This is a genomic window from Streptomyces antibioticus, assembly GCF_002019855.1.
Lineage (GTDB): Bacteria > Actinomycetota > Actinomycetes > Streptomycetales > Streptomycetaceae > Streptomyces > Streptomyces antibioticus_B.
In genome coordinates this window covers 1,182,452-1,292,907 of sequence record NZ_CM007717.1, presented here as the reverse complement: position 1 = coordinate 1,292,907, position 110,456 = coordinate 1,182,452, and the positions used below count along the sequence as shown (strand labels likewise).

The following is a 110,456-nucleotide window of genomic DNA, read 5'->3' as shown; positions in this document are numbered from 1 at the left end:
CGACGGCGCGCTCGTGCTGCTGCGCCGGGGCCCGCGCGGACGCCGCGAGGCGGTCGTCCGGCGCACCGCCGACGCGGCGACGACCTGCACCGTGCCGGTCGCCGACGGCGACCCGTGGATCGGACGCTTCTCACCCGACGGCCGGACCCTGTGGCTGCGCAGCGACGACGACCGCGAGTACGCCGCCCTCCTCGCCGTCACCCTCGACGCCGAAGGACGCTCGCCCGGCCGCACCGTCGTCGCCGAACGGCCGGACGGCGACCTCGACCTCCTCGCGCTCTCCCACGACGGCCGTACGGCGGCCCTGTCCTGGAACGCGCGCGGCGCCAGCGAACTGGAACTCGTCGAGACCCTCCCCACCCGCCCCCCGCACGGCCCTCTGCCCACGACACCCGTCCCGCTGCCCCACGAGGTCGTCACCCGAGTGACGGTCACCGGACCGCGCCACCTGCTGCCGGCCCTGTCCGGCTCCCAGCGCCGCCCCGGCGTCTGGTCGGTGACGGAGGGCGTCACCCTGCTGCGCACCCGCTGGTCCTCCCGCGACGAGGACGCCGTCCCGCCCGGCCGCCCGCCCGTACGCCCCGTCCTCCTCCGGCTCACCGCACGCGACGGACTGCCCCTGAGCGGCTGGTACTACCGCGCGCCCGGCCGCGCCCCGGGCGAACCGGCGCCCTGCGTGATCCATCTGCACGGCGGGCCCGAGGAACAGGAACGCCCCGTCTTCAACCCGCTCTACCACGAGCTGACCGGCCGCGGCCTCGACGTCTTCGCCCCCGACGTCCGCGGCTCCTCCGGCCACGGCAGGAGCTTCGTCGACGCCGACCTCGGCACCGGCCGGTTCGCCGCCCTCGACGACGTCGCCGACTGCGCGGCGCACACCGTCCCCGCGGGCCCCGCCGACCCGACCCGCCTCGCCGTCATGGGCCGCTCCTACGGCGGCTACCTCACCTTCGCCTCCCTGGTCCGGCACCCGGACCTGTTCCGCACCGGCGTCGCCGTCTGCGGCATGTCCGACTTCGCGACCTTCTTCGCCGGCACGGAACCCTGGCTCGCGGAGTCCGCCGCCCACAAGTACGGCCACCCCGACCACGACCGCGACCTGCTGCGCGAACTCTCCCCGATGACCCGCATCGACGCCCTGCGCGTCCCCGTGCTCGCGGTCCACGGCGAACACGACACCAACGTCCCCCCGGCGGAATCCGAACAGTTCGTCCGAGCCGCCCGCGACCGCGGCCTCCCGGCCCGACTCCTCACCCTCCGCGACGAAGGCCACGACTTCCTCCGCGCCGACAACCGCCGCCTGTACCGCCGAACAGCGGCAGACTGGCTCCAACGCCATTTGACGGCCTGACGGGCCTGTTCGACCCGGGGGTCGGTTGCTCTCCGCCTGGAGCCGTACCGGTCACCCCGTGCCGCGGACGACCGTCACCGGGCAGTGGGCGTGGTGGAGGAGGGCCTGGCTCACCGAGCCCAGGAGGAGGCCCGCGAAGCCGCCGCGGCCTCGGGCCCCGACGACCAGGAGCTGGGCGGTGCGGCTCGCCTCGATCAGGGTCTCGCGGGTCTCGCCGCTCAGGATCTCCTGTTCGACCGTGACGTCCGGGTAGCTCTCGCTGTGGCCGGCGAGGGCCTCGGCCAGCAGGCGTTCCGCGCTCTCGGTGCCCATGCCGGCCGGGGCGTAGTCCGGCAGCCAGACGTGCACGGCCAGAAGCCGGGCCCCGCGCAGCGCCGCCTCCGAGAAGGCGAACTCGACCGCCTTCTCGGCGGCCGGGGAGCCGTCGGCGGCCAGCACGACCGGCCCGTCTCCGGCCGGTTCCTCGCGCGCCACCTGCACCGGGCACCGGCTGTGGGCGGCCAGGGACGCCGCCGTCGACCCCAGCAGCACGCCCATGAACCCCCCGACCCCCCGGGGACCGACGACCACCAGGTCAGCGGTCCGCGACTCGGCCTCCAGCACGGCCACCGCGTCGCCCTTCTCCACGGCCTCGGTGACCTCGAGCCCCGGCACGACCGCCCGGGCACGTTCCGCCGCCTCGTGCACGAGGCGCTCCAGCGGCGCCGGGTCCGGCGGCGAGTACACGGGCCGCACCGGCCAGCTGAAGGCGTGCACCACCCGCAGCTCCGCACGGCGCCGCCCGGCCTCTCGCGCGGCCTCCTCCACCGCGGCAAGACTCGACGCCGAGCCGTCCACGCCTACGACGACAAGGTTGCCCACCGTTCCTCCCTCGCTGGCCTCGGCTTCCCAGCTTCGCCGCGGCGCCGCGATGCCGCCATTCCGGCGGGCTGTCAGACGGGCACGGAGCCGTCGGCGCGGGCGCCCAGCGCCTTCCAGTGGACCGTCCGGTCGCACCACCGGTGCAGGAGGGTGCGGTCGTGGCCGACGGCGAGCAGTCCGGCGCCTGTGGTGCGGCGGTAGTCCTCGACGGCCGTGACGAGCGCGGCGGTGGTGGAGGCGTCGAGCATGGCCGTCATCTCGTCGCAGATCAGCCAGCGCGGCCGCAGCACCAGGGCGCGGGCCAGGCAGGCGCGCTGGAGCTGGCCGTCGCTGACCTCGTGAGGGCGCCGCAGGAGAAGGTCCGGGGTCAGGCCGACGGTCGCGGCGAGGCCGGCCACCCGCTCGGGCAGCGCGTCGCGGCGGCCGGTGGCGCGCAGCGGTTCCGCGATCAGGTCGGCGAGCCGCAGCCGGGGGTCCGCGGAGAGCCGGGGCTGCTGGAAGACGACGCCGAAGGCGGTGCGGAGTGCGCGCGGGGCGCGGTGCCGCCAGCCGCGCACGGGGGCGCCGTCGAGGAGGACGGCCCCCGCGTCGGGGCGGTGCAGCAGGGCGGCGACGCGGGCGAGGGTCGACTTGCCGCAGCCGCTCGGGCCGAGCAGGCCGACGGCCTCGCCGGGCGCCACCGTCAGGGACGCCCCGCGCACCACGGGCGCGTGCCGGTCGTATCCGGCGGTGATGGCGCGCAGTTCAAGCACGGGCGTCCTCCGGGACGTGCGGATGGTGGCAGGCGACCGAACCGGACGGCAGCTCCGCGCACAGGCCGGTGGCGCGGTCGCAGCGCGGGGCGAAGGCGCAGCCGTCGGGGAGGTCGCCGAGTTCGGGAGGCAGCCCGGGAATGGGGGTGAAGCCCCGGTCGGGGAGGGCCCGAAGGAGGGCCCGGCTGTAGGGGTGTCGGGGACCGCGGGCGCCGAAGAAGGCTTCCGCGTCCGCCAGTTCGACGATGCGGCCCGCGTACATGACGGCCACCCGGTCGGCGATCCGCTCGGCCGCGGCCAGATCGTGGGTGATCAGCAGCAAGGCCCGGTCGCCGTCGGCGACATGGCGCCGTAGCGCGTCGACCGTGTGCTCCACCAGATCACGGTCGAGCCCGGTGGTCGGCTCGTCGGCCAGCAGCAACGGCGCGTCACCGACCAGCGCGAGGGCGGTCGCGGCGCGCTGGGCGAGGCCGCCGGACAGTTCGTGCGGATGCCGGTCGAGATGGTCCGCGGGGAACGCCGTACGCGCGGCGCACGCCTCGGCCGTCTTGCGCACGGCCGCGCGACCCCGTACGCCGGTCAGCGCGGCGACCGTCTCCTCCAGATGGGAGCGGACGGTGCGGACCGGGGTCAGATGCGCGGCCGGGCTCTGCGGGACGAGCCCGATCCGGCGCCCCCGTACGGCACGGGCGAGGGTGCGTTCGCCGGCGGTGAGCAGGTCGAGGCCGCCGAGCCTGGCCTCCCCGGCGGTCTCGGCGTTGGCGGGCAGCAGCCCCAACAGGGCCGACGCGAGGACGGACTTGCCGCAGCCGCTCTCGCCGATCAGGGCGAGGCACTCGCCGGGCGCCACGTCGAAGCGGACGTCCGTGACGGCGGCGACCCGGCGCCCACCCGGCATCCCGAACCGCACCGACAGCCCATGCACCGACAACACCGGCTCACGCGGCCCTTGTTGGCGAGGTGATCGCTCCGTCACAGCATCAGCTCCGATCGGCGGCGCGGGTTGATCCGTTCCCGCCAGGCACCGGCCAGACCCGCGACGGCCAGCGTGGGGACGATGATGAACAGGCCGGGGAAGAGAGTCGGCCACCACTGGCCGGCCAGCAGCGAACCCCGCGCGCTCTGGATCAGCGTGCCGAGGCTCGCCGTATGGGTGGGCAGGCCCAGCCCGAGGAAGGACAGCGCCGACTCGTGCCACATGGCGTGCGGCACCATCAGCACGGCGGCCAGCGCGGCCTGCGGCAGCACACCGGGCAGCAGATGCCGTACCAGCACCCGCCACCGGGACGCCCCGCCCGAGACGGCGGCGTCGATGTACGGGCGGGAGCGCAGCGAGAGGACCTCGGCGCGGACGATCCGGGCCGTCGACAGCCAGTGGGTCAGCGCGACCGAGACCACCACCGGCCAGACGCCCGGCCGGAACATCGCGACAATGAAGATGCCCAGCAGCAGATGCGGTACGGAGGACACGGTGTCGACGACCCGCATGAGGGCCCGGTCCGCCCAGCCCCCCAGGGCCCCGGCGGTGGCCCCGACGGCCGTCCCGATCAGCGTCGCCGTGAGCGCGGCGGCCGCGCCGACGAGCAGCGACACCCGCAGCCCGTAGACACAGCGCAGCAGCAGGTCCCGGCCGACGTCGTCGGTGCCGAACGGGTGCGCCCAGGACGGCGCCAGCAGCTTGGCGGACAGGTCGACGGCCTGCTGGTCGAGCCGGACCAGCGGCGGGACGAGGAGGACGGCGAGGACGGTCACGGCCACCAGCGCGACCGAGGTCCGCACCCGCAGGGCGCGCGTGGAACGGCGGCTGGTGCCGGCGGAGCGCCATACCGTCCCGGACGGCTTCCCGGTCCGCCGCTCTGCCTGCGTATCGGTCATGGCCTCAGCCATGGGAGTCACATGTCACTGAGCTTCACCCTCGGGTCGAACAGCGCGTACAGAAGATCGGCGAGCAGGTTGCCGACGAGGACGGCGGCGGTGGCCAGCGTCGTGAGCGCCGCCAGCAGGGGGAAGTCGACGGCGGTGGCCGCCTCGACGGTGGCCGCGGCGATACCGGGCCAACTGAAGACGCTCTCCACCAGCAGCGCGCCGGTGATGAGTTCGGGAACGCGGGAGCCGATCAGCGTGAGCACCGGCAGGAGTCCGGAACGCAAGGCGTGCCCGAGCAGCACGGTGCGTTCGCTCAGGCCCCGCGCGCGTGCGCCGCGCACCGGGTCCTCCGCCAGCGCGTCCGCGACCCCCTGCCGTACATACAGCGTGAACCAAGGGAGTTGGGACACGGCGAGCACTCCCGCGGGCAGCACGAGATGACGCGCCACCTGCCCCGCGGTGACCTGTTCGCTGGCGGTGTCCGTGAGGCCGCCCGCCGGAAGGACGCCCAGGTGGAGGGCGAACAGCCAGACGGCCAGCAGGGCGATCCAGAACACCGGCGCCGCCTCCAGGGTGTAGGCGAGCGAGCTGACGATCCGGTCGAGCCACGAGCCGGGGCGACGGGCGGCCAGCACCCCCAGCAGGGTGCCGACGAGCACGGCCGCGACGAACGCGACCGCGCACAACAGCGAGGACCACACCAGGCGTTCACCGATGACCTGCGCCACCGGCTGCCGCAGCACGGTGGAGTGGCCCAGGTCGCCGCCGAGAGCGGAGGTCAGCCACTCCCACCAGCGGGCGGTGAACGGCCGGTCCGCGCCCAGGTTGTCCCGCAGCCGGTCCAGGGTCTCCCGGTCGGCGCCGAGAGCGGCCGTGCCGGCGTACGCCTTGACGGGGTCGAAGGGGGAGGCGGCGGCGATGGCGAAGACCCCGAAGGTGACGACGAGAAGGACGGGGACGGCGGTCAGGGTCCGCCGTCCCGCCAGCCGCGCCATCGCTCCCCAGGGCAGGGATGCGGCGGTCACTTCTTCGGCTGCCAGTCCTCGATGTTCCACCAGGGGCCGCTGGCGAAGCCGTGTTCGTGCGGCTCCAGTTGGGTGGTCGGACCGTCCCAGCGGTCCGCGAGGACGTACAGGTGGTCGATGTGGGTGAGGAACGTGTATCCCGGGTTCTTCACCAGCGCCCGCTGGAGCGTGGTGTAGGCGTCCTGCCGGGTCGCCGTGTCCGAGCTGCGGCGGCCGGTGTCGAGGGCCTTGTCCACGGTCGCGTCGCGGTAGCGGGCCATGTTGTTGAAGCCGTCGCCCGCGAGGGAGGAGTGCAGCAGGGTGTACAGGCCGAAGTCGGGGTCGCCGGTGCTGCCGAATCCGGCGAGCACCGCGTCGTCCTTCATCCGCGGCTCGATGACCTCCCATGTCGCACTCTCCACCGTCACCGCGATGCCGGCCTTCTTGGCGTCGGAGGCGTAGGCCAGGGCGAGATCCTGGCGGACCTTGTCGCCCGAGGGGTGGAGCAGCGTGAACGCCGCCCGCTCGCCGCCCTTGGCACGGACACCGTCCTCGCCGGCCTTCCAGCCCGCCGCGTCGAGGATCCGCTGCGCCCGGCCCAGGTCCGGGTCGCGCTCGATGCCCCGCGCGAACCAGGGGTCGTCGACCGGCAGCGGCCCGTACGCCGGCCGGCCCGCGCCGTCGAGCACCTTGTCCACCATGGCCTCGCGGTCCACGACGGCGTCGAGCGCCTGCCGGATCGCCCGGTCGCCGGTGACCTCGCCCGCGCTGGGCAGGGTGACGGTGCGGAAGTCGTAGGACTTCGCGTCGTACGTCTTCCTGGAGCCGTCCTTCTTGAACGTGGCGGCCAGATTGGGCGGCAGGACCGCCCCGTCGAGGTCACCGGAACGCAGCCTGGTGGCCCGCACGTTGTCGTCGGCGATGACCGCCATCGTGAACGTCCTCACCTTCGGCGCGCCGCCCCAGTACCGCGGGTTCGCCTTGAAGGTGAGCTTCTCGCCCTTGCTCCACGCGGAGAGCACGTACGGCCCCGTGCCGACCGGTTCGGTGTTGAAGGAACCGGCGTTGGGGTCCTGCTCACCGGCGATGTGCTCCGGGACGACGGGCAGCACCGTGCGCCCGGCGAACGGCGCGTAGGGGTACTTCAGGGTGAAGACGACCTTGCGGTCACCGCTCGCCCGCACCTCCTCGACCGCGTCGAGTTCACTGCGGGCCGTGTTGTTCGTCTTCTCGTCCAGGACCGTCCGGTAGGTGAAGACGACGTCCTCGGCCGTCAGGGGCTCGCCGTCGCTGAACTCGACGCCGTCGCGCAGGGTGTACGTGTAGGTGAGACCGTCCTCGGTGACCTCGGGCAGGGCCACGGCCAGCGCGGGGGTCAGCTTCAGGTCCGCGTCACGGGCGAGGAGCCCGTCGAAGATCTTGGAGTTCCCGTCCTTGCCGTAGCCGAGCAGCGGGCTGAGCGTGTCCGGTTCGGAGCCCACCCCGATCACCACGGAGTCGGCGGCCCCACCGGCGCCGCCCTTCCCGTCCCCGCTGCCGCCCGGTGCCGAGCAGGCGGCGACCCCGGCCATCACAACCGCCGCCGCGACGGCGGAACTTCGTATGCGACGGGTCGTCGTCATGAGCAGCCTCACACCCTTGTTGCCTCAATATCGCTGTTGCATGTCATGTGCGATTGGAGGCTTACCCAGGCGGGCCCCGCATCAGTCCGACGGTGTCGCAGGGGTGGCGGTCGGTCGGTGCAGGCGCACCACCAGGTACGTCTCGCCGTCCTGCGGCGGTCGTGTCCACGAGCGGGTGGTGAAGGTGTGCAGCCGCCCGTTCACGAGCGCGTGACGCGGCAGAGAGGCACCGAACGCGCGGGTCAGGGCGTCGAGGAGCGACCGCTCCGCCTCGGCTGCGTCCGCCGTTCCGCCGAAGAAGCGGTCCGGATCCAGCGCCGGAGGTATCGGCCCGCTTCTCTGTGTCTCTCCCTCCGCGTACGTGAACGCGTACTGTTCGACGCCGTCCTGGGCCACCGAGAGGTGGAAGAACGGTTTCCCGTGCCAGGTTCTGAGGCCGCACCACACCACCACCGCGCGGGTGCCGACGGCGGCGGCCGCGGCGGGGGAGACGAACCGCTGCCGGTGGAACGGCGAGGGGTCGCCGTCGAAGGCGAAGCTCCAGCCGGTGCCGGCCCGGCCGACCGCCATGAGGGCTCTGTCGTCGTAGGAGGAGAACTCCCCCTGGCCGGGGCGCGAACGGTGGCGGGACTCCCAGAAGGTGGTCGGGGCGCGCAGTACGGCGTCGTCCTCCTCGGTGAGGCGTCGGGGCAGCTCGGCCGGTTCCACGCCCTCCACCAGTACGAACCGGTAGGACGTGCGGTTGTTGCCCGGGTCCGGATCCGCGAGCCAGGTCAGGTCGCCCGGGTCGAGCCCGGCCGCCGGGCTCGGTGCCGCGCCCTTCCGGCCGGCCCGGGGAGCGGACAGCAGCTCGCGCCCCCGCTCGGGAGTGAGTAGCGGTCCGAGCAGGGGGTCGGCCACCCATCCCAGCGGTGCCAAGTGGTCCGGTCCCAGGGGCTCCCACAGGGGCAGGGCGTCCATCAGGGTCCGCCACGCGGCGTCGGTCTCTCCCCAGCGCGCCAACTCCCGCGCCCGCTCGACCGCCTCCCCGAAGGGACCGACGGCCTTGTAGTGGAACGTGCGGTCGCGCACCTCCTCCAGCGTCGCGTAGGCCAGCGACACCAGATCGTCGTCGGCGCCCCGCAGATGGAACCTCAGGGTGGAGTCGTCCCCGGACGCGTGCGCCGCGTGGTCGGCGACCAGCGGCGGCAGCAGCTCGGACGCGTAACGGGGGTCCGTCACCAGGCCGTCGAAGTACACCATGTAGGTCTGTCCGAGCAGGCGCCGTATCTGGTCGCCCAGCCCGGCGGCCCGCGGCCGGCCGTACCCCTTCGCCTCGTCCAGAGGCTTCCGCGCCCCCTCCCAGTCGCCGCGCAGGGCGGTCAGCCGGGCCTCCTCCACCTGGGCGTCCAGCTCGCGCGTGGTGCCGTTGGCGAACTCCGACTCACCGCCGTCCGGTCGGGCGCGCAGGCTGTGGAACTCCCGGTGCATGTCCCTCATGAACTCCAGGAAGGTGGCGTACCGCTCGGGCGGCGCGGCCCGCCAGCTCGCCCATGTGTAGACGGCCCATTCGCCGTCCTCGTCCACCTCCCCGGGATCCAGGAGGACATGGGTGATGTCGGACTCGACGTCGAGCTGAAGTCCACGCCGCCAGACGTCCACCCCTTGCCGCTCCTCGGGCCCGGCGTCCTCGTCGAGGTACTCCTCGAACTCTTCCGCGAGCCCCGACTCGTCCTCGTGCCAGCGCGCGTCCGAGGTGCCCGCCAGCAGCCACACGAACCCTCCGGCGTTCCGCCAGCCGTCGCTGACCTTGAGGAACTCCCGGTACGACGGCGGCATCCGGCGGCCGAGCCGCTCCTCCATGGCCGCGATGTCCTCCTCGGAGGCGGCCGGGAATCCCAGCCATCGCGCCTGCCGGGCGCGCTCGTCGTCCGCGTCCCGCGTCTCGTCCTCCTCCGGCAGGGAGTCCGCCCACTCCCCGCTCCACCTGAGCAGGAAGGACCGCCAGTCGAATGCCGTGCTCTCCGTCATGGTCCCGATGCTGCCACCCACCACTGACAACGCCCGCGGATCACGGCGGGGGAGAGGGCTAGCTCCCGACGGTGCTCCCGGTGCCGTACGGCTCGCCGCCCAGCAGGACGGTGGTGTCCCGCAGGTCGCGGTGGAGGAGCTTCTCGATCTCGTCGTTCGCGGCGGCCGCGTCGCGGGCGGTCCGGGCCCGGCCCTCACCCCGGTCGGCGCGCTTGCCGTCGGCGAAGCTGAGGACCCGGCTGACCGGGTTCCACTTGCTCGTGGTCTCCTTGCGGCGTTCCGCCCGCTCCCGCAGCCGTTCGGCCTTCTCCTCCTCGCCGGCCGCGACCCCCGTGAGCCGGTGCGCCTCCCGCCGGAGCTGTTGCAGGAGGAGCAGCCGGTACGGGGCCTCGACCCCGGTCGGCGGGTCCGCCTCGCCGGTGCCCGCGCTCACGGGGCAGAGCGCGGTGAGCACCCCGGGGGCGAAGGCGGCGGGGACCAGCCGCCGGAAGTCGTCCAGCAGGCCCGCACGGGTGCGCAACGGGCGTCCGTCGCGCAGGAGTCGATCGACTCCGGTCAGCAACAGGACGACCTGGGGCGGGAGTCCGTCCGCGTCGCGGTGGAACGTGGCCGCGGCCTGGATCAGTTCGTCGGCGGTTCCGGCGCCGGTCCGCTCCCGCAGCTCCGCCGTGCGGCCCTCGTCCAGCGGGACGTCGAGCAGAGCGGCGTCCACCGCGACGACCACGCACTGGGAGTCCCGGACCCGGTCGGCGAGGTCGGGACGGGCCCCGCGGGTGTCGGCCTCCAGCCAGTCCACGTCCATCACCGGGACGGTGCCGTCGGCGAGTTGGAAGTGCCAGTGCTCGCGGTCGGTGGCGGGGGTACTGGGGGTGCCGGGGGCGCGGAGGCTGTCCTCTTCCAGGGCGCGGCGGCGGGTGATCAGGTCGTGGAGGGCGCCAGGATCGGGCAAGTGGAGCCACAGGCCCGGGCGTTCGGGACCGAGCACCCGGTGGGCGGCGGCAAGGACGGTCGTACGGCCCGCGCCCGGAGCCCCGAGGACGGTGACCCGTACGGTGCGGTCGGGCGGCACCGGGGCGGCGTGCAGGACCCGGTCGACCCGCTCCCACTCCCGCAGGGCCAAGGGGGCGCCGGGAGTCCTGGCCTCGGCCAGCCGGGCGTCGGTCAACCGGCGCTGCCGAGGCGTCAGTTCCGAATCCGCGCCCAGATGCCAGAGCAGCGGTACGCCTGGCCTCGCCCCGCGCGCCCCGCCGGGGAACCGCACCGGCACCGTCACGCCGTAGAGCCGCCCGGCCGACACCCCGGAGCCCAGATACGACGCCCACGGCCGGACGGCCTCCGCCAGCTCCGCCGCCCCGGCGCGCCGCCCGAGGCCGGTCACGGCGAGCACCATCCGCTGCGCCCGGTTGTCGGCCAGCGCCCGCTGGACGTGGTGGAACAGCAACCGCAGCTCCCACCAGGCCCGTTCACCGGCACCGATGACCACCACCAGCCCGTCGTGGCCCGCCGGGTGCGCGCCCGTCGCCGACGCGGCCGGGGTGAGCCCGGGCAGAACCGTGATCCGCAGGTTCTTGTACGGCGAGGGCCGGGGCCCGCCCGGCTCGGGTCTGGGCTGCCGCGGGCGGCGGCGCACCAGCTCCCAGGAACCGGCGGCGGCCTCCGAGGCGGGCGGGCCCCCGGCCACCGTACGCAGCCCGACGGCACGCCGCGCGTCCCGCACGGCGAGGGCGGCCAGCTCACCGGCCCGGTCGCCGGGGAGGCCGAAGAACAGGAGGCGGGGGCCGGGGGCGGGGGCGGGGGTTCTCATGACTGGGGTGTCCTCGGGTCGTCGTCTGCCGTCGGTAAGGATGTCGCCGAGGCTCTTTGTCGCCTTGTCCGCTTGTCGTCGCCGTCCTGCCGTCGGTGGACTCATGGGGCGGCGGCCCCGAGGCCCGCACCGGCACGACGGCGCCGGCTACAGCAGCGGCCGCCCGGCGGGCGGAAAGAGGCCGGGCGCGTCGCCGGGGGCGTTCGTGGCGGCCGGGGCCGCAGGCCCCGCGGGAGCCTGCGCCGGGAGGGCGTCCAGCGCGCGATGGAGCCGGGCGGGCAGCCGGGCCGTGGTGCCGAGGGCGGCCACCGCCTCGCGGAACTTGCGGCCGTGCGCGGCGGTCATCCGCCCCGAGCCGGCCGCCCGGGTCAGGACGTCGGCGAGCCGGTTCGGGCGGACGGTCTCCTCACCGGCCAGCCAGGCCGCCGCGGCGGCGACCGTGAACAGCGCGGTCTCGCCGTCGCCCCGCACATGGTGGCGGAGCGCCTGGTGGAGCAGGTGGTACGGCGGATCGGCGACCAGTTCCAGCGGCACCCCGAGGCCGGGCGGCCATGCGGCGAGGGCGAGCCCGGCCCGCGCGGCGGCGGCGTCCACCTGCTCGTCGTAGGCCGGGCGGTGCATGAGCTGGTGGGCGTCGGCGGCCATCACGGCGGTGAACGCGGCGACGCGGGCGGCCCGTTCGAAGTTGAGGTCGGCGTTGCGGCCGGGGTTCGGCTGGGTGCCGGCCGGGGCGCCCAGCGCGGTCAGTTCCTCCGCCGTCCACTCCCAGGGCTCCCGGTACCCGACCCGCTGGAGGGTGACGGCGGGCAGTACGGAGAGGATCTCGCCGGGCAGCAGCGCGCTCCCGCCGAGCCGCACCTCCAGGTCGTACCCGGTGGTGCCGAGCTGGAGGTAGACCGCGGGGACGGCGTCCAGGTCGCGGCGGAGGAGTTCGGCGTGGGGCCACTCGAAGGCCCGGTCGGTGGCCCGTACGTCCAGCGCGCCCGGGTACTTGCGCAGCTCACCGACGGTCCGGTGGCGCACACCCGTCCAGGGGCTGTGGGCGGGGACGTCCGGCGGGTCGGCGGGAATCAGCAGTACCGGGCGGGTGCGGCCGCCGGGCGTGAGCAGCAGTTCCTCGGCGAGCGTGCCGGGCGGGGCGTGGAAGGGGTAGGAGGCGAGCACCGCCTCGTAGCGGGCCTCGGCGAGCCGGAAGCCGTGCTCCAGCCGGGCCAGCGCGGTCTCCTGGGCGGACCGCAGCGCGTCCAGCCACTGCTGGGCGCGGACGGCCTGGTCGAGCCGCTTCTCGTAGGTGGCGAGTTCGTAGAACTTCAGGGCGATCTCGACGCCCTGGAGCGCCAGACCCGCCCCGGCCAGCCAGGCGCCCCGGCGGGCGGCCTTCTGCACGGCCTCGGTGAGCAGGGCGATGCGCTGCCGGTTGAGATGGTCGCTGACCAGCCTGCCCACCCCGAGCGCGGGACCCACCAGGGGCACCGCGGCCCCGCCGCCGCTCACGATCGCGGCGGTGATCATCGTCCCCAGCGGCCCCGCGGTCATCTCCGCGTCGATCTCCAGGCCCATGCCGTGCCCCCCTGCGCCCGCCCCACAGTCCGCCCCCGCGGCAGCCCCCTGACGCGCGAGGAACGGTCTCCCGGCGGGATCATACGACCCGAAGTGGGCGCCGGAAGGGGAAAGTTGGGGGAATCCGCCCGGGTATTTCCCTGTGGCGATGTGGCGATGTGGCGATGTGGCGATGTGGCGATGTGGCGATGTGGCGTCGTCGGCTCCGCGCCATGCGACCGCGTCCCGCTGAGCACCCGCTGTGACGCACGCCATGGCCGGCTGTCGGAACTCGGCGTCCCGTCGCCCCGACTCCTGGTGCATGTCCGACACCCCGCAGTCACCCCGCCCCGCCGACGGGACCACCCGCAGATGGACGCCCCCTGCCGCGCTGATCGGCTTCCTGCTGCTGCTCGTGCTGGTGTTCGCGGTGTCCTACGCCGTCGGCTCGGCCGTCGGCCCGGTGGCACCCGGCATGCACGACGGCGGGGGGAACACCGGGACCGGCGGGGGAGACACGTCCGGGACCGGCGGGGGCATGGAGGACATGCCCGGGATGGAGCACGGAGGCGGCGAGTGACCGTGGACGAAACGGCGCCGAGTCCTTCGGTCGTCACGGACATCACCGTCCGCGGGATGACCTGCGCGGCCTGCGTACGCCGGGTGGAGAAGAAGCTCGGCAGGCTGGAGGGCGTCACGGCGACGGTCAACCTGGCCACGGGCACGGCACGGGTCAGCCATCCGGCCGACCTCACACCGGAGGCACTCGTCACCGCCGTCGAACAGGCCGGCTACCAGGCCAGTCACCAGGCCGGTTACCGGGCCAGTCATGGGGCCGGTCACCGGGCCGCGCCGCCCGCGCCCGAGGCCGACGACGCCCGTCAGGAGCGCGAACGGCTGCTGATCACCGCGCTGTTGGCCGTGCCCGTCCTGGAACTGTCGATGGTGCCGGCGCTCCAGTTCCGCAACTGGCAGTGGCTGTGCTTCGTGCTGGCCGCCCCGGTCGCGGTGTGGAGCGCCTGGCCCTTCCACGTCAGGGCGTTGCGGGGGCTGCGGCACTCCACGGCCACCATGGACACCCTGGTCTCGCTCGGAGTCCTCGCGTCCTTCGCCTGGTCGGTGTACGCGCTGTTCCTCGGGGGAGCGGGCGAACCCGGGATGCGGATGCCGTTCAGCCTGCTGCCCTCCACGCAGGAGGGCACGGCACACCTGTATCTCGAAGCCGCCGTCGCCGACCCGCTGTTCGTGCTCGCCGGCCGGTTCCTGGAGGGCCGCGCCCGAAGGGGCACGGGAGCGGCGCTGCGGTCCCTGGCCGAACTCGCGGCCAAGCAGGTGTCCGTACGGGACGAGCACGGCGAACGAACCGTCCCCGTCGATCAATTGCGCGTCGGCCAGGTCTTCCTGGTGCGCCCCGGTGAGCGCGTCGCCACCGACGGGCGGGTGACGCGGGGCAGTTCCGCCGTGGATCTGTCCCTGGTCACCGGGGAGAGCGAACCCGTGGAGGTGTCGCCCGGCTCGGCCCTGGTCGGAGGCGCCGTGAACGCGGGAGGACTGCTGCACGTCGAGGCCACGGCGGTCGGCGCGGACACGCAACTCGCACGCATCACACGCCTTGTGACGGAGGCACAGGCCGGAAAGGCACGGGCGCAGCGGCTGGCCGACCGGGTCGCCGGGGTGTTCGTACCCGCCGTCCTGGCGCTCGCCGTGACCGCCCTCGGCTTCTGGCTCGGCGCCGGAGCCGACCCACAGGCCGCGCTCACCGCCGGTGTGGCCGTCCTGGTCGTGGCCTGCCCGTGCGCGCTGGGCCTGGCGACCCCGACCGCCCTGATGGCCGCCACCGGGCGGGGCGCCCGACTCGGCGTGCTGGTGAGCGGACCGCGGACGCTGGAGGCACTGCGGCACGTGGACACCGTCGTCCTCGACAAGACCGGCACACTGACCACGGGCCACATGACGGTCGCCCGCGTCACCGCCCTGCCCGGCGCGCTCGGGGAGGACGAGGCGGTGCGGCTGGCCGGGGCCGTGGAGCAGGGCTCCGAGCATCCGATCGGGCGGGCGGTCACCACGTACGCGCGCCGCAAGGACCCGGCCCAACTGCTGCCGGACGTGACCGGCTTCCTCGCGACGCCGGGCCGTGGCGTAAAGGGTGAGGTGGAGAGCCGTACGGTCGAAGTGGGCGCGCCGGACGGCACGTTGCCGCGCGAGCTGGCCGAGGCGCTGGCCCAGGCGGAGGCGGCCGCGCACACACCGGTTCTGGTGCGGGTCGACGGCCGGGCCGAGGCGCTGATCGCCGTCGGGGACGTGCTGCGGCCGGGCAGCTACCGGGCCGTGGAGCGGCTGCGCCGGCTCGGGATCCGCCCGGTGCTCGCCACCGGAGACCGCGACGCACCCGCCGAAGCCGTCGCGGCCGCCCTCGCCCTCGACGAGGTGCACGCCCGCTGCACACCGGAGGACAAGGCCACGCTCGTAAGGGAGTTGAGGCGGACCGGCGCCCGGGTGGCGGTCGTCGGCGACGGCGTGAACGACGCCGCGGCCCTCGCCGCGGCCGACCTGGGCATCGCCATGGGCAGCGGCACCGATGTGGCCGTGGGAGCGGCCGACCTGACCCTGGCCCGCGAAGACATCGAGGCACTTGTCGACGCGGTCCTGCTCGCCCGGCGCACGCTGCGCACCATCCGGGCCAACCTTGTGTGGGCGTTCGGCTACAACGCCGTCACCGTGCCGCTCGCCATGGTCGGACTGCTCGATCCCATGGTCGCCGCGGCGGCGATGTCGGCGAGTTCACTGCTGGTGGTGGCCAACAGCCTGCGACTGCGCGGCCGGCAGCCCTCACCCGCCCGTCCGCGCCCCCGAGCCGCCGCGACGCGGCGCGCCAAGGCCGGTGCGCGATGAGGGAGTTCACGAACCGGCTGCGGGACGGGGCACTCGCCGCCCTGGTGCCCGTCACGGCGTGCGGCCTGGCGCTGGCCGGTCTGACGGCCTGGGTCGGCGCGGGCCGGGCCGGGAGCCCGGCGCGCATCACCGTCACGGCTGGGAAGGTGCTCCTGCCGTCCGCAGGGGTGGGGGAGACGGCCGCGTTCTTCCAGATCGCGAACGAGGGCGGTTCGGCCGACACCCTGGTGCGGGTCACGGCACGGACCGTCCCCGGCGAGGTGACGCTGTCCCGGCACCGTATGCGGCAGGGGAACGCCGCCTACCGGTCCCCGGTCGACTCCGTCCCGGTCCCGGCGGGGGCCCGGCTCGCGATGTCGCCGAGCGGGGTCGACCTGACAGTACCTGTGCCGCCGGACGGATGGAGACCGGGCGAACGCGTCACGTTCACCCTGGAGTTCCGGCACACGGGGCGGGTGGAGGCGCGGGCCGTCGTGGTGCCGCCCACGTCCGCGTCGCTGCGGTAGGCCGGCGAGGGCGCGTTCGGCATTCCCCACAAGCGAGGAAGAAGACGGGAACTCCCCGCCACCCTCGCCCGACTACTACTGCGACACCGACTCGGCAGCACGCCGGTCAGGATCTTCGACGAGTGAGGAGGGAGCGGATCCATGAGGGCCCGACTGACCCTTCTCGTCCTCGCGCTGGCCCAGTTGGTCATCGCGCTCGACTACAACATCGTCTACGTCGCCCTCCCCGAGATAGGCGCCGGACTCGGTTTCTCCCCGCACGACCTCCAGTGGGTGGTGAGCGCGTACGTCGTCACGACGGGCGGCTTCCTGCTGCTCGGCGGCCGTACGGCCGATCTGCTGGGCCGGCGCCGGACCTTCGTCGCCGCGACGCTCGTGTACGCGGGGTCCTCGCTGGTGGGCGGGCTGTCCCAGTCGGCCGGGGTGCTGATCGCCGTCCGCGCGGCGCAGGGCATCGGCGGCTCGCTGCTCTTCCCGGCCACCCTCGCCCTGATCAACACGATCTACGAGGAGGGGCCCGCCCGGAACCGCGCTCTCGCGGTGTGGGGCGCCGCGGGCGCCGGCGGCCTGTGCTTCGGGTCGCTGCTGGGCGGGGTGCTCGTGGAGGCGTTCGGCTGGCCGTCGGTGTTCTTCGTCAACGTCCCGATCGCGGTGGCGCTGGCATGGGCGGGCAGCCGGCTCTTCCCCGCGGACGGCCCGCCCACCCACACCCGGCGCTTCGACGTCACCGGCGCGCTGGCCGCCACCGGCGGGATCACGCTCCTCGTGTTCGTGCTGGTGCACGCCCCGCAGGCGGGCTGGACCGCCCCGTCCACCCTGCTCGGCGCGGGCCTCGCGGTCACCCTGCTGACGGTCTTCGCGGTCGTCGAGACCCGCTCGCGCGATCCGCTGGTACCGGCGCGGCTGTTCGCGCACCGGGGGCTGATCGCCGCGATGGCGGTCACCGCCCTCTACAGCGCCACCTTCGGCTCGCTGCCGTATTTCATGACCCTCTACTTCCAGAACGTGCGCGGTCACGGCGCGTTCGCGACCGGCCTGGCGTTCCTGGTCCCCGCGGTGGTGACCGCGCTGGGCACCCAGGCCGGCGAACGGGCCGTCGCCAGGATCGGCGTACGGCGCATGCTGGCAGGCGGCATGGCCCTGGGCGCCGCGGGAGCCGCCGCGCTCGGGCTCGCCCTCACCGGGGACGGCTCGTACCCCCTGCTGCTGCCCGGGATCGTGCTGCTGGGACTCGGCCAGGGCGCCGCCTGGACCGGCATGTGGATCGCCGCCGCCTCCGGAGTCCCCGCCCGGGACCAGGGAGTCGCCTCCGGCATGGCCTCCACCTCCCTCCAGGTGGGCGGCGCGGTCGGACTCGCGCTGCTGGTCGCGCTGTCGTCCGGCGCCGGAGCCCACGGGCCCCCGGACGGCGCCCTGTTGACAGGAATCCGCGCCGCCGTGTTCGCGGTGGCGGCGGGCCTCGCCTGTGGCGCACCGCTCACCTTGACCTTGCGCAGAACGGCGCTCACCGCCGCCTAGCCGCCCGCTTTCCCGCCCCACCAGGAGCACAGCCCTGCCCGGCGGCACCCCGAACCCCACGAGAGGAACCGCAGTCATGCACATCGAGGACCAGCCCGGCGCCCCACTCGGCGTCACCGTCGAGGGCTTCGACCACACCACCGCCTCCGCGGCGGACATCCGCACCCTCAAGGAGGCCGTCTACACGAAGAAGATCGCCGTCCTGAAGGGCCAGCACCTCACCCCCGAACAGTTCCTGGCCCTCGGCCGGCGCCTCGGCCGCCCCGAGACCTACTACGAGCCGATGTACCAGCACCCCGAGGTCCCGGAGATCTTCGTCTCCTCCAACGTCCCGGAGAACGGGCGGCAGATCGGCGTGCCGAAGACGGGCAGGTTCTGGCACGCCGACTACCAGTTCATGCCGGACCCCTTCGGCCTCACCCTGATCCACCCGCAGGTCGTCCCGGCGCAGAACCGCGGCACCTACTTCATCGACATGGGCGCGGCGTACGAGCGGCTGCCCGAGGAGCTGAAGAAGGAGATCGCCGGGACGCGCTGCCGGCACTCCGTGCGCAAGTACTTCAAGATCCGCCCGCACGACGTCTACCGCCCGATCTCCGAGGTCATCGAGGAGGTCGAGACCAGAACCCCGCCCGTGGTCCAGCCCACCACCTTCACCCACCCCATGACCGGCGAGACCGTCCTCTACCTCAGCGAGGGCTTCACCGTCGGCATCGAGGACGAGAACGGCGAACCGCTCGACGAGGAACTCCTCGAGCGCCTCTTCGAGGCCACCGGCCAGCTCGACGCCACCTTCACGCACGAGGGCATCCACCTCCAGACCTTCGAGAAGGGCGACCTGCTGATCTGGGACAACCGCAGCCTCGTCCACCGGGCCCGGCACACCACCACCCCGGAGCCGGCCGTCTCCCACCGCGTCACCGTCCACGACGAGCGCGGGCTGTACGAGGGGATGCGTGCCGCGTGACCAGCCCCGCCCCCGCCCTGAGGGTGTACCCCACCGACGAGGAACTCCTGACCGGAGTCCTGGCGCCCTACAAGCCCCACTGCACGTACCTGAAGTCGGCCGACGTCACGCCCCTTCCCGACGGACTCGCCCGCGCGCAGGCCGTGTTCGCGATCCAGGAGTCCTGCTACATCGACGACACCGGCCATCTGAACTCGGTCGAGGTCAACATCGCCTACAACCAGTTGATGTACTACCTGGTCGCCAAGTCCGTCCGGGAACGGCTGCTGACCGGCTTCGAGGACTGGACCCTAGAAGACTTCTGGCGCCACCAGCTCCCGGACATCCTCATCGCCCGCTTCTCGTCCAGCTTCCGCAGGCCCGTCGACCCCCGTGACTTCACCGGGGAGATGGAGTTCCGCTCCGTGACCCGACGTGCCCCCGGCGGATCCGGCAGCCCCTTCCTGCACGCCCGGACCGCGTTCCGCTTCCAGGACGCCCGGGGCGGCCGGTGCGACGGCGAGGTGACCCTCGCGTTCGTCAACGTCCCCTGACCCGCCGTGAGCAAGAAAGGCCGCCCGATGGAGACGCCGCTCCACCACCCCGAACCGACCACCCTCGCCCACACCACCCGCTTCCACGCCGCCCGGCAGCCGGACGCCCCGGCGCTGATCTGCGAGAACCGCACCCTCACCTACGGGGACCTGCACCGCGCGAGCAACCGGCTCGCGCACGCCCTGCGGGCCGCAGGACTCGGCGAGGGCGACCGGGTGGCCTACCTGGGCAAGGAGTCCGAGCACTACTACGAGGCACTCTTCGCCTGCGCCAAGACCGGCACCGTGCTGGTCCCGGTCAACTGGCGGCTCACCGCAACCGAGGTGAGCCACATCCTCCGGGACTCCGGCACCCGACTGCTGTTCCTGGAGGAGGAGTTCGCGACGATCGTGCAAAACATGCCGACCGCGGCACCGCACACCGTCGTCCCGGTCGGCGCGATCGCGGCCTGGTGTGCCGAACACCCCGACGGTGACCCGGAGTTCGAGGCCGACCCCGACACTCCGGTCGCCCAGCTCTACACCAGTGGCACCACCGGGCTGCCCAAGGGCGTCGTGCTCGCCCACCGCAGCTTCTTCGCGATCCGTGACGCACTCGCGAGCGAGGGACTGGACTGGATCGACTGGCGGGCCGGTGACATCGCGCTCGTCGGCATCCCCGGATTCCACGTCGGCGGCCTGTGGTGGGCCACCCAGAACCTCAACGCCGGTACGACGGTCGTGGTGATGCGCGCCTTCGCCGCCCGTCAGGCCGTCGACCTCATCCGGGACCTCGGCGTCACGACCGCCTGCGTGGTCCCGGCCATGCTGCGCATGATGCTCACCGAACCCGGAGTCGGCGCCCAGGACTTCACCACCCTGCGCAAGACGGTCTACGGCGGCTCCCCGATCTCGGAGGCCCTGCTGGAGGAGAGCATCGCCGTCCTGGACTGCGAGTTCGCCCAGATCTACGGGCTCACCGAGACCGGCAACACCGCCGTCTGTCTCCCCCCGGCCGCCCATGTCCCCGGCGGGGCCCTCATGCAGGCCGCAGGGCGCCCCTACCCGGGGGTGCGGGCCAAGGTGATCGACGACCAGGGCCGCGCACTGCCCCCGGGCACGGTCGGCGAGGTCTGCCTGCACACCCCCGCCCGGATGGTCGCGTACTGGGGACTGCCCGACAAGACGGCACAGACGCTCGTCGACGGCTGGATCCACACCGGTGACGCCGGCTACCTGGACGAGGACGGCCACCTCTTCATCCACGACCGCATCAAGGACGTCATCCTCGTCGCCGGGGAGAACGTCTACCCCGCCGAGATCGAGAACGTCCTCGAACACCACCCCGCGGTGCGCGAGGCGGTCGTGGTCGGGATCCCCGACGAGCGCTGGGGCGAGAAGGTGCACGCCTTCGTCGTCCCGGCGCCGGGAACCCGGCCGAGCCCCCGCGACCTGCACACCTTCCTCGTCCCACGCCTCGCGGCCTTCAAGCTGCCCGCCGCCTACGAGTTCACCGACCATGTCCCGCGCAACCCCAGCGGCAAGATCCTCCGCCGCGAACTGCGCGACCGCTTCTGGGCCGACACCGCACGCAAGGTCAACTGACCTCCCCGCCACACCAACTGATCTCCCCGCCACATCACTCGACGCGTCACCGAGAGAGCGCCCTCATGCCCGAACCCCTCACGCCCGAACACCTCACGCCCGAACCTCTCACGCCCGAACCTCTCACGCCCGAACCCCTCACCCTGGACCGCTTCCGCGTCGACCTCGCGGAGTGCCTGTTCCTGGAGCCCGGCGAAGTCGACCTGGAAGACAGCCCGTTGGACGCGGGCCTGGACTCGCTGCGCATCGCCACCCTGCTGGAACGCTGGCGGGCGACGGGCGCCGACGTCACCTACGTCGAACTCGCCGAGCGCACCTCCTTCGCCCAGTGGTGGCAGCTCCTGACCGAACGCACCCGAGGGGTGGACGGTGCGGACGCCTGACCACAGCGGCCCGACCACACCAGCGTCCCTGAACCGTCCGCTGCTGGCCGCCCAGGAAGGCATCTGGGCCGGCCAGCAACTCGACACCGGCAGCCCGGCGTACAACACCGCCGAATACCTGCGGATCACCGGCCCTCTGGATCCGGCCGTCTTCGACCGGGCCCTGCACCACGTCGTCGCCGAGACCGAGGCGCTCAACGTCACGTTCCACACCGACGACACCGGCCGCCCCCGGCAGATCACCACCCCGGCCGACGCCTGGCGCACCCACATCGCCGACCTGACCGCCGCACCCGACCCGCACGCCGCCGCCCTGGCCTGGATGGACCAGGACATGGCCCGCCCCGTCGACCTCACCCGCGGCCCGGTCTTCGGCCACGCCCTTCTGCGCACCGCACCACGGGAGTTCCTCTGGTACCACCGCGTCCACCACATCGCCCTGGACGGCTTCGGCCTCTCCCTGGTGGCCCGGCGCGTCGCCCAGGTCTACACCGCCCTCATGGCCGGCGAACCCGTACCGGAGAGCGGCTTCGGCACCCTGGACGCCGTACTCGCCGAGGAGCGCGCCTACCGCGACTCCGCCCGCCACACCGCGGACCGCGCCTACTGGACCGACCGCTACGCCGACCACCCGCCGGTGGTCACCCCGGCGGGCCGATCCGCCCTGCCCGCCCGCACGTTCCACCGCCAGGTCACCGACCTCGCCCCGGCCGCCGTCCGACAACTGCGCTCGGTCGCGGCCGAGTTGTCCGTGACCTGGTCGGAGGTGCTGCTCGCGGTGACCGTCGCCCGACTCCACCGGCTCACCCGCGCACCGGAGATCGTCCTGGGCGTGCCGGTGACGGGCCGCCTCGGCTCGACCGCCCTGCGGGTGCCCGCCACGGTGCGCAACATCCTGCCCCTGCGCGTACCCGTCACCCCCGACGACAGCCTGCGCGTCCTCGCCCACCGCGTCACGCGCGAACTGCGCTCCGCGCTGCCCCATCAGCGGTACCGCTACGAGCAGTTGCGCCGGGACCTGAAACGCGTGGGCGGCGGGCGCAGACTGTCCGGAACGGCCGTGAACCTCATGCCGTTCGCCTACGACCTGACCTTCGCCGGGCATCCCAGCACCGTCCACAACGTGTCGGCGGGACCTGTCGACGACCTCGCGGTCAACGTCTACGACCGCGGCGACGGCACCGGCCTGCGCGTCGCCGTCGACGCCCACCCCGAGCTGTACACGGAGACAGAGACCGCCGCCTTCCGGGACGGCCTGCTCGGCCTGCTGACGGAGGCCCTCACCGACCCGGACCGCCCGCTCGGCGAGCCCCGGGCCCCGCGGGCCGTAACCGTCCTGGACGGCGGCCCGCTGCCCGCACCCGCCCGCCCGGTCCTGAGCCTGATCGCCGACCACGCGGCCCACCGGGGTGGCGCCATCGCCGTCGAGCACGCCGGAAACACGCTCACCTACGCCCAACTCCGCGACGCGGCGGCGGACATCGCTCGCGGCCTGGCGGCGCGGGGCGTCGGCCGGGGCGACGTCGTGGCGGTCGACCTGCCCCGGGGCGCCGACGCCGTCACGACCGTCCTCGGTGTGCTGATGTCCGGCGCGGCGTACCGCCCCGTGGACTCACGTACGGCCCGGCTGGCGGCCGATGCCGCGGACCACACCGTGTTTCCGCTGCAAGGGCGGCCCTTCGCGTCCGCCGACACCCCCACACCGCCCGGACCCACCGACCTCGCGTACGTCCTGCACACCTCCGGCTCGACCGGACGGCCGAAGGGGGTGGCGGTCGGCCATGCCGCGCTGGCCCACTTCGTCGCCGCGGCCACGCACCGCTACGGACTGCGCCGCGAGGACCGCGTCCTGCACTTCGCGCCCCTGCACTTCGACACCAGCGTGGAGGAGATCTTCCTGACCCTGTGCGCCGGGGCCACCCTGGTGATCAGGACCGACGACATGACGGAGTCGGTCCCGCGCTTCCTCGACGCCTGCGCACGGTCACGGATCACCGTCCTCGACCTGCCCACCGCCTACTGGCACGAGGTCGCCTACGCCGTCTCGACGGGCGCCGCCACCCTGCCCCGGGACGTGCGGACCGTCATCATCGGCGGCGAACCGGCCTTGCCCGAACGGGTCGAGCGCTGGCGGGCCGCCGTCGGTCCCTCGGTCGCACTGCTGAACACCTACGGCCCGACCGAGGCCACCGTGGTCGCCACCGTCGCCGACCTGCACGCCCCCGGCCTCGCCGCCGGAGACGTCCCCATCGGACTGCCCCTGCCCGGCACGAGCGCGGCGGTGGTCGACGGCGAGCTGTACCTGCTCGGCCCGACCCTGGCCGACGGCTATCGGCCGGAGGTGCCGGACAGCGCGCGCTTCGCCCCGCTCACCGCCCTGCCGGACGGCCCACGCGCCTACCGCACCGGTGACCTGGTCCGCATCGGCGAGGACGGACAACTGCGTTATCTCGGCCGGGCGGACAGCGAGTTCAAGATCAGCGGACATCGGGTGCAGCCCGCCGAGGTCGAGAGCGCGCTGCTCACCCATCCCGGGATCCGGGAGGCGGCGGTCGCCGGACAGGTGCTCCCGGACGGCACCCGGCGACTGGTCGCACACCTCGTGGCGTCGACCCCGGTGCCGTCCCCAGCCGAGGTGAGGGAGCACCTGCGGGCGAGGCTGCCCGCCGCGCTGATCCCCTCCGCCGTCGCGTTCGTGGACCGGCTGCCCCGTACCGGCACGGGCAAGATCGACCGGGCCGCGCTCACCGCACCGCGCCCCCGCCGGACGCCCTCGGCGGGGAGCCCGCTGGAGCGGACGGTCACCGGCATCTGGCGCGCGATCCTCGGCACGGACACCGTCGGCGTGGACGACGACGTGTTCGACCTGGGCGCACAGTCCCTCCAGGTGATCCAGGCCGCCAACCGGCTCGGCGTGGCACTCGGCCGGGACGTGAAGGTCGCCTGGCTCTTCCAGCACCCGACGGCTGCCGCGCTGGCGGGCTTTCTGAGGGACGGCGGCGCGGATGACAGTCCGAGCCCCGCGGCCTTCCTCACCGACGCCCGACTCGACCCGGGCATCCGCCCCGGCACCAGCCGCGCCGCCCGGCCCGCCTCCGCCCCGCGCCGCATCCTGCTCACCGGTGCCACCGGCTTCGTAGGCAGGCATCTGCTGGCGCGGCTGCTGGCCGACACGGAGGCCGAGATCGTCTGCACGGTCCGCGCGCCGAGCGTCACCGCGGCCGACGCCCGCCTCCGCGAGGCCCTACGGCATCACGGCATCACGCTCGACGCCGGCGCCTCGGCCCGCCTGACGGCCCTGCCCGCCGACCTCGCCCTTCCCGATCTCGGCCTGCCCCAGGGGACTTCGGCCGACCTCGCCGCGACCTGTGACGCGATCTTCCACAACGCCGCGAGCGTCAGCATCCTGCGCGACTACGCCACCCTGCGCGCCGCCAACACCGAGTCCACGCGCCAACTCCTGCGCCTGGCGGCCGTGAACCCGACACCGCTGCACTACATCTCCACCCTCTCCGTGGCCCCGTCCGCATGCCAACGCCCGGAGGTGCCTGAGGCGTTCCTTCCGCCCCACGAGCAACTGCGCCACGGCTACCAGCAGTCCAAGTGGGCCTCCGAACGGCTCCTGGAACAGGCGGCGGAACGCGGACTCCCCGTCACCGTCCACCGGTTGGGCCGCGTGGTCGGGCCGTCCCGTACGGGGCACGTCAACGAGCGGGACTTCCTGTGGAGCGTGCTGCGCGCGGGCATACCCGAGGGCATCGTCCCGCAGCTCTTCGAGGACGAGGTCTGGACACTGGTCGACTTCGTCGCGGGCTCCGTCGTCCACCTGTCCCTGCACTCGGACCTGACATCGACGGGCCCGGTGTTCAACCACGCGACCCTGCCCCGCGTACGGCTCGCGGACGTCCACGACTGGGTGCGGGAGTACGGCTATCCCGTACGGCCGCTGCCGCCACGGCACTGGCGGGCGAGGATGCCCCGTACGTCCGACGCGGCGGCCACGACGCTCGCCTTCCTCGACTCCACGGACGCCGAGACCGATCTCACCCTCGGCCACATCCGCGCCGACCGCGTGCGCACCGGCCTTGAAGGCACCGGCATCACCTGCCCACCCGTCGACCGCGCCCTCTTCTTCCGCTCCTTGGACCACTGCGTGCGGGCCGGAATGCTCCCCGCCCCCCGCCGCCCCCGAACCAGCGCGCAACAACCGGGAACTCAAGGCCACTTCACCCCGACTACTGCAACAGAGCACATCAGCAAATGAGTTCATTTCTCAGGCAAGGAGCCCACATGTCCAGCCACCGGCCGGTCGTCACCGCCGCCGCCCTGGCCGCAACCGTCTGTCTGCTCGCCACGGCATGCGGAGGCGGCTCGTCGTCGTCCGACGGCAAGGCGAGCGGCCGGAGCACCGAGGCCGCGGCCGACGCCTCGAAGCCCGGCTACCCCGTGACCCTCGACAACTGCGGCCGCACGGTGACCTTCAAGGAGCCCCCCGGCCGGGTCGTCGTCATGAACGGCGCGTCGGTCGCCGAGGTGTCCACCCTGCTCGCCCTCGGCCTCGGGGACCGGATCGTCGCCAACCAGCAGACGTACGGGATGTCGGAGGTGCCGGGCCGGGCCGCCGCCATCAAGAAGCTGCCCACCGGTGACGTCACCCTCAACGACGCCTACGACATCCCCCGGGAGGCCATGCTCGGCCTGCGCCCGGACCTCGTCCTGTCCACCACCTCGTACGGCTTCGACGAGAAGAACGGCTTCGCCACCCGCGACCAGCTCGAGGACGTCGGCGCGAACAGCTACGTCTCCCCGCAGGGCTGCGACCAGGACACGTCCAGGATGACCGTCGCCGACAGCTACCAGCTCCTGCGCGACATGGGCAAGGTCTTCGGCGTCAGCGACAAGGCGGAGCAGTTGATCGCCGCGTCCGAGAAGAGCATCGCGGCCGTCGCGGAGAAGGTGAAGGGCGAGAGGAAGCCGAACGTCATGGTGCTCTTCTCCAACATGACCATGGGCGGCAACGACTTCAGCTCGGTCGTCGCCAAGGGCATCTACAACGACATCCTCGCCAAGGCGGGCGGCACCAACGCCTTCGAGAACGCCTCCGAGACGTCCTTCGCCGACCTGAGCAAGGAGAAGGTGGCCGCGACGGACGTGGACGCCCTCGTCGTCATCGGCTACAACGACCCCGACCCGGCGGCGTACGCCAAGAAGCTGCTCAAGGAGTTCCCCCAGTGGCCGGCCGCCAGGAACAACGCGTACGTGACGCTGTCCGATTCGATGTACCTCGGCCCGAGCAACGACCTGGCCGTGCGGAAGATCGCGAAGATGCTGCACCCGGACGCCGTCTGACCCGCCTCAAGGTCCCGCTGGCGTTCACCGTCCTCCCCCTCGCGCTGATCGCGACCATGATCGTGGCGATCAGCGTCGGTGCGGTGAACATCCCGGTCTCCGACGTGTGGGGGATCGTCCTCCACCACGTGACCGGCGCGGGGCCGGTTCCCTCCGACCCGGCGCTCGACCAGATCGTGTGGAACTTCCGCACCCCCAGGGTGGTTCTGGCGGCGCTGGCGGGCGCGGGCCTCGCCGTCACCGGAGCGGTCCTCCAGACGGTCGTGTCCAACCCCCTTGCCGATCCGGTCGTGTTGGGCTTCTCCTACGGCGCGACACTCGGCGCGGTCCTGGTCATCACCCTCGGCGGGGGCGTGGCCCTCGCCGGGCTCGGGGTGCCGGCGGCGGCGTTCCTCGGCGCGGTGGCCGCCGGTGCCCTGGTCTTCGCGCTGGGGCGGCGCCGGGGGCGGCTGGCCCCGACCCGGCTGGTCCTCGCGGGTGTCGCCGTCGGCTACGTCTTCCTCTCCGCGACCAGTTACGTCCAGCTCCAGGCGACCCCGACCGAACTGCGGACGGTGATGTTCTGGATGCTGGGCAGTGTCGCGGGCGCCCGCTGGGATCAACTGCCCACCGTCACCGTCGTGGTGCTCCTGACGACCGCGCTGCTGACCCTGTTCGGCCGCCGCCTCAACGTGCTGCTGGCCGGTGACGAGTCGGCCACCGCGCTCGGCGTCGACGTCAACCGGCTGCGTGCCGTCCTGCTGGTCCTCAGCGCGCTGCTGACCGGCACGGTCATCGCGGTCGCGGGCGGCATCGGCTTCGTCGGTCTGATGATCCCGCACCTGGTACGGCTGACCACCGGCGCCGACCACCGCCGACTGCTGCCCCTGACCGCCCTGTTGGGCGCCGTCTACCTCGTCCTCGTCGACCTGCTCTCCCGCACGCTCACCCGCCCCAACGAACTGCCGCTGGGCATTCTCACCGCGCTGCTCGGCGCCCCCTTCTTCCTGTGGCTGCTGCGCCGCGACAAGGGCCTGGACTGAAACCCATGAAACTCATCGTCGACCGGCTCCATGTCACGCTGGACCGCACCCCGATCCTGCGCGACGTGAGCCTCGAAGCCCGCGCGGGCGACATCGTCGGACTCGTCGGCCCCAACGGCAGCGGAAAGTCCACCCTGTTGCGCACCGTCTACCGCTCGCTGCGCCCGGCGGGCGGAGTGGTCAGGGTGGGGGAGGACGACGTGTGGGAGCTGTCCGCCCGGGCCGCGGCGCGCCGTACGGCGGCCGTCCTCCAGGACGCCGGGGGCAACACCACCGGCCTGACCGTGGGGGAGATCGTCGCCCTCGGCCGTTCTCCCCACCACGGGCTGCTCGGCCGGGACGGTCCCGAGGACCACGAGGCCGTCTCCGACGCGATCGACCGCTGCGGCGTACGGCCCTTCGCGGACCGCGACTACACCTCCCTGTCCGGAGGCGAACGCCAACGCGTCCTTCTGGCGCGGGCGTTGGCCCAGCGCCCCGAACTTCTCGTCCTGGACGAACTGACCAACCACCTCGACATCCGGGCCCGGTTCGAACTCCTGGACCTGATCCGCACCACCGGCGTCACCACGCTCGCCGTTCTGCACGACCTCGATCTCGCCGCCCGCCTCTGCGACCACCTGGTCGTTCTGCACGACGGCACCGTGGCGGCGGCGGGCCCGGTCCTGAAGGTCCTCACCCCGGCCCTGCTCGCCGACGTCTTCGGCGTCCACGCCACCACCGCCCGCCACTCCGACGGAGTCGTCCGCATCACCTACGGGGCCCGCCCCCTCACCGGGGAGGAGAGCGAGTCGGTTCCGGCGACGGACGGGTCCCGCCGTCAGCGACGCAGCCCGAGAGCCGCACGCCCGGCGTAGCGAGCCTGCTCGCCCAATTCCTCCTCGATGCGCACGAGTTGGTTGTACTTGGCGGTGCGGTCGGCGCGGGAGAGGGAGCCGGTCTTGATCTGCCCGCAGCCGGTGGCGACGGCGAGGTCGGCGATGGTGGTGTCCTCGGTCTCGCCGGAGCGGTGGGACATGACGACGGTGTAGCCGGCGCGGTGCGCGGTCGCCACCGTGGCCAGCGTCTCCGTCAGGGTGCCGATCTGGTTGACCTTCACCAGGATCGAGTTGGCGACGCCGTCCTTGATCCCGGCGCGCAGGAGGGTCTCGTTGGTGCAGAACACGTCGTCGCCGGTGAGCTGGCAGCGCGCGCCGAGCCGGGCGGTCAGCTCGCGCCAGCCGTCGTGGTCGTCCTCCGCCATCGGGTCCTCGATGGAGGCGACCGGGTAGCGGTCGACGAGCGTGGCGAGGTGGTCGGCGTGTTCGGCGGGGGTGCGGCGGACGCCCTCGCCGGTGTAGTCGTAGACGCCGTCGCGGAAGAACTCCGAGCTGGCCGGGTCCATGACCAGGGTGATGTCGGTGCCCGGCTTGTAGCCGGCCTGCTCGATGGCGCGTACGACGAACTCCAGGGCCTCGTCGGCGGTGCGCAGGTCGGGCGCGAAGCCGCCCTCGTCGCCGACGTTGACGTTGTGGCCGGCGGCGAGGAGCGTGGCGCGCAGGGTGTGGAAGACCTCCGAGCCCATCCGGACGGCGTCGGCGAAGTTCGCCGCACCGATCGGCGCGATCATGAACTCCTGGAAGTCCAGCGGATTGTCGGCGTGGGCACCGCCGTTGACGATGTTCATCATCGGCACCGGCAGCAGCCGGGCGTCGACCCCGCCGACGTACCGGTACAGCGGCAGCCGGTGGGCGGCGGCCGCGGCCTTGGCGGTGGCCAGCGAGACACCCAGCAGCGCGTTGGCGCCGAGCCGGGACTTGGTGTCCGTGCCGTCGAGTTCGATCATCGTGCGGTCGACGGCCGCCTGGTTCTCGGCGTCGAGGCCGATCACGGCGTCCGCGATGGACTCGTTCACCGCGTCCACGGCCCGCCGGACTCCCTTGCCGTGGAAGCGGGCCGGGTCGCCGTCGCGCAGCTCGACGGCCTCGCGGGCGCCGGTGGAGGCGCCCGACGGGACGGCCGCGCGGCCCAGCGAGCCGTCCTTGAGTTCTACGTCGACCTCTACGGTCGGATTGCCCCGGCTGTCGATGATCTCCCGTGCGACGACCCGGTTGATGGCGGTCACGTGCGGCTCCTCATGCTGGGCCCGCGGAACGGCGGGCGATTAGTTCCAGATGGAAACAAAGTGAGTCCTGAAAAAGAACCTACTATGGGCGCATGAGGAAGCACAACGCCGACAAGACCTGCGGCATCGCACAGGCAGCCGTCGTCATGGGGGACTGGTGGAACGTCCTGGTGCTGCGGGAGATCGCCCGCGGACACGTCCGTTTCGACGCGCTGGCCGCCGAGATCGGCCTCTCCCGCAACGTCCTCACCGAGCGACTGGGACGCCTCGTCGCGCACGGCGTGCTGCGGCGCAGCCTGTATCAGCGGCGGCCGGTGCGCTACGAGTACCTGCTCACCGATTCCGGGCTCGCCCTGCTGCCGCTGCTGGTCGCCATGCAGGACTGGGGCGACCGCTGGGTCCTCGGCGACGGCACCCTCACCGCGACGGCCACCGAGGACGGCGCCGAACACGCCCGAGTCCACGCCCTGACCGGCACCCGGCTCCCCGCCGACCTCCAACTCCCCAGCACCCAGGGCCCTGACCTGCCCGTCGTGGCCCCTGACGCCGCAGCGACCGTGCTGTTCACCTACCCCGGCACCGGAATCGAGTGGGGAGACATCCCCGGAGCGGCGGGCTGCACTCTGGAGAACCGCCTGTTCCGCGAGGCGTGGCCCGACTTCCGGGAGGCGGGCGTGGAGGTACGAGGTATCAGCACTCAACTATGGGACGAGCAAGCCGAGTTCGCCCGAGCCGAGGCCATCCCGTACCCCCTCCTCTCCGACGCCGCCCACCACCTCGCCGCGACTCTGAGACTCCCGACCTTCCACGGCGCGGGCCGTCCGCGTCACAAGCGCCTCATCCTGATCCTCGACGCGGAACGGACCGTACGACACACGCTGTTCCCGGTCACCGACATCCCGGAGGCGGTGACAGAGAGCCTGCGCCTGGCGGTGGACTGCGCCAGGACCGCATGACCACTCACGTCAGACCCTCGTCCCCAGAACCCGGCCCAGGGTGTCGGCCTCCAGCAACTCGACGCCGATACCGGCGAGTTCACTCAGCGCCGACTCCGTCACCCGCGAGACCGCGTCCCGGACCAACGCCACCCGGAAGTCCCGCTCCGACGCCTGGACGATGCTCGCCCGCGGGCAGTTGGGCAGATTGCAGCCCGTGAAGACCAGGGTGTCGACGCCCAGGTCACGCAGCAACTCCTCCAGGCAGGTGCGGTGGAAGGCACCCCACCGCGGCTTGAACACCGCATGGTCGTACGGGCCGAGCCGCTGAGGCCGGCCCGACAGGAGCAGGGCGGGGTCCAGGAGCGGCGCGCCCTCGGGAAGCAGCCCGTCGGCCAACTCACTGCCCGAGCTGCCCGGCGCCACGATCCGCGCACCCGACTCCAGCAGCCGTCGCCGTACGAGATCGGCGTTACCGCCGCCCTCCTCGTACAGCCGCACGATGTGCACCACGGGCCGCCCCGCGTCACGGAACGCGGCCACGGTCCGCCGTAGCGCGGGAAGAATCTCGGTCGTCCCCGGCACGCCGTAGAGCGCCTCGGAGAGGAAGTCGCGCTGTACGTCGATGGTGATGAGAGCGGATGTCGCGAAGTGCGGTGCGGTGTAGGGATCGTGAGAAGCCTCTGCGTCCGTCGTCATGTTCCGAGACTACGTGGCCCATGCAAGCAGCGGCCCTGTCAGGCGGCTCGCGCGCCCCAAGTGGCCCATGGCGCACCGAGTTCGATGTGAACGTCCTCGACCACGCCATCCGACTCCGCCCAGGTCACCAGCCGTGGCCGCCCCGGAGTGCCGCGTACCGCCGGTCCGTCCGTACCGCCGAACACCACGTCGCCGGCGTGCTCAAGAAACTCGGCACCACTCGGGACGCGATCACGACGTCGACGTGACCGGGCCAGGGCGGCGGTGGGGCTGAGACCGGGGGCCGATCCGCGCTGCCACCCAGGGGACGCTGCGTCCTGTGGCCGCCGCCAGTTCCCGCAACGTGGCGCCCTCGGTGGCGCGTTCGCGGAGCCACGCCGTGATGTCCTCGGCGCCGACGCGTTCGGCGGCGGCGCGGTCGTTGAGCAGGACGCGCGCGTGCCGTCCGGTGGTGGAGTTCTGTCCCGACGGGCGGATCCCGATGCCGTGTTCACCGAGCAGCCGTCGGAGTCTGCCCTTGCCGAGGGCGAGGACGCGCGCCGTCTCCTCGATGCTGTGCTCACGCTCGACGTAGACGGTGCGCAGGGCTTGGGCGAGGTCCGTGAAGCCTGCGGTTCGCAGTGCGGCCGCGGTGCGTTCGTCGGCGGTCCGGGCCTGGGTGCGGCGTCCGGCGGCGAGGCTTTCGCGCCGGACGCGTCGCGCCTCGGCCGGGTCGGAGTCTGGCCGCCCGCTGGTATCGGCCCGCGTGCCGGTGTCGGCCCGGTTGCCGGTGTCGGCCCAGCGTCTACGGGCCAGTTCGCCGGAGCGGGCCATCGGCCGACCCGCCGCGAAGCGCGCCCGGGCGTCCTCGGAGGCCAGATACCCGGCGCGGCGGGCACGGGACTGCTCGCGTGCGAAGGACCGCGCGCTCAACGCCCGGCTGCGCAGCAGCCCGAACTCCCGCCGGTACTCCGCCGCCGTCATGTCGTGCACGCGCACATGCGCCCCCAGCGAGCGGAAACCCCGCCCGCAGACATGGCAGACGACGGTGTCCGTGGACTCGTCGCGGATCAGGCGCCCGAAGTCGGGATGCCGGACCATCTCTCTTTCGTCCACGGCGACTTGGTCGGGGTCGCGGCGGCGGAACTCGGCAGTGCGCACAGGGGACTCCGGATGCTCACAGGGGTTGCGGCGCGAGGGCTCGGGCAGGGTGGCGGGGGCCGAGGAAGACGACGATGCCGCGTCCCTCGGGGGAGGGGTGGGTGGCCTGGGTCCAGCCCTGGCGCCGGTAGAAGGACACCGCGCGGGGCGAACGCACGGAGGTGAGGAGCCACGAACGGCCCCCGGGCGCGCCCTCGGTGACCGCCGCCAGCAGATCACCGGCCAGCCCCGTGCCCCGCGCGACGGGACGGACGGCCAACTCGTCGATCTCACGGGCGCCGCACAGCCACTCCGTCGTGCGCCGGGGTCCGAGGCCGGCCGCCGCCTGCGGGTAGCAGCGGTCCGTGGGAAAGGGCGCGAGGGTCGTCCACGCCGTCGCGAAGCCGACGACCTCCCGTCCCTCCACGGCGAGCGCGGCGGTGAATCCCGGCCGCCGGACGTTCCCGGTGAGCCGCCCCGCGAACTCGGCGGCCCGCTCCGCCCCTTCGTTCCACGGCGGGGCGCAGAACGCGTCGGCGTACACCGAGCGCAGGGCGGATGCGTGGTCCAGGAGGCCGCCTTCCTTGAAGACGCCGTCCTTGAAGAAGCTGCCCCCGGAGAGGCCGTTCCCGAAGATCCGGATGTCCATCAGGCCGCCGCGGCCCCGGCCGTCGTACGCGGGTGCAGCGCCGCGTACTCCAGCGGCGCCGACGGGTCGATCGACACGTCCAGCGGAGCCGGTTCGGCGTCGGCCCGGACCAGGAGATCGCCCACCGCGGCGATCATCGCGCCGTTGTCCGTGCACAGGTTCAGCGGCGGCACCCGCAGCGTGATCCCGGCGGCCCGGCACCGCTCGTCCGCCAGCGATCGCACCCGCGAGTTCGCGGCGACCCCGCCGACCACGACCAGCGTGGTCACCCCGTGCGCGCGGCAGGCCGCCACCGCCTTGCGGGTCAGCACGTCCGCCACGGCCTCCTGGAGCGACGCCGCGCCGTCGGCCACCGGCAGCTCACGGCCCGTATGCCCCTCGGCCCAGCGCGCCGCCGCCGTCTTCAGGCCGGAGAAGGAGAAGTCGTACGACCCCGGAAGCGGGCGCGGGAACGGCACGGCGCGCGGATCGCCCTCGCGCGCCGCCCGGTCGACGGCCGGGCCGCCGGGATACGGCAGCCCGAAGACCCGCGCCACCTTGTCGAAGCACTCCCCGGCGGCGTCATCGAGGGTGTCCCCGAGGTGGACGATCGGATCGCGGGCGAGATCACGGACGAGCAGCAGCGAGGTGTGCCCGCCGGACACGATCAGCACCATGCAGGGATCGGGCAGCGGGCCGTGCTCCAGCGTGTCGGCGGCGACATGCCCGGCCAGGTGATGGACGCCGTACAGCGGTACCCCCAACGTGTAGGCGATGCCCTTCGCGCCGGCCAGACCCACCTGAAGCGCACCGGACAGGCCCGGCCCGGTGGTGACGGCGACGGCGCCGACGTCCGACAGTCGCAGTCCCGCCTCGCCGAGCGCCCGGCGCACGACCGGGCGCAGGGCGTGCAGATGGGCGCGGGAGGCGATCTCGGGCACCACTCCGCCGTAGCGGGCGTGCTCGTCCATGCTCGACGCCACCGCGTGGCCGAGCAGCACCCCGTCCCGGACGAGCCCCGCGCCGGTCTCGTCGCACGACGACTCGATCCCGAGCACGATCGGAGAGACCATGAGGCACCTCTCGCCTTTCTGCTTGGCTTTGGTTATTGCGAATAGTGTGCAATAAGCACGACCGTGTGGGGAAGCTCGGCCCGGCTCGGCGAACGCGACCTCTGCCTCAGTCAGGTAAGCGTTGGGTGTGAGCGGGGGCGCGGAGGCCGTTCGGTCATTGGCCATGTCCCGTTCGAGCGGTACGGTCGGCCAGTTATCGACGACGGCGAGGCGGAAGCCGGTGGGAATCCGGCACGGTCGCGCCACTGTGTGCCACTCATGCATTGCGGGGTGGTGAGTCAGACCCGTGACCGTCGTCATGTGCACCACCGAGATGGGACGCGAACTCCCAGAGGAGGCCCTGCCATGGCGCAGCATGTCGCCCCGCCGTCCAGCACCCCCGTCGTTCCCGGCAAACTGCCGGTCGGCGCGATCGTCCCGTGGGCGGTGTTCTTCGGGATCCTGATGCTGGTCCTGCTGTACTTCGTCGGCGCCGAACAGGGCGCCACCGCCGTCGTGTCCGGCGAGAACGTCCACGAATGGGTGCATGACGCCCGTCATCTGCTCGGCTTCCCCTGCCACTGAGACCGGGGAGCCTGAAGCGTCATGAACTCCACAGTTGTGAGAAACCTGCTCGTGCGCGGCATGCTCGCCGGCCTCGTCGCCGGTGTACTGGCCCTGCTCGTCGCCTACTTCCTGGGGGAACCGCTCGTCGACAAGGCGATCGGCTTCGAGGAGTCCCACGCTCCCGCCCATGAGCACGAAGTCGAACTCGTCTCCAGGAGCCTCCAGTCCACCGCCGGTCTGGCCACCGGAGTGCTGGTCTACGGGGTCGCGTTCGGCGGGATCGCCGCGCTGGCCTACTGTTTCGCGCTGGGACGGGTGGGGCGGTTCGGTCCCCGGGCCACCGCGCTGCTGCTGTCCGGCGTCGCACTGGTCGCCGTGTACGTGGTGCCGTTCCTGAAGTATCCGGCCAACCCGCCGGCCGTCGGGGACCCCGACACCATCGGCAAGCGGACCACCCTGTACTTCCTGATGATGGTCCTCAGCGTCCTGCTCGCGCTCGCCGCCACGCTCCTGGGCAAGCGGCTCGCGCCGAGGCTGGGCACCTGGTACGCAACGGTCGCCGCAGTGGCGGCCTTTGCCCTGGCGGTCGGCCTGGCCTACGCCTTCCTGCCGGTCGTGAACGAGGTTCCGGGTGACTTCCCGGCCACCGTGCTGTGGCGGTTCCGGATCTCCGCGCTGGCCATGCAGACAACACTGTGGGCCGGATTCGGGCTCGTCTTCGGCGAGTTGGCCCAGCGGCTCCTGCACCCCACGCCGAAGGCCGTTCCGGTCTCGGCGGGGACGGTACCCGGCTGACCGAAATGCGCTCATGTGAGAGGGCCCGCGGAACCATCCGGGGGCCCTCTCACGTTCTAGTGCGACGACCCCGGTGAGGAGCGGAGGAGCCCAGTGGCCGGACACCCACAACCGCGCCGCATCACCCTCGGAGGGCGCGAGGCGGTGGCGCTCACGGTGGAGGAGTACGAGGCGCTGATCGCGAGCCGTCGTCAGATCGGCGGTCAGAGCGCCCGGGTGCGTGTACTCGGCCAGCAAGTCCGGCGGACCGAGCGGCTGTTGCAGGACCTGGAGACGCTGGTCGCCGCGCCGCCGGACCACTGCCATGAGCGTACGGGCACGACGTCCACGGACTGCTTCCACGTCCACGCAGGCACAGCGAAGCCGGACGCGGCCGAGACGGACTCCGACTTCGCGGAACCGGACTGCCTGCGCTGCGCCCTCGCGGCCCTGCTGCACCGCCACCGCGACACCGCGTCCTGAGCCCGGATCTCCGAGTCGTGATCGAGCAAGGCGGCCACGGAACACCGGAGGGCGAGAAGCGCCGTGCAGACGCTCCCCGCCCCTCTCCAGTCGTGCCGTACCGGGGACCCTCATCCCCCGTGCGGCTCCGCGGGCCCCTCAGCCCGCGTCGGACCAGGCCCTCAGTCCCGGTCGTAGGTGTGGAATCCGCGGCCGGTCTTGCGGCCGAGGAGTCCGGCCTCCACCATCCGCTGGAGCAGCGGCGGCGGGGCGTAGAGCGGCTCACGGAACTCGTCGTAGAGGGACTCCGCGATCGAGGCGACGGTGTCCAGGCCGATCAGATCGGCGAGCCTGAGCGGGCCCATGGGGTGCGCGCAGCCCAGTTCCATGCCGGCGTCGATGTCGGCCGCACTGGCGAAGCCGGACTCCGCCATACGGACGGCGGCGAGGAGATACGGCACGAGCAGGGCGTTGACGACGAAGCCGGCCCGGTCCTGGGACCGGACGACCGTCTTGCCGAGCGTGCGCGTCGCGAAGTCCGAGACGGCGGCCGTGGTGTCGGCCGAGGTGTGCAGCGAGGTGACCACCTCGACGAGCGGCAGGACGGGCACGGGGTTGAAGAAGTGCAGCCCCACCATCCGGTCCGCGCGGGCCGTCGCCATGCCCAGGCGCATGACCGGCAGGGAGGAGGTGTTGGTGGCGAGGACGGCCGCCGGGTCCTCGACGATCTTGTCGAGGGCGGCGAAGACCTCGGTCTTGGCGTCCGGGTTCTCGACGACCGCCTCCACGACCAACTGCCGGTCGGCGAGGTCGTCCAGGCTGCTCGTGAACACGAGCCGGTCGAGCGCGTCCTGAGCCGCCGCACGCTCCACCTTGCCACGCCCGACGGCCCGGTCGAGCGACGCGGCCACCCGGTCACGCGCCGCACGGGCGGCGACCGCGTCCACCTCGCAGACGACGGTGTCCACCCCGGCCCGGGCACACACCTCGGCGATCCCGGCACCCATCTGCCCACCGCCGACCACACCGACACGCGCGATACGGCCGCTGCCCGCGATACCCGCGCTGCCCGCGCTCACGCCCGCACCTCCGTCCGCTGCGTGAGGTGACGGGTGTAGGCGTCCGAGGTGAAGAACTGCGGCAACTCGACCGCCAGCGTGGTCCGTTCGAACAGCCCCCGGATGTCGTCGAGGGGCGCCCACGGATACGCGGCACCGAGCGAGGCGAGTTCCTCGTCCAGGATCCGCCGCACGGTCTCCCGGTCGATCACCCGGTGCCGCAGCCACTGCCAGATCTGCACGCGGGCGATCTCGGCGGTGGCCGCGTCCTCCATCAGCCCGTCGATGGCGACGGCGCCCTCACCGCGCAGCCAGGCGGCGAAGTACCGCAGCGTGACATGGACGTTGGTGCGCACCCCGTCCGCGGTGGGCGGACCGCTGATCCGGCGTACCGACAGCAGATCGGCGGGCGTGACCTCCACGTCGTCGCGGGAGCGGTCGAGTTGGTGGGGCCGGTCGCCGAGAACGTCGTCAAATGCCGTACGGCAGACGGGGACGAGCGCCGGGTGTGCGACCCACGAGCCGTCGAAACCGTCCTCCGCCTCCCGTTCCTTGTCCCGGCGGACCGTGGCGAGCGCGGCCTCGTTCGCGGCCGGGTCCTTGCCGGGAACCTGGGCGGCCATCCCGCCGATGGCGTGCGCGCCCCGCTTGTGGCAGGTACGGACGAGGAGTTCGGTGTACGCACGCATGAAGGGCGCGGTCATCGTCACCTTCGCCCGGTCCGGGAGGAGGAAGTCGGTGCGGTGGCCGAAGGTCTTGATGAGGCTGAACAGATAGTCCCAGCGGCCCGCGTTGAGCCCCGCGCTGTGCTCGCGCAGCTCGTGGAGGATCTCCTCCATCTCGAAGGCCGCGGTGATCGTCTCGATGAGGACGGTGGCCCGCACCGTGCCGCGCGGGATGCCCAGCAACTCCTGCGCGAGGAGGAAGACGTCGTTCCACAGCCGGGCCTCGTAGCGGTTCTCCAGCTTGGGGAGGTAGAAGTACGGGCCCCGGCCGGCGTCGATCTGGCGCCGGGCGCAGTGAAAGAAGTACAGGCCGAAGTCGACCAGCGCGGCGGGCACGGGCCGGCCGCCGCATTCGAGGTGCTCCTCGTCCAGGTGCCAGCCGCGCGGCCGGACCATGATGGTGGCGACCTGCTCGCCGAGCCGGTACTCCCTGCCCTCGGGCGTGGTGAAGTCGATCCGGCGCTCGACGGCGTCGAGCAGATTGACCTGACCGCCGATCACGTTGTCCCACAGGGGTGCGGTGGCGTCCTCGAAGTCCGCCATCCACACCTGGGCCCCGGAGTTGAGCGCGTTGACGGCCATCCGGCGGTTCGGGGGACCGGTGATCTCCACGCGCCGGTCGGTCAGTCCGGGCGCGGGCGGCGCGACCCGCCAGCCGGGATCGTCGCGGACGGCGGCGGTCACCATGGGGAAGTCGAGCGGAGAGCCCGACGCCAGCCGCAGCGCCTGCCGACGGCGTTCCTTGAGCAGTTCCTGACGGCGCTGCCCGAACGCCTCGGCCAGCCGGCCGACGAAGTCCAGGGCGGCCGGGGTGAGGATCTCGTCGTGCCGGTGACCGGGCGCGGCGAGGACACGGACGTCATGCATGAGGGCGGTGGTGGTCATCGGGCTCTCCTGAGGGGTGGGAGCGGAGGGGGACGGAGACGGTCGTCCTCCCTCCGCTCGGCAGAGGGCGCGCCGGACGGGGCAGGGCGTCCGGCACCGCGGCCTGGGCCGACAGGGCCTAGTGGAACTGCTCCTCCTCCGTGGAGCCGGACAGCGCGGTCGTGGAGGAGGCGGGGTTGACGGCGGTGGAGACGAGGTCGAAGTACCCGGTGCCGACCTCACGTTGGTGCTTCACGGCGGTGAAGCCCTGCGCCTGCGCGGCGAACTCCCGTTCCTGGAGGTCGACATAGGCGGTCATGCCGTGCTCGGCGTAGCCGCGGGCGAGGTCGAACATGCCGTGGTTGAGGGAGTGGAACCCGGCCAGCGTGATGAACTGGAAGCGGTAGCCCATCGCGCCCAACTCCCGCTGGAACTTGGCGATCTGGTCGTCGTCCAGCGCGGCCTTCCAGTTGAAGGACGGCGAGCAGTTGTAGGCGAGCATCTGGTCCGGATACCGCGCGTGGATCGCCTCGGCGAACTCCCGTGCCTGCGCCAGGTCCGGGGTGCCGGTCTCCACCCAGATCAGGTCCGCGTACGGGGCGTAGGCCAGCCCGCGGGCGATGACCGGCGCCATGCCGTTGCGCACCCGGTAGAAGCCCTCGGCGGTGCGCTCGCCGGTGACGAACTCGGCGTCCCGCTCGTCCACATCGCTGGTCAGCAGGGTGGCGGCGAGGGCGTCGGTGCGGGCGACGATCACGGTCGGCACATCGGCGATGTCCGCGGCCAGCCGGGCCGCGTTCAGCGTACGGATGTGCTGCGAGGTCGGCACCAGCACCTTGCCGCCGAGGTGCCCGCACTTCTTCTCCGAGGCGAGCTGGTCCTCGTAGTGGATACCGGCCGCGCCCGCCGCGATCATCGCCTTGGTCAGCTCGAAGGCGTTCAGCGGGCCGCCGAACCCGGCCTCCGCGTCGGCCACGATCGGCGCCAGCCAGTCGGTGGTGTCCCCGGCGTCCTCGGCGGTGGCGATCTGGTCGGCGCGCAGCAGCGCGTTGTTGATCCGACGCACCACCTGGGGAACGGAGTTGACCGGGTACAGGCTCTGGTCGGGGTAGGTGTGCCCGGCCTGGTTGGCGTCGGCCGCCACCTGCCAGCCCGACAGATAGATGGCCTGGAGGCCGGCCTTGACCTGCTGCACGGCCTGTCCGCCGGTCAGCGCGCCCAGGGCGTGGATGTAGTCCTGCTCGTGCAACTGCCGCCACAGCCGCTCGGCGCCGCGCCGGGCCAGCGTGTGCTCCTCCCGCACACTGCCGGACAGCCGCACCACGTCCTGCGCGCCGTAGGTGCGCTCGATGCCCTGCCAGCGCGGGTCCGTGCCCCAGCGCCGCGCCAGCTCCTCGGCCGCCCGCGTGCTCGTCCTCGCCTCTGCCATGACTGTCACCGTCTCCTCGGTCTGTACCGGCTGCCAATCCGCTGCCCGGAAGAGGGCGAGGGAGTGGCACTGCGTGTCGTGGGGTGTTCCTTGGATGCGGCCCGCCGTCGCCCCGAAGGGTGAAGCTGAGCAATGCTGCCGACGCTCACCCCCACGGATGCCGGGATCCCCGACGTCAGGGCAGTGAATCGTGCCCCGGTTCCGGGTGGTGGCTGCCGGTTCCGGCGGGCCGCGATACGACTCTGACACTGGCACTGAGTGCCATCAACCGTGGATCAATGCCAACTTCTGCGAATCTTCGCGCCGTCTTTTGCCAATCTTGCGAAGGGTCGCCCAGGAGGCTCTTCCCGTACGATGACCAGAGCCAGGACCCGGTGCGAAGGAGCGGTCGGTGAGCAAGACGTACGCGGGGGCGCGGCTGCGGCGACTGCGCGAGGAACGCCGGATGAACCAGGCCGAGCTGGCCCGGGTGCTCGGCATCTCACCGAGCTATCTGAACCAGATGGAGCACGACTCCCGCCCGCTCACCGTCCCCGTCCTGCTCCGCCTCACCGAAGCCTTCGGCGTCGACCCGGGCTTCTTCTCCGAACGCGACGCGACCCGGCTGGTGGCCGACCTCCGCGAGACGCTGGCCGCCGAACTCGCGGAGTCCCGCATCTCGGCGACCGACCTCACCGACCTCGCCTCCCGGCACCCCGGCGTCGCCCAGGTCCTCCTCGACCTCGGCCGCCGCAACCAGCGGCTGTCCGAACGGCTCGCCGGAGCGGCGGACAGCCGCGACCGCGACAGAGGAGCGGACAGCGCCGACCGCGACAGGGGAGCAGGCGGCCGCGACCGCGACAGAGGGCGCGACAGAGGGACCGTCTTCTCGCCCCACGAAGAGATCCGGGACTTCTTCTACCGCCGCCAGAACTACCTCCACGACACCGACCTCGCCGCCGAGCACCTCGCCGAGAAGATCGGCATCCGGCCCGGCGAGGTCATCGGCGCCCTCACCGCACGACTCGCCGAGACCCACGGCATCCGCCTCGCCACCGAGCCCGGCGAACACCCCGAACACCTCCACCACTACGCCGACAGAACCCGCACCCTCCACCTCTCCCCACGGCTCCGCCCCGGCCAGCGCGCCTTCCGCATGGCCACCCAACTCGCCCTGCTGGAACACGGACAGGACATCGACCGGCTCGCCACCGAGGACTTCGAGCCCGGCTCGACCACCCACGCCCTCGCCCGCATCGGCATCGCCAACTACTTCGCGGCCGCGCTGATCCTGCCGTACACCACCTTCCACACGGCCGCCGAAGAGGCGCGCTACGACATCGAACGCCTCACCGACCACTACGGCCTCAGCTACGAGACCGTCTGCCACCGTCTGAGCACCCTCCAACGCCCGCGCCTGCGCGGCGTCCCCTTCTCCTTCGTCCGCGTCGACCGGGCCGGCAACCTCTCCAAACGCCAGTCCGCGTCCGGCTTCCCCTTCTCCCGCGCCGGCGGCACCTGCCCCCTGTGGAACGTCTACGAGGCGTTCTCCTCACCCGGCCGCATCCACGTCCAGATCGCCGAAATGCCGGACAGCCAGCGGTACTTGTGGACGGCCCGCGCCATCACCCGGCACCGCGGCGGCTGGGGCGACCCCGGCAGGACGTACGCCATCGGCCTCGGCTGCGAGATCCGCCACGCCCACCGCCTCGTCTACTCCGACGGCCTCGACCTCACCAACGCCTCCACCGCGACCCCCATCGGCATGGGCTGCCGAGTCTGCGAACGCCTCGGCTGCGCCCAACGCGCCGTACCCCCACTCGGCCGCGCCCTGCACATCGACCAGAACAGCAGCACGTTCGTGCCCTACCCCGTCGAGAACGACGGAGCCCTGTGACCGGCGAAGACCAGGGCGGGACCGCGACTCACCCTGCCCCTGAGGCTTCCCGAGGCACCCACCCGGAGCGCATCCCCGTATGACGAACGACATGACCCGCCGACCCGCCCACGCCCAGGTGCGAGCCCTGCGCCGCGGCGAGATCTCCAGCCGTGAGCTGCTCGACCTCCACCTCGCCCGGATCGACGCCGACCCGCTCTACGCCGTGGTCACCCGTGACGACGACGCGGCCCGAGCCGCGGCCCGGAAGGCGGACGACCGTCGCGCCGCCGGGACGAGCACCGGCATCCTCGACGGTCTTCCGATGACCATCAAGGACAGCTTCGAGACGGCGGGGCTGCGCACCACGAGCGGTGCCGAGGATCTCGCCGATCACATCCCCGCGCGCGACGCCGTCGCGGTGGCCCGGCTCCGCCACCAAGGGGCCGTGATCATGGGCAAGACGAACACGCCCGCGTACTGCCAGGACCTCCACACCGACAACCCGCTCTTCGGCCGCACCCTCAACCCGCACGACCCCGAGCGCACCACCGGCGGTTCCTCCGGCGGCCCCGCCGCTGCCGTCGCCGCCCACCTCACCCCCGCCGACCTGGGCAGCGACCTGGCAGGCTCGCTCCGGCTCCCCGCCCACTACTGCGGCGTCCACGGCCTGCGCCCCACGCTCGGACTCGTCCCGGCCCGCGGCCACATCCCCCGCCCGCCGGGCCGGCTCACCAGCAGCGACATGCTCACCCCCGGCCCCCCGGCCCCCTGGCCCGCGACCCCCGCGACCTCGCCCTTCTCCTCCAAGCCCTGACGACACCGGCACCCGCCGAGAACACCCCTTGGCACGTCAGCCTGCCCGCGCCCCGGCACGGCATCGGTGAACTCCGCGTCGCCGTATGGGCGGACGACCCGAGCTGCCCCGTCGACCGCGCCACAGCACAGGCCCTCGAAGCGGTCGAACAGGCCCTGGCCTCAGCAGGAGCGACGGTCCACCGCACGAAGGGACCGGTCGACTTCGCCGGTTCTCTCCGCCTGTTCGAGCAACTCCTCCACGCCACCACGACGGCCGCCACCGACGACGCCTCAGCCGCGGCCGAACTCGCCGCGGCCCGCGCCCTCCAGGACGACGACACGAGCCCACGGGCCACCGTCCTCCGCCACCGGACCCAGACCCACCGCACCTGGCTCCGCGCCGACGAGGAACGCCACCGCCTGCGGGAGACCTGGCACCGCTTCTTCGCCGACGCCGGGCCCGACCTCCTCATCACCCCGGCCGCCCCCACCCCGGCCATTCCCGCCGGCAGCCGCTCCCTCCTGGTCGACGGCGCCGAACGGGACTTCTTCGACCAGACCGCCTGGATGAACCTCACCAGCCACACCGGCCTGCCCAGCCTGATCGCCCCCGCCGCACGCGACACGAACGGCCTCCCGATCGGCGTACAGATCACGGGCCCGGCATACTCGGACCGACTCCTGCTCGCCGTGGCGGAGGAACTGGCGCAGCTCCCGGCACTCCGCTGACCAGCGCACACCGGTACGAGTCGCTCAGGGGGCGGTCGAGGAACGCGTCAGTTCACCCGAAGGCCGACCGCCAGCGTCAGTTCGAGGACCCGGTGCGGCGACGCGAGATCCGGAAACAGCTCCCGGAGCTGCGACATCCGGTACCGGACGGTCTGCGGGTGGACGAACAGCGCCGCCGCCACCTCGTCCCGCCTGCCCTGGTGCAGCAGCCACGCCCGCAACGTCTCCTCCAGCCGCCGCGCGGTGGTGACAGGCAAGGTCCGCAACGGTGCGAGGGCTCGGGCACGCAGGTCGGCGAAGGCGTCCATGTCGGCGCTCAGCACCAGCTCGGGCAGATGGTCCTCGGTGTCGCGGATATCGGAGGAGAGGGTGCGCGCGCGTACGGCCCGCGCGTACGAGGCGGACGCACGAGCCCATGGCCGGGCCGGGCCGACCACGGCGGCGCGGTCGGTGAGCTGCCGCAGGAGATGCGATCGGTCGGCGTCGGGGACGAGCAGCACACCGGTGGCGTCCGGCAGATCGTCGAGGACGAGGGTGCCCGGGTCGAGCGTGCGGTACGCGGGCCGGGCCTGGGCGGCGGGCAGCAGGACCGCGGTCAGCGAGACCGGAGGCTGCCACCCGGCCCGTTGAGCGGAGACCAGCAGCACGTCCGGGCTCGCCCCGGCGAGGAGGTCGCGGGCCAGGTGCTCCAGGTGACGCTCTTGATCCCTGCCCCGGGCGGCCAGCTCGTCGGCGTGACCCGCGGCGCTCGCGGCGGACAGCTCGTCGATGTAGGCGAAGGTCAGCTCGGCGAACTTGGCGACCTCGGCGGCCGGCAGACCCGCGGGTACGGCCCCCGCCGCCAGGCATCGCCAGGCCACGCGGGCACCGACGCGGTAGGCGCTGAGCAGGGCGTCCATCGAACGGCCGTCGCGCACCTCGCCGCGGCCCAGCTCGTAGGCCGCGTCGCCGCCGTCGCCGCCCGTGGCGTTCCCGCTCGCGAGGTCCAGGTAGTGCCCCAGGGCGGTGCGGACGGCTCGGCGGATGGTGGCGCCCATATGGCCCGAGAGGGCGTTGGCGTAGGGCGGCACCTCGTCGATGATCGCCTGGACGACCTCGTCGGCGGTGGCCTTCAGCGCGGCCCGAAGTACGGTGACCGTCGTCTCGTCCAGGGTCAGCTCGCTGGCCCTCCGCATCACATGGCTCACGTTTTATTCCCTGCGAACAATTCTGCCGACCAGATTTACGTCCTTCGGTCAGGACTTTACGCCCTCAGGTACAGCAAGCTGGAGTCATGACGAGTACAGCCCTCCGCAGCAGGGCGTGGAAACTACTGGAGATGGTCACGACGCCGCTGCTGCCGTCCGACTACCTCGACCTGGTCAGCCCGCTGCGGGCGGGCGCCGACCTGCGGGGGCGCATCGAGGCCGTGCACCCCGAGACGGGTGACGCGGCGACCATCGTGATCAGACCGGGACGGGGCTGGCGCGGCCACACGGCCGGTCAGTACGTACGGATCGGAGTCGACGTCGACGGGGTGCGCCTGTGGCGTGCCTACTCGCTCACCTCGCCGACGAACCGCCGGGACGGCCGCGTCACGATCACCGTGAAGGCGATCCCGGACGGCAAGGTCAGCAACCATCTGGTCCGCAGGGTGAAACCGGGCACGCTGATCCACCTCGACCAGGCGACCGGCGACTTCGTGCTGCCGCGGACCAAGCCCGCCAAGGTGCTCTACCTGACGGCCGGCAGCGGCATCACGCCCGTCATGGGCATGCTGCGCGACACCGAGTTCGACGACGTCGTCATGGTCCACTGCGCGCCCCGGCCGCAGGACGTGATCTTCCGCAACGACCTGCACGACCTGGTCGCGGACACCAAGCTGCGGCTCACCGAGGTGCACACCGACACGGACGGCATGCTCGACATCGCCCGCCTCGACGAACTCGTGCCCGACTGGGCCGAGCGCGAGACCTGGGCCTGCGGGCCCGCGGGCCTGCTCGACGCCGCCGAGAAACACTGGGCCGAGCACGGCGTCCCGGAGCGCCTGCACACCGAACGCTTCCGCCCCACCGTCGTCGTCGCCGGCGACGGCGGCGAGGTCACGTTCAGCACCACCGGCAGGACCGTCGACGCGGACGGCGCCACGCCGTTGCTCGACATCGGCGAGGCGGCCGGCGTGCTCATGCCGTCCGGGTGCCGCATGGGCATCTGCTTCGGCTGCACCACGCCGCTCACGGCGGGCGCCGTCCGCGACCTGCGCACCGGCGAGATCACCGAGGCCGAACCGGGCGTCCTCATCCAGACCTGCGTGTCCGCCGCGGCGGGCCCCTGTGCCATCGAACGGTAGGAACACCTTGACCGCTATCGACCCCACCGCCCACCTGACCGCGGAGCAGATCGAGGAGCTCGGCCGCGAGCTGGACGCGATCCGCGACGACGTGCTCGCCAGCCGCGGAGAGAAGGACGCCGCCTACATCCGCAAGGTCATCTCGGCCCAGCGCAAGCTGGAGCTGGTCAGCAGGGGCGTGCTGCTGTTCTCGATCTTCCCGCCCGCGTGGGTGCTCGGCACCGCCGGGCTGTCCGTGGCGAAGATCATGGACAACATGGAGATCGGCCACAACATCCTGCACGGCCAGTGGGACTGGATGCGGGACCCGAAGATCCACTCCACCACCTGGGAATGGGATCACGTCTCGCCGTCCGACCAGTGGAAGCACTCGCACAACGAGCTGCACCACAAGTACACCAACGTGATCGGCAAGGACAACGACCTCGGCTACGGCATCATGCGCGTCGACGAGGACCAGAAGTGGCACCCGTTCCACCTCGGCCAGCCCCTGTGGAACTTCCTCAACGCCTGCTTCTTCGAATACGGCATCGCGGCGTACGACCTGGAACTCGGCAAGAACCTGCACAAGCGCCGCCGCAAGAACCCGGAGTTCCGCTCGCGGGCCAAGGCGGTGGGCCGCAAGATCCGCAAGCAGGTGCTCAAGGACTACGTGATCCACCCGCTGCTGTCGGGCCCGTCGTTCCTCCCCACGCTCGCCGCCACGTTCACCGCGAACCTGGTCCGCAACCTCTGGTCCCACTCGGTGATCATGTGCGGGCACTTCCCCGAGGGCGTCCAGGTCTTCGAGCGCCGGTCGATCAAGGGCGAGACGCGCGGCCAGTGGTACCTCCGCCAGATGATGGGCTCGGCGAACATCAGCGGCAGCAAGGCCATGCACTTCATGACCGGCAACCTCTCGCACCAGATCGAACACCACCTGTTCCCGGACCTGCCGAGCAACCGGTACGCCGAGGTCGCGGTGAAGGTGCGCGCGCTGTTCGAGAAGTACGAGCTGGAGTACGTCACCGGGCCGCTGCCCAAGCAGGTGTTCTCCGCATGGCACAAGGTCGTCCGGCTCTCCCTGCCGAACAAGAAGCCCAAGCTCAAGACACCGGCCCGCGAGCAGGAGGTCCTCGCGGCCTGACACCCGGTGCGAGACGAAGGCCGGCCGCACGAAGGGCGCCTGACGGGACGAACCCAGGTCAGGCGCCCTTTCGCGGGTGTCTAGAAGAAGCCGAGCTTCTTGGGCGAGTACGACACCAGGAGATTCTTGGTCTCCTGGTGGTACAGCGACTGCACCCATCTGACCAGGGGAAACGACAGTTGGTGCGGCTCTCTGGCGGGGGCTGGTCCGGGAATGGTCCGGATCTTGGTGCGTGCGGTCCTGGTGGGCGGGGGTGGGACAGGATGGCAAATTTTGGGAGCGGTCAGCCGCGCCACCGCGCCACAGCAAGGGCGGTACGGAATGCGTGGGCACTGCGGTGTTCCACGTGGCCGAGGAGATTCTTCAGCTGGCGGCGGGCGGCCCGGCGGGCAGCTCGGCCCCGAAGGGCCAGGTGAGGGGCGAGCCGCCCATCAATGGCATCGGGCCCCGGAGTCCAGGGCGGCAGGCAGTCCTGGTGTTGCGGGCCTACGCGCAGGCAGTTCCTGGGGCTGCGTGCCTACGTGCCCGGGTCGGCCAGATGGTCTTCAGTCAGGGCCGCTCCAGTCGAAGGGGAAGTACTTGCTCGACTTCCCGGTGCGATCCCATGTGAAGCCGAATGCGTCGGCGCGGTCGACGGTGGCCCGCCCCCACGTGGCGATCTGGCCCGGCCCCACCTCGGAGCCCGGGGAGTTGAGGACCTGGACGCGTGCGCCGTTCGGGGTGGTCGGGCCGGTGAGCGCCTCGGCGGTCGCCGTGACACGGCCCGGGATCTCGGCTCGCCACGTGGCGAGATCCTCGTCGATCTCCACGTGGATCGGGACGACGTCCATGCCCCGCATCTCGGGGTGGAACATCGCCCCGAACTCCGCCGGCCATCCGCCCGCCTCACCGCCGAAGACGGTCCCCAGCGCAGCCCGCTGCTGATCGTCGGCGCGCTCGTCCAGGAAGACCGCGGCGTACGGCTCGGTATGCGTGCCGGCCCACGGGTTGCCCTCGAACGACCCGAGCATCAGGACATTGAGATCGTCGAGCCGTACGTCCCCGAAGCTGCCTTCCCGGATGTGCCAGACCATGACGCCTTCGCAGTCGCCGTAGGTCGGGGGCTGCGCGAACGTGCACGGGCACGGAATTGCGCACTTGCATACGTCGAACCAGTCGCCGGCCAGATGCCAGCGCGTGCCGGTGGCCTGCTGTGTCATATCGCTTCCTCCAGCCGGGCTCCGAGGAGCTCACTCGGAGTGGCGAGACCGCGTGTGCCGAGCCCGTTCCCGGGATCGGAGGACGGTCTCCCTTCCAGCTTGCGCCTCATGTCCCGAGCGGGAAACCGGCCGGCGTCCACGGTGGACCACGGCGCCGAGCCCCTACACGAGGGACCGGGGGCCGGGTGGCGGCGCCTCAAGCCGGTCCGGCTTGTAGGCACGCCCCAGGGCCACCTCCCCCTGGCGTACCGCTGTCCGAAGGAATTGACCAGGTGCGCACAGACGATCACACGCCGTCCACGGACGGCATCGAGCCCTCCAGCCCCGGCAGCATCCAGTCCTGGAACGGTGCGAGCACCGCCAGGACAAGGAAGGCGACGCCCCACGACACCGCTGAGGAGGACGTCCGGGACCATAGCTTCTCCACGAAGATCACCAAGGCCAGTCCGGCCATTGCCGCCACGTTCATCACGCCGAGCGGAACGAAGACGACCATCAGCCCGGCACTGGCTTCCTCGCTCTGAATTGGTACCGCCTTCCGGCTTGCGCTGGCTCCACCTGGTGTTCGAGCTGGAACTGACAGCTCGGCTATGCCCCGGTCAGACCCGGAGCCACTTCGCGCCGGAGTTGAAGCAGCAACCAACTGGTACCAGGCCAAGCCGATTCTGTGGGGCCGGCTCAGAGCGAGCAAGCCACGGCACAGCAGCCGACGCAGTACGCGCCGTGGTGGACGTCGACTCGCAGGTCGCGGGCCGGTCGCCGGAAGCCGACGTAACGCACGAGATGACTCGGCGGGTCGCGGCAGTGCCGCAGGCAGACGTTTTTGAGGCGACCGAGCTGGTACGGGCCGGCGAGCAGGTAGGAGACGGCACCGATCCCCACGCCGCCGGTGAAGGCCAGGGCCGCGTAGGAGAGCGGTCCGAAGGCGGTCCACACGAGCAGGTTCCGGGGGCGACCGGGCCGGAGATAGGCGCCCGGCTCAGAGTCGAGAGGCCCGAGCTGTCCACGAGCGTCGCCGTGGTCTGGCGCCCCGGCCACCTCGGCACCCAGCTCCCCACGCCGGTTCGGGGGTGATGGCCCTCGCGCGAAGGTGAACGGGGCGGTGTCCTGTAGGAGCCAGCCGAGCCGGCCGGCCTGTTCGACCAGCCGGCCACCGACGCGGGGCGGGCACCGCTCAAAGGCGTGCGGTGATCTGTACACCCTCGGTGAGCACGCCTAGCCTTGAAAGAGAAGAACTCCCGGGGTCCGGACATCTGCCCGTGGAGTGAGCCGGTCATGGAGACTTGCACCGTACGGATGGACAGCGGGGCGTCTTTTGCCGCCGTTGCCGGTGGCAGATGCGCGCCTCTGATTTCCGGGGTGTCTGCTCCGCCTGCGCGCTCACCGCCGATTGCACTCGATGCCGACGTCATCCGCGCCGTCGGATGACGACAATCGTCAAGCGATCGGGAGCAGTCATGACGTGGAGTATCTCTGGCAACTACCTGGCCGGTTGCTCGTGTGCGGTGGTGTGCGGCTGCGCCGTCGATGCGAAGCCGCACGACCCGCAGGGGCGTGAGGAATGCCTCGGGTGCGCCGCCTTCCATGTGGAAGAAGGGCGCTTGGACGATGTGAACCTGTCCGGGGTGGATTTCGTCCTGTACAACTACTTCCCCTCCAACCTGACCTCCGGCAACTGGAAGGTCGGCCTGGTCATCGACGAGGGGGCCACCGACGAACAGACGGACGCGGTGGCGCGCATCGTGTCTGGGAGCGAAGGCGGTGCGTTCGGCGAACTCTCGCAGTTCTACGGCGAGAATCTGGGCGTGGAGCGGGCGAGCGTCTCCCTGTCTGATGGAGAGAAGCCCCGGCTGAGCGTCGGCGGGAAGACCGAGCTGGAATTCGAACCCCTGAGGGGTCCCGACGGTGGGCCCACGACGATGAAGAACGCGATGTTCGGATTCTCTCCGGAATTCACGCTGGGCCGCACCGCCGGTAGTTCGAATGCATTCGGGCTGTCGTTCGAGGGCGCGTATGGCGAAGTGTCCGACTACGCCTTCTCCAGCGAACAGACTGAGGGCGCTCCCACCGGACGGGGTTGAGGCAGGCGCGCAACAGCCGCTTTCGTTTTGAACGCGGGAGGACGACCGCCGTACGGGCCGTCTCCCGCGGGGTGCACTGCGACCGCTCACCCTGTCCAGCCGGTCATCTGGCCCATGGGCGGACCTGATGTGTCCAGGCCGGGCAGCAGCCAGTCCTGGAAGGGGGCGAGTACGGCCAGGACGAGGAAGGCGAGGCCGACCGCCCAGGTCAGCCAGGGTCCCTGCCGCCACAGCTTCTCCAGGAAGATGACGGCCGCCAGTGCGGCCATCGCGGCCACGTTCATGACGCCGAGGGGAATCAGGACGATCATCAGCCCCCAGCAGCACCCGACGCAGTAGAGCCCGTGGTGCACGCCCACCCGCAGGTCCTTCGCCCAAGGCCTGAACCGTGAGTATTGGAGCAGCTGGAACATCGGGTTGCGGCAGTGCCGCAGGCAGACGCGCTTCAGTGGACCGAACTGCTGAGCCGCCGCGAGGAGGAACACAGCGGCGCCGATCCAGCGGCCCGCCGCGGGATCGCGGTCCACGAGGTGTCCCGTTACGGCCAGCGCGCCGTACGCCAGCAGCCCGAACGCGGTCCAAGCGAGGAGATATCCGCTGACGAATTCGGCGATCCGCAGGGCGCGGGCGGGCCCGGCCGAGCGGCGGTTGATGCCGCGTACCCAGGTGATGGCGACTGGTGCCACTGAGGGCAGCATCATCGCCGCCATCATGACCACCCACAGCAGCAGGAAAAGGGGGAGCGCCAGGCCCATGGTGCCGGGCTCCATGCCCATGTGGCGGGACTGGCCGACGGTGAGCACCCACGCCAGGGCGGCCAGCAGCACCATCAGGAACCATGCGATCGCCAGGTCACGCGCGGGCAGGAGGACGCCGGGCCGCGTGGGGGCCGGCGGGGCCAGCCGGAGGTGCGGCATGGAACGCCTCCCAGGGACGCGAGCTGCCTGCCGCCTCAGACACGTCCCGCACCGATGGCGGTGGTGTACCCGCGTGTAGCCGAGACGGGTCTGGTGACATCTCCAGCAGATCACAGAACTGGAAGGCTCAAAACCTGGGAGGCCGTTCGTTGGCTCCGCCGATCCCCGTTGGTTGGCCTGCCGCTGTGTCCGGTGACAGCCAACCTGGACCGATGGCCGTCGAACGTGGACGAGGCCTGCTCAGAGTCCGAAGGCTCCGCCTTCGATGATGATGAGAAGGCCGATGGCGATCAGGACTGCAGGGAGCAGGATGTGCCCCCAGCGGGCAAGGGCCTTGGCGATGACGGGGCGAGTGGCGAAGAACTTGCCAGCGAAGCACCAGACAGCGACGAGGACCAGGAACACCGCGGCGTACACGCTCATCCCGCCGATGCCGGCGGTGGCGAACACGGGTACGTAGACGCCGATGTTGTCGCCGCCATTGGCGAAGGTCACGGCGGCAACCGCCATGACGGTCGGCCCGCCCTGTGGGGCTTCGCCCTCGTCGTCTCCGTCCTCATTGCGGTGCCTCCATGCCTGCCAGGCGGCCTTCAGGCCCAGGGCGAGGGGCAGGAGACCGAGGTAGGGGATGGCCGACTCGGGCAGGAACGTGGCGCCGAACGCGGCGGCCACGGCTACGGCCAGGATCGCGGTGAAGCCGAGGTACTGGCCGAGCACGATTTTGCGGGTGGAGCCGCGGTGCCCGGCGCCCTGGGCGAAGAACAGCGCCAGGATCAGGATGTCGTCGATGTTGGTGACAGCGAACAGTCCAGCTGCCTGCCCGATGATGCCCAGGGTCACGAACCATCCCGCTCTAGTCGTACGACAAGAAGCACGACCCTACTCGGGCCCAGACGAGATCCACAGCCCACCCTGACCAGCGATCGGAGTGCCAAGACTCGACGTCAGCTGGTCTGATGCAGGGGCTGGAAGCGCCTGAGTCGCAGGCTGTTGGAGACGACGAATACCGAGGAGGAAGCCATCGCGGCCCCGGCGATCATGGGGTTGAGCATGCCGAGCGCGGCCAGCGGCAGGGCGGCGACGTTGTAGGCGAAGGCCCAGAACAGGTTGGCCTTGATCGTACGAAGGGTGCGGCGGGCCAGGCGGATCGCATCGCCCGCGGCCCGGAGGTCGCCCCGGACCAGGGTCAGGTCGGAGGCGGCGATGGCGGCGTCGGTGCCGGTGCCCATGGCGAGGCCGAGGTCGGCCTGGGCCAGTGCGGCGGCGTCGTTGACGCCGTCGCCGACCATGGCCACCACGTGGCCCTGCTCCTGCAGTCGCCGGACTTCGGCGACCTTGTCCTCGGGGTGGACTTCGGCGATGACCTGGTCGATGCCGACCTCGGCGGCCACGGCGCGGGCGGCGGCGGTGTTGTCGCCGGTCAGCAGGACCGGCGTGAGCCCGAGCTGCTTGAGGTCGGCGATCGCTTGGGCGCTGGTTGCCTTGACGGTGTCGGCGACCACGAGGGCGGCGCGTACCTGGTCGTCCCAGGCGGCAAAGACGACCGTGCGGCCCGCGGCCTCGGCCGCGTCGCGTGCCCGGGCGAGCTCGCCGGGCAGCGGGAGCAGCAGTTGACCGTCCAGCCAGGAGGCGCGTCCCGCGAGCACGGCGCGGCCCTCGACCTGGCCGGTCACGCCCCGGCCCTGGGTGTTGGCGAAGCCGGTGACCGGCGGAAGGGCGCCGAGCCGTTCGCGCGCGGCAGCGGCGATTGCGGCGGCGATGGGGTGCTCGCTCGCGTCCTCCAGGGCGCCGGCCAGCCGCAGGACTTCGTCCTTGTCCTCGCCGTCGGCGGGTACGACGTCGACCAGACGCATCTTGCCTTCGGTGACGGTGCCGGTCTTGTCCAGGACGACGGTGTCGATCCGCCGGGTGGACTCCAGTACCTCCGGTCCGCTGATGAGCAGCCCGAGCTGAGCGCCGCGCCCGGTGCCCACCATCAGCGCGGTGGGTGTCGCCAGGCCCAGGGCGCAGGGGCAGGCGATGATGACGACGGCGATGGCCGCGGTCAGCGCGGTCGCGGCGGAGGCGCCCGTCAGCATCCAGACGCTGAAGGTGCCTACGGCGAGGACGATGACGACGGGGACGAAGACCGCGGAGATCCGGTCGGCCAGCCGCTGCACCGCTGCCTTGCCCGTCTGCGCGCGCTCCACCAGGGCGGCGATCTGCGCCAGCTTGGTGTCCGCTCCGATCCGGGTGGCCCGTACGGTCAGCCGTCCGTGGCTGTTGACGGTTGCACCGGTGACCTGCGAGCCCGGCGCGACCTCCACCGGCACGCTCTCCCCGGTCAGCAGGGACTCGTCCACCGCCGACGCGCCTTCGACGACCTCTCCGTCCGTGGCGATCTTCTCGCCCGGCCGTACGAGGAACAGGTCGCCCACGGCCAGGTCCTCGACCGGGATCCGGACCTCAGTACCGTCGCGGAGCACGGCGACGTCCTTGGCGCCCAAGTCCATCAGCGCCCGGATCGCGTCCCCGGCTCGCCGCTTGGCACGGGCCTCGAAGAACCGGCCGGCGAGCAGGAAGGCCGTCAGGACGACGGCGACCTCCAGGTAGAGGTGCTCGCCGCCCGCCAGGATGGTGCCGACGCTCCACAGGTAGGCGGCCAGCACGCCCAGCGAGACCAGGGTGTCCATCGTCGCCGAGCCGTGCCGCAGGTTCAGCGCCGCGGCCCGGTGGAACGGCCACGCACCCCACGCAACCACCGGGGTGGCCAGGGCCAGCGCGAGCCACTGCCAGCCGGGGGAGTGGAGGGCGGAGATCATCGACACGACGACCACCGGCAGGCCCAGCAGCGCCGAGGCGATCAGGCGGCGGCGCAGGCCGGCGACGTGGGATCCCTCGGCGTCGGCCGCTTCGGTCTCCGCCGCAGCGTCGGTCGAGACCCGGCTGCGGATCGGGGCGGCGCCGTAGCCGATGGCTTCGACGGCGGCGATCAGCTGCTCGGGTGAGACCTCAGGGTCCTCCCGCGTGATGTGCGCGGTCGCGGTCGCGAGATTCACCGTCGCGCTCACTCCGGGCAGCTTGGCCAGTTTCCGCTCGACCCGCGCCACGCAGGAGGCGCAGGTCATGCCGGTGATGGCCAGTTCTATGGAGTGATCGGCTTCGGCCGGGGTGGTGGTAGCCATGGCAGTTCCTCTTGCTTTCAGTTTCGTACGGGATCGGGCGCGGCGGGTGGGCCGACTGGTGCGACCACGGCGAAGCCCTGGCCGGCGGCCGGCTGCCAGGACAGCTCTCCCCGGTAGAGGCGGTGCAGTACGTCGGGCGGCTGGTGGTAGCAGAAGACCGACGAGGCGGCGCCGACGATGGACGGGGTGTCGATGAACAGCGGCAGCTCGGCCAGGAAGTACTGGACCGCGCACTCGATCTGCTGCTCGTCCGGCGGCTGCCCGGCAGGCACCTTCCCGGCCAGGACCCAGCCGGTGGCGTCCCGGCACGCGTCCCGGAAGCCCGCGTCCTCGTCGTACCGCCGAAGGCCGCTCGTGTGGAGCCGTCCGAATGCCGCGTTGTCCTCCAGCTCGGCCCACCCGAGCACACGCTTCTCAGCATCGGGCACACCCAGGGCACTCAACGCGGTGACGATCTTGTTGCGGGTGTATTGACCCTGCCTGCGAGCCCTCCACGCGGCCTTCTCCGGTGCGTACCCGAGCGCCTCGAACGTGAAGGCGCTCGGCGCATCGGGCACGAAGAAGTCCACTCGCTCGAACCGCTCCAGCCCCCACGCGGCCAGCTTCTGGATCCGGCCCGTGGAGAAGTAGCTGTTGAAGGGGCTGATCCCGAAGCAGGCGTGCTCGGCCCGCCTGACCGCTTCGGCGCACCGGCTGCTCAGCGGTGTCACCGTCAGCCCAGCCGTACAGCCGTCGTCCTGATCTGCGCTCGTCCTCATGCCCGGACGCTAAAACCTTGTCCTTAGGGCAAGGTCAAGCGCACACTGGCGGGACTCGCACGAAGGGATCCGTTCATGCTCACCGTCGGCCGTATCGCCGCGCAGACCGGGCTGAGCCCCAAGGCCGTCCGCTTGTACGAGGCCAACGGCCTCATCGAGCCGCCCGAGCGCACCGCGGCCGGCTACCGCACCTACACCGAGGACGCGGTTCCCGTCCTTCGCTTCATCCGTCAGGCCCAGGCCCTCGGCCTCAGCCTCAAGGAGATCAAGGACATCCTCGACCTCCAGCGCCGCGGCGAGCAGCCCTGCGGCCTCGTCACCGACCTCCTCGATCAACACCTCGCCGACATCGACCGCCGCATCGCCGACCTCCAGGCCCTGCGCACCACCCTCCGGACCGCGCGCGCCACGGCCGGCCAAGCGGCGGACCGTGGGGAGAACGCCGTGGTCTGCCAGATCATCGAAAGCGTCCCCGCAGGATCCTGACCCGCGCCCTGACACACGGGCCCGGGGGTGCTGAGCGGCTGCCGATGCCGCTTGGCCTAGCATGGCGCGCATGTCGCGACGCCTGCCCCTGCCGCTCCGGACGTGGTCCGGAGTGCTGCTGGTGTGCGCGCTCTTCGCCTGTCTCACGGGGCTGGCGCGTCCCGCGATGGCGATGCCGGGCCCGATGGAGATGTCCCCGCACATCGCGATGAATGGGCATGCCGTATCTCCGGCCGCTGCCGAGTCGCCAGGCCACGGTCCGAGCTGCCCGATGGCCCAGGAACAGTGCGTGGCACCGAAGGGCATCCTGGCCCAGGACGGCCCGGCCGTCCCCGTGATCGCGACCGTGTCGCACGCGACGGGCTGCTCGCCCGAACTCCTGATGACGCAGCCCAACGCCCCGCCGCCGGCGGCGGCTCCTCCTGATCTGCACCGGTTGTGCGTGTCACGGACGTGAGGTCCGGCCACCCGTGAGGCGAACGCCTCGCGGGACGCCGTGTCTTCTCACGTCCCCTTCGGCACGCCCGGATTTTCCGTGTGCGCGTGCCGTCGTCGCAGAACAGGAGTAACGACGCATGCCGTCGTCCATTGCTTTGCTGATCACCGGTGCCAGCACCGGTCTGCTCGCCGGCGGCGCCTCGTGCGCCGCAGTACGGGGGGGCTTGCTGGCCGGCGCCGTGACCCGCCGCCGGACCCCCGACCCCGCCTCGAAATCGACCGCCAAGCCGAACAACTCCCGGCCGGAGGCCGTGACGCCACTCGCGCCGGTGGGGGCCTTCCTGGCCGGGAAGCTCGCCTCCCACACCGTGCTCGGCGCCCTGCTGGGCATCTTCGGCAGCACCCTGCAGCCCAGCCCCCGAACCCAGGCGATCCTGTTGCTCGCGGCCGGGGCAATCATGGTGCTCTTCGCCCTGGACCTGATCGGGGTCAAGGCCGTGGGGCGGCTGCTGCCCAGGCCCCCGGCGTCGTTCGGCCGTCTGATGCGGCGCAGCGCGAAGACCGACACGGTGGCCACCCCCGCCCTGGTCGGCTTCGCCACCGTCTTGGTGCCGTGCGGGGTGACCCTCTCGATGGAGCTCCTCGCCATCACCTCCGGATCGGCGGTGGCCGGGGCCGCGGTCATGGCCGGTTTCGTGGTGGGCACCGCGCCGATGTTCGCTCTGCTCGGCTACCTGTTCCGGCGCAGCAGCCAGGCGCTCTCGGGCAAGCTGGCCGGACTCACTGGTGTCGTGGTGCTGGCCGTCGCGGCCTGGACCATGATCTCCGCGCTGCAGGCTGGCGGCTGGGTCTCTTTCGACTCACCGGGTCGGCAGACCTCGGCGAGCGGGCCGTTCATCGTCGAGGGCGGCGACGGCAGCGGTTCCGGGGGCGGTGGCGACTCGCAGGCGCCGCTCGAGAACCCCGTACGTACGGACGCGTCCGGGCGACAGATCATCACGCTGACCGTGACGGACTTCTACGTCCCCACCCAGTTCACCGCGAAGGCCGGCGTGCCCACCACGCTTGTGCTGCACGGCAAGGACTCAGGCGGCTGCGCCCGGGCGTTCACCATCCCCGAACTCGGGGTGCAGGAGATCGTCAAACGCGACGGTGATACCGACGTCGACCTGGGCACCCGCAAGCCGGGAACCCTCCGTTTCACCTGCGCCATGGGCATGCAGACCGGCGCCATCGAGTTCAAGAAGGACCTGTAATGAAGCTCTTCAGCCGCAAGAACAAGACCGAAGCCGACACCGGCTCTCAGGTCGAGCTCCTCATCGAAGGCATGCACTGCACCAGCTGCGGCCTGCTCATCGACGACGAGCTGGAAGACCTCCCGGGAGTCCGCTCGGCCAGCACAGACACACGCACCGGGCGCAGCATCGTCCGCCTGGAGGAGGGCGCACACGTCGACAGTGCGACTCTCGTCGCCGCGGTGGAAGGGGCGGGCGACTACACGGCCCGGCTCGCCGACTGACATCGCGCAGCGGCCTTCTGGGAGTCGACAGGCTCCCAGAAGGCCTGCGTGGCATCAGCGCAGACGGAGGCGGCGCAGCGCCATCACGGTGCCGTCGGGGTGCAAGGAGACGGGGCCGCGCCACTTTGCGTCCCAGGGGTCGGCGTCCCAGGAGTCGCGGAGGGTGTGTGCCTCTTGGCGGTACTGCTCGACCCTGCCTTCTCGTAGGTGCTCGAAGAGGTCCTCGGCGAGGCCGGAGAAGGCCTCGACCCGGATCCCGTTGAGGCGGAAGACGTGATCGGTGCCCACGAAGTTCTTGCCGTGGATGGTGTGGGTGACGTCTTGGACGATGCCGGTGCCGGCGTGGGTGAAGGTCTCGAAGTGCCGCTTGCCCTGGCGCTTGGTGAGGTAGCGGGCTGTCGGTTCACCACCGCCGGTGAACGCCATCAGACCTGCCGCATCGGCCTGGGCGAGAACTCGGCCGAACCAGCCGTGCTCCTCGGGCTGGAGGTGGTATCCGGGCAGGACGACCGGCTTCTCGTCCGGCTCGGTGGGAACGTGGATGCCGGGGACGATGGCGCGGTCCTCGATGGGAGGGTCGAGGGTCACTGTCGTCGGCAGCTGCAGGGTGCCGTCGCCGGGGGCCTGGAGCAGGTAGACGGTGATGTTCTCGCTCTTCTTGGGGAGCGTCGTGCCGAAGACCAGGGACGGAGTCTCGTTGTACGGGCCGATGTGGATGCCCTCGACGTCGGCGGAGGCGGTGGCGAGCTGCTTGTGTGCCTGGGACACGTTGCCGTGGGTGCCCTTGCAGGTGACCGGAATGACCCGGGACGGCTCACCGGGTTTCCAGACCTCCAGGAAGAAGTTCGGTCGCCTTGGGGCGCTGCTGCGCCCGGCCTCCTTGCCGGTCAGCTCCCAGCCGGCCCGCATGGCTATCTCGGCATCGATGACCGATACCGAGTGATCCGGATACTGCGCGGAGAGCACGCGGTGGGCGAGCGCGAGGGCGAAGCCGATGCTCAGCTCGCCCGACTGGGTGGCAGCGTAGTGGCGCCGCGGGTTGCGGCCCTCTGATGAAAGGGCCATGTAGTGGCCGTCGTTACCGGTCAGGGCCTGGCAGTACTTCAGGCTTGCCCAGTGCTCGGCGAGGCCTCGCCCGGCGCCTTGCCGGGCGAGGACGTTGGCCCGGCCCAAGGTGTGGAGCACGTCCCAAGGGGTGAGCTGGAGCGACAGGCCGAGCGGCTTCACCGGTAAGGGGCGGAGTTCCGGCTTGCGGCGCAGGGGCGCCTGATTCTTCTCCTGCTTGGCCTTCTCGTCCGCGGCAGCCGCTTTCGCGACGCTGCCCGCCAGTTCCGCTGTCGACTGGACGGATACGTGCCACGGCTGCGCGAGATCCCTCAGTACGTCTGCTCGCTTCAAGCTGCTTCCCCCTACGTTCGTACGGGTGTTACAGGCCAACGTCGCAAGCTACGTGGGGGAGCAGGGGCGCATGAAGGGCGTACGCGCGCACATGATGAGGGGTGGCCCCCGCGCGAGGCGGGGGCCACCCAATCAAGCCTTGGCAGGCTCCAGTTCAGCTTCTGAGCTGTTCCCGTCGTTGAGCGCGGCGAGGTAGCGCTCGGCGTCGAGGGCCGCGGCGCAGCCGGTGCCGGCTGCGGTGATGGCCTGGCGGTAGGTGTGGTCGACCACGTCGCCGGCGGCGAAGACGCCGGGGATGTTCGTACGGGTCGACGGCGAAGCGGTCTGGATGTAGCCGTCGTCGTCCAGGTCGACCTGTCCGGTGAACAGCTCGGTGCGCGGGTCGTGTCCGATCGCGATGAACAGGCCGGTGACGTCGAGGTCGCGGAGCTTGCCGGTGAAGGTGTCACGCAGGACGACACCGGACAGCATGCCGTTCGCTTCCTTGATCTCGGCGATTTCGCTGTCGAAGGCGAAGGCGATCTTGTCGTCGGTGAACGCCCGGTTCTGCATGACCTTGGAGGCGCGCAGGGCGGAGCGGCGGTGGACGACGGTGACCGAGCGGGCGAAGCGGGTGAGGAAGGTGGCCTCCTCCATCGCGGTGTCGCCGCCACCGACCACGACGATGTCACGATCACGGAAGAAGAACCCGTCACAGGTGGCGCACCAGGACACCCCGCGGCCGGAGAGCTCGTCTTCCTTGGGCAGGCCGAGCTTCCGGTAGCCGGAGCCGGTGGCGATGATCACCGCGCGGGCGCGGTGGACGGTGCCCTCGGAGTCGGTGACTTCCTTGATGTCACCCGTGAGGTTCACGGAGACGATGTCGTCGTCGATCATCTCGGCGCCGAACTTCTCTGCCTGGGCCCGCATGTTGTCCATGAGGTCCGGGCCGTCGACCCCGTCAGGGAAGCCGGGGAAATTCTCGACCTCGGTGGTGGTGGTGAGGGAGCCGCCGACGAAGATCGAGCTCCCGAACAGCAGGGGCCTGAGCTGGGCGCGGGCGGTGTAGAGGGCGGCGGTGTATCCGGCGGGGCCGGAGCCGATGATGATGACGTCGCGTATGCCGTCGCCGGTGATGGTCTCGGTCACGGGATCAGCCCTGCTTCTTGGCGTCGATCTCGGCGATCAGGCCCTCGATGAGGCCCTTGATCTCGTCGCGGATGGGGCGGACGGCCTCGACGCCCTGCCCGGCCGGGTCCTCGAGCTGCCAGTCGAGGTAGGTCTTGCCGGGGAAGTACGGGCAGGCGTCTCCGCAGCCCATGGTGATGATGTAGTCGGATGCCTGGGCGGCCTCGGGGGTGAGGACCTTGGGCTTCTGGTCGGAGATGTCGATGCCCAGCTCGGCCATGGCGGCGACGGCCGAGGGGTTGATCTGCTCGCCGGGCATGGAGCCGGCGGAGCGGACCTCGACGCGGTCGCCGGCGAGGTGGCGGAGGAACCCGGCCGCCATCTGGGAGCGGCCCGCGTTGTGGATGCAGACGAACAGGACGGAGGCGGCAGGAGCGGTGGACATCTGTTCTTCCCTGGGGTGAGGCGACTGCGGTGGGATCTATGGGGCTTTACGGGGCGTGCTGGGTGAGCAGCTCGGTATGCGGGTGTCGATGGCGTCGCGGATCTCGCGGACGACGGCGTTCGGCGCTCCGTCGGGGTCGGCGACGGGCCAGTCGAGGTAGCGGCGGCCCGGCACCACAGGGTAGGCGCCGCCGCAGCCCATCGTGATCACGATGTCGGCAGCCTGGACGACCTCTTGGGTCAGCGGCTTGGGGTAGGCATCGGCCAGGTCCACCCCGGCCTCGGTGAGGGCGGCCTGGGCACGACCAGGTGCGTACGGATCCGCGCGTGCTCGGCGAGACGCGTGGAGGAGTCGGCGAGCAGGCCCAGCACGGTTTCCGGCGCGAAGCGGCCGGCGTATCGGGTGGCGTGACGGGCAGCCCCGGCGGCCAGGCGTTCGTCCGGCAGGAGGGGCGAGGAAGGCGGGGGCATGGCGTTCCCGTTCAAAGAAGCCAATAGAATCAGCTCGGGCTGGTGTCAGCCCCAACTGATGTGACAGTATCAGTCCATGATGACGTCAGTCGACACTGATCTGCTCCGGGTTCTGGCCGACCCGCTCAGGCTCCAGATCGTGACCCTCCTCGCCCGCGAGACGCTCTGCACCACCCACCTCGTGGAAGAGACGGGCGCCAAGCAGACGAACCTCTCCAACCACATGAAGGTGCTGCGCGAGGCCGGGGTCGTGGAGACGGAGCCATGCGGCCGGTACATCTACTACCGCCTGCGCCCGGAAGTCATCGAAGCCCTCGCCGGTCAGTTCGCCGACCTCGCTCAGACCGCGCGTGCCACCGCCGAAGCGAACCTCAAGCGGTCCTGCCCATAGCCCGCTCTGCCTCACCTGCCCGAGGAGAACCCGTCTTGACCGCCACCGAGCCCGTCGCCGCCCCCGCAGCGGAGAGCGACATAGCCGCCGACGAGCCCCAGCCCGCCCCCGGCGCGACCCCGCCCCGCACCCCGCTCATCGCCCGCGCCGCCGCCGAGCTCGTCGGCACCGCGGCCCTGGTCGCGATCGTCGTCGGCTCCGGCATCCAGGCCACGAAACTCACCCAGGACGTGGCTCTCCAGCTGCTGGCCAACTCCACCGCAACTGTCTTCGGCCTCGGCGTCCTGATCGCCCTGCTCGGTCCGGTCTCCGGCGCCCACTTCAACCCGGCCGTCACGCTGGCCGAGTGGTGGACCGCCCGCCGCGGCGGCGCCGGAGTCACCGCCCGCGAGCTCGCCGTGTACGTGCCTTCGCAGATCGCCGGTGCGATCGCGGGTGCGATCCTGGCGGACGCGATGTTCGGCGAGCCGCTGGTGAAGTGGTCCACGCACGACCGCTCCGCCGGGAACCTGCTGCTGGGCGAGGTCGTGGCGACCGCGGGCCTGATCCTGCTGATCTTCGGCCTGGCCCGAACCGACCGCCTCCGCTTCGCACCCGTCGCCGTCGCCTCGTACATCGGCGCCGCGTACTGGTTCACCTCCTCCACCTCCTTCGCCAACCCGGCGGTCACGATCGGCCGCGCCTTCACGGACACGTTCGCGGGCATTGCCCCGGCCTCGGTCCCGGCATTCGTCGGCGTGCAGTTGGTGGGCGCGGTGGTGGGCCTGGCGCTGGTGGCGGTCATCTTCATGCGCGGCAAGGCGGACAGCGGGACGTCTACGGCATGACGCAGCGCACGGATGTGGTGGTGATCGGCGGCGGCCAAGCAGGGCTCGCCGCCGGCTACCACCTGCGCCGCCTGGGCCTCGAGCACGTCATCCTCGACGCCCAGGCCGCGCCCGGCGGGGCCTGGCAGCACACCTGGGACTCCCTCCACCTGTTCTCCCCGGCCCAGTACTCCTCACTGCCCGGGCGGCTGATGCCCGCCCAGCCCGGCCAGACGTACCCGGACGCACAGCATGTCGTGCAGTACCTCGCCGACTACGAGAAGCGATACGAGCTGCCGGTCCAGCGCGGCGCGTGGGTCGATGCGGTCCATCGCGACGGCGCTTGTCTGCGGGTGGAGAGCGACTCGGGCGACTGGCGGGCTCGCGCGGTCATCAGCGCGACCGGCACCTGGACCCGCCCGTTCATCCCCGCCGTCCCCGGCCGCCGGGAGTTCTCCGGCCGTCAGCTCCACACCGTGCAGTACAAAAGCCCGGCCCAGTTCGCCGGCCAGCGGGTGATCGTGGTCGGCGGCGGCAACTCCGGTGCGCAGATCGCCGCCGACCTCGCCCCCGTGGCCGAGCTGACCTGGGTCACCCAGCGTCCGCCCCGCTACCTAGCCGACGACATCGACGGCCGGGCCCTCTTCGACGCCGCCACCGCCCGCCGCCGAGCGCTGGATGCAGGCCGCTCCGCCACCGGTGGCGTGGCCTCCCTCGGTGACATCGTCGCCGTCCCGCCCGTACGAGCCGCCCGCGACGCCGGACTTCTGCACGCGAAGCCGATGTTCACCAGCCTCAGGGCGACCGGTGTTGAATGGGCCGACGGCACGGCGGCTGAAGCCGACGCGATCATCTGGTGCACCGGATTCCGCCCCGCCCTCGCCCACTTCGTCTCCATGCGTCTGCGTGGCAACCGCGGCCACATCGCAACTATCGGCACCCGTGCCGTGGACGAACCGCGCCTGCATTTGCTCGGCTACGGCGACTGGACTGGCCCTGCCTCAGCGACTCTCATCGGAGTCGGCCGCCCGGCCCGGGCTGCCGCCCGGGAAATCCAGCAGCTGCTGTGCGCTTGACCTTCAAGCCGGGTTGAAGGTTTACGTTCGAGATATGAGCACACTGCGCATCTCGCAGCTGGCCGGACTTTCAGGCGTCCCGGCTTCCACGCTGCGGTTCTACGAGACAGCCGGGCTCCTGCCCGCCGAGCGCACCCCATCCGGTTACCGCCAGTACGGCGAGGGCGCGGTGGAACGCCTGGCGTTCATTTCCTCGGCGAAGCTGCTCGGGCTGGCGCTCGAAGACATCCGCGCCCTGCTGGATGTGCGGGACGCGGGGGTCTGCGCGGCCGTGCGGGCCCGGATGGTGCCACTGGTCGCCGACCGGATTGCGGATGCCGACCGCCGCGCGGCGGAGCTGGCTGCTTTCTCCGCCCGCCTCGCCGACGTCCACAGGCAGCTGTCCGGCCCGGCCCCGGCCGGCGGGTGCGGCCCGGACTGCGGCTGCACCGCCACCGAGGACCAGGTGCCCGGGCCAGTCCTGGTGGAACTATCACCCACCCGCCCCCAGGACACGGTCGGGGAGCCGTGGCGTGAGGTGCCGGTGGCCTGCACACTCGGCAGTGCCGACCTGGGCGAGAGAACGGCGCAGTGGCAGGCCCTCGTCGCCCAGGCCAGTGAGCGCGAGACGATCCCAGAAGGGCTGCACCTGGCCTTCCCCAGCACACCGGAGCTGGCGGCAGAACTCGCCGCGCTGGCGGCAACCGAGCAGGACTGCTGCACCTTCTTCGACTTCACCCTGAGCCTCGCCCCGGCCCAGCTGACGCTGACCGTCCGGGCACCCGAAGCCGCCGGCCCGCTGCTGGCCGACCTGTTCGGAGCCACCGCATGAAGCCCGAGACGAAGTCCACCGACAAGACCATGCTCGGCGCCGGAGCTCTGGCCGTTCTGGCGTGCGCGGCGTGCTGCATCGGCCCGATCCTGACCTTCCTCGGCGCCCTGGGCGCCGCTTCCGCGATCGGGGCGTTCTGGGTTCCCGCGCTGGCCGTGATCACCGTCTTCGCCCTGGCCGGCACGGCGTGGGTGCTGCACCGGCGGCGGCGGACGGCTGCCTGTCGGACCGAGCAGTCCGCGCCGGTCGACCTCGGGTTCCCCACCCCTGCGCCCGGTAGGGCGACCGAGAGCCGTTTGCCACAATGACCTGGCCCCAATCGGGACATGCAGCACGCGGGAAGAACGGGAAATCATCGAAGATGCCGCGGGAATCGCAGGGTCTGGTCGAGGGGATGGAACACCACCAGATCGCGATCTACCTCGGCGCCATGGCTGTCGGTGGCCTGCTCGGCTGGGCTGCCCCTGCGACTGGACCCGGGCTCGAGTACGCCATCAACCCGGTCCTGGGTGCGCTGCTGTTCGTGACGTTCCTCCAGGTACCGGCCGCCGACCTGCTCCGCTCGCTGCGCGACGGCCGGTTCCTGGGAGCGGCCCTGGTGGTGAACTTTGCTGTGGTCCCGCTGGTCGTCGCCGCGATGTTCTCCTTCCTGCCCGCAGTGCAGGCAGTCCGTGTGGGCGTTCTGCTGGTTCTGCTGTGCCCGTGCGTGGACTACGTGATCGTCTTCAGCGGCCTGGCCGGCGGCTCCAGCAGGCGCCTGCTGGCCGCCACACCGCTGCTGCTCGTCGCCCAGATGCTGCTTTTGCCCGGGTTCCTGTACCTGTTCATGGGCTCACGGCTGGCCGACGTCGTCGAAGTCGCTCCGTTCGTCGAAGCCTTCCTTGTGCTCATCGTGATCCCGCTCGCACTTGCCTGGGCTCTCCAGGCATGGGCGGCCCGTCAGCAGGGCGGCCAGAAGGTCTCGGACGCGGCCACGACGGCGATGGTGCCGCTGATGGCCGCGACCCTGATCACGGTGGTCGCCTCCCAGGTCCCCAAGCTCGACGGAAGCCTGCGGGACGTTGCCGCCGTCATCCCCTTCTACGTCCTCTTTCTCGTGGTCATGGCCTTCGCCGGGCGCGCCATCGCTCGCCTCTTCCGCCTCGACGCCCCCGCCTCCCGGGCAGTCGTCTTCACGGGCGCGACGCGTAACTCCCTGGTCGTCATGCCCCTGGCCCTCGCCCTCCCCGACGCGCTGGCCCTCGCCCCTGCCGTCGTGGTCACCCAGACCCTGGTCGAGGTCATCGGCATGGTCGCCTACGTCCGTCTCGTCCCCCGCCTCATCTCGGCCCCGGACCGGCAGGCGGTCACGGCCGCGTGAGGATGGTGCAGATCTCGCCCGCGGAACATGTGTCGGGATCGGTGACGGCGGCTCGTCGGGCAAGCTCGCGCAGCGCCGTACGCGTCTGGCAGAGCTCAGCCATGCGCCGCTCGATGTCCGCGAGCCGCTCGCCGATCAACGTGGTGACGTGCCCGCACGGGGCCTCGCCGCTATCGCGGATGTCCAGCACCGACCGGATCTCGGCGAGGGTCAGGCCCGCGCCCTGGGCGTCGCGGATGAACGCCAGTCGGCTCACAGCCTCCGGCGTGTAGTCGCGATAGCCGCTCGCTGTGCGGGGCGGGGCCGGCAGGAGGCCGGCCTGCTCGTAGAAGCGGATGGTCTTGGCCGTCACCTGGCCTGCTGCCGCGAGGTCACCGATGCGCATCCCTCCACGCTACGCCTTGACCTTCCACCGCACTGGAAGGTCTAGCGTCGAGCCGAGAACCCAGAGAACCAAGGAGGGCGGCGGGATGCGGATCACGATCCTGACGGTGCCTAACTGCCCGAACGTGCCCCTCGTGCGGGAGCGGATCACGACCGCGCTCGGCGGCCGCACGGCACAGGTCGAGCTGATCGAAGTCCGCGACGAGGCCGAGGCCGCACGCTGGGGCATGACCGGATCGCCGACGGTGCTGCTCGACGGCACCGACCCGTTCGCCATCGCAGGGGCACCGGAGAGCGTGTCCTGCCGCCTCTACCGGGACACCGACGGCCGCACGGACGGGGCCCCGAGCGTCCAGGCTCTGCGCCAGGCGCTGTCCGGCGTGAGCGCACCGCAGGCCGCAGCCGGCCAGGAGTGCTGCGATGCGGACGTGCTGGACCTCGTCGGCAGGGCCGGACGAGGCCGGCGCGCCCCCGCCGAGCGGGGACTGCGTGCGGTGCAGCAGGCGGTGCTGCGGCACTTCGCCGCCACCGGGCACGCGCCGCAGACGTCCGTACTCGAAGCTGCCGCTGCGCAGGCTGACAGGACGGCCGCGGAGGTGCTCGCCGAGCTGGACAGGGAGGACTTCCTGGCCCTGGATGGGGCAGGGCGAATCCGGGTAGCGTACCCGTTCTCGGCGACCCGGACCCGGCACCGCGTACGGCTGAACACCGGGGTGGAGGTGTGGTCGATGTGCGCCATCGACGCCCTCGGCATCTCCGCCATGCTCGGCCAGGACGTGGTGATCGCCTCCTCGGACCCGGTCGACGGCCGGCCGGTGACCGTCACCTGCACCGGCGGCACGACAGTGTGGGAACCGGCGGCCGCAGTCGTGTTCGTCGGTCGCCGCGACGGCGTCGGCCCCGCCGCCACACTCTGCTGCGACGCGTTGAACTTCTTCACCAGCCACGCCTCGGCCGAGCAGTGGCAACAAGAGCACCCAGAGGTGCGCGGGCAGGTCGTCAGCCAGGCTCGCGCCGTGGAGATCGGCGAGGAGACATTCGGCCTTCTCCTCTGCGAAGACTGAGCGTCGCTCCCCGGTGGTAGTCGGGCTCGGAAACCGTCATCATCGCAACCCCGGGTAGCGGTTCCGAGTCTGAACGAGAGCTGGCAGGTCACAGTGATCGAGAATCCGATGGACCGGCAGGCCGTGTACGAGGATTACGAACGAGCCCGCCGCACCTTCCACCACCTGCTGGACTCCGCCTCGAAGGCGGACCTTGCCCGGCCCACCCGCGGTACCAAGTGGACCAACGGGCAGCTGCTGTGGCACATGCTCTTCGGCTACATCGTCGTCCGGGCTCTGCTGGTCCTGGTTCGTGTCTTCGGGCGGCTTCCACGCGGCGCCGGCAACGCGTTCGCCCGGCTTCTGAACGCGGGAACCGTGCCGTTCGACTGGGTCAACTACGCCGGTCCACGAGGGGCCGTGAAGGTCTACGGGCCGCGCCGGATGGGCGCCGCCTTCGACCGAGTCCTCGACTCTCTCCAGCGACGGCTGGCCGCCGAGTCCGACGCCGATCTGGCCCGCGGTATGTACTTCCCCGTCCGGTGGGACCCCTTCTTCAAGGACTTCATGACGCTCGCGGACATCTACCGCTACCCGACGCAGCACTTCGACTTCCACCACCGTCAGCTCACCCTGAACGGCAGCGACGGGCTCCAACGGGAAGGCTGAGGTCAGCTGATCCGTGGGCTGCGGCGCTCGAGCAGGACCACGTCGCGCCACGCGCCGTGGTGGCGGCCGATGCGCTCGCGGGTGCCGATGACTCGGAAGCCGGCTCGCTGGTGGAGGGCGAGGCTTGCGCGGTTCTCGGGGAAGATGCCGGACTGGATCGTCCAGATCCCCGCGGCCTCCGTCGAGCCGATCAGTGCGGTGAGGAGCTGCATGGCGACGCCTTGCCCACGGGCGGCAGGGTGGACGTAGACGGAGTGCTCGATCACGCCCGCGTACGCGCATCGGTCCGAGACCGCGCTCGCCGCGATCCAGCCCAGGACCTTGCCGTCCTCGCCGACGGCGGCGAAGCGGTGTTCCGGCAGCTTGCCCGCTTCGAACACCTGCCAGGTGGGGGCGGTGGTCTCGAAAGTGGCGTTGCCCTCGTCGATCCCCGCTTGGTAGATCGCCAAGACTTCATCCGCGTGTGCCTCGGCCAGCGGTGCGATGGTGATGCTCATGCTGCGGCCGCGCGGGTCAGCAGCTGCCCCATGGCGGCGAGCACCGAGGGCTCGACCCGGTAGTACACCCAAGTGCCGCGCCGCTCAGAGGACAGCAGCCCGGCCTCGCGCAGCTTCTTCAGGTGGTGGGAGACCGTCGGCTGGGAGACGCCGACGTCGGAGATGTCGCACACGCAAGCCTCGCCGCCCTCGTGCGAGGCGACCAGCGAGAACAGGCGCAGGCGCACCGGATCGCCCAGGGCCTTGAACATGACCGCGGTCCGCTCGGCCTCCTCGGCCGTCAGTGGGCGCTCCGACAGGGGCGGACAGCACGCCGCCACGGCCTCCGGCTCCAGCAGTGGCAACACCTTCGTAGTCATGCCCCCCATCATCCGAGAAATTTCGATGGATGTCTATGTTGACGAACGTCGATCCAGGGTCCACTCTGGAGGCGTTAAGACATCGACAGACGTCGAATCAACTGGGAGCCTGCCGTGAACGCATCCACCGAGACCCTGCCCGTCGTCGTGATCGGCGCCGGCCCGATCGGACTCGCCGCGGCCGCCCGGCTCATCGAGCGAGACATCGAGCCCCTGGTCCTGGAGGCCGGACCGGTCGCCGCGTCCGCGGTGCGTGACTGGTCGCACGTACGCCTCTTCTCCACCTGGTCCGAGGTCACCGACCCGGCAGCCGAGAAGCTCCTCGCCCCCACCGGCTGGGTCAAGCCGGACGGTGCCACCTACCCGTCCGGCGGCGACTGGGCCGAGCTCTACCTCCAGCCCCTGGCCGACGTCCTCGGCGACCGCGTCCGCTACAACGCCACCGTCACCGGGGTCTCGCGCACCGGCCGCGACCGCATCGTCGACGCCGACCGCGAGACCCAGCCCTTCGTCGTCCACCTCACCAGCCCCGAGGGCCGCCAGGAGAGGATCTTCGCCCGCGCCGTCATCGACGCCTCCGGAACCTGGTCCACCCCCAGCCCGGCCGGCGGCAGCGGCCTGCACGCGCTCGGCGAGAAGAGCGCGGTCGACCACATCACGTACCGCGTCCCCGACCTCAAGGACCCGGCCGTCCGGGCCCGCTACGCCGGCAAGCGCACCGCCGTCATCGGCTCCGGCGCCTCCGCCTTCACCGCGCTCGCCTACCTCGCCGACCTCGCCAAGGCGGAGGACGGTACCGGGACGCATGCGACGTGGATCCTGCGGCGCGGGATCAGCGGCTCCACCTTTGGTGGCGGCACGTCCGACCAGCTGCCCGCCCGTGGCGCCCTCGGCCTCGCCGCCAAGGCCGCAGTGGACGGCGGATACGCAGACGCGGTCACCGGCTTCCGCACCGACGCCGTCGAGCGCAACGCCGACGGCCGCCTGGTCCTCGTCGGCGAGGACGGCCGCCGCCTGGACCCGGTCGACGAGGTCATCGTCCTCACCGGCTTCCGCCCCGACCTCACCTTCCTCGACGAGCTGCGCCTCGGTCTCGACGAGCGCCTCCAGGCCCCGGTTGAGCTGGCGCCGCTGATCGACCCCAACCAGCACTCCTGTGGCACGGTCTACCCCCACGGCGCGGGCGAGCTCTCCCACCCGGAGAAGGACGTCTACCTGGTTGGCATGAAGTCCTACGGCCGGGCGCCGACCTTCCTGGCCATGACCGGCTACGAGCAGGTCCGTTCCGTCGCCGCCGCCCTCGCCGGTGACCGGGAGGCCGCCGAGCGCGTCGAACTCACCCTTCCCGAGACCGGCGTGTGCGGCGGCGCGGGCCTCTTCGACCAGCCCGAGGCCGCCGAGGAGACCGGTGGCGGCTGCTGCGCAGCCCCGGCCACCCTCACCATCGGAGCCCCCGCCTCCTCCGGTGGCTGCTGACCACCGTGCCAAACACCAAGGCCGGCGTGGCCGTGACCGGGACGGGGGTCCGGTCACGGCCACGCGCCGTACTTCCCGCCCTGTGCGCCACGCAGATCACCAGCTGGGGCATCGTCTACTACGCCTTTCCGGTGCTCCTCCCACGCCTCACGGCCGACACTGGCTGGTCCGCCAACGCGGCCACAGGCGCGTTCTCCCTGGCCCTGCTCGTCTCCGCCCTGGTCGGAATCCCTGTCGGCCGGATACTCGACCGACGAGGCCCCCGAGCGGTGATGACCGCCGGATCCGGCATCGGCGTACTCGCCGTCCTGACCATCGCCGCCGCCCCCAGCCTGCCCGTCTTCTTCCTCGGCTGGATCCTGGCCGGAACCGCGATGGCGGCCACCTTCTATCTGCCCGCCTTCGCGGCGATCACCCGCTGGTGGGGACCAGACCGGGTCCGGGCGCTGACCGTCGTCACCCTGGCGGGCGGCTTGGCCTCCACGGTCTTCGCCCCGCTCACCGCCATCCTCGCGGAGCACCTCAGCTGGCGGCAGACCTATGCCGTCCTCGCCCTCATCCTGGCCGCGATCACCATCCCGGCCCACGCCCTGGCCCTTCGAGCCTCCTGGCCCCCGGCACCTCCGGCCCCGCCCACCACCGACCGCACCCCAGTAGCCAAGACCCGCCCCTTCATAGTCCTGGCGGCGGCCTTCACCCTCTCCGGCTTCGCCATGTACGCCGTCGTCATCGGGCTGATCCCGCTCCTCACCGAACGCGGCGCCGACGCCACAACAGCCGCCTGGGCTCTGGGACTCGGCGGCGCCGGCCAGACCCTCGGCCGCACTCTCTACGCGGGCCTGGCCGGCCGTACCTCGGTCACCGCCCGCACGGTCACCCTCATCGCCCTCGGCGGCGCCACCACGGCCGCGCTCGCCCTCATCCCAGGTCCGCTGCCCCTGCTGGTCGTCCTCGCAGTCCTGGCAGGAGTCGTCCGCGGCAACCTCACCCTCCTGCAGGCCACCGCAGTCACCGACCGGTGGGGCACCACCCACTACGGCCGTCTCTCCGGACTCCTCGGCGCCCCGGCCCACATCGCCGCCGCCCTCGCCCCCTGGGCCGGCGCAGCCCTGGCCGGCCCCCTCGGCGGCTACCCCCAGCTCTTCGTGCTACTTGCGGTGCTCTCCGGTGTGGCCGCGTGCCTCGCAGTGTGGGGACGGAGTGACGTGACATCAGCCCCGTGAGTCGGGAGGACATGATGCGTCGGGATGGAGATCAGGCTGGAGCGGCTTTGTGTCATGGACTTGGAGCCATCGAGTCCAGCCCGCGCGCTCAGGTGGTCCCTGAAGCGGCGATCAGCAGGTCCGCTGCGCGGTTGATGTCGTCGGGGGTGCTCCAGCGGCCCAGGGAAAGGCGGAGGGCGGCGAGGCTTCGGTCGGTGTCGAGGCCCATCGCGCTCAGTACGGGGGAGGGGGTGTGGGCGCCGCTGTGGCAGGCGGAGCCGGTGGAGGCGGCGATCTCCGGGATTGCGGCGAGGAGTTCGTGGCCGCGTACGCCGCCGATGCTGACGTTGAGCGTGTTGGGCAGCCGTGGTTCGGCGGGACCGTTGACGTGGACGCGGCCCGGCAGGGCCGCGGCGAGCCGCGAGTGCAGGTGGTCGCGCAACTCTCGGATCCGGTGATGGTCGCCGTCCGCGAGATCGTCGGCAGCGAGTTGGGCGGCTGCGCCCAATGCGGTGGCAAGAGCGACGTTCTCGGTGCCGGCGCGCAGGCCGCGCTCTTGGCCTCCGCCGTAGACGAGGGGCTCGAGGGCTACTCCTGTGCGGACGTAGAGGGCGGCGATGCCTTTCGGCGCGTACATCTTGTGGCCGACAACGGTCATGAGGTCGACGCCCGACGCGATGACGTCCAGCGGGATCTTGCCGGCGGCTTGGGCCGCATCGCAGTGGAACAGCGCGCCGTGGGCGCGCGTGAGGCGGGCCAGCTCGGAGACCGGCTGGAGGGCGCCGGTCTCGTTGTTCGCGGCCATCACCGAGACCAGCACGGTGCGGGGGGTGAACGCGGCCGTCAGGTCCTGCGGATCCACGAGGCCGTGGTGGTCGACGGGCAGGCACGTCACGTCGGCGCCGTGCAGGCGTTCCAGGGCACGGCATGTCTCCAAGACGGCGGGGTGCTCGGTGATCTGGGTGATGACGTGGGGCCGGTCGGTCTCGGCGGCGAGTACGGCACCGCGGATCGCGAGGTTGTCGGCTTCCGAGCCGGAGCCGGTGAACACGATCTCGTCGGCGCGGGCGCCGATGAGTGCGGCAACCTGTCGGCGGGCGCGTTCGAGTGCCTGCTTGGGCTCGGCGCCGTACACGTGTCCGCTGGAGGGATTGCCGAACCACTGTGTCAAGTACGGTTCCATCGCCTCGGCGACCCTTGGATCGACCGGGGTCGTGGCGTTGTAGTCCAGGTATAGCGGCCCGTCGGCGAAGGCGGGATGGGCCGGGATCACGCGGCAGCCCCGCTGTCCACGGGCAGGTCGGCCAGGCGCCACTCCAGCATCCCGTCGGTCAACCGCACCGCCTTGCGGCCCCGCTCGCGCAGAAGCCGTACGGCGTCGTGGGCCATGACGCAGTACTCGCCGCGGCAGTAGGCGACGACCTCGGTGTCGGCCGGCAGTTCGGCGATGCGGTCGGCGAGCTCGTCGACCGGGATGGAGAGGGCGCCGGGGATGTGGCCAGCCGCGTACTCCGCGGCGGGTCGCACATCCAGTACGACTACCTCGCCCGCCTTCGCGCGGGCGAGCAGCTCCTCGCGTCCGACCGCTTCCGGCTGGTCGTCGCCGAGGTAGGCGGTCCGCGCGGCCTCGACGCCTGCCTGGTGGGTCTGGGCGACCTTGCGCAGCAGCGCGTAGAGGGCGGCGACGTCGTCTCCGGCCAGGCGGTAGTGGATGCGTACCCCTTCACGGCGGGTGGCGACCAGTCCGGCCTGCTTGAGGGTCTGCAGATGCGCCGATGCAGTGGTCAGATTCAGCCCCGCGGCCTTCGCCAGAGCATCGACCGTCCGCTCACCCTGGGCCAGCAGGTCGAGCAGTTCCAGACGTTTCCCGCTGCTCAGCGCCTTACCGGTGTGAGCGAAGGCGTCGTACAGCGCCGACTTCCGTGCGGCATCTCCCATGGCATCCTCCATAGATCCATGGAATATTGTATCCATGGGCGGGTGCGGAGACCACTCGGCGCCTACCGTGACATGTGGAGGACCTCATGGGCTTCGTCGACGATCATCTGATATCGCTGGTCGACAAAGGTCTGGGCAACAGTGCCTACCTCGTCGACCTCGGTGACGGCCGGGCCCTGGCCGTGGACGCGAGCCGGGATCTGCGGGCCCTGCGCGCGGCAGCCGACCGGCGCGGCCTGACCGTCGCGTACGCCGCAGATACGCACCTGCACGCCGACTTCCTGTCCGGGGCGGTGCAGCTGGCGGCCGACGACGGCGCGACCGTACTGGCCTCCGCCGCGGGGGACCGCGCCTTCCCGCACACCCCGCTCGCCGACGGCGACGAGACCGATCTCGGCGGCCTGACCCTGCGCGCGCTGGCCACCCCCGGCCACACCGACGAACACCTCTCCTTCCTGCTCCTGGACGGCACCCGCGAACTGGGCGTGTTCACCGGCGGCTCGCTCATCGTCGGCTCGGCCGCACGTACCGACCTGCTCGGCGCCGACCGAGCCGAGGAGTTGGCCCGAGCCCAGTACCACTCGCTCAGGCGGCTGGCCGAGCTGCCCGACACCACCGAGGTGTGGCCGACGCACGGCGCGGGCTCCTTCTGCTCCGCCCCGCCCGGCGCCGAACGCACCACCACCATCGGTGACCAGCGACGGGCCAACCCGCTGCTCGCCGCGCCGAACGAGGACGCCTTCGTCGCGCAGCTGCTGGGAAGCCTTGGCTCCTACCCCGCCTACTTCGACCGGCTCGGGGAGGCGAACCGGCGCGGGCCCGCGGTCCTCACCGCCGCTCCCGCGCTCGCCGCGCTATCACCTGCCCAGGTCCGCTCTCTTCTCGGCGAGGGGGCTCACCTCGTCGATGTACGAAGCGTGGTCGATTTCGCCCAGGGCCACATCCCGGGAGCCATCTCCATTCCGCTGCGCGACCAGTTCGCCACCTGGCTGGGCTGGCTGCTGCCCGACGACACCCCGATTGTCTTCGTCGCCGCCCCCGACCAGGACCTCTCCGAACTCACCTGGCAGGCGCTGAAGATCGGGTACGAGCGGCTGGCCGGCCACCTCGACGGCGGTATGGACACCTGGACGGCCGACGGAGGTCGGCAGCAGAGCATCGAGCTGCTCCCCGCCGACCGCATCGCCGAGCGCCCCGTACTCGACGTCCGGCAACGGGCCGAGCACATCGACGGACACATCCCGGGCGCGGTCCACATCGAACTCGGAGACCTCAACATGCGTTCCGGCGACGCCCCCGAGGGAGCCGTGGTCGCCTGCGGTCACGGGGAACGCGCCATGACCGCCGCCAGCCTCCTCCAGCGCGCCGGACACCAGGACCTCGCCGTCCTCGACGGCGGCCCCGCCGACTGGGCCAAGGCCACCGGCCGAGCCCTGGAGGAAGGCGCGTGACCACCAGCGAGACCAACTCAGGCATACGCCTTGGACTGCGCGCCAACCTCGCCCAGTTCAGCCTGCTCGTCGCCGTCAACGCCCTGGTCGGCGGCATGCTCGGCCAGGAACGCACCGTCCTCCCGCTCCTCGCCGAGGACGTCTTCCACCTGTCCACCGCCACGCTCGGACTCACGTACATCCTCGCCTTCGGCGCGACGAAAGCCGTCACCAACTTCTTCGCCGGGACCTGGTCGGACCGCTTCGGCCGCAAACCCGTACTGATCGCCGGATGGCTGATCGCGCTCCCCGTGCCCGCGATGCTGGCCTGGGGCCCGTCCTGGGGCTGGATCATCGCCGCCAACATCCTGCTCGGCATCAACCAGGGCCTGACCTGGTCCACCACCGTCATCATGAAGATCGACCTGGTCGGACCGGAACGGCGCGGCCTGGCCATGGGCTTCAACGAGGCCGCCGGCTACGTCGCCGTCGCCGCCACCGCCATGGCCACCGGCGCCATCGCCGAACACGCGGGGCTCCGGCCGGCGCCCTTCCTGCTCGGCGCTGCCTACGCCGTCCTGGCTCTTGGCCTGTCCACCTTCGCCGTACGCGAGACCCGCGACCACGCCCGCTTCGAAGCCGTCCGCCACCGGGCCCCCGCGGGCGGTGACCGGGACGGGCAGTTGACCACCGGTCAGGTCGCCCGCCTCACCAGCTTCCGCGACAAAGCCCTCTCGGCCGCCAGCCAGGCAGGCATGGTCAACAACCTCAACGACGCGCTCGCCTGGGGCATCTTCCCCCTCCTGTTCGCCGCCCACGGGCTGTCCATCGCGCAGATCGGCATCCTCGCCGCCCTCTACCCGGCGGTGTGGGGCGCGGGCCAGATGCTCACGGGCTGGTGGTCCGACCACATCGGCCGCAAACACCTCATCACCACGGGCATGCTGCTCCAGGCCGCCGCCATCGGCCTCGTCGCCGCCGGAACCACCTTCGGCGTCTGGGCCACCGCGCAGATCCTCCTAGGCATCGGCACGGCCCTCGTCTACCCGACCCTCCTCGCCGTCATCGGCGACGTCGCCCACCCCGCCTGGCGCGCCCGCGCCGTGGGCGTCTACCGGCTGTGGCGCGACGGCGGCTTCGCCGTCGGTGCACTGCTGGCCGGAGTCCTCGCCGACGCCTACGGACTCACGCCCGCCATCTGGGCCATCGCCGCCCTCACCGCGGCCTCCGGCCTCCTCGTCGCGGTACGCATGTACGAGACGCACCCGCGCAACTGATCCTGCAGCAGTCCCCGCGCGTCGTCGCCTTTGCGTCGAAACCGCCAGCAGACGGGTTAAATTCCACATGTCCGCAGGGAGCGCTGAAGGGTGCGGTGACATCCGCCATGGAATCAGTTCGGCTTCCCGGAGTCGTCGCGGGATTCGGGTTTCTTGGCGGTGCGGCCTGGGTCTCGGCCGTAGTCATGGCTGCGGCCACCGTGGCGGGGGCGTCATTGGCTCAGCGCAGTTCGGCACGGGCAGGCCTCGTCATACTGATCGCTTCGGGCATGATGCTGGCGACCTGCGTGGTGGATCTGCTGCCGGAAGCCTGGCACCAGACCGTGGACGCGGGGCTGTCGGCCTGGGTGCCGGCCATCACGGCGTCCGCGGGCTACGGGGCGATGGCGCTCTTCACCCGCCACGGCTGTGGATGTGGGGGAGGGCAGGCCGTACGGGCGGCCGGCGCGTACATGCCGGACAGTGGCCCCGAGTTGAAGGATGCCGCAGGGGTCTTCTCGGTCGGGATGGGAGCGGCTGCGGCCCTGGCCACGCATCGCCTGGTCGAGGGCTCGGCCCTTGCGCTTGCCTTCTCCCTGCCGGTCCTGCTGACTCTCGCCGTGGGCTCCGCCAGTGACGGGCTGGCGCTGGCTTCGATGCTGCGAGCCAGTCGGCAGCGCCTGCTTCCCTGGCTGACGGTCGCGTGTGTGAGCCCGACGGTGGGGATGTTCGTCACCGCCGTACGCCCGTTGCCTGACGTGGTGATCCCCGTGGTGCTGGCTCTCGTGGCAGGCGTGATACTCCGGATCGCGGTGGTCGGCGTGAGGCTCGCCCTGGCCCAGCGGTCGCGGGAGCCGCTCTCACACCGCCACATGGCGGCTGCCGTCCTGACAGTGCTCACCATGGGCGCGCTCCTCTTGGCTGCACATTGACACGGATCGGAAAGACCGCACGCCTGCATGTCCCCTGTGAAGGGTGCGCCAGGGCCCCACGCAACTCGTGACATCTGGCCCCGAGCCCGGCGGCGCTGCGGATGGCTGGGGCCCATACCCAGCGCACTCGGATTCGCCATGGACACATCTCGGGAGCCGTCTTCATCCCGCGGCGCGACCAGTTCGCCGGGCCGGCCGTGAGCGATGGATCAGGCGGTTCGACGGCCGATGCCGGGCAGGAAACGCCCGGCTCGAGCGGTGTAGTCGGCGTACGCCGCCCCGTGCGCAGCCGCGAGGTAGGGCTCCTCGACGATCCGCACCTGTAGTTGCACCGCAGCCACCAGCCCGACCAGTGCGAGGACGGCGACCGCATTGGGCGCCATCAGGGCCAGTCCGGCAGCGGTGACGGTCATCGCTGTGAAGACGGGGTTGCGCACCGTGGCGAACAGGCCGGAGGTGACCAGGTCGGTCCGCTCGGCGGAGTCGACCCCTACTCGCCAAGACGTGCCCATCGCACTCTGAGCCACCAACGTCGCCACGACTCCGGCCGCCGCGGTCGCCAGTCCCAGCCAGCGCAGCGGAGCGGCACCGGCCCAGGGCAGCGCGGGTACTCCTGCGAGAGCGGCGACGGGAGCTGCCGCGCCTCCGAGCAATGCGATGACGAAGAGGATGCCCGCCCACCAGGACGCTGTTCCGGGGCGGCCGGAGATGCCGCGGAAGCCCGCATCCCCGGTCCGGCGTGCCTGGATCACGGCCCGGACCCCGAACGCGGTCGCTGCGTACCCGGTGAACAGGACCAGGGCGGTCCACGCCCACGCGCTCATCGCGACGTGCCCGTGTCGTCGGTGGAGCAGCAGGTGTCCCCGGGGGTGCCGCAGGCGCTCTTGGAGTCCCTGGAGTTGGGCATGGGCAGTGAGGGCGCGGGTCCGCAGGCGCAACCCTTGCCCTGCCAGGCGTCGATGCCTTCCTTGACGGCAATGGCGGCGATGACGAGGGCCGCGATCGGGTCGGCCCAGGACCAGCCGAGGGTCGCGTTGAGCACGAGGCCGACCAGGAGCACCGCGGAGAGATAGGTGCACAGCAGGGTCTGCTTGGAGTCGGCGACCGCCGACGCGGAACCGAGTTCTCGGCCGGCGCGACGTTGTGCGGCGGAGAGGAACGGCATGACCGCCAGGGACAGGGCGGCGATCACGATGCCCGGCACCGAGGTCTCGGCCTCGCCCGTGCCGGTCAGCGCGCGGAGGGCATCGACGGTGACGTAGACGGCGAGCGCGAAGAAGGACACGGAGATGATGCGCAACGTGGTCTTCTCGCGCGCCTCGCGTACGGCGTGGTCGCGGGTGGAGAACTGCCAGGCGACCGCGGCCGCGGAGGAAACCTCGATTACGGAGTCCAGGCCGAAGCCGACCAGCGCGGTGGAGGAGGCGATGGTTCCGGCGGTGATGGCGACGATTCCTTCGATCACGTTGTAGGTGATCGTCGCCGCGACCAGGAACCGTATTCGGCGGGCGAGCGCGTCACGGCGGGCCGGCGAGGGCCCCAGGGATATGACGCTCATCAGCAGCAGCCCTCCGTCTCGGCGTCCACGCAGGTCTTGTCGTTTTCCACCGCCAGGACCGCCGACCGGAGGTCTCCCAGAGCGTGGCCCAGACGGGGGTCAGCGAGTTCGTAGCGGGTGCGGCGACCGTCCGGGACGGCGACGACCAAGCCACAGTCGCGCAGACATGCCAGGTGGTTCGACAGCCGGGTGCGGGAGATCCCCAAGGCGTCGGCGAAGTCCGACGGGTAGCCGGGGGCTTCCTGCAGTTTCAGCAGGATTCGGCAACGGATCGGGTCGGCGAGGGCGCGGCCGAACCGCGCCAGAGCCTCGATGTCGGTAGCGAGAGTCAGCACACCCACAACGATACACAGATTGCTGAATCCAGGAAATCCTGAATCCAGTCGGGGGTCTCTGAATGAGGCGACAGTTGACCTTGGATGGCCGGCTGGCCCCCATGGCCGCTGCCCCGCTCAGTCTTGCCAGTGATCGGCGCGGGCGGGCGGTGGGGGGGCAACATGGCGGACAGCGGGCAGGACCTGGCCGACGCGCAGCGGCGGCACTGGCAGGAGACCTACACCGTCCACCCCGGCATGTATGGAGAACGGCCCTCCACTCCAGCAGTCCACGCCGCATCCGTGTTCCGTTCGGCCGGAGCGACGGACCTGCTGGAACTCGGCGCCGGGCACGGCCGCGACGCCCTGCACCGCCCACGGCGACGACATCTATGAATACGGCGGCTTCACCGTCCACTTCTCTCCCCCCCCGCGACCTGGTCGACGCCCTCGCCGAGGGGCTGGAACCTGGAGGAGGTCCACGCGTTCGAGGAAGGTGATCTGCCCCGCCGCCTGTGGCGCGTGACCCAGACCCTGCCCCGATGGCAGCGGGCCTGATCTGACCTTCCGGTCCGAGCTCGCGTTCAGCCCGCATCCTCGCTGCGTACACGGCGTGTTCGTCGCGGGATAGCTTGCCTGGGGCATGCTCTGGACGGCTTCCGTCCGGCGCCGACTGGCACCTCTGCCCTCGCTGCGCGGCCGAGTCTAGGCAGCCTCGCACCCCCGGCCGATGGGGCCATGGGCTCAGATATCGTCGGGCGTTATCGGAATTTGTAAGAGCGGCCTTGCCGCCGAGGAGTGTGCGCATGAGTAAGCCGTCGACCGCCAGCGGTGTCCCGGACGAGCTGCAGCGGCGGCTCGGCGTGACGGACGCCGTGGTGATCGGCCTCGGGTCGATGATCGGCGCGGGGATCTTCGTCGCCCTGGCCCCGGCGGCGCATGCTGCCGGCTCCGGGCTGCTGCTCGGTCTGGCACTAGCCGCCGTGGTCGCTTACTGCAACGCCACCTCCTCCGCGCGGCTGGCCGCCCGCTACCCGGCCTCGGGCGGCACCTACGTCTACGGCCGCGAACGGCTCGGCGAGTTCTGGGGTTACCTCGCGGGCTGGGGATTCATCGTCGGCAAGACCGCATCCTGCGCCGCGATGGCGCTCACTGTTGGCTCGTACGTCTGGCCAGGCCAGGCGCACGCGGTGGCGGTGGGCGCCGTAGTGGCACTGACCGCGGTCAACTACGCCGGGGTGCACAAGTCCGCACTCCTGACCCGCACCATCGTCGCCGTGGTCCTGGCCGTACTCGCCGCCGTGGTCGTCGCCGCCCTCACCTCCGAACAGGCGGACGCCGCCCGGCTGACCATCGGCTCGGACGCCGACTTCGGCGGCGTGCTCCAGGCAGCGGGCCTGCTGTTCTTCGCCTTCGCCGGGTACGCACGCATCGCCACGCTCGGCGAGGAAGTCCGCGACCCCGCGCACACCATCCCCCGCGCCATCCCGCTTGCGCTCGGCATCACCCTGGTCGTCTACGCCGCCGTCTCCATCGCCGTCCTGGCGGTGCTGGGACCGCAGCAGCTGGCAGACACCACGGCGCCGCTATCGGACGCCGTACGGGCCGCGGGCGCCGGCTGGTTGTCGCCCGTCGTACGTGTCGGGGCCGCCGTCGCCGCGCTCGGCTCGCTGCTGGCGCTGATCCTTGGCGTCTCCCGGACCACCCTGGCCATGGCCCGCGACCGGCACCTGCCGCACGCCCTGGCCGCCGTCCACCCTCGCTTCAAGGTGCCCCACCGCGCCGAGCTGGTGGTCGGCGCTGTGGTCGCCGTGGTGGCCGCGACGGCGGACGTGCGCGGGGCGATCGGTTTCTCTTCCTTCGGCGTGCTGGCCTACTACGCCATCGCCAACGCCTCGGCCTGGACCCTGTCCCCGGACGAGGGCCGCCCGCACCGTTTGATCCCGGTCCTCGGGTTGGCCGGGTGTCTGGTCCTGGCCTTCGCTCTGCCGCTGACCTCGGTGATCTCCGGGGCCACAGTGCTGGCCCTGGGCGCAGCCGCGTACGGCATCCGTCGCGCAGTCGCCGCCCGCCGGGAACGGTAGTCCCGTACGACACGCCTGCCGGCAGGGCGCAAAAGGACCGATGCCCTCATGCCCCGCGGGACCATGACCGGTACCCGATACTCCGAAGGCAGGGGGCATCCTGGTATGACTCGGCTCAGGACGTGGCAAGCGGCGCTGACCGGCACCACCGCGCCGGCGGCGGTGATCCTCATCCGCGTGTACGTCGGCGCGGTCTTCCTCTCCGAGGGGATCCTGAAGTTCCTCCGCCCGGAGCAACAGGGCGCCGGCCGGTTCGACAAGGCCGGCATCCTCGTCCCCGGTTTCCTCGCGCCCCTGGACGGGGCCTTCGAGATCGTCTGCGGGGTGCTGATCCTGGTCGGGTTGCTCACCCGGCTCGCCGCTGTGCCGATGCTGGTGAACATGCTCGGCGCGCTGATGATCACCAAGCTGCCGATCCTGTGGGGCGACGCCCCGCTGTTCACCGGTAAGTCCGGCTGGTGGGACTTCGCCCACGAATCCCGAACCGACCTCGCCCAGCTGTGCGGCAGTCTCTTCCTGCTCATCGTCGGGGCGGGCGCCTACTCCGTCGATGCCCGTCTGCACCGCGGCGTCGCTGCTCCGTCGGCCGAGGCGGAACCGGCACGCGGCTGAACGGTGCGACAGAGCCGAGCCGAGGTGGCGTCGCCGAGAACTTCGCAGGCTGCTTCTACCAGCTGCACCGACTGTGCATCCCCTGCTCCCGTGCCAGCCGCGCCAGCAGGGCGGCTTGCCGTCTAGGAACGGGTGCTGTTGGCCAGGAGCGGCAGGTCGTGGAGGAAGTCGTCAAGCGTGGTGCCGCTGGTGTAAATGACGTGAGCCTTGTCGTCGCTCGGCCAGAACGCAGCGACCTGGGCGCCGTGCGAGGAAGTGACCGTTCCGTCATGGTGGGTCTGCGGGTCCTCCACGGAGATTCCCAGGCTCAGGGCAGCCTTCTTGACCTGCTCCAGGTCCCCGGACAAGCCGGTGAAGTTCTTGCCGAAAGCAGCCAGCCAGCTTCCGAGCTTGTCGGGGGTGTCGCGAGCAGGGTCGGTGGTGATGAACACGACCCTGGTGTTCTCCTGGACCGCCGCAGGTTGCTTGGACAGCGCAACGGAGATGTCGCCCATGATCGTGGGGCACACGTCGGGGCAGTTGGTGTAGCCGAAGAAGATCAGCGTGGACTTCCCCGCCGTCTGCTCGCGCAGGTCGAACGGCTTGCCGCTGGTATCGGTCAGGAGCAGGTCGGGCTTGGCGAACGGGCTGGACAGCGCCGTGCCCCGGTAGGGAGAGCTGTTGGCCGCATCGACCTTCTGGTTCTCCTGCGCTGGCGTGTGGTGCGACGAGCCCGTGCCACAACCGGCGATCAGAGCAGAGGCCGCCAGCGCGAGCAGGATCGGAGGCAGGCGGCGAGCCAGGGTGCTACGAGTCATCGACGGGGATCCGATCGGGCTTCGGCGGTACGGCCCCGGCGGACGCGGGGGTGAGTGCAGGACGACGCTAGCGGACGGCCCGACATCGTTCCTCACGCGCCCCACTCCTTGTGGCCGGGCCTCCGGACGATCAAGTCGGGTTCAGTGGGCGGTTCCGTGATCAGCGTGACCGTCATTGCTGTCGGTCTGAGCGGTTGTGGCGGTGGTGTGGACCGTGAAGGCGGCGGTGCGGACGGTGCCTTGGTGCTTGAAGTCGAGGAAGAGCCGATAGGCGCCGTTGGTGGGCGCGGTGGCCATGAAGGAGACGGCGGGGCCGGGCTTGGTGGTGCCGTCGCCGGGTTCGCCTTCGGGGTGGACGTGGAGATAGGCGAGGTCGCCGGCGCGCAGCGCGACGAGGTGGCCGTATGCGCCGAGGTAGGGCTCGAGGTCGGTGACGGGCTTGCCGTCCTTGGTGACGTTCAGGGTCAGGTCGCTCATCTTGCCGGTGGTGAGGTTGCCGTCGAGGGTGACGGTGTAGCCGTCGATCTCGGCGGTGGCCTGCTGGGCGGGCAGCTCATGGGGCTGGTAGGTCCCGGAGACGGCGAGGTCGGTGCCGAGGGTCAGGGCGGTGGCGCCCTTCTTGGCGGGGGTGAAGTCGGCGAACACGCGGTAGTCGCCGGCCGCGGGCAGGTTGACGGGGGTGCTCCAGGTGCCGTCGCCGGCCCGTGTCGGGTGCAGGTGTCGGAAGGTGTTCAGGTCCCGTGAGGCGACGATGAGGTGCAGCTCCTTGTCGTGGGCCGTGGTGAAGTCGGTGACGGCCTTGCCCGCGTTGTCTTTGATGGCGAAGCGCAGGGACGACTCCTGGCCACCCGCCAGGCGAGGGGTCTGGAGGTCGAGGCTGTATCCGTCCTGGGAGACCTGCAGTCCGCTGGGCAGGGCCGTCGAATTTGGCGCGGCTTCCGTTTCGGTGTGTGTGGCGTGTTGCGCTGTGGCGGTCCGGTCCGTCAGCGGTTCGGTGACTGACCCGAGTGCGTAGGCGCTGGTGAAGGTTGCTGCGAGTGCGGCGCCGAAGAGTCCGATCTTGCCTGCGGTGTTCATGGTCTTCTCCCTGTCGCGTGATGCATCGAGGTGTTCGGAGTGCTGCTGGAGCACACCCCAACCATACCCCCCAGGGGTATCGATGCAACCTTGGGGAATGGTTGCATCGGATACGGGGTGGGGGTATACATGGATCCCATCGCCAATACCCCCCAGGGGTACAGTCACCCCGTCTGAGATTGCTGGAGAACCCCATGTCCTCGTCGTGCTGCTCCCCGAACAACACCTGCTCCTCCGGCTCCGCCGAGGGCACCGTCGCCCTGGAGGGCTTCCGTACCGTCTACACGGTCGCCGGGATGACCTGCGGCCACTGCAAGGCGACCCTCACCGACGCGATCGACGCGATCGACGGCGTGAGCAACGTCGAGGTCGACCTCGCTTCCGGCGAGGTCGCCGTGATCAGCGCGAACGCCCTGGACGACCAGGTGATCGCCGGCGTCGTCGACGACGCCGGCTACGAGTTGACCGGCCGCGCGGCCTGACCTCTTCCTCCCGCTCTGCCCGTCTGCCGCCGGGGCCCTCCCGGGCCCCGGCCGTCCGCCCGCACGAGGAGTTACGCATGACCACCACCGCAACCGGCGCCGCCGAGGTCGAGCTCGCCATCGGCGGCATGACCTGCGCCTCATGCGCGGCCCGGATCGAGAAGAAGCTCAACCGGATGGACGGCGTGACCGCCACGGTCAACTACGCCACGGAAAAGGCGAAGGTCACCTACGAAGGCGACGTCACCGTCGCAGACCTCATAGGCACCGTCGAGGCCACCGGCTACACCGCCCGCGAACCCGAACCGCCCAGAAGCGCGAGTCCCGTCGACAGCGACGGGGCTGCCGAGGCCGGGGCGGCGGACGAGCTGAGACCTCTTCGGCAGCGGCTGATCACTGCGCTCGTGCTGTCGGTGCCGGTGATTGCGATGGCGATGGTCCCGGCCCTGCAGTTCGACTACTGGCAGTGGCTCTCGCTGACTCTGGCGGCCCCGGTGGTCACCTACGCCGCCTGGCCGTTCCACAAGGCCGCGTTCACCAACGCCCGGCACGGCGCCGCCACCATGGACACCCTGATCTCGGTGGGCACTTCGGCGGCGTTCCTGTGGTCGCTGTGGGCCCTGTTCTTCGGCACGGCCGGCACACCCGGGATGACCCACCCGTTCGAGCTCACCATCGCCCGCAGCGACGGCTCCGGGAACATCTACCTCGAGGCCGCCGCCGGCGTCACCGCCTTCATCCTCGCCGGCCGCTACTTCGAGGCCCGCTCCAAGCGGAAGGCCGGCGCCGCGCTGAAGGCGCTGCTCGAGCTCGGCGCGAAGGACGTCACTGTCCTGCGCAATGGCCGCGAGGAGCGCATTCCCACCGCCGAACTGCAGGTCGGCGACCGGTTCGTGGTCCGCCCCGGTGAGAAGATCGCCACCGACGGCGTGGTGGTCGAGGGGGCCTCGGCCGTGGACGCCTCGATGCTCACCGGTGAGTCCGTACCCGTGGAGGTCGGTGCGGGCGACAGCGCCACCGGCGCCACCCTCAACGCCGGCGGCCGGCTGGTCATCGAAGCAACCCGCGTCGGCGCCGACACCCAGCTCGCCCGGATGGCCAAGCTCGTCGAGGACGCGCAGAACGGCAAGGCCGCCGCCCAGCGCCTCGCCGACAAGATCTCCGCCGTGTTCGTCCCCGTCGTGATCGCACTGGCGCTCGCCACCCTCGGATTCTGGCTCGGCAACGGCGCTGGCTGGACCGCCGCGTTCACCGCCGCAGTGGCCGTACTGATCATCGCCTGCCCCTGCGCCCTGGGCCTCGCCACGCCCACCGCGCTGATGGTCGGCACCGGCCGCGGCGCCCAGCTCGGCATCCTCATCAAGGGACCCGAAGCCCTGGAATCCACCCGCAAGGTCGACACGATCGTCCTGGACAAGACCGGCACCGTCACCACCGGCAAGATGACCCTCCTCGCCGTCCACACCGCCGACGGCGCGGACGAGACCGAGGTGCTGCGCCTGGCGGGCGCCTTGGAGCACGCCTCCGAGCACCCCATCGCCCAGGCCGTAGCAGCCGGTGCCGCCGCCAAGGTGGCGCCCCTGCCCACTCCGGAGGACTTCGCCAACATCGCCGGCCTCGGTGTCCAGGGCATCGTCGACGGCCACGCCGTCCTCGTCGGCCGAGAGAAGCTGCTCGCCGAATGGGCGATCGAACTGCCCGCCGCCCTCAAGGAAGCGAAGGCCGCGGCTGAGGCAGCCGGGCGGACCGTGATCGCGGTGGCCTGGGACGGCGAGGCCCGCGCGGTCCTGGAGGTCGCCGACGCGGTCAAGGACACCAGCGCCGAAGCCATCACCCGCCTCAAGGCCCTCGGGCTGACCCCGATCCTGCTGACCGGCGACAACAAAGCCGTCGCCGAAGCGGTCGCCGCCGAGGTCGGCGTCGACCAGGTCATCGCCGAGGTCATGCCCGAGGACAAGGTCGACGTCGTCAAGCGCCTCCAGGCCGAAGGACGCAGCGTCGCCATGGTCGGCGACGGGGTCAACGACGCCGCCGCCCTCGCCCAGGCCGACCTCGGGCTCGCCATGGGCACCGGCACCGACGCCGCCATCGAAGCCGGCGACCTGACCCTGGTCCGCGGCGACCTGAGGGCAGCGGCCGACGCGATCCGGCTGTCCCGCAAGACGCTGGGCACCATCAAGTCCAACCTGTTCTGGGCCTTCGGCTACAACGTCGCCGCCCTCCCGCTCGCTGCTGCGGGCCTGCTCAACCCGATGATCGCCGGAGCCGCGATGGCCTTCTCCTCGGTCTTCGTCGTCGGCAACTCCCTGCGCCTGCGCTCCTTCCGCGCCGCCGCCTGACCCCGCACCGCCGAAGGCGCCCCCGCCACTGGCGGGGGCGTCTTCATTCATAGACCTGCTGCGGAACACTTCGGCACCACCCCTCGTTACATCTATACCCCCCAGGGGTAACTAGGCTGATGGAAGGAAGGGATCGCCGTGCACGGCTACACCGCCAACAAGGACGACATCCTCAAGCGCCTGCGCCGCATCGAAGGTCAGGTGCGTGGCTTGCAGCGCCTGGTCGAGGAGGACACGTACTGCATCGACGTCCTCACCCAGGTCAGCGCCACCACCAAAGCCCTGCAGTCCTTCGGGCTCACCATGCTGGAGGATCATCTCCACTCCTGCGTCGCCGACGCCATCGCGGAAGGCGGCGACGAAGCCCGCGACAAGGTCCAAGAAGCCTCCCAGGCCATTGCCCGCATGGTTCGCACCTGACGGCCTCAGCCGCCCGCGATCTCCTCGCGTACGGCGGTGACCAGCCACGAGCTGCTGCGCAGCCACACGGCCCCGGCGCTCTCGTAGGGGCGTAGCGCGTCGATCAGTGCCCGTCGGGCCTGCTCCTGGGTGTCGGGTGTGACCTGGCTGAGCAGGTGGCGGCCGGGGCCGGAGTCGAGCAGGAAGGCCGCGGCGTCCTCGGCGTCCTTCCCCCAGTTCCCGGCGGCTTCCACGCGCTCCACGCGGGCGTCCTCGAACCCGGCGGAGGCCAGGAGGGCGAGGGTGTGGTCGGGGTCGGTGAGCGAGAACATGCCCGGCCCGCCGGGTGCGCCGAAGCCTCCGAGCGGCAGGATGCCGTTCAGTGAGGCCAGCGCTTGGAGCCATTCGTTGGCCTCAGCTTCCGCCGCGCAGATGAACGCCAGCCGTCCACCCGGGCGCAGCGCGCGCCGGATGTTGGCGAAGGCGGCGACCGGGTCCGCGAAGAACGTGATGCCGTAGCGGCTGATGGCCGCATCGAAGGCCCCGGGCTCGAACGGGTGGACCTGTGCATCGCCTTGCATGAAGGACACGTTGTGCACCCCCTCGAGTTCCGCGCTCGCCCCGGCCCGCTCGAGCATCGGACCCGACAGGTCCAGCCCCAGGGCCCGGCCCTCACCAGCCCGTTGGGCGGCCAGGCGCGTCGTGCGGCCGGCTCCGCAGCCGATGTCCAGCACGTGATCGGTTGCCGAGATCGCCGCGGCGTCCAGGAGGGGCTGGTTGAAGCCGTCGTTGACGGCGTCCCAGCGTTCCTGGCTGCGGGCCCACTGCTCACCCTCATAGCCGTTCCACGCCTCGGCCTGCGCGGTGTTGATGAATTGACCCATGGGTGAACTCCCTCCCGCCGGAGTGCGGCACAGCACTCCGGCCCTAGTATGGGCAAGTGCCCAAACAGTATGGGCGTTCGCCCATACTTTCAATGGGCTTGGCGGAAGGGGCTGTTGTGTCACCTCGTGGAGTGGCGATTCCCGACTTGCGCGAGCGGCTGTTCGCGGCCGCGGAGCGCGTGGTGGCCCGCGACGGTGCGGCTGCCCTGACCAGCCGCGCGATCACTGCGGAGGCGGACTGCGGCAAGGGCGTCCTGCACACGCACTTCGCCGGGCTGGACGAGTTCGTCGCCGAGCTGGTCCTGGACCGGTTCGCGCGCAGCGCCCGCCAGGCCGGGGCGCTGGAGGGAAAGGTGGGGCAGGCCACGGTGGCGGCCAATCTTCAGGGCATCGTTCTCGCCCTGCTGGAGGCCCTGCCTCCGGCGGTGGTGGGGCTGGCGATGACCCGCCCGGTGGCCGCGCTGCATACACGGGAGGGCTTTCAGGCCGGCGCGCCCGCGTTCGATGCGATCCAGCACGCCTTCACCGTTTACCTGCAGGCGGAGCAGCGCGGCGGCCGGCTGCCCGCCGACGCCGACGCTGCCACCATCGCGCTCGCGCTCGTCGGCACGATTCACCACCTGCTGATGACACGCGTCCCCGGACGCGGAGACGATCCGAAGGTGATCACGGAGCGGCTGCTGGCCGTTCTGCTCGGTGGTGCCGGGCAGCCGCCGGTGGTGTGATCCGCGGGGTCAGTGCCCGTGGCCGTCGTTGTGGGGCTTCTCGGCCGGGGGAGTGGCGGGAGCGGTACGTGTCGGTGCTGACGGCTGGGTCTGCGGTGCGGGCTGCGTGCTGCCGGTGACGGTCGGTTCCTCCTGGTGGGTCTCGCTCTCGCCCGAGTCGGTGCCGTGGCTGTGGCCGCCGCCCGATTCCGGAGCCATGGAGGAGGCGACGTAGCGGAGGCCGGCGAAGGCGGCGAGGGCTGTGATGAGGACGGCGAGTCCGGCCAGGCCGAAGATGCGCCGCCACGAGACGTGTTCGTCCTTGATCACGTAGGCGATGAAGGAGAGCAGGATGCCGGCGGGGATGAGGGTGGCGGCGCGAGTGGGGAAGTCCTCGAAGTGCTGGAGGCCGCCGCTGAGCATGCCGATGCCGAAGGAGAGCAGCAGGGAGGCGCCCATGATGCCCGCCACCTGCTTGAACGTCGGCTTGCGGCGAGTGAGCAGGAATTCGTTCAGGGCGGTTGCGGCGAGGAAGACCAGGACGCCGTAGAGAGCGATGCGGGTGTAGCGGGCGGGGTCGAGGGGGTGGTGGACCACGGCGCCGCTGATCAGGCCGGCGCCGACGAAGTAGCCGACGTATCCGAGGTACCTGGCCAGGAGGGCTTTGCGGCGGGAGCGGGCCTCCCGGATTGCCGTACGGCCTGTCGGCGGGGGTTCGGTGGCAGGCGCGGCCGGGGTTGGGTCGGCGATCTGGGTGGGTGTCACGGGGAACTCCTTGGCGGATGTACGGGTGCAGGCACGCCGAGGCGGCGACGGTCGCGTCGCGGGTCATGGCAGGAGCGAATGCCGGAGGGCAGGCTGCACCGGGCCCGGCCCCGGTACGGGGGCGGGCAGGGTTACGTGTGTGCGGGCAGCGCGAGCTCGCCGACGGCGTGTAGGGGCGCCGGGAGCTTGGGGTGGTCTAAATGCGCAGGATTGCTGTCGTGCCTGGCGGACGTGAGCTGCCCGAGGCAGGCGCAGGAACCGGGTTCGCGTCCGGGGCTGCAGCAGGCACCGCGGGCAGGACCTGCGTCAGGGCGTGCTCGGCGGGAGGGGCCAGCGTTGGCTGCTGCGGCGGCGCGCTGGTGGCGCACTCCTCGGCGGAGTGGGACGAGCCGTGCCCCTCGCCGTGATGGTCGTCCGAGGTGCTCTCGGTGACCGCCAGATCGACGCCCGGGGTGAGGACGTCCGCGGCAGTGTCGGTGTGGCCGCGGACGCCGTCGAGGCTGACGCCGTGCGAGTAGAGGAAGGCGAACACCAGCAGGGCCACCAGCAGCACGCATCGCGGGCCCGCGAGGATGCGGGTCCGCAGTGTGGAGGTACGGGGCCGGGCCGGGTTCACGCCGCGATCCTAGCCTCGGCCCCGTGCCGGTTTGCAGGGTGGGCCCTGCAGGATTCACTCCGATAGGTGATCTTGAAGCTGGCTCCGGAGATGTCAGTGCCCTGTGTTCGTCAGGCCCGGCCGGTGCACGACGGTCCATGTGCGGCCGCCGTCCTTGGACTCGTAGACAGCGTCGTTCGTGTCGGCGGCCAGCAGGTGGGTGGGGCTTGCCGCGGACAGTACGGCGGGCTGCGCGTCCTGGGGGAGGCGGCCGCGTTCGGTCCAGGATGTACCGTCGCCGCCGGCCAGGACTCTGCCGTCGGGCGCGAGGGCGATCAGCTGGTCAGGGGCGGGGCGCTCCACGGCTGCCAGGGCGGGGGCGCCGGGGACCGGCTGGAAGCTTGTGCCTCCGTCGGTGCTGTGCAGCAGCCCGTCGCGGGTAGACGCCCACACTTCCTGCGGTGCCCCCGGGTGGGCGGCGAGATCGCCGCCCGGGATCTTCGCGCGCCGTTCCCAGGTGGCGCCGGCGTCCTTGCTGGCCCAGATCTGCGAGGTCTGGCTGTCGAGGCCGTAGACGATTTCGCCGGCCTGCTGGAGTGAGTGGAAGTCGGCCTCGCCTCCGGCGGAGACGGTGGTCCAGGTCTGTCCGGCGTCGGTGCTGCGGATCAGGCCCAGGTGCGGAGAGGTCGCCGTCGGGTCGGTGGGGGAGGGGTGGCCGCTGGCGAGGAAGGTGCGAGGGCCGGTGACGGTGAAGCCCATCGTGTCCTGGTAGCGGTCGGCGATCCGTACGGCACCGGTGGGGCCGAGTCGGAAGACGCCGAGGTGTCCGGCCGCGTAGAGGCTGCCGTCGGCGGGGTCCACGCCGAGACCGTGGAGGTGCCCCGTTCCCGGGTCGGGGTCGCCGGCCTTGGTCGCGGCGGGCTGTGGGTCAGTGGTCGAGCACGCGGTCAGCAGTAGGGCGCCGGCCGCCGCGCCGGCCGCGAGTGCGGGTATGCGGAAGCGGATGGTCATGTGTGAGGTCCAGAACGCTTGAGGGGAGGCTGGTCGGCGGGGTGCGGGCAATCGTTGCCGCCTGCCCGCACCGGGGTGTGCTGATGCAGGTCAGCTCTTGCCGAGGAGGGTGTTCATCTGGGCGATCTCCGCGCTCTGGGAGGTGATGATCGCTCCGGCCATGTCCTTGGCGGGCTGGTACGTCCCGTCGGACTGCTCGGTCTTGGCCATGGCGACGGCGCCCTCGTGGTGCTTGACCATCATCGTCAGGAAGGCGGTGTCGAACGCCTTGCCGGAGGAGGATTCCAGCTGCTTCATCTCCTCGGCCGACATCATTCCGGACATGTCGTGCCCGCCGTGGCCCTGGCCCTCGGCCGGGACCTGCTCGCCCCACGAGGTGAGCCAGCCGGAGAGCGTCTTGATCTCGGGGTCCTGGGCCTTCTTGATCTCGCCGGCGAGCTTCTTCACGTCGGCGGACTCGGCGCGGGTCGCGGCGAGGTCGGCCATCTCGATGGCCTGACGGTGGTGGGGGATCATCCCCTGGGCGAACGTCACGTCGGCGGCGTTGTGGTCGCCCTGCTGCGCCGGGGCGGAGGCGGCCGGGGAGGCAGTGTTCTGGTCGCTGCTGGCCGAACCGGTGTCGTCGCCGTTCCCGCCGCAGGCGGCGAGAACGAGGGCGGCGGTGGCGGCCGCGGCCACGGCGGTGGCGCGGCGGATCGGGGAACGCTTGGTGGTCATGGTGGTGCAACTCCTGCTGTGAGGCACGCGCGGATGCGGACGTGCTGAGGGAAGGGCGGGGCTGAGGGGCAAGGTCACCGGCCGCCTGAGGGCCGGGCATGCCGGGGCCGCCCTATATGCGCAGGAGTTGCAGTTCACTCAGTGACGGTGGGGCCCGTCCGCAGGCGGTGGCGTCGGGGATGATCCCGTGCGCGAGGACCGCCTCGACGTCGATGGTGCCGGGCAGGACCGCGGGGGCGGGCAGGACAGGTGCGCCGGCCGTGCCGGCGGCCGCGCACGTCGCATCGGCGTGCTCGGCATGCCCGCCGCGTCCGCCGTCGACCGGATCACCGGCGTGAACGCAGCCGTCATGGCACGGAGCATCGGAGGCGGCCTTTTCGTGGCCGGCGGCCGACGCTTGGTGGGAACTGGCCGCCGCGTGGGCGCCCGCCGGGACGGAAGCGCCCGGCCCCAGGCCATGCATGGCCACCAGCCCCGCGAGTACGGCGAGGACGAGGAGCAGGTACGAGCGCAGCCCGAAGGGCTTCATCGCTCGCTTCACCTGGACGTCCATGTCCGCATCGTAAGCGGCCTCATCCGCGGGCGGCGAGGCGAGGTCAGCTGTCTGCCCATTGATGAATACCCCTGGGGGGTATAACGTTCGTGCGGTCGAAGACATACCCCAAGGGGGTATGTGTGGACTCTGTCTTGGGAGCGGTCATGCCAACCCTCAATCCGCGTCGCTGGTGGGCCCTCGGGGTGCTCGCCGCCGCACAGTTCATGGTGATCATGGACACGTCGATCATCGGCGTGGCGCTGCCTGAGATGCAGCGCGACCTGGGGTTCTCCCAGGGTGATCTGCAGTGGGTGTTCAACGCGTACGTCATCGCCTTCGGCGGACTCCTCCTTCTGGGCGGCCGTCTCTCCGACCTGCTGGGGGCCCGGCAGGTCTTCGTGGCCGGCTGGGGCGTCCTGATCGCCGGTTCCGTCGTGGCGGCGGCCGCGACCACGGCGTGGGTCGAGGTCGCCGGACGCGCGGTACAGGGTGTCGGCGGCGCTCTCATCGCACCGGCCTCGATGACCCTGCTGATGATGCTCTTCGGTCACAACCCCAAGGAGCTGGGCAAGGCCCTGGCCCTGTACGGCGCCGCGGCCCCGGCCGGCGGCACAGCGGGAGTGTTCCTGGGCGGGGTGTTCACCGAGTGGGCCAGCTGGCCGTGGGTGTTCATCATCTACGTCCCCATCGGCATCGCCACCCTCCTCGCCACCGGTGTGCTGCCGGCCGTCGCAGCCCGCCGCGGCGGTGGCGTGGACGTCCTCGGCGCTGCCGCCGTCACCGCGGGCCTCGCGCTCACCGTCTTCGCCGTGGTCCGCGCGCCGGAAACGGGCTGGGGCGCCCCTCAGACGCTGGTCGAGCTGATCCTCGGCCTGGCCCTGCTGGCCGTGTTCGTCCTGATCCAGCGTTCGGTGAAGTCACCGCTCATGCCACTCGCCATCTGGCGCACCCCCGGCCTCGGCGTCTCCAACCTCGCGATGGCGCTGCTCGGGGCGGCCTGGATCCCGATGTGGTACTTCCTCAACCTCTACCTCCAGCAGGTGCTCGGCTACGGCGCCTTCGCCTCCGGAGCGGCGCTGCTGCCCATGACCGGCCTGCTGATGCTCCTCATGACCACTGTCACCGCGCGCCTTCTTGGCCGCTTCGGCCCCAAGCCGCTGATCACTGGCGGCCTGCTGGTCCTGGCCGCCGGCCTCGTGTGGCTGTCAGCGGCGCGCCCGACCGGCTCCTTCGTCGTCGACGTCCTTCCCGCCTCCCTGGTGGCCGCGCTCGGCATGGCCCTGGCCTACATCCCGACCCTGATGTCGGCCATGGCAGGCGCCCCGCAGGAACAGGCCGGCCTCGCCTCCGGCATCGTCAACACCACCTACCAGGTCGGGTCCGCCCTCGGTCTCGCCGCCCTGACCGCACTCGCCACCTCGCAGGGCGCAGGGGCACTCGGCGACCTGCCCGCCCTGACCGACGGGTTCAGCGCCGCGTTCCTGGCCGCCGCAGGCATCGCGGCCGCCGGCGCCCTGGCCACCCTGACGTTGATGCGGGGCAAGTCGCAGGGCGGGTCGGCCGACGAGGCGGCCAGCCTGGGTGAGGCAGCAGTGCAGCCCGAGCGCGCCACCAACTGACCGCAAGGAAAAGGAGATGAAGGCCCGCCGGACTCCCGGCGGGCCTTCCGCGCGCCTGGCTCAGGCCGAAGGGGCGACGGAGATGCGCTGGGTTCGCCTGCGCCAGCCGTAGCGGGTGAGGCCCTTCGGCTTGAACACCGACAGCACCATCGCCGCGGCCAGGGCCACCAGAGCCAGGGCGGCGTGGAACAGGGGCGACGGGTTGCGCACCGCCTCAGCCGGGGCGTCGGTCGCTGCGATCTGCGCCATCGCCTCGAAGGTGGGCATGTACAGCAGCAGCACCCCGGTGCAGACCACCGTGATGGCGAGCTTGAACAGCACCCAGTAGTGCCGCAGCATCCCCCACGGCGTTACCCACGACTGCACCAGCCCTGTGACCAGCGATGCAAAAGCCAGCGGCACCAGCGTGAACCAGGCCACCGGCTCCATGACCCGATACACCCCGCGCACGACGTCGGCTTCGGAGCTGCTGACTCCCACCACGGCCAGGGTGAGGAAGCAGAAGACCGCGCCCAGCCAGCCGACGCTCGCGCCGATGTGCGCGACCAGAGCCGTCTTTCGTACCGGCGCCGAGGCGGCCATCAGCGTCTGACCTCCGACAGTGCGTTGCCGGAGTTGACGACGACGGTACCCGGGACGCCCGGACCGGCCCCCTGCAAGTGTCGGCTGGGGCTGTGCTCGCCACCGATCAGCAGCATCACCACGATCAGCAGCACCACGGCGATCACCGCGATGCCGCAGATTTTTACCCAGCGCGGCATGCCCGGGCCCCTGTCTCCGCTGTCAGCGGTACCGGCCATGACGATTCCTCCTCGACTCGCCGCCCCGCTCGACGGACGACTGTATTCCGCATTTTACGAGACATGGTGTCTCGATGTCGATGGGAGTGTATCGAGGGCGTCGGTTCGTATACTGGGCGGATGCCGAAGCTGTGGAACGAGACGATCGAGACGCACCGTCGCGAGGTGCGCGAGGCGATCCTCGACGCCACCGCCGCCCTCGTCTCCGAGCACGGATTGCGCGGGGTCACGATGTCCCAGATCGCCGAGACGGCGGGCATCGGGCGGGCGACGCTCTACAAGTACTTCCCCGACGTCGAGGCGATCCTGGGTGCCTGGCACGAACGCCAAATCTCCCACCACCTCCAGCACCTCACCCACGTGCGGGACGAGGCGCCCGACCCTGGCACGCGACTGGAGGCGGTGCTGACGGCGTATGCCTTGATGACCGCAGCCCGTGGCAGTCACGACGCCGACATCGCGGCCTACCTCCATCACGGCCCCCACGTCGCCCACGCGCACGAGCACCTTCACGGCCTGATCCGCGACATGATCGCCGAGCGCGCCGCCGACGGTGACCTGCGTGCCGACACCGACCCTGGCGAACTCGCCACGTACTGTCTGCATGCGCTGTCCGCAGCCAGCGCCTTGCCCTCCGAAGCGGCTGTCCGTCGACTCGTCCAGCTCACCCTGGCAGGCCTGCGCAATCCCCGCTGAGGACGGCCGATAGCATCCCGTTCCATGGCTGGGCGGCGTGTGCACCATTCGGCCCGGCGGTGGGCTGGGCTCCTCGTGCTGCTCGCACTCATGTGGTGCACGACAGGTTTGGGCCGTGCGGCGATGACCGCTGACCACGCGATGCCCGCCATGGAGACGGCTGCGGCGCAGGGCCCGGAGGTACCAGCCCGAGCCCATGACCGCGCTGTTGCCGCACCCATGTGTCCGATGGACGCGATGGAGTGCGCGCGTCCCTTCCAGGATTGACCGCCGGGGGCTCGCCGGTGCCATCCCGCCACCCTCCTGCCCCGGGGCGCTGACGCCGGGGGCTGCGCCCGCGCTTTCAACATCCCCGAACTCGGCGTCGAGGAGATCATCAAGAAGAACGGCGACACCCGCATCGACCTCGGCGCCCGCAAGCCCGGCAAGCTCGTGTTCTCCTGTGCCATGGGCATGCAGGGCGGCACCATCGACTTCCAGGGAGTCCAGGCATGAGCGGGCTGCGCCGTCGTAAGAGCACCGCGGCCGACCGTGAGGCCGGCAGACCCCGGCACGGTCCTCCTCCGTATCGAGGGCATGCACTGCTCCAGCTGCGTACTCCCCATCGACGAAGAGGTCGAGGAGATTCCCGGCGTCCGCTCCGCCCACACATCCCTGCGGGACGCCCGCACCCTGCTCCAGCTCGATCGCCCAGGTGCCGCCCACGCTGACGAGCTGATCGCGGCCGTGGAGCGGGCCGGCTACTGAGCCGTCCAGGTCAGCTGAACAAACCCCTCGCCATATACCCCCCAGGGGTATATGGTCGAGGTGTGGGGCCACGGGGGGCCCACGCTGGACGAGGCGAGGAAGAGGCGAGAGAAATGGACCACTCCGCACACCGCACGGAAGAGGCCGCGCACGACCACGCGGGACATGCAGGACACGTCCACGACGCCGGGCATGCGCACCACGCGGGGCACGTCCACGCCGGCGGCGGGACGACATGGTCGATGGCCGCGAAGGCCACTCTTCACTGCCTGACCGGATGCGCCATCGGCGAGATCCTCGGCATGGTCATCGGTACGGCCCTCGCCTGGGGCAACGCCCCGACCATGGTCCTGGCGATCGCGCTCGCATTCCTCTTCGGCTACTCCTTCACCCTCTATGCCGTCCGCAAGGCCGGCCTCGACTGGAAGGCCGCGATCAAGGTAGCCCTGGCGGCCGACACCGTCTCGATCGCCGTCATGGAGGCCGTCGACAACGGGATCATCGCCCTTGTCCCGGGCGCGATGGACGCCCACCTCAGCGAGGGCCTCTTCTGGTACGCGCTCCTCGGCGGTTTCGCCGTCGCCTTCCTGATCACCACTCCGGTGAACAAGTGGATGATCGGCCGCGGTAAGGGCCACGCCGTCGTCCACGCCTATCACTGACACGATCGGTCGTACGCAGGCCCTTGCCTGAGCCATGGCTCAGGCAAGGGCCTGCACCGCGTAAAGGCTGCCCACGCCCGTGGCGAGACCGCCCAGCAGCAGTCGTAGCGCGGACTCGGGAAGTCGTGGCTGTAGGTGCGCGCCCACATAGCCGCCGACGAGCCCACCCAGACCACAGGCCAGACCCAGCAGCCAGTACGGAGCGATGGCGCCCGTGCCGGTGAGCGACAGGAGCGCGTACGTGCACGCTCCGGCGACGGAGGTGACGAACGTCGAGGTCAACGCCGCGGGTGCGACCCGAGCGACCGGCACCCCACGGCCGACCAGGATCGGCCCGAGCAGTGACCCGCCGCCGATCCCGTACACGCCACCGATGATCCCCACGCCCAGCGCCAGCGCGACCAGTACATGTGGCGCAGGCTCGGCCTCGGCGGTCACTCTCCGAACCGGCCGGAGGGTTCGCCAGCACAGCCACAAGCCGAGGGGCAACAGGAAGAGCGCGACGAGGACCCGGAAGACGGCTGGGCCCGGCACGGCGAACACGCGGATCACGGCCCCGATCACCACCCCGGGCAGCGTGCCCACCACCAGCAGCCGAACCAGCGGAGTACCCAAGGCCCCGCCGCGCCGGTAACGCAGCAGAGCGCCCGGGCCGGCCACGACGTTGTACAGCAGATTCGTCGGCGTCACCGCCGGGCTGGGCACTCCGAACACGCTCAGCTGCACCGGCAGCAGGAACACCGCTCCCGACACACCCACCGGCGCCGTCACTACCGCTATCAAGAGCCCCGCCGCGACGCCGGCCAGGCACGTCCACCACTCCACTGCTTTCCCCCCGCGTAGCAGGACTCCACATTGCTGCCGAACGGCCGTCGGCGGCAAACCGCGAGCGACCAGAGAGCCTCCGTCACCCAGGAGCGGTGTCCGCCCGCTGGTTTCCTCCAGGAAGCGGAGCGCTTGCGCAAGGGCGACTACGCGACCCGCCCGCATCCACGACAACACCGTGCCGGGCATGAAGGAACCGTCCGCAGGCGCGGCGGAGATCGAAGTCGCCTATGCGAGCGCTCCGACGGCACCGCTGTACGGTTCTGCATTCGGGAGGTGCCGGTGTGATCCTGGCCCTAGGACGCTGTACGGCTTCGCAGAAGGCGCACCCCCACCTCTGGTCGGCGGCGGGAAAGTGAGGGCCGTCGTCATGAACGCGCCCGTCAAGGAGATGCTGCACAGCTACCCGGCCGACCTCGGCAACGTCGACCAGGACAAGCTCGCCCGCTGCATCGAGGAATGCCTCGCCTGCGCCCAGGCATGCACGGCTTGCGCAGACGCTTGTCTCTCCGAGGGGATGGTGGGCGACCTCACCAAGTGCATTCGCACCGACATGGACTGCGCCGACATCTGCACCGCGACCGCCGCCGTCCTCTCCCGGCACACCGGTTACGACGCCAACATCACTCGAGCCCTCCTCACCGCCTGCGCCGTCGCCTGCAAGGCGTGTGCGGACGAATGCGCCTCCCACGCCGAGATGCACGAACACTGCCGCATCTGCGCCGAGGCGTGCCGCTCGTGCGAACGGGCCTGCAACGACCTGATGGCTTCCCTCGGTTGACGGCGTCGCCAGCAGAAATGAGCGAGGAAGCCCAGCGGGACCCGCATCCGGGCTGGGACCAGATTTGGGGACCAGTGCAGGATGCGCGCATTCTCGGCAATGCCGAACGGTCATGGCGAGGTCGTTCAGCCGACTGCTGTGATGCCGTGGGTGGCCAGTTGTTCCGGCAGATCGGCCAGCGTCGTCAGCTGCTCGACATGGTGGACACCGGCCGGCACGCCTTGCGTCAAGAGGGCGCGAACGACGTGGGCGGCCACCAGGCCGGTCGCACGGCTCTGCCCCTGACCGGTGAGGGCCAGGGTCGCGTGGCGGTTGCCGCGGTAGGCGTCGGCCCGTACCGCGAAGCGGTCGCCGCCGAGGTGGACGCGGCTGAAGACGCTGGTCAGCAGCTGCTGTTGGTGTGCCCCGCGGGCGCCGCGGAGTAGTCCTGCCCGGCGTAGTGCGAACAGTGCGGCGGTCAGCGGCCGGGAGTCCAGGCAGAGTCGCGTGGTCACTTCCGGGACGCCAAGGGTGCGCCGCAGGGTGTGCTGGTCGGAGAACGGGAACGAGTGGGCGGTCCGTACGCCGAACCCGGGCAGGGACAGCCGCTGCGGGCGGGCCGTGACGGGCGTGCTCAGGCCGGCGACCGTCCACCGCACCGCGTCGGTGCCGTGCCGCTCTCCGGCGCCCAGCAGTACGGTCAGGTCGATCCGCTCGGCACCACCGACGGCGTCGTTGACGCGCCGGGCGAGGAGGTTGGTCAGCCCGGGGGCGACACCGACGCTGAGCACGGCCGTGGCCCCGGCCGCAGCCGCCAGCCCATGCAGATCCGTCACCTCCTCGAGCAGCCGGTGGGTCGCTCCGACGTCCACGAGGTGGATTCCGCGTTCGAGGCAGATCCGGGCAACCCCCGCATCATCCGGCTCGACGCACAGCACAACGGCGCTCACATCACCCAGCTCGTCCAGCACCTGCCGGAGACCGGCCAGGTCGCCGACATCCACGCGTACCCCGCCGAGCCGCCGCGCCTTCACTTCGTCCCGTCCCGAAGGGACGACGCGGCCGGGAAACCACCCGGAGAGCGTGCTGGTCACCGTCGCACCCACGGCTCCGTATCCGCCGACGACGAGAACCCGTCCTGCGGAACCTGATCTCACTGTAGTCATACTCCAGTGAATTACACTGTAGTCCCACTACAGTCAAAGAGGAGGGATCAGATCACCGTGGCTGAACCACTGACCCGGACGGAGAAGACCCGGCGTACCCGACTTCGGATGATCGACGCCGCAGGACGGCTGTTCACCCAACGAGGCTGGGCGGGCACGACCATCGACGAGATCGCCCGCACCGCAGAGGTCGGCGTACAGACGGTGTACTTCACCTTCGGAAACAAGCGCGCCCTGCTCAAGGAAGTTCTGGACACCGCCGTCGCAGGCGACGCGGATCCGGTCGCCACGCTCGACCGTCCCTGGGCCCGTGAACTCCTCGCCGAACCCGACCCCGCAACGCAACTACGCCTCCAGGCGGCAGGAGCCTGCGGCATCCTCGAACGAGCCGCGCCAGTCCTGGAAGTCGTACGCGGAGCTGCCGCCGCGGAACCCGAGCTCGCCGAGCTGTGGCAGACCAATCTCCGCCAGCGGCACGCCGTCCAGCTCCACTTCGCCCAAGCCCTGGAGGCCAAGACTCCCGGCGGCCTGCGCGACGGCCACGACGCTGCGTCAGCCGCCGACATCGCCCTGACGCTGCTCGGCCCCGAGACGTACGCCCTGCTGGTGACCGACCGCCACTGGACACCTGAGCGGTGGCAACGATGGGCCGCAGACTCTCTTGCGCGCCAACTCTTGCCCTGAGATAGGAGGTGGCGGGCCGGTGTCTCCAACTTCCCCAGCTCGCTTCGGCGTAGGTGGCGCGCCAGCAGCCGGGCAGCGGCCAGAGTGGCCATCCCGGCGACGGGTACAGCGGTCCGTCCTAGCCGAGTTGATTGATCCACAGCAGCTCCGCGAAGGCGCCGACGAGGAGTGCGGTGAACAGGCCGGTTCCGTAACCGAGTTCCAGGCAGGGTCCCTCGGGGAAGGGGCCTCTCCGTGTCAGCGCGTCACGTAGCGGATCCTCCCGCCAGCACGACTCGGAATACCGGGGCGCGAAGCGTTATGACGACTTCCCGCCGCCGCAGGGAGCTCCCGGCTCGGGAGTCTGCGGCCCCTGGACATAGTGCTCGAAGAACTGCGCTACGCGTGAGTCGGAGGCATCGTTCACGTTCAGCTGGCGGCCCCAGGCCGTGAGCGTGATCGGCGCGGTCTGGCCCGAGTAGGGGCTCATGAGCGTGTACGGCGTTTGCGACACACGCTCGGCCAAAGTCTTGACGTCGGTGGCACGTGCCTTGTCCGTGTACGTGACCCACACGGCGCCGTGCTCGAGCGAGTGGACCGCATTCTCGTCGGGCACTGGCTTGCCGTAGACGTTGCCTTCGCAGTTCTGCCAGACCGGATGGTGGTCCCCACCAACGGGTGGGGCCATGGGGTAGGAGACGTCCCTGGTGACATGCTCCCGGCCCAAGCCCTGCCAGGTCTTCTCGCCGGTGATGCCCTGTACTTGTTTCTGCTCGGAGGAACTGGGGCCCGAGACTAGATAGCCGATGCCTACGCCGGCTGCGGCGACGATCGCTGCCGAGACGACGGCAATGGTGATCTTCTTTCGGCGTTCGCGGGCCCGGTCGGCACGCCGCATCTCCTCGATTCGCGCGTGACGCGACCCGGGTTCGTCTCTCGGACTGCGGGAACTCATGTGCTGCGCACCTCCTGGGTGCGATGCACCGGGCGCCGGATTACGTCGTCGGCGGCCCTCGCTGCTTTCTCCATTGTAAGGATGGCGGCCGCGGCCCCGCGACTGCTGAGCGGGACGTAGCCGCGGACGCCGTACGGCATCTGACCTGCGATGCATGGCCTGGTCGCGCCGGGGCCCGCCCAGCCGGTTTCGCCGGTCGCCGTCGACACGGGCGGCTGGATCACAACGCCTACGGCATGTAGCCGAGGGTGGTCATCCTCCGGGCTTCGGGGTGGAGGCGCCGCTGGCCGTTGAAGCATCCGGTGGGGCCTGGCCAGCGTCGAACGCGGCAGCGCAGTGGGCGGAGCAGAAGTGGTAGGTGCCTGTGTTGGTCGTCCTGTGTTCCGCGGCGTGGGCCGGATCCAGGTGCATGCCGCACACGGGGTCCACGACCTCGAGGGCCGACCGGCCCGAGTCTGGATGCCGGTGTCGCCCGCCGCTGAGTGCCTGATGGGGCGCGGATTCCGAAGGACCGGCCACCTGGTGGTCGACGGGGGTTTCGACGCGGGGCTGGGTGCGGGCCGGTGGGGTGTGGGGGAGCGGGGTGGTGTGCCAGCGGCGCAGGCGGGAGGAGTTGCCGACGACGGACAGGGAGGACAGCGCCATGGCCGCGGCGGCGATGATCGGGCTGAGGCGGATGCCCCACAGGGGGTAGAGGAGTCCGGCGGCGAGGGGGATGCCGACGGCGTTGTAGATCAGGGCGAAGAACAGGTTCTGCCGGATGTTGCGCATGGTGGCGCGGGACAGGCGGATCGCGGTGACCACTCCGGTGAGGGAGCCGGAGATGAGTGTGATGTCGGCGGCTTCGATAGCGACATCGGTGCCCGTTCCGATCGCCAGGCCGACATCGGCGGCGGCCAGTGCAGGGGCGTCGTTGATGCCGTCGCCGACCATGCCGACGGTGCGGCCTTCGTCCTGCAGGCGGCGGATCTCGTCGGACTTGTGCTCGGGCAGCACCTCGGCGAGCACGCGGGTGATGCCGACCTGGGAGGCGATCGCGGCGGCGGTGCGGGCGTTGTCGCCGGTGAGCATGACGACCTCGATGCCAAGGCGTTGCAGGGCGGCGATGGCGGCCGCGGAGTCGTCCTTCACGGTGTCGGCGACGGCGAGGACTCCGGCGGGGCGGCCGTCGATTCCGGCGAGGACCGGTGTTTTGCCCTCGGTGGAGAGCCGAGTGAGGTGCGGGGCGAGCGGGGTGGTGTCGATGCCGGCGTCCGCCAGGAGCAGCCGGGTTCCGACGAGGACGGTGTGGCCGCTGGCCTCGGCCCGTACGCCTTTGCCGGTGACGGAGTCGAAGCCGGTCGCGGCCGGCCAGGTCAGCCCGCGCTCGCGGGCTCCGGTGACGACGGCTTGGGCCAGGGGGTGTTCGCTCACCTCCTCGGCGGCGGCTACCAGGCGCAGCAGCTCGCTCTCGTTGAAGCCGTCTGCGGTGTGGATGTCGGTGAGGACCGGTCGGCCTTGGGTGACGGTGCCGGTCTTGTCGAGTACGACCGAGTCGAGTGTGTGGGCGGTTTCCAGGGCTTCGGCGGAGCGGATGAGGATGCCTGCCTGGGCGCCCTTGCCGGTGCCGACCATCACCGACAGCGGTGTGGCGAGCCCGAGGGCGCAGGGGCAGGCGATGATCAGTACGGCAACCGCGGAGACCAGGGCCAAGGTGAGGGCCGGGGGCGGGCCGAGGGTGAACCAGATGGCGAACGTGGCGATCGCGATGGCGATGACGGCGGGCACGAAGTAGGCGGAGACCGCGTCGGCGAGGCGCTGGATGGGGGCCTTGGATGCCTGCGCGGCCTGGACGAGGCGGATGATCTGGGCGAGCATCGTGTCCGCACCGACCTTGGCCGCCCGTACGCGCAAGGATCCCGTGCCGTTGACGGTAGCGCCGATGACGGTGTCCCCGGACCGTTTGGTCACCGGCATGGGCTCGCCGGTCACCATCGACTCGTCCACGGCGGAGGAGCCGGACACGACCTCGGCATCGACGGGGATCTTCTCGCCCGGCCGGATGACGACCTCGTCGCCGACCGCCACCTCTTCGACCGGGATCTCGGTCTCTTCGCCGTCCCGGACGACGCGGGCGGTGCGGGCCTGCAGGCCCAGCAGGGCGCGGATGGCCTCACCGGTGCCGGCCTTCGCGCGGGCCTCCAGGAGCCGACCGAGCAGGATCAGCGTCAGGATCACGCCGACCGCTTCGAAGTAGACCTCGCGCACGTCCTCAGGCAGGACGGCGGGCGCGGCGGTGACCAGGAGGCTGTAGCCGTAGGCGGCACTCGTGCCGAGGGTGATCAGGGAGTTCATGTCGGCGGCACGGTGGCGCAGGGTCAGCCAGCCGGTCACGTGGATCGGCCAGCCGGTGTAGAACATCACCGGGGTGATCAGTGCCAGCTGCACCCAGTGGTTCAGCATCCACCCCGGCACCCAGTCCGCCCCGAACAGCTCGTGCGCCATCACGGCGAACAGCACCGGGGCGGTCAGCACCGCCCCGACGGCGACCCGGCGGGTCAGATCCTTGATCTCCGCCCGGCGCTCGGCGATGTCCGCCGCCTCCGCCTCGGCTGCCGACCGCTCCGGTCCCGACGGCGGCGTCTCGCGCGCTGGTCGGCTCGGGGGTGGAGCAGTGGTGCCGTGGCCGTCAGGGTGCGGGGCATCGACCGTGGTCACCCCTTCGGCGGGCTCGACGAGCAGTGTCCCGTGGATCATGTTCATGCCGCAGGCGAAGCCGAACGTGCCGGGCCGGTCCGGTGCCAGGCGCACGGTGGTGCGGGTGTGGGCGGGCAGCCCGGCGCTGACCTTCAGGTCGGGGAAGACCACCCGGGAGGTGCACTCACCGGATTCCTGCCGGTCGAAGACCAGCTCCAGCGGCGTACCCTGGCGGACCTTGATCAGATTCGGGCTGTAGCCGCCCCGGACGGTCACGTCCACCCGCTGCAGCCCGCCCTCCAGCCGGGCGGCCCCGGCGCGGCGCGGGCCGAAGAAGTACCAGCCCAGACCGCCGATCAACACCACGGCGGCCACGACGACAGTGACATCGACGGCGCCCATGGGCCCTCGCCTCCCTGCTCGGCATCGTCCCTTCCAGCATGCGCCCACCCCGTGCAGTGGTGGGCGGGGACCACCTGGCCCCCGCAAGGGACCACTCGGCCCCAGCCCTCACTCCCCGGGCCGCCGGATAATGTCAGTAGGCAGACAAGCCCCGTGGCCCACGCCCCGTGCCCGGGCCGGTCAGGCAGGTGAGTGGAGATGATGTTCTGGTACGACCACGATGTCAGCGGGTGGGGCTGGTTCGCGATGACGGCCAGCATGATCCTGTTCTGGGTGCTGATCATCACGGCGGCGGTACTCCTCTTCAAGGCCCTTAACCGCCCCCACGAGCACACCCAGGCCCCCGCCCCCGCCGCGCCCACACCCGAGCAGATCCTCGGCCAGCGCCTGGCTCACGGGGAGGTCGACGAAGACGAGTACCGGCGCCGTATGGCCGCCCTCCACACCAGCCCGCCGAACGCCCCGTAACCGGCCAGCCACGCCGGGGCGGAGCCGTCGCTCTTGAGGGAGGTCGCCGTGAAGGCCAACCGCAATTACGGGCTGTACGCACTCGCCGCCGCGATCGCGTTCGTGGGCGCACTGGCACTCGGCGTCCCGCTCGGGACGCTGGCGTGGCTCGCGCTCGTCGCCGCCTGCCCGCTGATGATGTTCTTCATGATGCGCGGCATGCGCGACTCCGGCGGCCACGCAGGCCAAGACTCCACGGACAAGGATCAGCTGGGCAGGCACGACCACCCGACCGGGCCCGGCCACACCTGACGCGCGGCTGGCGAGTCGAGCAGGTGAGCGCGATGACCGCACTGATAGCCGTCCTCGCCGCCGCGCTGATCCTGGCGGGCGTCGTCTACGACACCGCCCGCCTGATCACCCCCGGCGAGTGCCGGATGCCTCCGCTCGCCAGGCTGCGCGGACGGCGGGCAGCCCTGGAAGCCGCCGAGCTCTGGTGTGTGGGCCTTCGCCTGCACCACGGCATCGACGCCGACACCTACCGGCAGCGGATGAGCCTGCTGGCCAACGGGCACCGCACCGCACCCCGTCGGGCACCCGCCAGGAGGACGTTACGGCCGACGGCGCATACGGCCTCTGGCCGCTGGTCGTCTTCAACACCGCCCTGTTCATCCTCTTCGCGGCCAGCTTCTTCCACCCAGGAAGCAGCAGGAGTGGCGGGCCATGGGCGCGTACAGCGCCCTCCTCATCGCACTCTTCACCGAGATGTACGGCGTTCCGCGCAGGATGTACCTGTTGGGCAGTTGGCTCGGCAGCACTTTCCCCCTGCTGAGGACACCCACGCCGGCGGTTACCTGTGGAACGACCTGACCGGCTGGACGGGCGACCCGCACCTGAGCCCCTTCCACCTTGCTGGCTACATCGCCGTCGGCGGCTGGCTGATCGCCACCGCCTGGGAGCGCCTCCACGAAGCCGCCGCCATCCGGAAGGGGCGGGCGGCGGTGCTGCGGCAACTGCTCGGCCTGCCACGGCCGTTACGCACCGCGTAGGGGACGACCACTGGGAGGCGGCGGCGCGGCGGAACCTGGGGTGGGAGCTCAGCGATCTGACACAGCCGAACCGCGGCACGGGTGCCGCGGTTCAGCCCGTCTGCGACCGTCTCCGGGTCTTCAGTCGTTGCCGTCGACGTCGGTCCCCACCACAGGGGCGGGCGGATGGTCCCCACCCACCAGTACGGCGACGCCGAGCCGTTGCTGCCTCGCGAACCGCGTCCGGCCGAAGGTATGCCCGCGGGCCGTGATCCGGGCCTGCCAGACGCCCGCCATGGTCGCCGCGAGATCACCCCTGAAGGCGCCCGGCACCTCCTCGTCGAGCGGCACGGTCACCACGACACCGTCGGGGCGCCGTACCTCCGCCTCCACGTCGGCACGGCCTTCGACCGGTCGCCCGAACTCGGCCAGGACGGCGTCGAACCGGATGGTGGCGCCCGGTTCCATGCTCGGCTGGGTGACCCGCGAGTTGAGGCGCAGATTGCTCCACGAGGTGACAACGATGCTGTAGCGCGGGCCGTGGGCGGTCAGCCGGTCCAGTTCGGTGCCGCGCGCCGGATCCCCTTCCGCCGCGGTCCTGAGTTTGGCGGTCTCCTCGCGTAGGACACGCTCATCGGCTTTGAGACCCACCTGCCACGTCCCGCTGTGAGCGCCGGTCCCGGCGGGGAACGGCAGCCGGAAGCGGCAGAAGATCATGTTCGTGGTGCGTCTGACGGTGGCGCCGAGGGCGGTGAGTTCGGACTCGGTGAGGACCCGCCCCGCCGGTGTCTCCAGCTCGAGCGAGACCGATGGCACGTCCAGCGACAGAATGACGGTCGCCTCGATGTCCGTCTCGTTGAGCTGGAAGGGGACCCGGACCTCCTCCTCCGGGGTAACGACCCCGGAAGCCTCGGTCACCACGTCTTCGTCGGCGGCTGAGGCGAGGACCTGTTGGATGTAGGTGGACAGCCGGAAGAACCCTTCGGCGTCGGTACCGGGGGTATCGGTGAGCAGCAGCCGACCACCGGTACCGTTCGCCAGCCTGGTCAGCGCGGGGGCACTGACCAGGTTCGCGGCCCCCGCGACGACGGCGAAGGTCCGCGTGGTGATCGTCCCGCCGACCTCGTCCAGGAACTTCGGCTGGTTCTCCAGCCCGTCGGTGACCACGACCAGCGCACGGCTCGTGAAGGCGCGGCCGTTCGCGTTCATGGTCTGCTGGGCGGCCACCAGCCCGTCCCCGAGGGAGGTGTCCCCGCCAGGCTCCAGGGCGTTGACCGCCGCCAGGACGTCGGCGCGCTGACTCAGGGCGGGCGCGAATGGCGACAGTTTCACCTCGGGGTGCGCGTCCTGGTCGAAGGTCACCACCCCGGCTCCGCTGTCGTCCCGGATGAGCTCGACGCCTCGCGCGACCGCCTCGCGCACCATCTGCATGTGGCTGAGGCCGTTGCTCGTGGGCTGGGCCATGCTGAGGGACTTGTCCAGGGCGAACACCACTCCGGCGGTCTCCCGCTGGACGGTGTTGCCTGTGAGGATGAAGTCGAAGACTTCCCCGGTCTCCACACAGCGGATCTTCGCCGCTCCGGCGGCCGCCGCCCCCGGCGTCGCCGCACCGGTGAAGGCGAACCAGACCCGCACCAGGTCGAAGGGGGCGCTGTCCGCGACCGGTGTGTGCGTCACCCTCGCGCCCCGGGAAGTCAGCGCGTACGGCGCGGCCGGTCCGCTGCCCGAGACGACCTCCAGGTGGACGGGCGCGCCGGCCCGGATCCGGAAGACCGCCGGCCGCCAGACGGTTTCCAGGGTCGGCACGTCCTGGAAGTGCACCGCCGGGGAGACCTGCTCGACCAGCGGCGGGTCGGTGTCGTAGATGAAGCCGAGGGTGCGCCGGTAGTCGAGGGAGCGCGCGGGTGTCGCGTCGGTCGTGACGAGATGCCCCATGGTGTCGCCGAGGTTGTGCCCGATGGGGCCACCGCTCGCCGGAAGGTAGGGGGCCGTGGGGTGTGTGTACTGCCAGCGGGCCCACAGGCGGTCGGCATTGCAGTGGTGAAGGAAGAAGACGGGGTCGTTGGGCGAGGTTCCGGGGCCCATGTCCCCACCGACCCAGATGTGCACGCGGTTGTGCATCTGGGAGCCGAGTTCGGCGGCGGGTACGCCTTCCGGGGGCACGACCCGTTCCCAGCCTTCCAGGCGGTTGCGGAAGCTGCCCTGGCTGGCCGTCGACCAGGGGGCGGTGTCGTAGACGCCCCAGTTGACGAGCATGTTCTCCACCTGGGCCGCCGTCGGAAACAGCGGCTTGTTCCGCGCCGGCGGGCCGCCCGTACTGCCCAACGCTCGGATGATGCCCTGCCGGGGGACGAGCCCACCGGTCTCCAGATCCTCGATCAGAGCCGTCCAGTGCTTGAACGGCCCCGTCGTCACTTCGCCGTTCGGGCCGTCGCCGTCGCCGCCCACGTATACCGGGCCCGCATTCGGGTCGGTGTTCCACAGAGCGGCCGCCGCGGGAGCGACCGCGTCCGCCGCCTCGTCCCAGTAGGGGAGGGTGACGTTCTTCTTCTTGGCCTGGAGCAGCAGCTCCAGTTCCCGACAGAAGTACCGGTGCCATGGCAGGAACGCCGGCCCCCGGTGCGCGACATTGCGGACGCCCGGGTTCACGGTCTCCCCCGACAGGGGAGTCGCCTCCATCATCGCGTGGTGGTGGCGCTCGATGAAGTCGTCGTAGCTGCCGTCGGCCTTGATTGCGTTGAGCGCGTCCTGGAAGTCGGCGAGCTCCTGCGGGGTCAGGCTGTAGATGTTCTTTCGGATGTTCATCGGCCGCCGCCCCCTCCGGAGTGGTTGTGATCGCCGTGGCCCCCACCGTGGTCGTGACCGTCCCCACCATGGTCGTGACCACCGCCCCCGTGGTCGTGACCGCCGCCATGACCGTGACCGCCACCGCCGTGGCACGCGCCCGTGCGGGCCAAGCCGCGCAGCACCCACGTCTTCCCCTGTGTCTCCAGGAGCGAGTCCACGAGGTCATCGATGGTGGGGAATCCGGTGAACATGTTGGCGAGCTGGCTGTGGTACTCACCGTCGAGGAAGATGACGTCGACGGGCATGCCGTCCAGCCGGAGATTGACGCCGCCGCTCTCTGCCTCCCCGATCTGGACGTCCACCCCCCGGCTCATGTAGCGGCGGCTCTCCGGCCGCCCTGCATCACTGTTCGAGGGCATGAGGGACTCTCCTTGGCCGGCCGTACGGCCGGTGACGGGGACATGTCTCAATTATCACCATGCGTAATGATTAATGACACGCTGTCATGGCGTGCCGTCGAGCGCAGGGATTCACCCGAGCGCGCGGTGGAGGGCGTCCAATCGGGGCAGGGGGAATGGCAAGAGCAATCCGGGGTTCATCGCTGCCGGCTCTCCGGGCTGCTGCCGCCCATCGCTGACATGAACGTGTCGATCCACCGCGTTGGCTTGCTCATCTCTGCCTTCGCGATCGGCACGGTCGTCGGCGCGCCGCTGCTGGCTGCCACGACCCTGCGGCTGCCCCGCAAGACCACCCTGGCCACACTGATCACCGTGTTCGGCCTCGGCCAGGTCGCGGGTGCGCCCCGCTGCTCACCGACGTGGCCGGCTCGACAAGAGTTGGGTCTCGGGCGTCCTCGCGGCCTTCGGCATCGGCGCGCTGATCGGCACCACGATCGGCGGCCGGGCCGCCCACGCCCACCTGTTCGGCGTGCTGCTCACCGGCAACGCCGCGTCGAGGCTCCTGCTGATCGGGCTCGCGCTGTGCCGCGCGCGTACGGTTGACGTAGGGCGACGGGTAACGCCTGTGCAGGCACTGACGGCGGCCGCTGCGGCGACCGCCCGCCGCGATGCGGTGTTCTGCTCCCGCACAGGAGGGAAAGGCAATGTCCGAGCACAGGGTCGGCACGCAGGAGGAATTCGAGGGGGCGCGAGCGGAGCTGCTCGTGGAGGAGAAGGAGCTGACCCGGCGCGGTGACGAGCTCGCGCGGAAGCGGCGGGAGCTTCCCTGGGTGCCGGTCGAGAAGGACTACAGATTCGAGACCGAGGGCGGGACCAGGTCGCTCGCGGACCTCTTCGACGGGCGCTCGCAGCTGCTCGTCTACCACTTCATGTTCGGCCCGCCGTACGAGGCCGGATGCCCTGTCTGTTCCTCGATCGCGGACACGCTCGACCCCAACGCGGTCCACCTCAAGGCCCGCGACGTGACGCTGATCTGCTCCTCGCGGGCACCGGTCGACAAGCTCCTCGCCTACCGGGAGCGGATGGGCTGGAGCTTCGACTGGGTCTCCGCCGGCGGCGGCGACTTCCACCGCGACCTCGGCTTCACGTACACGGAGGAGGAGCTGAGGCCGTTCCTTGCGGGCGAGATCCCGGCGACCGTGAGCCAGATGGCGCAGGCGTGCGGCACGGACGTCCTCGGCTACGTCACCGAAGGCCCCGGGCTGAGCTGCTACACGCTGTCGGACGGCACCGTCTACCGGACGTACGTCACCACCGCGCGCGGCCTCGAGCCCGCCATGGCCTACTACGGCCTCCTCGACCGGACACCGCTGGGCCGCCACGAAGAGGGCGAGGAGGCCCACTGGCTGCGCCGCCACGACGAGTACAGGACCTGACGGTGGCCGGTGCGGACCGGGGGAGAAGCCGGGTTGAGCGGGAGGCGGTGTTGCCGAAAGGCGTCGCCGAGCGCGCTGGAGGGGGTGGCCAGGCACTGGTAGAAGGTGGCCCGATCACGGCCGGAGGCGACCTGGCTGCTGGCGAAGGCTGAGATGTGGCGTGTACGAGCGGCGCCGCTGACGTGCCGCCAGTCGGTACCGGCAGATCTCCGGCTGCACTTAGACCGTGTCCTACGTGGTGAGGCGGACGAGGCGCTTGTAGCAGCAGAGGGCGGCGGCGAGTCCGAGAAAGGCCAGGTAGTTACGGGGATTGCGCTCATAGCGGGGGCTGAGTCTGCGGTAGCCAGACATCCACGACATCGTCCGCTCGATCACCCACCTGCGACGCCCCAACCGTTCGCTTGACTCGATGCCTTTGCGGGCGATCCGGACTCCGATGCGCTTGCCGCGTAACCATTTACGCAGGTCCGGGCGGTCGTAGGCTTTGTCCGCGTGCAGGCGCTGGGGTTTGAAGTACCGGCCGCGATGGGGGTCGTGTCTCGTTTGGTGACCCAGCACCATGGGCTTCAGTCCCTGGCTGTCGTGGGTGTTGGCGGCCGAGACGCCGACGACCAAGGGCAGTCCGTTCGCATCCGACAGGATGTGCATCTTGGAACCCGGCTTGCCTCGGTCCACGGGGCTCGGACCTGTGTGTTCGCCCCCTTTTTAGCCCTGACATGGGCGGTGTCGAGGACGACACGGGTGACGTCGATGAGGCCGGCGTCATCGAGACGATGCAGGACGGTCTCGTGCAGGCGGCCCCAGACGCCGGCTCTGGACCAGATCAGGAACCGGCGGTGCGCGGTCGACTTCGATATCCCGAAGCAGGGCGGCAGAGCCCGCCAGGCACAACCGCTGACCAGCACGTAGATGATCGCCGCGAACAGCGTCTCATCAGGCGTGTCTTGCGTACCGCCGCCCTGCGGCCGCACCCTCGACGGAGGGATCAGCGGCTTCGCGATCTCCCACAGCCCGTCCGGAACAATCCAACTCCACGTACCCCGCCCCATACCGAGGTCAACGACGCCTCACCACGTAGGACACGGTCT

Annotated in this window: 111 protein-coding genes and 2 pseudogenes (1 of these 113 cut by a window edge); 58 read left to right on the top strand and 55 right to left on the bottom strand. The window is 71.2% G+C overall.

Annotated features, from left to right (window positions below):
- Positions 1–1,351, top strand: partial view of a S9 family peptidase gene (locus AFM16_RS05805; RefSeq protein WP_078632652.1) — the 3' portion only. The gene continues 794 nt to the left of window position 1, outside the view; only the last 1,351 of its 2,145 coding nucleotides appear in the window; its start codon lies beyond the left edge, outside the window; it ends in the stop codon at positions 1,349–1,351.
- A 51-nt stretch (positions 1,352–1,402) separates the two neighbouring features.
- Here the strand turns inward: AFM16_RS05805 and AFM16_RS05800 are convergent, their stop codons facing one another.
- The 9 genes from AFM16_RS05800 to AFM16_RS40450 all read right to left on the bottom strand — a co-directional run bounded on the left by AFM16_RS05800 (position 1,403) and on the right by AFM16_RS40450 (position 12,830).
- Complete coding sequence (locus AFM16_RS05800; protein ID WP_107419034.1) at positions 1,403–2,212, bottom strand: universal stress protein; 810 nt, start codon at positions 2,210–2,212, stop codon at positions 1,403–1,405.
- Between the two features lie 71 nt (positions 2,213–2,283).
- Entirely contained in the window at positions 2,284–2,964 is a 681-nt protein-coding gene (locus tag AFM16_RS05795; RefSeq protein WP_078632650.1) for an ABC transporter ATP-binding protein, read from the bottom strand.
- A complete protein-coding gene (locus AFM16_RS05790; RefSeq protein ID WP_078636850.1) occupies positions 2,957–3,862 on the bottom strand; it encodes an ABC transporter ATP-binding protein in 906 nt (301 codons plus the stop codon). The genes AFM16_RS05795 and AFM16_RS05790 overlap by 8 nt, the downstream gene beginning before the upstream one ends.
- Before the next feature lie 74 nt (positions 3,863–3,936).
- The gene (locus tag AFM16_RS05785; protein ID WP_078632649.1) at positions 3,937–4,839 is read right to left on the bottom strand and encodes an ABC transporter permease; all 903 of its coding nucleotides are present in this window, start codon (positions 4,837–4,839) and stop codon (positions 3,937–3,939) included.
- Positions 4,840–4,856: 17 nt separating this feature from the next.
- The gene (locus AFM16_RS05780) at positions 4,857–5,825 is read right to left on the bottom strand and encodes an ABC transporter permease (RefSeq protein ID WP_030786596.1); all 969 of its coding nucleotides are present in this window, start codon (positions 5,823–5,825) and stop codon (positions 4,857–4,859) included.
- A 26-nt stretch (positions 5,826–5,851) separates the two neighbouring features.
- Complete coding sequence (locus AFM16_RS05775) at positions 5,852–7,456, bottom strand: ABC transporter substrate-binding protein (RefSeq protein WP_078636849.1); 1,605 nt, start codon at positions 7,454–7,456, stop codon at positions 5,852–5,854.
- An 81-nt stretch (positions 7,457–7,537) separates the two neighbouring features.
- Positions 7,538–9,466, bottom strand: a complete 1,929-nt coding sequence (locus tag AFM16_RS05770) for an SMI1/KNR4 family protein (protein WP_078632648.1) — start codon at positions 9,464–9,466, stop codon at positions 7,538–7,540.
- Positions 9,467–9,524: 58 nt separating this feature from the next.
- On the bottom strand, positions 9,525–11,270 hold the full coding sequence (locus tag AFM16_RS05765) for a hypothetical protein (RefSeq protein WP_078632647.1): 1,746 nt from the start codon (positions 11,268–11,270) through the stop codon (positions 9,525–9,527).
- A 147-nt stretch (positions 11,271–11,417) separates the two neighbouring features.
- Entirely contained in the window at positions 11,418–12,830 is a 1,413-nt protein-coding gene (locus AFM16_RS40450; RefSeq protein ID WP_078632646.1) for a hypothetical protein, read from the bottom strand.
- Between the two features lie 301 nt (positions 12,831–13,131).
- Between AFM16_RS40450 and AFM16_RS05755 the strand changes: the two genes are divergently transcribed.
- From AFM16_RS05755 to AFM16_RS05700, 12 genes are all read left to right on the top strand, one after another.
- Positions 13,132–13,389: a hypothetical protein gene (locus AFM16_RS05755; protein ID WP_078632645.1), complete on the top strand. Its 258-nt coding sequence runs from the start codon at positions 13,132–13,134 to the stop codon at positions 13,387–13,389.
- A 56-nt stretch (positions 13,390–13,445) separates the two neighbouring features.
- Positions 13,446–15,701 carry a heavy metal translocating P-type ATPase gene (locus tag AFM16_RS05750; RefSeq protein ID WP_078636848.1) on the top strand — a complete coding sequence of 752 codons (2,256 nt, stop codon included), beginning with the start codon at positions 13,446–13,448 and terminating at the stop codon, positions 15,699–15,701.
- On the top strand, positions 15,698–16,207 hold the full coding sequence (locus AFM16_RS05745; protein ID WP_030786608.1) for a copper chaperone PCu(A)C: 510 nt from the start codon (positions 15,698–15,700) through the stop codon (positions 16,205–16,207). The genes AFM16_RS05750 and AFM16_RS05745 overlap by 4 nt, the downstream gene beginning before the upstream one ends.
- A 141-nt stretch (positions 16,208–16,348) precedes the next feature.
- Complete coding sequence (locus AFM16_RS05740; RefSeq protein ID WP_030786609.1) at positions 16,349–17,725, top strand: MFS transporter; 1,377 nt, start codon at positions 16,349–16,351, stop codon at positions 17,723–17,725.
- A 76-nt stretch (positions 17,726–17,801) separates the two neighbouring features.
- A complete protein-coding gene (gene scoE / locus AFM16_RS05735) occupies positions 17,802–18,692 on the top strand; it encodes a (3R)-3-[(carboxymethyl)amino]fatty acid oxygenase/decarboxylase (RefSeq protein WP_030786610.1) in 891 nt (296 codons plus the stop codon).
- Positions 18,689–19,225, top strand: coding sequence for a (2E)-enoyl-ACP glycyltransferase (gene scoD, locus AFM16_RS05730; RefSeq protein ID WP_051780453.1), 537 nt, complete (start codon positions 18,689–18,691; stop codon positions 19,223–19,225). Before scoE ends, scoD begins: the two co-directional genes overlap by 4 nt.
- 27 nt (positions 19,226–19,252) lie before the next feature.
- Positions 19,253–20,809: a fatty acid-ACP ligase ScoC gene (gene scoC / locus AFM16_RS05725; protein WP_078632644.1), complete on the top strand. Its 1,557-nt coding sequence runs from the start codon at positions 19,253–19,255 to the stop codon at positions 20,807–20,809.
- 65 nt (positions 20,810–20,874) lie between these two features.
- Entirely contained in the window at positions 20,875–21,192 is a 318-nt protein-coding gene (locus AFM16_RS05720; RefSeq protein WP_245177648.1) for a phosphopantetheine attachment domain protein, read from the top strand.
- Positions 21,179–25,456, top strand: coding sequence for a thioester reductase domain-containing protein (locus AFM16_RS05715; RefSeq protein WP_078632643.1), 4,278 nt, complete (start codon positions 21,179–21,181; stop codon positions 25,454–25,456). Before AFM16_RS05720 ends, AFM16_RS05715 begins: the two co-directional genes overlap by 14 nt.
- Positions 25,457–25,482: 26 nt before the next feature.
- Complete coding sequence (locus AFM16_RS05710; protein ID WP_078632642.1) at positions 25,483–26,541, top strand: ABC transporter substrate-binding protein; 1,059 nt, start codon at positions 25,483–25,485, stop codon at positions 26,539–26,541.
- A 56-nt stretch (positions 26,542–26,597) separates the two neighbouring features.
- On the top strand, positions 26,598–27,563 hold the full coding sequence (locus AFM16_RS05705; RefSeq protein WP_078632641.1) for a FecCD family ABC transporter permease: 966 nt from the start codon (positions 26,598–26,600) through the stop codon (positions 27,561–27,563).
- 5 nt (positions 27,564–27,568) lie between these two features.
- Positions 27,569–28,420, top strand: coding sequence for an ABC transporter ATP-binding protein (locus tag AFM16_RS05700; protein WP_078632640.1), 852 nt, complete (start codon positions 27,569–27,571; stop codon positions 28,418–28,420).
- Here AFM16_RS05700 and eno read toward each other — a convergent pair.
- Positions 28,384–29,667 carry a phosphopyruvate hydratase gene (gene eno / locus AFM16_RS05695; RefSeq protein ID WP_030786636.1) on the bottom strand — a complete coding sequence of 428 codons (1,284 nt, stop codon included), beginning with the start codon at positions 29,665–29,667 and terminating at the stop codon, positions 28,384–28,386. The genes AFM16_RS05700 and eno overlap by 37 nt on opposite strands.
- A gap of 92 nt (positions 29,668–29,759) precedes the next feature.
- Between eno and AFM16_RS05690 the strand changes: the two genes are divergently transcribed.
- Positions 29,760–30,623, top strand: coding sequence for a winged helix-turn-helix transcriptional regulator (locus AFM16_RS05690; protein ID WP_030786639.1), 864 nt, complete (start codon positions 29,760–29,762; stop codon positions 30,621–30,623).
- A gap of 9 nt (positions 30,624–30,632) precedes the next feature.
- Here the strand turns inward: AFM16_RS05690 and AFM16_RS05685 are convergent, their stop codons facing one another.
- The 4 genes from AFM16_RS05685 to tsaD form a co-directional block, all read right to left on the bottom strand.
- Positions 30,633–31,301, bottom strand: a complete 669-nt coding sequence (locus AFM16_RS05685; protein ID WP_078632639.1) for a cysteine hydrolase family protein — start codon at positions 31,299–31,301, stop codon at positions 30,633–30,635.
- Positions 31,302–31,532: 231 nt separating this feature from the next.
- Positions 31,533–32,441 carry a MucR family transcriptional regulator gene (locus AFM16_RS05680; protein WP_143648332.1) on the bottom strand — a complete coding sequence of 303 codons (909 nt, stop codon included), beginning with the start codon at positions 32,439–32,441 and terminating at the stop codon, positions 31,533–31,535.
- A gap of 16 nt (positions 32,442–32,457) precedes the next feature.
- Entirely contained in the window at positions 32,458–33,069 is a 612-nt protein-coding gene (locus AFM16_RS05675; protein ID WP_107419033.1) for a GNAT family N-acetyltransferase, read from the bottom strand.
- A complete protein-coding gene (gene tsaD / locus AFM16_RS05670) occupies positions 33,069–34,121 on the bottom strand; it encodes a tRNA (adenosine(37)-N6)-threonylcarbamoyltransferase complex transferase subunit TsaD (protein ID WP_078632637.1) in 1,053 nt (350 codons plus the stop codon). The genes AFM16_RS05675 and tsaD overlap by 1 nt, the downstream gene beginning before the upstream one ends.
- A gap of 345 nt (positions 34,122–34,466) precedes the next feature.
- On the opposite strand from tsaD, the gene AFM16_RS05665 reads away from it, so the two are divergent.
- The 3 genes from AFM16_RS05665 (at position 34,467) to AFM16_RS05655 (ending at position 35,924) form a co-directional block, all read left to right on the top strand.
- Positions 34,467–34,685 carry a CbtB domain-containing protein gene (locus tag AFM16_RS05665; protein ID WP_030786650.1) on the top strand — a complete coding sequence of 73 codons (219 nt, stop codon included), beginning with the start codon at positions 34,467–34,469 and terminating at the stop codon, positions 34,683–34,685.
- A 21-nt stretch (positions 34,686–34,706) separates the two neighbouring features.
- Positions 34,707–35,462 (top strand): CbtA family protein, encoded by a 756-nt coding sequence (locus AFM16_RS05660; protein WP_078632636.1) that lies wholly within the window; start codon positions 34,707–34,709, stop codon positions 35,460–35,462.
- A gap of 93 nt (positions 35,463–35,555) precedes the next feature.
- Positions 35,556–35,924: a hypothetical protein gene (locus AFM16_RS05655; protein ID WP_030786655.1), complete on the top strand. Its 369-nt coding sequence runs from the start codon at positions 35,556–35,558 to the stop codon at positions 35,922–35,924.
- A gap of 161 nt (positions 35,925–36,085) precedes the next feature.
- Here the strand turns inward: AFM16_RS05655 and AFM16_RS05650 are convergent, their stop codons facing one another.
- The 3 genes from AFM16_RS05650 to aceA all read right to left on the bottom strand — a co-directional run bounded on the left by AFM16_RS05650 (position 36,086) and on the right by aceA (position 39,979).
- A complete protein-coding gene (locus AFM16_RS05650; RefSeq protein ID WP_078632635.1) occupies positions 36,086–36,982 on the bottom strand; it encodes a 3-hydroxybutyryl-CoA dehydrogenase in 897 nt (298 codons plus the stop codon).
- Positions 36,979–38,571 carry a malate synthase A gene (gene aceB, locus AFM16_RS05645; RefSeq protein WP_078632634.1) on the bottom strand — a complete coding sequence of 531 codons (1,593 nt, stop codon included), beginning with the start codon at positions 38,569–38,571 and terminating at the stop codon, positions 36,979–36,981. Before aceB ends, AFM16_RS05650 begins: the two co-directional genes overlap by 4 nt.
- Before the next feature lie 118 nt (positions 38,572–38,689).
- Entirely contained in the window at positions 38,690–39,979 is a 1,290-nt protein-coding gene (aceA, locus tag AFM16_RS05640) for an isocitrate lyase (RefSeq protein WP_078632633.1), read from the bottom strand.
- Between the two features lie 391 nt (positions 39,980–40,370).
- Here aceA and AFM16_RS05635 point away from each other — a divergent pair, with 391 nt between their 5' ends.
- The 3 genes from AFM16_RS05635 to AFM16_RS39885 all read left to right on the top strand — a co-directional run bounded on the left by AFM16_RS05635 (position 40,371) and on the right by AFM16_RS39885 (position 43,361).
- Positions 40,371–41,855 carry a short-chain fatty acyl-CoA regulator family protein gene (locus AFM16_RS05635; protein WP_078632632.1) on the top strand — a complete coding sequence of 495 codons (1,485 nt, stop codon included), beginning with the start codon at positions 40,371–40,373 and terminating at the stop codon, positions 41,853–41,855.
- A 91-nt stretch (positions 41,856–41,946) separates the two neighbouring features.
- Entirely contained in the window at positions 41,947–42,651 is a 705-nt protein-coding gene (locus tag AFM16_RS39890) for an amidase (protein ID WP_256861267.1), read from the top strand.
- Positions 42,606–43,361 (top strand): amidase family protein, encoded by a 756-nt coding sequence (locus tag AFM16_RS39885; protein WP_306293488.1) that lies wholly within the window; start codon positions 42,606–42,608, stop codon positions 43,359–43,361. The genes AFM16_RS39890 and AFM16_RS39885 overlap by 46 nt, the downstream gene beginning before the upstream one ends.
- Positions 43,362–43,408: 47 nt before the next feature.
- Here AFM16_RS39885 and AFM16_RS05625 read toward each other — a convergent pair whose 3' ends face one another.
- On the bottom strand, positions 43,409–44,548 hold the full coding sequence (locus tag AFM16_RS05625) for a PucR family transcriptional regulator (protein ID WP_078632631.1): 1,140 nt from the start codon (positions 44,546–44,548) through the stop codon (positions 43,409–43,411).
- 86 nt (positions 44,549–44,634) lie between these two features.
- Between AFM16_RS05625 and AFM16_RS05620 the strand changes: the two genes are divergently transcribed.
- Positions 44,635–45,690, top strand: coding sequence for a ferredoxin reductase (locus AFM16_RS05620; RefSeq protein WP_078632630.1), 1,056 nt, complete (start codon positions 44,635–44,637; stop codon positions 45,688–45,690).
- A gap of 7 nt (positions 45,691–45,697) precedes the next feature.
- Positions 45,698–46,816 carry a fatty acid desaturase family protein gene (locus AFM16_RS05615; RefSeq protein WP_078632629.1) on the top strand — a complete coding sequence of 373 codons (1,119 nt, stop codon included), beginning with the start codon at positions 45,698–45,700 and terminating at the stop codon, positions 46,814–46,816.
- Between the two features lie 545 nt (positions 46,817–47,361).
- Here the strand turns inward: AFM16_RS05615 and AFM16_RS05610 are convergent.
- The 3 genes and pseudogenes from AFM16_RS05610 to AFM16_RS05600 all read right to left on the bottom strand — a co-directional run bounded on the left by AFM16_RS05610 (position 47,362) and on the right by AFM16_RS05600 (position 48,951).
- On the bottom strand, positions 47,362–48,015 hold the full coding sequence (locus AFM16_RS05610; protein WP_053625549.1) for a DUF1326 domain-containing protein: 654 nt from the start codon (positions 48,013–48,015) through the stop codon (positions 47,362–47,364).
- A 286-nt stretch (positions 48,016–48,301) separates the two neighbouring features.
- Positions 48,302–48,517 (bottom strand): annotated as a pseudogene (locus tag AFM16_RS05605) (copper chaperone); the annotation flags it as partial.
- 176 nt (positions 48,518–48,693) lie between these two features.
- Positions 48,694–48,951 (bottom strand): copper chaperone, encoded by a 258-nt coding sequence (locus AFM16_RS05600; RefSeq protein ID WP_420711307.1) that lies wholly within the window; start codon positions 48,949–48,951, stop codon positions 48,694–48,696.
- A 521-nt stretch (positions 48,952–49,472) separates the two neighbouring features.
- Between AFM16_RS05600 and AFM16_RS05595 the strand changes: the two genes are divergently transcribed.
- Entirely contained in the window at positions 49,473–50,096 is a 624-nt protein-coding gene (locus tag AFM16_RS05595) for a DUF1326 domain-containing protein (RefSeq protein ID WP_053625547.1), read from the top strand.
- An 86-nt stretch (positions 50,097–50,182) separates the two neighbouring features.
- Here the strand turns inward: AFM16_RS05595 and AFM16_RS05590 are convergent, their stop codons facing one another.
- The 4 genes from AFM16_RS05590 to AFM16_RS05575 all read right to left on the bottom strand — a co-directional run bounded on the left by AFM16_RS05590 (position 50,183) and on the right by AFM16_RS05575 (position 54,935).
- Complete coding sequence (locus tag AFM16_RS05590) at positions 50,183–51,013, bottom strand: DUF2182 domain-containing protein (RefSeq protein WP_053625546.1); 831 nt, start codon at positions 51,011–51,013, stop codon at positions 50,183–50,185.
- A 240-nt stretch (positions 51,014–51,253) separates the two neighbouring features.
- Positions 51,254–51,853, bottom strand: coding sequence for a cadmium resistance transporter (locus tag AFM16_RS05585; RefSeq protein WP_053625545.1), 600 nt, complete (start codon positions 51,851–51,853; stop codon positions 51,254–51,256).
- Between the two features lie 104 nt (positions 51,854–51,957).
- Entirely contained in the window at positions 51,958–54,177 is a 2,220-nt protein-coding gene (locus AFM16_RS05580) for a heavy metal translocating P-type ATPase (RefSeq protein WP_053625544.1), read from the bottom strand.
- Between the two features lie 17 nt (positions 54,178–54,194).
- Entirely contained in the window at positions 54,195–54,935 is a 741-nt protein-coding gene (locus AFM16_RS05575) for a tRNA-dependent cyclodipeptide synthase (protein WP_053625543.1), read from the bottom strand.
- Between the two features lie 75 nt (positions 54,936–55,010).
- On the opposite strand from AFM16_RS05575, the gene AFM16_RS05570 reads away from it, so the two are divergent.
- From AFM16_RS05570 to AFM16_RS05555, 4 genes are all read left to right on the top strand, one after another.
- Positions 55,011–55,421 (top strand): heavy metal-responsive transcriptional regulator, encoded by a 411-nt coding sequence (locus AFM16_RS05570; protein ID WP_053625542.1) that lies wholly within the window; start codon positions 55,011–55,013, stop codon positions 55,419–55,421.
- Between the two features lie 70 nt (positions 55,422–55,491).
- Positions 55,492–55,878, top strand: a complete 387-nt coding sequence (locus AFM16_RS05565) for a hypothetical protein (protein WP_143648330.1) — start codon at positions 55,492–55,494, stop codon at positions 55,876–55,878.
- A 118-nt stretch (positions 55,879–55,996) separates the two neighbouring features.
- Complete coding sequence (locus tag AFM16_RS05560; RefSeq protein ID WP_053625540.1) at positions 55,997–57,115, top strand: sulfite exporter TauE/SafE family protein; 1,119 nt, start codon at positions 55,997–55,999, stop codon at positions 57,113–57,115.
- Positions 57,115–57,378 carry a cation transporter gene (locus AFM16_RS05555; RefSeq protein WP_234378470.1) on the top strand — a complete coding sequence of 88 codons (264 nt, stop codon included), beginning with the start codon at positions 57,115–57,117 and terminating at the stop codon, positions 57,376–57,378. The genes AFM16_RS05560 and AFM16_RS05555 overlap by 1 nt, the downstream gene beginning before the upstream one ends.
- A 54-nt stretch (positions 57,379–57,432) precedes the next feature.
- Here the strand turns inward: AFM16_RS05555 and AFM16_RS05550 are convergent, their stop codons facing one another.
- From AFM16_RS05550 to AFM16_RS40615, 5 genes are all read right to left on the bottom strand, one after another.
- The gene (locus AFM16_RS05550; protein ID WP_234378471.1) at positions 57,433–58,776 is read right to left on the bottom strand and encodes a hypothetical protein; all 1,344 of its coding nucleotides are present in this window, start codon (positions 58,774–58,776) and stop codon (positions 57,433–57,435) included.
- A 132-nt stretch (positions 58,777–58,908) separates the two neighbouring features.
- Positions 58,909–59,877, bottom strand: a complete 969-nt coding sequence (gene trxB, locus AFM16_RS05545; RefSeq protein WP_370628132.1) for a thioredoxin-disulfide reductase — start codon at positions 59,875–59,877, stop codon at positions 58,909–58,911.
- Between the two features lie 31 nt (positions 59,878–59,908).
- Complete coding sequence (locus AFM16_RS05540) at positions 59,909–60,328, bottom strand: arsenate reductase ArsC (protein ID WP_053625538.1); 420 nt, start codon at positions 60,326–60,328, stop codon at positions 59,909–59,911.
- 36 nt (positions 60,329–60,364) lie between these two features.
- Positions 60,365–60,601, bottom strand: coding sequence for a low molecular weight phosphatase family protein (locus tag AFM16_RS39880; RefSeq protein WP_053625537.1), 237 nt, complete (start codon positions 60,599–60,601; stop codon positions 60,365–60,367).
- Entirely contained in the window at positions 60,568–60,798 is a 231-nt protein-coding gene (locus AFM16_RS40615) for a hypothetical protein (protein ID WP_323188768.1), read from the bottom strand. The genes AFM16_RS39880 and AFM16_RS40615 overlap by 34 nt, the downstream gene beginning before the upstream one ends.
- Positions 60,799–60,874: 76 nt before the next feature.
- On the opposite strand from AFM16_RS40615, the gene AFM16_RS05530 reads away from it, so the two are divergent.
- The 6 genes from AFM16_RS05530 to AFM16_RS05505 are packed head-to-tail and all read left to right on the top strand — an operon-like array spanning position 60,875 to position 65,242.
- Positions 60,875–61,189 (top strand): ArsR/SmtB family transcription factor, encoded by a 315-nt coding sequence (locus AFM16_RS05530; protein ID WP_053625536.1) that lies wholly within the window; start codon positions 60,875–60,877, stop codon positions 61,187–61,189.
- A 35-nt stretch (positions 61,190–61,224) separates the two neighbouring features.
- The gene (locus tag AFM16_RS05525) at positions 61,225–62,016 is read left to right on the top strand and encodes an aquaporin (RefSeq protein ID WP_107087833.1); all 792 of its coding nucleotides are present in this window, start codon (positions 61,225–61,227) and stop codon (positions 62,014–62,016) included.
- The gene (locus AFM16_RS05520; RefSeq protein WP_053625535.1) at positions 62,013–63,071 is read left to right on the top strand and encodes an ArsO family NAD(P)H-dependent flavin-containing monooxygenase; all 1,059 of its coding nucleotides are present in this window, start codon (positions 62,013–62,015) and stop codon (positions 63,069–63,071) included. The genes AFM16_RS05525 and AFM16_RS05520 overlap by 4 nt, the downstream gene beginning before the upstream one ends.
- 34 nt (positions 63,072–63,105) lie before the next feature.
- A complete protein-coding gene (locus AFM16_RS05515; protein WP_053625534.1) occupies positions 63,106–63,882 on the top strand; it encodes a MerR family transcriptional regulator in 777 nt (258 codons plus the stop codon).
- Positions 63,879–64,190 carry a hypothetical protein gene (locus AFM16_RS05510; RefSeq protein ID WP_234378472.1) on the top strand — a complete coding sequence of 104 codons (312 nt, stop codon included), beginning with the start codon at positions 63,879–63,881 and terminating at the stop codon, positions 64,188–64,190. The genes AFM16_RS05515 and AFM16_RS05510 overlap by 4 nt, the downstream gene beginning before the upstream one ends.
- Positions 64,191–64,243: 53 nt before the next feature.
- Complete coding sequence (locus AFM16_RS05505) at positions 64,244–65,242, top strand: arsenic resistance protein (protein WP_053625533.1); 999 nt, start codon at positions 64,244–64,246, stop codon at positions 65,240–65,242.
- Here the strand turns inward: AFM16_RS05505 and AFM16_RS05500 are convergent.
- A complete protein-coding gene (locus AFM16_RS05500; protein ID WP_053625532.1) occupies positions 65,229–65,627 on the bottom strand; it encodes a heavy metal-responsive transcriptional regulator in 399 nt (132 codons plus the stop codon). The two genes, AFM16_RS05505 and AFM16_RS05500, sit on opposite strands and share 14 nt — an antisense overlap.
- Before the next feature lie 85 nt (positions 65,628–65,712).
- Between AFM16_RS05500 and AFM16_RS05495 the strand changes: the two genes are divergently transcribed.
- Both AFM16_RS05495 and AFM16_RS05490 read left to right on the top strand, forming a co-directional pair.
- Positions 65,713–66,690: an alkylmercury lyase family protein gene (locus tag AFM16_RS05495; protein ID WP_053625531.1), complete on the top strand. Its 978-nt coding sequence runs from the start codon at positions 65,713–65,715 to the stop codon at positions 66,688–66,690.
- A gap of 108 nt (positions 66,691–66,798) precedes the next feature.
- Positions 66,799–67,338 (top strand): DinB family protein, encoded by a 540-nt coding sequence (locus tag AFM16_RS05490; RefSeq protein ID WP_053625569.1) that lies wholly within the window; start codon positions 66,799–66,801, stop codon positions 67,336–67,338.
- Positions 67,339–67,340: 2 nt separating this feature from the next.
- On the opposite strand, the gene AFM16_RS05485 is transcribed toward AFM16_RS05490, so the two are convergent.
- The gene (locus tag AFM16_RS05485) at positions 67,341–67,835 is read right to left on the bottom strand and encodes a GNAT family N-acetyltransferase (RefSeq protein ID WP_053625530.1); all 495 of its coding nucleotides are present in this window, start codon (positions 67,833–67,835) and stop codon (positions 67,341–67,343) included.
- Complete coding sequence (locus AFM16_RS05480) at positions 67,832–68,194, bottom strand: ArsR/SmtB family transcription factor (protein WP_053625568.1); 363 nt, start codon at positions 68,192–68,194, stop codon at positions 67,832–67,834. Before AFM16_RS05480 ends, AFM16_RS05485 begins: the two co-directional genes overlap by 4 nt.
- 114 nt (positions 68,195–68,308) lie before the next feature.
- Between AFM16_RS05480 and AFM16_RS05475 the strand changes: the two genes are divergently transcribed.
- Positions 68,309–69,670, top strand: a complete 1,362-nt coding sequence (locus AFM16_RS05475) for an NAD(P)-binding domain-containing protein (RefSeq protein ID WP_053625529.1) — start codon at positions 68,309–68,311, stop codon at positions 69,668–69,670.
- Complete coding sequence (locus AFM16_RS05470) at positions 69,667–70,893, top strand: MFS transporter (protein ID WP_053625567.1); 1,227 nt, start codon at positions 69,667–69,669, stop codon at positions 70,891–70,893. The genes AFM16_RS05475 and AFM16_RS05470 overlap by 4 nt, the downstream gene beginning before the upstream one ends.
- 88 nt (positions 70,894–70,981) lie before the next feature.
- Here the strand turns inward: AFM16_RS05470 and AFM16_RS05465 are convergent, their stop codons facing one another.
- Both AFM16_RS05465 and AFM16_RS05460 read right to left on the bottom strand, forming a co-directional pair.
- A complete protein-coding gene (locus tag AFM16_RS05465) occupies positions 70,982–72,145 on the bottom strand; it encodes a cysteine desulfurase family protein (RefSeq protein ID WP_179123254.1) in 1,164 nt (387 codons plus the stop codon).
- On the bottom strand, positions 72,142–72,810 hold the full coding sequence (locus AFM16_RS05460; RefSeq protein ID WP_107087831.1) for an ArsR/SmtB family transcription factor: 669 nt from the start codon (positions 72,808–72,810) through the stop codon (positions 72,142–72,144). The genes AFM16_RS05465 and AFM16_RS05460 overlap by 4 nt, the downstream gene beginning before the upstream one ends.
- A gap of 86 nt (positions 72,811–72,896) precedes the next feature.
- On the opposite strand from AFM16_RS05460, the gene AFM16_RS05455 reads away from it, so the two are divergent.
- From AFM16_RS05455 to AFM16_RS05445, 3 genes are all read left to right on the top strand, one after another.
- Complete coding sequence (locus tag AFM16_RS05455; protein WP_053625565.1) at positions 72,897–74,261, top strand: MBL fold metallo-hydrolase; 1,365 nt, start codon at positions 72,897–72,899, stop codon at positions 74,259–74,261.
- On the top strand, positions 74,258–75,517 hold the full coding sequence (locus AFM16_RS05450; RefSeq protein ID WP_053625527.1) for an MFS transporter: 1,260 nt from the start codon (positions 74,258–74,260) through the stop codon (positions 75,515–75,517). The genes AFM16_RS05455 and AFM16_RS05450 overlap by 4 nt, the downstream gene beginning before the upstream one ends.
- A gap of 185 nt (positions 75,518–75,702) precedes the next feature.
- Positions 75,703–76,428: a ZIP family metal transporter gene (locus AFM16_RS05445; RefSeq protein ID WP_143648328.1), complete on the top strand. Its 726-nt coding sequence runs from the start codon at positions 75,703–75,705 to the stop codon at positions 76,426–76,428.
- A gap of 209 nt (positions 76,429–76,637) precedes the next feature.
- Here the strand turns inward: AFM16_RS05445 and AFM16_RS05440 are convergent, their stop codons facing one another.
- Genes AFM16_RS05440 through AFM16_RS05430 form a run of 3 tightly spaced genes read right to left on the bottom strand, consistent with a single transcriptional unit; the run spans position 76,638 to position 78,321 of the window.
- Positions 76,638–77,252, bottom strand: a complete 615-nt coding sequence (locus AFM16_RS05440) for a methyltransferase family protein (protein WP_053625525.1) — start codon at positions 77,250–77,252, stop codon at positions 76,638–76,640.
- Positions 77,249–77,986 carry a cation efflux transmembrane domain-containing protein gene (locus AFM16_RS05435; RefSeq protein ID WP_053625524.1) on the bottom strand — a complete coding sequence of 246 codons (738 nt, stop codon included), beginning with the start codon at positions 77,984–77,986 and terminating at the stop codon, positions 77,249–77,251. The genes AFM16_RS05440 and AFM16_RS05435 overlap by 4 nt, the downstream gene beginning before the upstream one ends.
- Positions 77,986–78,321 (bottom strand): ArsR/SmtB family transcription factor, encoded by a 336-nt coding sequence (locus tag AFM16_RS05430; protein ID WP_053625564.1) that lies wholly within the window; start codon positions 78,319–78,321, stop codon positions 77,986–77,988. The genes AFM16_RS05435 and AFM16_RS05430 overlap by 1 nt, the downstream gene beginning before the upstream one ends.
- A gap of 162 nt (positions 78,322–78,483) precedes the next feature.
- Between AFM16_RS05430 and AFM16_RS39875 the strand changes: the two genes are divergently transcribed.
- From AFM16_RS39875 to AFM16_RS05415, 3 genes are all read left to right on the top strand, one after another.
- Positions 78,484–78,696, top strand: a complete 213-nt coding sequence (locus tag AFM16_RS39875; protein ID WP_234378474.1) for a hypothetical protein — start codon at positions 78,484–78,486, stop codon at positions 78,694–78,696.
- Positions 78,697–79,106: 410 nt separating this feature from the next.
- Complete coding sequence (locus AFM16_RS05420) at positions 79,107–80,384, top strand: APC family permease (protein WP_053625522.1); 1,278 nt, start codon at positions 79,107–79,109, stop codon at positions 80,382–80,384.
- Between the two features lie 105 nt (positions 80,385–80,489).
- Positions 80,490–80,996 carry a DoxX family protein gene (locus AFM16_RS05415; RefSeq protein ID WP_053625521.1) on the top strand — a complete coding sequence of 169 codons (507 nt, stop codon included), beginning with the start codon at positions 80,490–80,492 and terminating at the stop codon, positions 80,994–80,996.
- Between the two features lie 122 nt (positions 80,997–81,118).
- Here the strand turns inward: AFM16_RS05415 and AFM16_RS05410 are convergent, their stop codons facing one another.
- Together AFM16_RS05410 and AFM16_RS05405 are read right to left on the bottom strand one after the other, a co-directional pair.
- Entirely contained in the window at positions 81,119–81,793 is a 675-nt protein-coding gene (locus AFM16_RS05410) for an SCO family protein (RefSeq protein ID WP_053625520.1), read from the bottom strand.
- A 141-nt stretch (positions 81,794–81,934) separates the two neighbouring features.
- Complete coding sequence (locus AFM16_RS05405; protein WP_053625519.1) at positions 81,935–82,870, bottom strand: DUF8832 domain-containing protein; 936 nt, start codon at positions 82,868–82,870, stop codon at positions 81,935–81,937.
- A gap of 194 nt (positions 82,871–83,064) precedes the next feature.
- On the opposite strand from AFM16_RS05405, the gene AFM16_RS05400 reads away from it, so the two are divergent.
- The 3 genes from AFM16_RS05400 (at position 83,065) to AFM16_RS05390 (ending at position 86,111) form a co-directional block, all read left to right on the top strand.
- Positions 83,065–83,352 (top strand): heavy-metal-associated domain-containing protein, encoded by a 288-nt coding sequence (locus tag AFM16_RS05400; protein ID WP_053625518.1) that lies wholly within the window; start codon positions 83,065–83,067, stop codon positions 83,350–83,352.
- 77 nt (positions 83,353–83,429) lie between these two features.
- A complete protein-coding gene (locus AFM16_RS05395; protein ID WP_053625517.1) occupies positions 83,430–85,691 on the top strand; it encodes a heavy metal translocating P-type ATPase in 2,262 nt (753 codons plus the stop codon).
- Between the two features lie 132 nt (positions 85,692–85,823).
- Positions 85,824–86,111 carry a metal-sensitive transcriptional regulator gene (locus AFM16_RS05390; RefSeq protein WP_280921906.1) on the top strand — a complete coding sequence of 96 codons (288 nt, stop codon included), beginning with the start codon at positions 85,824–85,826 and terminating at the stop codon, positions 86,109–86,111.
- 5 nt (positions 86,112–86,116) lie between these two features.
- Here AFM16_RS05390 and AFM16_RS05385 read toward each other — a convergent pair whose 3' ends face one another.
- Positions 86,117–86,974 (bottom strand): class I SAM-dependent methyltransferase, encoded by an 858-nt coding sequence (locus AFM16_RS05385; RefSeq protein ID WP_053625515.1) that lies wholly within the window; start codon positions 86,972–86,974, stop codon positions 86,117–86,119.
- 116 nt (positions 86,975–87,090) lie between these two features.
- Between AFM16_RS05385 and AFM16_RS05380 the strand changes: the two genes are divergently transcribed.
- Positions 87,091–87,699 carry a TetR/AcrR family transcriptional regulator gene (locus AFM16_RS05380; protein WP_078632628.1) on the top strand — a complete coding sequence of 203 codons (609 nt, stop codon included), beginning with the start codon at positions 87,091–87,093 and terminating at the stop codon, positions 87,697–87,699.
- 9 nt (positions 87,700–87,708) lie between these two features.
- Here AFM16_RS05380 and AFM16_RS05375 read toward each other — a convergent pair whose 3' ends face one another.
- The 5 genes from AFM16_RS05375 to AFM16_RS05355 all read right to left on the bottom strand — a co-directional run bounded on the left by AFM16_RS05375 (position 87,709) and on the right by AFM16_RS05355 (position 91,319).
- Positions 87,709–88,443 carry an ABC transporter permease gene (locus tag AFM16_RS05375; RefSeq protein WP_053625513.1) on the bottom strand — a complete coding sequence of 245 codons (735 nt, stop codon included), beginning with the start codon at positions 88,441–88,443 and terminating at the stop codon, positions 87,709–87,711.
- 196 nt (positions 88,444–88,639) lie between these two features.
- Positions 88,640–89,059, bottom strand: a complete 420-nt coding sequence (locus AFM16_RS05370) for a hypothetical protein (RefSeq protein WP_053672555.1) — start codon at positions 89,057–89,059, stop codon at positions 88,640–88,642.
- Between the two features lie 93 nt (positions 89,060–89,152).
- Positions 89,153–90,049: a F510_1955 family glycosylhydrolase gene (locus tag AFM16_RS05365; protein WP_053625511.1), complete on the bottom strand. Its 897-nt coding sequence runs from the start codon at positions 90,047–90,049 to the stop codon at positions 89,153–89,155.
- Positions 90,050–90,139: 90 nt separating this feature from the next.
- Positions 90,140–90,766, bottom strand: coding sequence for a DUF305 domain-containing protein (locus tag AFM16_RS05360; RefSeq protein WP_053625510.1), 627 nt, complete (start codon positions 90,764–90,766; stop codon positions 90,140–90,142).
- Between the two features lie 112 nt (positions 90,767–90,878).
- Complete coding sequence (locus tag AFM16_RS05355; protein WP_053625509.1) at positions 90,879–91,319, bottom strand: DUF6153 family protein; 441 nt, start codon at positions 91,317–91,319, stop codon at positions 90,879–90,881.
- 146 nt (positions 91,320–91,465) lie between these two features.
- On the opposite strand from AFM16_RS05355, the gene AFM16_RS05350 reads away from it, so the two are divergent.
- Positions 91,466–92,920, top strand: coding sequence for an MFS transporter (locus AFM16_RS05350; RefSeq protein ID WP_053625508.1), 1,455 nt, complete (start codon positions 91,466–91,468; stop codon positions 92,918–92,920).
- Between the two features lie 60 nt (positions 92,921–92,980).
- Here AFM16_RS05350 and AFM16_RS05345 read toward each other — a convergent pair whose 3' ends face one another.
- Both AFM16_RS05345 and AFM16_RS05340 read right to left on the bottom strand, forming a co-directional pair.
- Complete coding sequence (locus AFM16_RS05345) at positions 92,981–93,502, bottom strand: hypothetical protein (RefSeq protein ID WP_053625507.1); 522 nt, start codon at positions 93,500–93,502, stop codon at positions 92,981–92,983.
- Complete coding sequence (locus AFM16_RS05340) at positions 93,502–93,720, bottom strand: hypothetical protein (RefSeq protein WP_053625506.1); 219 nt, start codon at positions 93,718–93,720, stop codon at positions 93,502–93,504. Before AFM16_RS05340 ends, AFM16_RS05345 begins: the two co-directional genes overlap by 1 nt.
- A 120-nt stretch (positions 93,721–93,840) precedes the next feature.
- On the opposite strand from AFM16_RS05340, the gene AFM16_RS05335 reads away from it, so the two are divergent.
- The 3 genes from AFM16_RS05335 to AFM16_RS05320 all read left to right on the top strand — a co-directional run bounded on the left by AFM16_RS05335 (position 93,841) and on the right by AFM16_RS05320 (position 95,825).
- The gene (locus tag AFM16_RS05335; protein WP_053625505.1) at positions 93,841–94,416 is read left to right on the top strand and encodes a TetR/AcrR family transcriptional regulator; all 576 of its coding nucleotides are present in this window, start codon (positions 93,841–93,843) and stop codon (positions 94,414–94,416) included.
- A gap of 531 nt (positions 94,417–94,947) precedes the next feature.
- Complete coding sequence (locus AFM16_RS05325) at positions 94,948–95,163, top strand: heavy-metal-associated domain-containing protein (protein WP_234378475.1); 216 nt, start codon at positions 94,948–94,950, stop codon at positions 95,161–95,163.
- Between the two features lie 113 nt (positions 95,164–95,276).
- Positions 95,277–95,825: a DUF4396 domain-containing protein gene (locus AFM16_RS05320; protein ID WP_053625503.1), complete on the top strand. Its 549-nt coding sequence runs from the start codon at positions 95,277–95,279 to the stop codon at positions 95,823–95,825.
- Positions 95,826–95,864: 39 nt separating this feature from the next.
- Here AFM16_RS05320 and AFM16_RS05315 read toward each other — a convergent pair whose 3' ends face one another.
- A complete protein-coding gene (locus AFM16_RS05315) occupies positions 95,865–96,650 on the bottom strand; it encodes a sulfite exporter TauE/SafE family protein (protein ID WP_053625502.1) in 786 nt (261 codons plus the stop codon).
- A 370-nt stretch (positions 96,651–97,020) separates the two neighbouring features.
- Between AFM16_RS05315 and AFM16_RS05310 the strand changes: the two genes are divergently transcribed.
- Entirely contained in the window at positions 97,021–97,431 is a 411-nt protein-coding gene (locus AFM16_RS05310; RefSeq protein ID WP_053625501.1) for a four-helix bundle copper-binding protein, read from the top strand.
- Positions 97,432–97,556: 125 nt separating this feature from the next.
- Here AFM16_RS05310 and AFM16_RS05305 read toward each other — a convergent pair whose 3' ends face one another.
- Positions 97,557–98,576 carry a saccharopine dehydrogenase NADP-binding domain-containing protein gene (locus AFM16_RS05305; RefSeq protein WP_053625500.1) on the bottom strand — a complete coding sequence of 340 codons (1,020 nt, stop codon included), beginning with the start codon at positions 98,574–98,576 and terminating at the stop codon, positions 97,557–97,559.
- A 57-nt stretch (positions 98,577–98,633) separates the two neighbouring features.
- Here AFM16_RS05305 and AFM16_RS05300 point away from each other — a divergent pair, with 57 nt between their 5' ends.
- Positions 98,634–99,260, top strand: coding sequence for a TetR/AcrR family transcriptional regulator (locus AFM16_RS05300; protein ID WP_234378476.1), 627 nt, complete (start codon positions 98,634–98,636; stop codon positions 99,258–99,260).
- A 298-nt stretch (positions 99,261–99,558) separates the two neighbouring features.
- Here the strand turns inward: AFM16_RS05300 and AFM16_RS05295 are convergent, their stop codons facing one another.
- Together AFM16_RS05295 and AFM16_RS05285 are read right to left on the bottom strand one after the other, a co-directional pair.
- Complete coding sequence (locus AFM16_RS05295; RefSeq protein ID WP_053625498.1) at positions 99,559–100,194, bottom strand: thioredoxin-like domain-containing protein; 636 nt, start codon at positions 100,192–100,194, stop codon at positions 99,559–99,561.
- Positions 100,195–100,446: 252 nt separating this feature from the next.
- Complete coding sequence (locus AFM16_RS05285) at positions 100,447–103,272, bottom strand: heavy metal translocating P-type ATPase (RefSeq protein WP_053625496.1); 2,826 nt, start codon at positions 103,270–103,272, stop codon at positions 100,447–100,449.
- 198 nt (positions 103,273–103,470) lie between these two features.
- On the opposite strand from AFM16_RS05285, the gene AFM16_RS05280 reads away from it, so the two are divergent.
- The 3 genes from AFM16_RS05280 to AFM16_RS39675 are packed head-to-tail and all read left to right on the top strand — an operon-like array spanning position 103,471 to position 104,768.
- Complete coding sequence (locus AFM16_RS05280) at positions 103,471–103,740, top strand: SHOCT domain-containing protein (protein ID WP_179123253.1); 270 nt, start codon at positions 103,471–103,473, stop codon at positions 103,738–103,740.
- A gap of 48 nt (positions 103,741–103,788) precedes the next feature.
- On the top strand, positions 103,789–104,031 hold the full coding sequence (locus AFM16_RS05275; RefSeq protein ID WP_199822225.1) for a DUF2933 domain-containing protein: 243 nt from the start codon (positions 103,789–103,791) through the stop codon (positions 104,029–104,031).
- 32 nt (positions 104,032–104,063) lie between these two features.
- Positions 104,064–104,768: a hypothetical protein gene (locus AFM16_RS39675; RefSeq protein ID WP_199822224.1), complete on the top strand. Its 705-nt coding sequence runs from the start codon at positions 104,064–104,066 to the stop codon at positions 104,766–104,768.
- A gap of 120 nt (positions 104,769–104,888) precedes the next feature.
- Here AFM16_RS39675 and AFM16_RS05260 read toward each other — a convergent pair whose 3' ends face one another.
- Both AFM16_RS05260 and AFM16_RS05255 read right to left on the bottom strand, forming a co-directional pair.
- Positions 104,889–107,552 (bottom strand): tyrosinase family protein, encoded by a 2,664-nt coding sequence (locus AFM16_RS05260; RefSeq protein WP_063787802.1) that lies wholly within the window; start codon positions 107,550–107,552, stop codon positions 104,889–104,891.
- The gene (locus AFM16_RS05255; RefSeq protein ID WP_053625495.1) at positions 107,549–107,953 is read right to left on the bottom strand and encodes a hypothetical protein; all 405 of its coding nucleotides are present in this window, start codon (positions 107,951–107,953) and stop codon (positions 107,549–107,551) included. Before AFM16_RS05255 ends, AFM16_RS05260 begins: the two co-directional genes overlap by 4 nt.
- A gap of 126 nt (positions 107,954–108,079) precedes the next feature.
- Between AFM16_RS05255 and AFM16_RS39865 the strand changes: the two are divergent.
- Together AFM16_RS39865 and AFM16_RS05245 are read left to right on the top strand one after the other, a co-directional pair.
- Positions 108,080–108,515 (top strand): annotated as a pseudogene (locus AFM16_RS39865) (hypothetical protein); the annotation flags it as partial.
- A gap of 121 nt (positions 108,516–108,636) precedes the next feature.
- Positions 108,637–109,368 (top strand): DUF899 domain-containing protein, encoded by a 732-nt coding sequence (locus AFM16_RS05245; RefSeq protein WP_053625494.1) that lies wholly within the window; start codon positions 108,637–108,639, stop codon positions 109,366–109,368.
- Between the two features lie 231 nt (positions 109,369–109,599).
- Here AFM16_RS05245 and AFM16_RS38430 read toward each other — a convergent pair.
- Positions 109,600–110,417, bottom strand: a protein-coding gene (locus AFM16_RS38430) for an IS5 family transposase (protein WP_107418992.1) whose coding sequence is annotated in 2 segments (ribosomal slippage) — positions 109,600–110,075 and positions 110,075–110,417 — 819 coding nt in all. Because the reading frame shifts where the segments join, the coding sequence is not laid out codon by codon here.
- Between the last annotated feature and the right edge of the window lie 39 nt (positions 110,418–110,456).

What these genes read in the sequence shown, in the direction of transcription:
- AFM16_RS05790 (WP_078636850.1), bottom strand. Translation starts at nt 3,862, where the DNA reads ATGCCGGGTGGGCGCCGGGTCGCCGCCGTCACGGACGTCCGCTTCGAC.
- AFM16_RS05785 (WP_078632649.1), bottom strand. Translation starts at nt 4,839, where the DNA reads ATGACCGATACGCAGGCAGAGCGGCGGACCGGGAAGCCGTCCGGGACG.
- AFM16_RS05780 (WP_030786596.1), bottom strand. Translation starts at nt 5,825, where the DNA reads ATGGCGCGGCTGGCGGGACGGCGGACCCTGACCGCCGTCCCCGTCCTT.
- AFM16_RS05775 (WP_078636849.1), bottom strand. Translation starts at nt 7,456, where the DNA reads ATGACGACGACCCGTCGCATACGAAGTTCCGCCGTCGCGGCGGCGGTT.
- AFM16_RS05770 (WP_078632648.1), bottom strand. Translation starts at nt 9,466, where the DNA reads ATGACGGAGAGCACGGCATTCGACTGGCGGTCCTTCCTGCTCAGGTGG.
- AFM16_RS05765 (WP_078632647.1), bottom strand. Translation starts at nt 11,270, where the DNA reads ATGAGAACCCCCGCCCCCGCCCCCGGCCCCCGCCTCCTGTTCTTCGGC.
- AFM16_RS40450 (WP_078632646.1), bottom strand. Translation starts at nt 12,830, where the DNA reads ATGGGCCTGGAGATCGACGCGGAGATGACCGCGGGGCCGCTGGGGACG.
- AFM16_RS05755 (WP_078632645.1), top strand. Translation starts at nt 13,132, where the DNA reads ATGTCCGACACCCCGCAGTCACCCCGCCCCGCCGACGGGACCACCCGC.
- AFM16_RS05750 (WP_078636848.1), top strand. Translation starts at nt 13,446, where the DNA reads ATGACCTGCGCGGCCTGCGTACGCCGGGTGGAGAAGAAGCTCGGCAGG.
- AFM16_RS05745 (WP_030786608.1), top strand. Translation starts at nt 15,698, where the DNA reads ATGAGGGAGTTCACGAACCGGCTGCGGGACGGGGCACTCGCCGCCCTG.
- AFM16_RS05740 (WP_030786609.1), top strand. Translation starts at nt 16,349, where the DNA reads ATGAGGGCCCGACTGACCCTTCTCGTCCTCGCGCTGGCCCAGTTGGTC.
- scoE (WP_030786610.1), top strand. Translation starts at nt 17,802, where the DNA reads ATGCACATCGAGGACCAGCCCGGCGCCCCACTCGGCGTCACCGTCGAG.
- scoC (WP_078632644.1), top strand. Translation starts at nt 19,253, where the DNA reads ATGGAGACGCCGCTCCACCACCCCGAACCGACCACCCTCGCCCACACC.
- AFM16_RS05720 (WP_245177648.1), top strand. Translation starts at nt 20,875, where the DNA reads ATGCCCGAACCCCTCACGCCCGAACACCTCACGCCCGAACCTCTCACG.
- AFM16_RS05710 (WP_078632642.1), top strand. Translation starts at nt 25,483, where the DNA reads ATGTCCAGCCACCGGCCGGTCGTCACCGCCGCCGCCCTGGCCGCAACC.
- AFM16_RS05705 (WP_078632641.1), top strand. Translation starts at nt 26,598, where the DNA reads ATGATCGTGGCGATCAGCGTCGGTGCGGTGAACATCCCGGTCTCCGAC.
- AFM16_RS05700 (WP_078632640.1), top strand. Translation starts at nt 27,569, where the DNA reads ATGAAACTCATCGTCGACCGGCTCCATGTCACGCTGGACCGCACCCCG.
- AFM16_RS05690 (WP_030786639.1), top strand. Translation starts at nt 29,760, where the DNA reads ATGAGGAAGCACAACGCCGACAAGACCTGCGGCATCGCACAGGCAGCC.
- AFM16_RS05685 (WP_078632639.1), bottom strand. Translation starts at nt 31,301, where the DNA reads ATGACGACGGACGCAGAGGCTTCTCACGATCCCTACACCGCACCGCAC.
- AFM16_RS05675 (WP_107419033.1), bottom strand. Translation starts at nt 33,069, where the DNA reads ATGGACATCCGGATCTTCGGGAACGGCCTCTCCGGGGGCAGCTTCTTC.
- tsaD (WP_078632637.1), bottom strand. Translation starts at nt 34,121, where the DNA reads ATGGTCTCTCCGATCGTGCTCGGGATCGAGTCGTCGTGCGACGAGACC.
- AFM16_RS05665 (WP_030786650.1), top strand. Translation starts at nt 34,467, where the DNA reads ATGGCGCAGCATGTCGCCCCGCCGTCCAGCACCCCCGTCGTTCCCGGC.
- AFM16_RS05660 (WP_078632636.1), top strand. Translation starts at nt 34,707, where the DNA reads ATGAACTCCACAGTTGTGAGAAACCTGCTCGTGCGCGGCATGCTCGCC.
- aceB (WP_078632634.1), bottom strand. Translation starts at nt 38,571, where the DNA reads ATGACCACCACCGCCCTCATGCATGACGTCCGTGTCCTCGCCGCGCCC.
- aceA (WP_078632633.1), bottom strand. Translation starts at nt 39,979, where the DNA reads ATGGCAGAGGCGAGGACGAGCACGCGGGCGGCCGAGGAGCTGGCGCGG.
- AFM16_RS39890 (WP_256861267.1), top strand. Translation starts at nt 41,947, where the DNA reads ATGACCCGCCGACCCGCCCACGCCCAGGTGCGAGCCCTGCGCCGCGGC.
- AFM16_RS05620 (WP_078632630.1), top strand. Translation starts at nt 44,635, where the DNA reads ATGACGAGTACAGCCCTCCGCAGCAGGGCGTGGAAACTACTGGAGATG.
- AFM16_RS05610 (WP_053625549.1), bottom strand. Translation starts at nt 48,015, where the DNA reads ATGACACAGCAGGCCACCGGCACGCGCTGGCATCTGGCCGGCGACTGG.
- AFM16_RS05595 (WP_053625547.1), top strand. Translation starts at nt 49,473, where the DNA reads ATGACGTGGAGTATCTCTGGCAACTACCTGGCCGGTTGCTCGTGTGCG.
- AFM16_RS05590 (WP_053625546.1), bottom strand. Translation starts at nt 51,013, where the DNA reads ATGCCGCACCTCCGGCTGGCCCCGCCGGCCCCCACGCGGCCCGGCGTC.
- AFM16_RS05580 (WP_053625544.1), bottom strand. Translation starts at nt 54,177, where the DNA reads ATGGCTACCACCACCCCGGCCGAAGCCGATCACTCCATAGAACTGGCC.
- AFM16_RS05575 (WP_053625543.1), bottom strand. Translation starts at nt 54,935, where the DNA reads ATGAGGACGAGCGCAGATCAGGACGACGGCTGTACGGCTGGGCTGACG.
- AFM16_RS05570 (WP_053625542.1), top strand. Translation starts at nt 55,011, where the DNA reads ATGCTCACCGTCGGCCGTATCGCCGCGCAGACCGGGCTGAGCCCCAAG.
- AFM16_RS05565 (WP_143648330.1), top strand. Translation starts at nt 55,492, where the DNA reads ATGTCGCGACGCCTGCCCCTGCCGCTCCGGACGTGGTCCGGAGTGCTG.
- AFM16_RS05560 (WP_053625540.1), top strand. Translation starts at nt 55,997, where the DNA reads ATGCCGTCGTCCATTGCTTTGCTGATCACCGGTGCCAGCACCGGTCTG.
- AFM16_RS05555 (WP_234378470.1), top strand. Translation starts at nt 57,115, where the DNA reads ATGAAGCTCTTCAGCCGCAAGAACAAGACCGAAGCCGACACCGGCTCT.
- AFM16_RS05540 (WP_053625538.1), bottom strand. Translation starts at nt 60,328, where the DNA reads ATGTCCACCGCTCCTGCCGCCTCCGTCCTGTTCGTCTGCATCCACAAC.
- AFM16_RS40615 (WP_323188768.1), bottom strand. Translation starts at nt 60,798, where the DNA reads ATGCCCCCGCCTTCCTCGCCCCTCCTGCCGGACGAACGCCTGGCCGCC.
- AFM16_RS05530 (WP_053625536.1), top strand. Translation starts at nt 60,875, where the DNA reads ATGATGACGTCAGTCGACACTGATCTGCTCCGGGTTCTGGCCGACCCG.
- AFM16_RS05520 (WP_053625535.1), top strand. Translation starts at nt 62,013, where the DNA reads ATGACGCAGCGCACGGATGTGGTGGTGATCGGCGGCGGCCAAGCAGGG.
- AFM16_RS05515 (WP_053625534.1), top strand. Translation starts at nt 63,106, where the DNA reads ATGAGCACACTGCGCATCTCGCAGCTGGCCGGACTTTCAGGCGTCCCG.
- AFM16_RS05510 (WP_234378472.1), top strand. Translation starts at nt 63,879, where the DNA reads ATGAAGCCCGAGACGAAGTCCACCGACAAGACCATGCTCGGCGCCGGA.
- AFM16_RS05505 (WP_053625533.1), top strand. Translation starts at nt 64,244, where the DNA reads ATGCCGCGGGAATCGCAGGGTCTGGTCGAGGGGATGGAACACCACCAG.
- AFM16_RS05500 (WP_053625532.1), bottom strand. Translation starts at nt 65,627, where the DNA reads ATGCGCATCGGTGACCTCGCGGCAGCAGGCCAGGTGACGGCCAAGACC.
- AFM16_RS05495 (WP_053625531.1), top strand. Translation starts at nt 65,713, where the DNA reads ATGCGGATCACGATCCTGACGGTGCCTAACTGCCCGAACGTGCCCCTC.
- AFM16_RS05490 (WP_053625569.1), top strand. Translation starts at nt 66,799, where the DNA reads ATGGACCGGCAGGCCGTGTACGAGGATTACGAACGAGCCCGCCGCACC.
- AFM16_RS05485 (WP_053625530.1), bottom strand. Translation starts at nt 67,835, where the DNA reads ATGAGCATCACCATCGCACCGCTGGCCGAGGCACACGCGGATGAAGTC.
- AFM16_RS05480 (WP_053625568.1), bottom strand. Translation starts at nt 68,194, where the DNA reads ATGACTACGAAGGTGTTGCCACTGCTGGAGCCGGAGGCCGTGGCGGCG.
- AFM16_RS05460 (WP_107087831.1), bottom strand. Translation starts at nt 72,810, where the DNA reads ATGGGAGATGCCGCACGGAAGTCGGCGCTGTACGACGCCTTCGCTCAC.
- AFM16_RS05455 (WP_053625565.1), top strand. Translation starts at nt 72,897, where the DNA reads ATGGGCTTCGTCGACGATCATCTGATATCGCTGGTCGACAAAGGTCTG.
- AFM16_RS05445 (WP_143648328.1), top strand. Translation starts at nt 75,703, where the DNA reads ATGGCTGCGGCCACCGTGGCGGGGGCGTCATTGGCTCAGCGCAGTTCG.
- AFM16_RS05440 (WP_053625525.1), bottom strand. Translation starts at nt 77,252, where the DNA reads ATGAGCGCGTGGGCGTGGACCGCCCTGGTCCTGTTCACCGGGTACGCA.
- AFM16_RS05435 (WP_053625524.1), bottom strand. Translation starts at nt 77,986, where the DNA reads ATGAGCGTCATATCCCTGGGGCCCTCGCCGGCCCGCCGTGACGCGCTC.
- AFM16_RS39875 (WP_234378474.1), top strand. Translation starts at nt 78,484, where the DNA reads ATGGCGGACAGCGGGCAGGACCTGGCCGACGCGCAGCGGCGGCACTGG.
- AFM16_RS05420 (WP_053625522.1), top strand. Translation starts at nt 79,107, where the DNA reads ATGAGTAAGCCGTCGACCGCCAGCGGTGTCCCGGACGAGCTGCAGCGG.
- AFM16_RS05415 (WP_053625521.1), top strand. Translation starts at nt 80,490, where the DNA reads ATGACTCGGCTCAGGACGTGGCAAGCGGCGCTGACCGGCACCACCGCG.
- AFM16_RS05410 (WP_053625520.1), bottom strand. Translation starts at nt 81,793, where the DNA reads ATGACTCGTAGCACCCTGGCTCGCCGCCTGCCTCCGATCCTGCTCGCG.
- AFM16_RS05405 (WP_053625519.1), bottom strand. Translation starts at nt 82,870, where the DNA reads ATGAACACCGCAGGCAAGATCGGACTCTTCGGCGCCGCACTCGCAGCA.
- AFM16_RS05400 (WP_053625518.1), top strand. Translation starts at nt 83,065, where the DNA reads ATGTCCTCGTCGTGCTGCTCCCCGAACAACACCTGCTCCTCCGGCTCC.
- AFM16_RS05395 (WP_053625517.1), top strand. Translation starts at nt 83,430, where the DNA reads ATGACCACCACCGCAACCGGCGCCGCCGAGGTCGAGCTCGCCATCGGC.
- AFM16_RS05385 (WP_053625515.1), bottom strand. Translation starts at nt 86,974, where the DNA reads ATGGGTCAATTCATCAACACCGCGCAGGCCGAGGCGTGGAACGGCTAT.
- AFM16_RS05365 (WP_053625511.1), bottom strand. Translation starts at nt 90,049, where the DNA reads ATGACCATCCGCTTCCGCATACCCGCACTCGCGGCCGGCGCGGCGGCC.
- AFM16_RS05360 (WP_053625510.1), bottom strand. Translation starts at nt 90,766, where the DNA reads ATGACCACCAAGCGTTCCCCGATCCGCCGCGCCACCGCCGTGGCCGCG.
- AFM16_RS05355 (WP_053625509.1), bottom strand. Translation starts at nt 91,319, where the DNA reads ATGGACGTCCAGGTGAAGCGAGCGATGAAGCCCTTCGGGCTGCGCTCG.
- AFM16_RS05350 (WP_053625508.1), top strand. Translation starts at nt 91,466, where the DNA reads ATGCCAACCCTCAATCCGCGTCGCTGGTGGGCCCTCGGGGTGCTCGCC.
- AFM16_RS05345 (WP_053625507.1), bottom strand. Translation starts at nt 93,502, where the DNA reads ATGGCCGCCTCGGCGCCGGTACGAAAGACGGCTCTGGTCGCGCACATC.
- AFM16_RS05340 (WP_053625506.1), bottom strand. Translation starts at nt 93,720, where the DNA reads ATGGCCGGTACCGCTGACAGCGGAGACAGGGGCCCGGGCATGCCGCGC.
- AFM16_RS05335 (WP_053625505.1), top strand. Translation starts at nt 93,841, where the DNA reads ATGCCGAAGCTGTGGAACGAGACGATCGAGACGCACCGTCGCGAGGTG.
- AFM16_RS05320 (WP_053625503.1), top strand. Translation starts at nt 95,277, where the DNA reads ATGGACCACTCCGCACACCGCACGGAAGAGGCCGCGCACGACCACGCG.
- AFM16_RS05310 (WP_053625501.1), top strand. Translation starts at nt 97,021, where the DNA reads ATGAACGCGCCCGTCAAGGAGATGCTGCACAGCTACCCGGCCGACCTC.
- AFM16_RS05305 (WP_053625500.1), bottom strand. Translation starts at nt 98,576, where the DNA reads ATGACTACAGTGAGATCAGGTTCCGCAGGACGGGTTCTCGTCGTCGGC.
- AFM16_RS05295 (WP_053625498.1), bottom strand. Translation starts at nt 100,194, where the DNA reads ATGAGTTCCCGCAGTCCGAGAGACGAACCCGGGTCGCGTCACGCGCGA.
- AFM16_RS05285 (WP_053625496.1), bottom strand. Translation starts at nt 103,272, where the DNA reads ATGGGCGCCGTCGATGTCACTGTCGTCGTGGCCGCCGTGGTGTTGATC.
- AFM16_RS05280 (WP_179123253.1), top strand. Translation starts at nt 103,471, where the DNA reads ATGATGTTCTGGTACGACCACGATGTCAGCGGGTGGGGCTGGTTCGCG.
- AFM16_RS39675 (WP_199822224.1), top strand. Translation starts at nt 104,064, where the DNA reads ATGACCGCACTGATAGCCGTCCTCGCCGCCGCGCTGATCCTGGCGGGC.
- AFM16_RS05260 (WP_063787802.1), bottom strand. Translation starts at nt 107,552, where the DNA reads ATGAACATCCGAAAGAACATCTACAGCCTGACCCCGCAGGAGCTCGCC.
- AFM16_RS05255 (WP_053625495.1), bottom strand. Translation starts at nt 107,953, where the DNA reads ATGCCCTCGAACAGTGATGCAGGGCGGCCGGAGAGCCGCCGCTACATG.
- AFM16_RS05245 (WP_053625494.1), top strand. Translation starts at nt 108,637, where the DNA reads ATGTCCGAGCACAGGGTCGGCACGCAGGAGGAATTCGAGGGGGCGCGA.